Below are 113,809 nucleotides of genomic sequence, written 5' to 3' on the forward strand. Positions count from 1 at the left end.
AATCGCTACTATCGCGAATGGGCCATGCCCAAGGGCCTGTTCGACGCCGTGGCCGTCGGCCTCGTGCGCGACCGGACGATGGTGGGCAACGCGATCTTCAGTCAGCATGAATCCGCCGGCGCCATCGACGATGCGCAGCTCAGTGGATTGCGTCTCCTCGCGCCACACCTCCGCCGCGCCGTGACGATCAGCAACCTGTTCGACATGAAGGCGGTGGAAGCCACGACATTCGCCGCAGCGGTCGAAGCCCTGACGGTCGGCGTGGTGCTGGCAGACGAGGATTCGAAAATCGTTCACGCCAACGCCGCGGCCTCCGCGATGCTGGCAGCCGGCGATCCGATTCTGGCGCGACGTGGCCGGATCGCGGTTCAATCCGCGACGACGACCACCGCATTGCAATCGGCCATCGCGCAGGCAGCGAAGGATGAGGCCGCACTCGGCCAGAAAGGCATTGGCATCGCGATCCCTCGCCCGAGCGGCGACCCTTTGGTTATCCACGTTCTGCCGCTGCGACGCGGCCACATGCGGGCCGGCCTGGTGCGGCGGGCCGCCACCGCGCTGTTCGTGGCGTCAGCCTCCGGACCGCCACAGATGCCCCATGTCGCGCTCAGCCAGCTCTATGACCTGACGCCGGCCGAGATTCGTATCTTCGAGCTCATTTGCGATGGACATACGCGCGACGCGATCTCGGGTCTGCTCGGCATTTCCCTCAGCACGGTCAAAAGCCACCTCATCCACGTCTTCGAAAAGACCGGGTGCCGACGCCAAGTCGACCTGGTCAGGCTCGCGAAGTCGGTCAGCTTCCCGGTGTAGTGCGGACTACGGCGACTGAGCACTTGCGGACCGAGCTTGCCTCTGCTCACGAGCCGAGCTCGGTCCTTTCTCTGGCGAATGCAGTCGAGCGCGATACGCATTCGCTCGCGCGCATTGCCCCCGGGGACGTGTGCGGGATCCCGATGGATGCCGTGTGTTTACTTGTTGGTCGAGCCCGCGTGTGGGCTCATCGTGCCGGCCGTCCCTTTGTTCATGTCTGTTGTGCCGGTCCCGCTGGTTGAACCAGTCGTGTCCGACCCACGCCTATCGGAGCCGCTGGTGCTGCTGCTCATGCTGCTGGATCCCGGGCTGCCGGTTGTCCCGGTCGCGCTCGAGCCAGACATGCCGGCCGCGCCGCCAGATGTTCCCCCAGCGCCAGCTGCACCACCACCACCGCTCTGAGCGAACGCGACAGAGCTGGCGAGGGCGAGCGCCGCGGCAAAGCCAATCGTTACGAGTTTCATGCAATGTCCTTTCGTTGTGGAGACAGGACAACAGGGGCTCGGTGCGGCCATTCCAGAAAATTCTCCATCCGCACAGATGTTCACGCACTCCTTGCAATTGCGCTTCTACGCCATGTGGGGCCGTCAGCTCGTCCTGGCGGTGATCAACCACGGGGAGAATGCCACCAAAACGGCGATCGCGATGGCAACGACGACGAGGTTCGGTTCTTGGAGCGCGCGGCAATCTTCGTTCCGTGCCGCCTTGATGCGGGCGCAGCCATGAATGAGGCTGCAACGAGCAGATAAATACATTAACTTGGCATGGATGTCTTCGCACCCGCCAACGGCAATATGATGCCGGAATGGTGCCCAGGGAGGGAATCATACGCAACCACCGACAGGACGAACCGCTGCTTGTCCTCAATAGGGTGGCGTGAGTGCCCGGCGCGGATGGGGGGATTCCCGTCATCGCCAAATCCGCTACCGCGTTAATCCCGCGCTTGATCGGAATCAGAAGCTTGCTCTTTCATAAGTCGATGCAAATGCCCGCGACTGATGCCGAGCAGCCCCGCTGCTTCGCGCTTGTTACCGCCCGTTTTCTCCAGGGCGACTCGAATTTCTGCCGCAGTCTGAGACCGAATGCGCTGCTTCAGCAATCCGGATGCCTTCTCCGCTTCCGGCCTTGACGGAGCATGTGTGGGGAGCACCGACAGTTGACCGGTCACGATGAACCGGGTGAGCACGTTCTCCAGCTCCCGCACATTTCCAGGCCACCCATATGCGCCCAGCGATGCCAACTCTTTTCGCGATAGGTTCCTGGTTTCGTTGCCCAAGCGCTCCCCAATCCGGGTGAGCAATTGTCGGGCGAGAAATTCGATATCGTTCCGCTCGCGGAGCGACGGAACGCTGATCGGCAACACGCTCAGGCGATAGTAGAGATCCTGTCGAAAGCGGCCGACCCGGGCCAGTTCCGGAAGTGATTGATTGGTTGCGCAAACAATTCGGACATTGACTCCGACCGGAGTTGTGCCGCCTACCCGCACCATCTCATTCGTCTGAAGCACCCGCAGCAAACTGCCCTGCAGATGCAGCGGCATGTCTCCGATTTCGTCCAAGAATAGGGTGCCCCCGGAAGCCAGTTCGAACTTGCCCGGCTTTCCGCGGCTTCGGGCGCCAGTGAACGCGCCGCCCTCATAGCCAAACAATTCGGCCTCAATCAGCTCGCCCGGGATTGAAGCACAATTGATCCAAACAAAGGGGCCTTCGGATCGGCTCGAATTCGTGTGAATCGCGTGGGCGGCCAATTCCTTGCCGGAACCGGTCTCTCCCGAGATCAACACGGGCAAGTCGTGGCCGGCGACGACCTCGAGCGACTGCCGGTAGGCCTCCATCAGCCCGCCTTCACCAACGATGTCGCGCATGCCGAAGCGGGAGCGCCATTGCTTGTTAGCCTCCGGCAGCGCCAGTTCGGCTTGCGCGACCCGGCGGAACGTCCTCTTCAAAGCACCGAGATTCGAGAACAGGGCCATACCGACCGCCCCAATGATGCGGCCATCCTGAAGCACTGGGACCTGTCGCGTAATGAGTTGGTGTCCACGCACTTTCAGGGGATAGCCGATATGACTGCCTTCGCCGCGCGCCACGAGATGGAGCTTGGTTTGCGGACCAACGACATCGGTAATATGCCGCCCAATGAAGTCGTCGGCTTGGCCGCCCAGCAATCTGCAATAGGGCTGGTTGATCAATACGATCGTGCCTGAGGTATCAACCGCGACCAAGCAGTCCGAGACATGATCGAGGACAAGTTTCAGGAAGCCCGCTTCCTCGGACGACCCGGCAATCCACTGAGACAGAACCATTGCCGAACTCCCGGATCAGCGAGCGTGACAGTTACGCTACATTTTGTCACAAAAAAGCGACACTAACGCCGCGACCGAAATGCGTCAAACCGAATCGGCCGCTCCCCGCGGTACGCGTTTTGGCAGCGAGAACAATTCGTTAGGCCCTCGCCCTGGTGCCGGGCACCGAGGTGGCACGCTGCTTGCGATCTTGCCGTGATGGAATTGACCTCGGGAGGGAGCGGAATGACGACCATGAGAACGATCGCAGTCGGCGATACCGTCGTGCAGGTGTCCGGAGCAGGAATGCCGTTGGTGTTCGTACACGGCTTCACAACAACAGCGGAATTCTGGCGTGAGCAGATCGAGCCGTTCTCGAACGGTCAACAGATGGTTCGCATCAACCTGCCTGGTCACGGCCGCTCACCACGCCCCGAAGATCGAAAATATACGATCGACGCTTTCGTCGAAGACGTGCTCGGGGTGTACCGCGCATTGTCGATCGAGTCAGCCGTTCTCGTCGGCCTTTCGATGGGCGGAACTGTGGCCCAGAGCCTCACACTCGCCCACCCGGAGCGCGTGCGCGCGTTGGTGCTGGTTGGAGCCACGCCGCACGGATTGGGCAAGGACGTCAATGTCGACAACGTGCGCAAGGCCATCGACCAACTGGGCGTGGTGACAGCGAGCCAGAAGGTGATCGAACGATCCTTCGGCTCCGCCGCGAGCGCTGAGCTCATCGACTTTGCGAGGGGCGAGGTCACGCAGACGCCGGCCTTTGTCGCACGGCAGGCGATTGCGTCGCTTAACGCCTCGGATAGGCGCGGGAGACTTGGGGAGATCTGCGTGCCCACGCTGGTCCTCGTCGGCGAAGAGGACGTCATCACGCCACCGAGCGAATCGCAAACCTTGGCGGACGGCATTCCGAACAGTCAGCTCCACATCATACCGTCGGCGGGCCATTTCCCGATGCTTGAGCGACCAGATACATTCAATCGCCTGCTGGAAGAATTTCTAGCGCGGCACGACGTGCTGCCACGCCCGACCGAAGACGCGGCGTCTTACACCCACCAAGCCGTTTGATGCGGGAGGATCGAATGTCCATTCAAGCTATCGAATCAGAATCCATCCTCGCGTCCAGCCGCCTCGATCGCGATACCAAACGCATTGTCTTCGCCGCCGCCCTAGGCACCGTTTTCGAGTGGTATGATTTTTTTGTCTACGGCTCGTTGGCAGCATTTTTCAGCACGCTGTTCTTTCCGAAGGGAAATGACACGGCGGCATTGCTTGCAGCTCTGGCGACCTTCGGCGCGGGCTTCGTTCTTCGCCCGCTCGGCGCCATCGTCTTCGGACGTCTCGGCGATCTCGTAGGTCGCAAGAAGACATTCCTCGTAACCATGCTTGTGATGGGCCTCGCCACCGCAGCCGTCGGCCTCCTGCCCTCGTTCGAGACTTTCGGCTGGTGGGCTCCGACCATTTTGGTTGGATTGCGCCTGCTGCAAGGGCTCGCCGTTGGCGGCGAATTCGGGGGTGCGGTGACCTACGTTGCCGAGCACTCCGATCCGGACAAGCGAGGCTTCACGACAAGCTGGATTCAGATCACGGCGACGCTTGGGCTGTTTCTCTCGCTGGCGGTGATCATTCTTTGCCGCTCTTCCATGTCGGCGGAGAGCTTTTCGAGCTGGGGCTGGCGCATTCCGTTCATCGGATCAATCGCGCTTCTGATCCTCTCTTTGTACATCCGGCTGAAGCTGCACGAGTCGCCGGTGTTCCAGCAGATGAAGGCCGAGGGCAAAGGCTCGAAAAATCCAATCGCCGATACATTTGGTGATGGCCGCAATCTGCGTTTGGTGCTCGTGGCCATCTTTGGAGTCGTGGCGGGTCAGGCGGTGATTTGGTACACGGGGCATTTCTACAGCCTCTATTTCATGACCACCGCACTGAAGATGAGCCAGGATCAGGCCAACTTCTACCTCCTGGTCGCGCTCATTCTCGGCACGCCATTCTTCCTGTTCTTCGGCTGGCTCTCCGACAAGGTCGGGCGCAAGTGGATCGTTGTCACGGGATGCGCGCTATCTGCCCTGCTGATCATGCCGTTATTCCAGAGTCTCGCGACTTACGGCAATCCGGCGCTTGCAGAATTCCGCGCCAAGACTTCGGTGGTCGTACACGGCGACGACTGCAGCGAGGATCAGTCCTGGACTGGTCAGCTCTTCCGCCCCCAAGCGACGAAGGAATGTACGCGCGTGAAGGCATTCCTGACTGCGAATGCCGTTCCATATGTCGTGAAGACCGGTACTGCTTCACTTAGCGTCCAGATCAACGACGATCCGGCGACCGCCTTCGATGGAGCCAAGCTCCTGAAGGAGCTGACCGAACGAGGCCTCCCATCGGCGAAGGCACCGGCTCAGCCCAACGGTCCGATGGTGATCGCAATCTTGTTCGCTTTGGTGTTCCTGGCGACGATGGTTTACGGGCCGCTTGGGGCTCTCCTGGTCGAACTCTTTCCTGTCCAGATCCGCTACAGCGGCGTGTCCGTCGCCCTGCAGCTCGGTAACGGCTGGATCGGCGGTTTTGCTCCGTTCGTCGCAACGACAATCGTCATTGCGACCGGCAACATCTTCGGCGGGCTTTGGTACACGATCGCGGTTGCCGGCTTGACCGCGATCATCGGGGCACTCTTGCTGCCGGAAACCCGTGGTCGCGACATCCGCGGGTAATCGCAGGATCGCATACCTGCGACGCCGAATCTCGTCGTCGCAGGTCCTCGTTGCGATGGCGCCCCTCAAGCGGCGCATCCCACACTGCATCAGACATGCGTAACGCGTTGGAACAATCTGGCGGCAACAATGGCAACATCACAGAAAATTCCGGTCACTATCCTCACTGGCTTTCTCGGATCCGGCAAGACGACGTTGCTGAATCAATTGCTCGAAAGCGACTTGATGGCCGACTCAGCAGTTATCGTGAATGAGTTCGGAGCCATCAGCATCGATGCCGAGCTGGTCGTCGGGGTTGAGGAGGAGATTCTCCAGATCAACAACGGCTGCATCTGCTGTACGGTCCGCACGGATCTTGTTTCGACGATCACCAATCTCCTCTCAGGAACAAGGCCAATCCGCCGCATCCTCATCGAGACCACCGGGTTGGCCGATCCAGCCCCTGTGATTCAAAGCTTTATTGTCGACGAGGTACTTTCTGAAGTCACGACGCTCGATGCGGTCGTCACAGTGGTCGACGCCATCAATCTAGACCGGTGGCTCGCCGATCAGGGCTCCGGCGAGAACGTCGCGGCCGAGCAGATCGCCTTCGCCGACGTCGTGGTGATAAGCAAGCTGGATCTTGTCGACCAAGACGCACGCGCCAGATGCGAGGCGACTATTCGGACCATAAATCGGATGGCTCCGATGTTCGGAGCGATCGACGGTCGGGTAGACGTCGCCTCGATCGTCGACGTCAAGGCATTCGATTTGAAGAACTGCTTGGCCATCGAACCGCTGCTGCTCTCCGAGCTCGAGCACGAGCACGACTCCTCAGTGGTCGGTGTCGAAGTACGCGAAGAACGCGCCCTCGATGGGGCTCGCTTCTTCCGGTGGCTCGATATGTTTGTCCTGGAGAATGGTGAGACCCTTCTCCGCTGCAAGGGTATCTTGTCGCTGGCGGGCGAGGCCCGGCGTTGGGTTTTTCATGGAGTCCATATGACACTCGACGGTCGACCAGGCAGGGCTTGGGCGTCGAATGAGCACCGCACCAGCGCGGTCGTCTTCATCGGAAGAAGGCTCGATGCAACGCGAATTCGAAATGAGATTGCCGATCTGACCTTCGCAGATACCAGTCTGGTTATGTGATCAAACCCAAAAGAGGGCGCCGCAACAATGAAGTTGCAACACTATCTAGGAGGCCTCGAAGGTCTCGATCCGATTTCACTCGAAACGCGTGTGTTCGTGGAAGTCTGGGAGGAGAGAATCTTCGGCATCCACACGGCGATGATGGCACTGAGCCCGCAACTGGATCTCGAAACGACGCCAAGTACATTCAACACCGAATGGACCTGGGCCGACCTGCGCAAGGGCGCGGAATCGATGAATCCGTTCGACTTCTTCAAGTTCCGCTACTATGAAAAGTGGCTCGGCGGGATCTCGGCCTATTTCGTCGCGAAGGGTTACATCACTCAGACAGAACTCGACGCGCGAACCAAAACCTTCTTGACGTCAGCTCCCGTCATGCCGAGAGGCGGAGACGCCGCGGTGGACGCTCGCGTGCGGAAATATCTGCTGATCGGCGACGATCCGAAACGGGAGCGCTCAACGCAACCTCGCTTCGCGCCAGGTGACGCCGTTGGCGTCGCCGATCCGAAATCGGTCGATCACACTCGCTTGCCAGGACATCTTCGGAACAAGGCGGGCATCATTGATAGCGTGTATCCCGACGCCTATGCCTACCTTTGCGACACCGGGCCGGACGGAATCGGCAAAGCAATGCCCGTCTACTGCGTCAAATTCGATCCCGAAACTCTGTGGCCAGGAAATACCGAGCAAAATTTTACCTTCTACGCAGACCTGTTCGAGGCCTACCTCGAACCGGCCATCGCATCCTGAGGAGCCCCACGATGCAACGTTTCGAACATTCCACGGACCGAGAAACGGTGAACGCGGCGCGCGTCCGCGCGCTGGAGGCCCTGCTCATCGAGAAAGGCGTCATCACCCGCGAGACTGTGGACAAGATCATGGCGATCTTCGCGACCGAAATGGGCCCGTTCAATGGCGCCAGGCTCGTTGCGAAAGCGTGGGTCGATCCGGCGTTCAAGAAGATCCTGGCCGAAGACACCATGGCTGCGGTCAAACAGATGAACTTCGTGACCAAGGGAGCCGGCGCCGAAGGCGAGCATATGCGTGCGGCGATCAACACGCCGGAGGTGCACAATCTCATCATCTGCACCCTCTGTTCTTGCTATCCTTGGCCGATTCTGGGCCTGCCTCCCTATTGGTACAAGGATCCCTCGTTCCGCGCGCGAGCTGCGCGCGAGCCCCGCAAAGTGCTGAGCGAATTTGGCCTCAACATTGCGCCGGAAAAGGAAATCAGGACTTGGGACAGCAGCGCCCAGATCCGCTGGTTCGTCGTCCCGGAACGACCGGCGGGCACCGACAGCTTCAGCGAAGAGCAACTGGCGGCTCTTGTCACACCTGAGTCGATGATGGGCGTTGCGACCGTCAAGCCGCCGACCACCTGACGCCATGCAAACGAAGTTCGAGCATTTCGCTCTGGGAAGCATGTTGGGGAAGCCCGACATGCCACCCAAGGACAACGGAAGCCTTTGCTTCGGCGCGCCTTGGGAGCGTCAGGCATTCGGGCTGGCGCTTGCTCTCTCCAAACAGGGCTTGTTCGAATGGGAGGATTTCCGTTCGGAAATGATATCAAGTATCGCCGCGTGGGAGGCCACCCACGACAAGACCGACCCAAGTTGGGACTATTACGGAATCTGGCTCACCGTAGTTGAGCAGATGGTGCAACGATGCGGCTTAATCGACCAGTCGGTCCGGTCGTCTTTCTAGGCGCATCGTTGTCGGATCGATCCAGCGGGCCCCAGACTTAGCGAGCGCTAAAAAGATAGATCTGCGAGCGTCCTTCGCGCCGATCATCTAGTGAACGCAAGCATACGAGATCGCGCTCCAGCGTGGAAAAGCGCAGTAATGGTGCCCAGGGGCGGAATCGAACCACCGACACTGCGATTTTCAGTCGCATGCTCTACCAACTGAGCTACCTGGGCTTGCTCCAAGAGAGGGGCCAAAGCCCATCGAGCGGGCGGTTTATAGTGGGCTGGAAGCGGCCTGTCCACCCGGCTTCGCGAACTGGCTGCGCCGGGCGCGGCCCCGCTGTGCACAAGGTGGGGCGGGGTTGCCGCGGCTGGCGCGGGGCGCCTCGGCCGATCGATTAAAGCGCTGATATAATTTGGCTATTCTTCGCCGTCGGCCTCGTCATCGCGGCCGGGGATGACATAGGAGCCCTTCAGCCAGCGGTTCAGGTCGACGTCGCGGCAGCGCGAGGAGCAGAACGGGCGGGTGGCTTCCGACTGCGGCTTGCCGCAGATCGGGCAGGTTTTGAGCGGCCCGGCGGGCTTTTTGATCTGGTGGTCCATGATGTCGGCAGCTTACACCGGGTGAATAAAGTCTAAGAGCCTGTCGGCAAGGCGGTTCCGGCGGCTTCCGCGCTTCAGATGGCCGTGGCGTTGAGCCAGCCGAAGCGGATCGGAAAACCTTCGCCGCCGAGCAGGGTCGTGGTCTCGTAGAGCGGCAGGCCGACCACGTTGGTGTAGGACCCCACCATCTTCACCACGAAGGAACCCGCGATGCCCTGAACGGCGTAGCCGCCGGCTTTGCCGCGCCATTCGCCGGAGCCGATATAGGCCTGGATGTCGTCCTCGGAAAGGCGCTTGAAGCGGACGCGGGTCTCGACCAGGCGCTGGCGAAAGGCCTCGCGCGGCGTGACCAGGCAGATCGCGGTGTAGACGCGGTGGTTGCGGCCCGACAGCAGCCGCAGGCACTGCGCGGCCTCGTCCACGAGATTTGCCTTGGGCAGGATGCGGCGGCCGACCGCCACGACCGTGTCGGCGGAGAGGATGAAGGCGCCCCGGAGCTCGTCGTCGAGCTGCACCGATTTGAGCGCCGCATCGGCCTTGGTCCTTGCGAGGCGATTGGCGCAGGCGCGCGGCAGCTCGCCTCGCTTCGGCGTCTCGTCGACGTCGGCCGGCCGGAGCGCGTCCGGGTCGATGCCGGCCTGGTTGAGCAGCGACAGGCGCCGCGGCGAACCGGAGGCAAGAACGAATTTGGGGCGGCCGAGCATCAGGTGATTTTGGGGATGAGGCAGGGGGTGAATTGCGCGCGGAACCTATCGGAAGGGCCCTGATTTCACAACCCGGGAACCCGAGGTTTGGTGATTCGAGGCTTCCGGCACGCGTTGCCCGCAGTCTGTGACGCAGGTGTTACGCCCGCCGCTTGCTACCCATTCGCCGCGCCGACCTTCGCAAAGCGCCTGCGGATGCGCATCAGGAGCTGGTCGCAGACCTCGCGGTAGGCAGCGAGCTTCTGGTTACGGCTGCCTTCGACGGTGGTGGGATCCTGCGTCGGCCAGTATTCGACGTCGGCGGCGAGCGCGCGGGTCAGCTCCAGCGCCTTGTGATGCGCCTCCGGCGAGAGCGTGATGATGAGGTCGAAATTCAGCCCCTCCCAGTCCTCGAGCTCCTCGAAGGTCTGCGGCTTGTGGGCGGAGATGTCCTGGCCGAGCTCGGCCATCACGGTGACCGCGAACGGATCGAGCTCGCCCGTCCTGGCACCGGCCGACTTCACGTAGAGCCCTTGCGGAAACATATGCCGCAGCAGGCTCTCGGCCATCGGCGAGCGCACGCTGTTCATCGCGCAGGCGAACAGCACCGATTGCGGATCGCGTGCGCGTGGGGGCGCAGCCATCCGCGTTTAGCCCTTCCAGTGCAGAACGGTGATGAGCGTGAACAGCCGGCGCGAGGTCTCGAAGTCGACCCGCACCTTGCCCTTCAGCCGCTCCTGCAGCGTGCGCGATCCCTCGTCATGGATGCCGCGGCGGCCCATGTCGATGGCCTCGATCTTGTCCGGAGTCGCGGTGCGGATCGCCTGGTAGTAGCTGTCGCAGATCATGAAATAGTCTTTCACGATCCGCCGGAACGGCGTCAGCGACAACAGATGCGCGACCACGGGCGTGCCGTCCTCGCGGCGAATGTCGAACATCAACCGGCTGCCGGTGATGCCGATATGCAGCGTGAACGGCCCCTTGCCGTCGGCACCCTCCGGCGCGAACAGATTCTGCTCGATCAGGTCGTAGATCGCGATCGCGCGCTCATGCTCGATGTCGGGCCCGGAACGGCCGATCGAGTCCTCGTCGAGCGTGACCCCGACGATGCGGTTCTGCGAGTCGTCCTGTTCGGGCAGCTCTGTCATGACAGATTGAGGCGCAATCCAATCGAGCGCGAATGGGCGTCCAGCCCCTCCGCTTGTCCGAGCGTCATCGCGGCAGGTCCCAGCGCACGCAGCTGGTCCGGGCCGCATTTCAGGATCGAGGTGCGCTTCATGAAGTCGGCGACCCCGAGGCCCGAGGAGAATCGCGCCGAGCGCGCTGTGGGCAGCACATGGTTGGAGCCGCCGACATAGTCTCCGATCGCCTCCGGCGTATGCGCGCCAAGGAACACCGCGCCGGCGTTGCGAATCTTCGCGGCAAGCGCGTCGGGATCTTCAGTCATGATCTCGAGATGCTCGGCGGCGATCGCATCCGCGAGCGGGATGGCCTCGGCCAGATTCGTCACCATGATGATGGCTCCGAAATCGGCCCAGGACGCTCCGGCAATCGCGGTGCGCGGCAGCGTCTTCAACTGCGCTTCAACGGCCTTTTCGACATCGGCGGCGAGACGCGCCGAGTCGGTGATCAGGATCGACTGCGCGCTCGCATCGTGCTCGGCCTGCGCCAAGAGGTCGGCGGCGATCCAGTCGGCATTGCCGGTATCGTCGGCGATCACCAGCACCTCGGAGGGACCGGCGATCATGTCGATGCCGACCTTGCCGAACACCAGCCGTTTTGCGGCGGCGACGTAGGCGTTGCCGGGGCCGACGATCTTTGCGACCGGCGCGATCGTCGCAGTGCCGTGCGCGAGCGCGGCCACCGCCTGCGCGCCGCCGACGCGGTAGATCTCGGTGACACCGCCGAGATGGGCAGCCGCCAGCACCAGCGGGTTGAGCTTGCCGTCCGGCGACGGCACCACCATCACCAGGCGCGAGACGCCGGCGACCTTGGCGGGCACCGCGTTCATCAGCACCGATGATGGATAGGCCGCGGTGCCGCCGGGCACGTAGAGGCCGGCGGATTCGATCGCGGTGTAGCGCCAGCCGAGCTCGACGCCGAGCGGATCGGTGAAGCGTTCGTCCTTCGGCAGCTGGCGACGGTGATAGGTCTCGATGCGGTCGCGCGCGAGCTTGAGCGCATCCAGCGTCGCGGCATCGCAAGCCGCACTTGCAGCCTCGATTTCGGCGGCCGTGACGCGCAACGAGGCCGCATCCAGCGTCAGCCGGTCGAACTTTGCCGTGGCCTCCAGCAGGGCCGCATCGCCCCGCTTCGCGACGTCGTCGACGATGGCGCGGACGCTGGCCTCGACGTCGGCCGAGGCCTCGCGCTTGGCGGCGAGAAACGCCGCGAATCGCTGGTCAAAGTCGGCGCTGCTGCGGTCGAGACGAACGGGCATGTTTGGCTTGGCTTCTGGCTGGTCTGAGGTGCACTGGCTCACCGGGCCCCCTGCTCAATGGCGCGGCGGGGAAGCTGCGTCAACCCTCGCAACATGCCGTTCCGGCAAGAGCCCGAGCCGGTTTGGCTGGTATACCGGCGACTTCACCCCTCCCCCTCGATCTCCGGTCCCGTCCCCAGTTCGTCCGACCCGAGGTCGGTCAGCTCGCATTCCAGGCATTCGACGTCGAGCCGGATGGCGCCCTTGGCGAACAAGAGCAGGGCGCACCCGCCGGGCTCCTCGTCGCGGCCGTCCTGGGGGTGAAATTCGATGCCGACGAGGTCCAGAACCTCGTCCGGCGCGCCGAGGTCGATGTTGCGCGACTTGCAGGCAAGCACGCGGTCGAAGCGAAGTGCGGCGACCAGCCGGCGCGGCTCGGCCTCGCCTTCCAGCGTCTGCTCCCAGTCCAGCCGGCTCATGCCGACCACCAGCCGCTTCTCGCTCTGGCGCCAGATGACGTCGGCGGCCTGGACGCGGGCATCCTGCACATGAGCCGAGATCACGGCCAGATCGTCGGCGTCGAGTGCGATCAGTTTGAGCTGGGGAGACATCGCCGGTACTTTCCTCTCGGGGCGGACACGGCTCAACGCGCGCGGGCGCGTAAATTTCCTTCGGACCAACGTCCCACCGGACTAGAGGCTATTGATATCCTCCATCTCCAGCACCTGCCGCGGATAACCCTCCCGGGCGACGTGGATCATGGCCCGGCCCATCTGCTCGGTCGAGGTGACGAGCCGCGGCGAGATCCGGCGCAGCGCCGACCAGAGCGGCCAGCTCACATTGTAGACGGCCCGCACCCAGGCGGTCTTGGAGCGCGCACCGTGCAAAGGCTGGATCGCGCCGGGCCGGAACATGTAGGCACCCCTGAACGGCAGCTTGAGGAGATCGTTCTCGGTCTTGCCCTTGATCCGCGCCCACATCCGCGAGCCCCGCTCGGTGGAATCGGTGCCGGCCCCCGTGACGTAGACGAACGTCATCTGCGGATTGAGCCGCGCCAGCGTCGTCGCGGCCGCGAGCGTGATGTCGTAGGTGAGATGACGGTAGCGCTCTTCGCTCATTCCGATCGAGGACACGCCGAGGCAGAAAAAGCAGGCATCGAAGCCGGTGAGCTGCGACTCGATCGCCGAATAGTCCGTGAAATTGTTGTGCGTGACCTCGGTGAGCTTGGCGTTGCGCACGCCGGTCGGGCTACGGCCCACCGCGACCACGCGGTCGATGGCGGCATCGATCAGGCACTCGCGCAGGACTCCCTGCCCGATCATGCCGGTCGCGCCGAAGATGATGACTTGCATCGGACATCCCCAACAGCGTCGCGGCTCACGCGGCGGCCGCGATTTCGTCAAAGGATACACCGGTCAGCGTTGCCGAGACATCCCACAGCATCGCAGCCGCAGCAAAATCCTTCGCCTGCGGCATGATCCTCGCCGCCGCCGGCGGCCCCTTCAACTCGTAGAACCCGTTGGGGCCGTAATAGCCGCCAGGCTCGGCCGCCGGTGAGGTCACCGCGAACAAGGTCGGCAGCGCGCCTTCGGCGGCGGACTGGCTGATCAAGGGCTGGAGCCAACGGCTCACGCGCCACTGGAAGGTGTTGGCACCCGGCCCGTTCGCAATGAGGTCGGTCCGCGCGTAGCCGGGATGGGCGGCGAGGCTCATCAGGCCCCAGCCGGCGGCGAGACTGCGGCGTTGCAGCTCCAGCGAAAACATCAGCATCGCGAGCTTGGACTGGCAGTAGGCCCGCCAGGGGCGATAGGAATGCTTGCTCTGGAGGTCGTCGAAATTGATCGCGCCGGAGCGGTGTGCGAGGCTGGAAAGATTGACGACGCGCGCGGCCTTCGCGCGGCGAAGCTGCGGCAGCAGGCGTGCCGTCAACGCGTAGTGGCCGAGATAATTGGTGCCGAGCTGCGTCTCGAAACCATCCTCGGTCTGCTGCCGCCTCGGCAGCGCCATCACGCCGGCATTGTTGACGAGAAGGTCGAGTTGCTCGTTGTCGGCGGCAAAGCGCCTGGCGAAATCGGCGACGGAGGCAATGCTGGCGAGATCGAGATGCTCATAGGCGATCAAAGCATTGGGAAACCGCGCGCAAATACCCTCGATCGCCCGCAGGCCCTTTGCGTCGTCGCGCCCGGTGAGTATGACAACGGCACCGGCGCCCGCCAGCGCCATCGCCGTCTCATAGCCGAGACCGCCGGTCGCCCCGGTGACAACGGCGATCTTGCCGCCGAGAGAGGGGACGTCTGCCGTGCTCCAGTCGGTCATGCCGCGTCTCCGTTCAGGGCTGGAATGAGGCCCGCGACCGGTCTAAATGTGCACTGAGTGCAAATTTGCAAGAGGTGAAACGATTTGAAGGCTTCGAAGCCCGCTACGAAACCGGTCAGGAAAGGTGCCAAGCCATTGCCGGCAGTGGCAAAATCGCCTGATGGCCCCGGCCTGCGCCAGCGCAAGCTGCAGCAGACCCGCGAGCGGCTGACCCGCGCGGCGATGGCACTGTTCCTGGAGCGCGGCTTCGAGGCTACGACCATCGACGACATCGCGGCGGCCGCGGACGTGTCGCGTCGCAGCTTCTTCCATTATTTCGCCTCCAAGGAGGACGTGGTCGCCGCCTGGCAGGAGGGTGCAGCAAGCGCGCTGGTCGCCGAGATCGTCGCGCGGCCCGCGGGTGAGTCCATGCTGACGGCCGCCGAGAACGCGATTGCCACAGCGATCAAGCGGATCGATCCGGCGGAAGCTGCGGCAATGTCGCGGCTCAAGCGCGACAACCCCGCCCTCCGGGCGCGCGACCAGCTCAAATACGAGAAGCTCGAGCGCGCACTTGCGGAAGGGCTCGCCCGTCGCGCCAGGAGCAAGTCGGACAGGCTGAAGGCGCGGCTCGTGGCGATGATCGCCACCGGCGCGATGCGCGTCGGCGGCGAGAGCTGGATCGGCGAAGGTGCGCGGGAAAAACCGGAGGTCTTCGTGAAGCGCACCTTCGACGCGATCAGGGGGATATTGAAGTGAGTTTGCTTACCCTGCCCTCCAGGGGAGGGTGAGCCCCATCATTCCTTGAAGAACGCCAGCAGATCGGCGTTGATCGTCTCGGCGTGCGTGGTCGGCATGCCGTGCGGAAAGCCCTTGTAGATCTTCAGCGTGCCGTTCCTGAGCAGCTTGGCCGACAGCGGCGCGGAATCGGCGTAAGGCACGATCTGATCGTCGTCGCCGTGCATCACCAGCACGGGCACGGTGATCTTCTTGAGGTCTTCGGTGAAGTCGGTCTGCGAGAACGCGACGATGCCGTCGTAATGCGCCTTGGCGCCGCCCATCATGCCCTGACGCCACCAGTTCTGGATCACCGCTTCGGACGGCTTTGCGCCGGGGCGGTTGTAGCCATAGAACGGACCGGCGGGCAGATCGCGATAGAACTGCGTGCGGCTGGCGGCGAGCTGGGCCTGGAGACCGTCGAACACGCTCTTCGGCAGGCCGCCGGGATTGGCCGGCGTCTGCACCATCAGCGGCGGCACCGCCGAGAGGATCGCCGCCTTCGCCACCCGGCTTTCGCCGTGGCGCGCGATGTAGTGCACGACCTCGCCGCCGCCGGTGGAGTGGCCGACGTGGATGGCTTTCTTCAGATCGAGATGCGCGGTCAACGCGGCGAGATCGTCGGCATAGTGGTCCATGTCGTGGCCATCGGAGACCTGCGATGAGCGCCCGTGACCGCGGCGGTCGTGGGCGATGACGCGATAGCCGTGCGCGACGAAGAACAGCATCTGCGCGTCCCAGTCGTCGGCCGACAGCGGCCAGCCATGGCTGAACACGATCGGCTGGCCCGAGCCCCAGTCCTTGTAGAAGATCTCGACGCCGTCCTTGGTGGTGATGGTGGGCATTGCGGACTCCTTGTTGCCTTAAGTCATTCCGGGGCGCGCGAAGCGTGAACCCGGAATCTGGAGATTGTTGCGCGAGAGATTCCGGGTTCATCGCTGCGCGATGCCCCGGAATGACGACGGCTGACGATCAGGCAAACGTCATCGGCTTGTAGCGCCGCCAGGCGCCAACGGTCAGCACCACGAAGAACACCAGCACGATGCCCTGCACTACGGCGAACACGGGGCCACCCGGGGGGGCCGGCGGCACGGCGGGCGCGAGCGCGGCGAGCGCCGGCACCTTGAGGAACGACTGGATCACCAGCACGAAGACGTTGAAGTAGAGCGAGATCATCGCGGTGACGATGTAGACCGGACGCCAGACCCCGGCGAGCTTCATGCCGTACAGCGCGAGGCAGGCGACCGCGAGCAGCACCAGCGAGATGATGCCGATGATATGCGAGGGCAGCAGCTCCCTAGACGGAAACAGGAAGCCGGTGGCGCTGGTGAGGATCGTGAACAGCAGGAAGATCGCGGTGAGACCGGGCATCGGCTTCGAAGCGAGCAGACCGAACATCACGACGAGGCCGGCGACGATGCCGATCAGGCTGATGATGACGTGGATCAGTGTAAGGGCGGGCAGGCTCAATCCAAGCATCACGGCATCTCTCCTGGTCTCTGCGTTGAGATCAGAGGATTGATATTACGGTCCTCATCGGATGGCTACATGCGCGATGTCACAGGCTCGTGCGGAGCCATGCGCCGTCGTGCGAATCGACAAACGCATGGCTGAAAACTTTTGCACCGATGTCACAAATGACGGCAGTTGGTAGCCCGGATGGAGCGGGAGCGTAATCCGGGATTCTCGCCGCCGAGACACTTCCCCGGATTGCGCTCCGCTCCATCCGGGCTACGGCCTTCAGCTTCCGACAAAAGTTGGATCGAATCTTCACACTTCCTTGGTGTCGAAGATCAAGAGGTCGGCGCCGCCGCTGGCGAATTTCGGCACGTCGGCGCCGGTCGCCTTGCCTTCCGGGCTGCCGAATGCCGCCTGGATGTCAGCCACGCTGTCGAAGGTGAGAATGGCGACGAGATGGATTCCGGAGGGCCCCGCGGGAGAGGCCACCGGCCCCTTGCTGACGGCGTATTTCTTCAGGCCGGGCAATTTCTTGGCGAGCGGAATGTGGGTCTCGGCGTAGTACTTGTCGAAGGCTTCGGCATCCTTGGGCGTCTTGTAGAGCACGACGATCTCAGCCATTTAGTCCTCCCATTCGAATCTTTTGTTCGTCCCACGGGCGTTGCGCCTCGCGACGAGACGATAGTCTGTGGGACGCGGCAAAACCGCAAGCCACATTCGACTTGCCGTCTGCTTGTCTTCTGCTTGACTAAAGCGCCGGTTTTGCGGCGTCGCCGAGATAGCCGTGCAGGGAGGCCACGACCTGGGCGCCTTCGCCGATGGCGCCGCCGACGCGCTTGACCGAGCCGGAGCGGACGTCGCCGACGGCGTAGACGCCGGGCACCGAGGTCTCGAGCGGCGCCACGAGGCGGCCGTGGTTCTGCTCCGACTGCGCGCCTGTCACGACGAAGCCGCCGCGATCGAGCGTAATGCCGCAGCCATCGAGCCAGTTGGTGGCGGGGTCGGCACCGACGAACAAAAACAGATTGCGGATGTCGGCCGATTCCTCGTCGTTCGACAGCCGGCTCTTCAGGCGGATACGGCGCAGCAGCGAGGCCTCGTCGCCTTCCAGCGCGGAGATCTCGGTGTTGAACAGCAGCTCGATGTTGGGCGTCGCTTCGATGCGCTCGATGAGATAGCGCGACATGCTGGCGCCCAGGCCGCCGCCGCGGATGATCATCAGCACGCGCTTGGCGTGCCCCGACAGGAACACGGCCGCCTGACCCGCCGAATTGCCGGCGCCGACCAAAGCCACTTCCTCGCCGGCGCACAGCTTCGCCTCGACCGGGGAGGCCCAGTACCAGACGCCGCGGCCCTCGAATTTGTCGAGGCTCTCGATCTCCGGCCGGCGATAGCGCGCGCCGCTGGCGACCACGACCGCGCGCGAGCGCAGGGCATCGCCGCCGTCGAGCGCCACCGAAAACGCGCCGTCGGTGCGCGTGCAGTCGAGCGACTTCGCCGTGACCGGGATCATGATCTCGGCGCCGAACTTCTGCGCCTGGTTGAAGGCGCGCGCGGTCAGCGCCTGGCCGGAGATGCCGGTCGGAAAGCCCAGATAATTCTCGATGCGTGCGCTGGCGCCGGCCTGGCCGCCGAAGGCGCGGGTGTCGAGCACGGCGACCGACAGCCCTTCCGAGGCCGCATACACCGCGGTGGCAAGCCCCGCCGGTCCGCAGCCGACGATCGCGACGTCGTAGATGCGGTCGTTACCGGGGCCGCCGATCATGCCGATCGCGCGCGCAATGTCGGTCTCGCCGGGATTGCGCAGCACCGCACCATCGGGGGTGACGACGAGCGGCCAGTCTTCCGGCTTGGGCGAATAGCGCGCGATGACGTCGGCGGCGTCGCGGTCGCGCTCGGGATCGAGCAGATGATGCGGCTGGCCGTTGCGGGTGAGGAAGCCCTGCAATCGCACCACGCCGGCCGAATGCGACGGACCGATCAGCACCACGCCGCCGACGCCGCCCTGGAGCAGATTGACCCGGCGCAGGATTAGCGCGCGCATGATGCGCTCGCCGAGCTCGGCCTCGGCGACAAGCAGCGCGCGCAGGCGGTGCGGCGGCAGCAGCAGCGTCTCGACCTCGCCTTCGGCACGGCCGTCGACCAGCGCGGGCCGGCCGGAGAGCTGGCTGAGCTCGGCCAGAAACTGCCCCGGCCCCTGGTCGATCAACGGGGTGACATTGCCGAGCCCGTCGCGCTGGGTGATGGCAACATGGCCCTTCAACACGACGAACATGCCCAGCCCCGGCTTGCCGGTCTCGAACAGGAATTCGCCGTCGGCATAGCTGCGCACCTCGCCGAACTGCCGCATGCGCTCGATTTCCGCGGATGTCAGCGCGGGGAAGGTTTGCTCGGGGCGCGTGAACCGCGACATCTGCGGATCACCATCGGTTCGTTGCTGCTCGTCCTGCCCCATTGCCACTGCCTGCACTCCAAAAATCTATTCGCCGGATTTCAATCGCCAGTCTTGCCGGCGGTCTCCTCATTTAGGGAACCATCGTCATTCTGCGAGGGGTCGGCGCTTGCGGCGCGTTCGCGCGCCTGCAGCTTCCGCCGCTTCAGGTTTTCGCGCAGCGCCGATTTCAGGCGGTCGTCCCGGGACGCCTTCGCCCGCTTCGACTCCTGTCTCGTGTTCTCGTCGTTGTCGTCAGCCATCACGGGTCCATTACAGCGATCGGCGATAACATGCCCGGAGAATAAGGCAGCTCAAGAGGCCCCGCGCGATCCGATCGTGCGAAACGCGAAATGGACCGAATCCGGTCGCTTGGCCAACTGGCCAGTTGGCTGGGGAAACCGGAACCAAAATCCGTGGAAAGCCAGCCTATTGCGTCCAACCGGGCATTTTGGGCCTGATATCGCCCCGATTTTCTGGTTTTGTCCGGACCTGCAAGCTTGCACAGGAGGGGGGCTTGTGGCAGATATCGGCCCGCTTGGTAGGCCCCTCGTGGCGGCCGATTCTTGTCCCAGCACATGCTGCCGTAGCTCAGTGGTAGAGCACTCCATTGGTAATGGAGAGGTCGACAGTTCAATCCTGTCTGGCAGCACCACCGCTTCCCCTGAAAGATCAACACCGTATTGATGCGGTTATGATTTTCGCGCCGCTCCTGTTACACAGGGGTGTTACACAGTGGTGCTGAAAGTCGTGTCGCTAACTAAGAGGAACGGCTCGAACAATTGGTGGTATCGCCTCACGATCCCCGCCGATGTTCAGCGGATGCTTGCGAAGCTGCCCAACCATCCTAGACCGAAGGGATGGTTCGCGACGCATATCATGATCACGACCGGCACTCCTGATCGCACTCTTGCGAAGGCGAAGGCCGTGGACATTGCCGCTGACGTGGAGCGTCAATTCAAGGCACTCCGTGAAGGGCCAAGGCCGCTTACGGCCAAGCAGATTTCAGCACTGTCCGGCGTCGTCTACCGCGCATTCGCGGAAGGGCTGGAGAACAACCCCGGTCTGACATCGCAGCAGTGGTTACGTGTCGCAGAGGAGAACAAGGCCGCGCAGCGCGGGGAATACAGCGTTGGCGCTCGCCTTGGCATCTTCAAGGATGACGGCGAACGACGTGACGCTGACGTGGAGAATCGGTTTGGTGGCATCGTTGACGCCACTCTCAGACGCGAGGCGGTGCTCACCACTGAGGACAGCCGGTGGCAGGTCATCGAGGCGGTTGCCCGTGACCTGACCGAAGGCGTGAAGAAGCTCGCGAGGAACGCAGACGGCGATTTCACGGCTGACACCTACGGCAACCGCTTTCCACCGCCGACTGATCTGCTGCAAGGCATTAGTCAGACGGGTAAGTCGCTGACCGCCCTGGCCGACGCTTGGCACACCGCAGCCGTGGCAAGAGGCGTTCGCCAACGCGATGCGAGGCGATGGAGGGCCGTTGTTCTCCGCTTCAAGGAGTGGCTGACTTATGACGATCTGAGCCGGATCACTCCGCAGAAGGTTCAGGCATGGGGCGACGAACGCAGCGCCGCTGGCGTTGCGCCGAAGACCATCAATGACACCGATTTCGCAGCGCTAAGGGCGGTGTTCGGTTGGGGCAGGCAGCGGGACTGGCTGGCAACCAATCCAGCAAAAGAAGCGAGGATCGCGGGTCGCGGAAAGAAGCGCACACGCGAGAAGTGGTTCTTGGAAGATGAAATAGCCGCGATCCTCAATGCCGCGCTGGCGGTTCAAGGCACTAAGCGCGAGAACCCGAAGACGACTGCTGCGAAGCGATGGGTGCCATGGCTCTGCGCCTACTCAGGAGCGCGGGTTGTTGAGATGATCCAGTTGCGCAAGGAAGACATCAGGCGTGAAGGGATCGCATGGGTTATCCGTGTCAACCCCGAAGCTGGACACGTTAAGACTGACGATTATCGAGATGTCCCTGTTCATGAGCATCTGATCGCGACCGGCTTCATTGAGTTCGTGCAACAGTCGAGACCGGGACACCTATTCTGCGACGTCGGCAAGGACGGCAACACGGCGGGAACGGCTGACGGCGTATACAAGCGCGTCTATACCATGGTGCGCAGCGTCTTAACTGATGATCGCGTTCAGCCCAACCACGCATGGCGGTACACTTTCAAGACCTACGGCCACGACGCGGGATTGAATGACCTGACAATTGATGCGATCTGCGGACACGCTGCCCGGACACAGGGTGAGAAATACAGGGGCATCACCGTCAAGAAACGGGTGGAGGTCATGGCCGCATTCCCGCGATACAAGCTCACCGGCGTAGAGCGGGCAGAGGCAGCATAGGCCCGAAAAGCTGGCAAGCTTTTGTGACGCTAGTTGGCAGTCTGGGGGCCCGCACCTCCCCGTGGAGGGCCTCAGAAGAGCCGAGTGGCAGGACGACAAGTAAGCTCCCAAGCGCTGTTGTCGCCAACGTTGGAGTACGACCAGTCAATGGTGGTATGACCTGTCACGCGGTCAATCGACCCGCTGATAGTGAACGGCTTCAAGCTCACGCCAGAAATGACCCCGCTCTGCTGACCACTGAAACTGACGTTTGTCGCGGTGATACCCCTGATCGGCGTGACATAGTCCATGACCGTGACCGTTCGACCCGCGATATCAACGATAATGCCAAGGTTCGTGACCGTGTCAGGCTTCATGTCTGCGGCGGCTGTCGCAGTGAGCTTAGCCGTTCCGTTACAGGCCAGCGTGATAGTAGTGCCTTGTTGCTGCGCATTCGCGGACTGCGCCAGCGCTATGACCAGAATCGCGCAAGCGAATCTCATGGATGTTCTCTCCGTACTTCGAACCTTTGACAACGAGCGTTCAAGCGTCAGATCGGGCCCAAGCGTATTCCCATTGAGCGAACTGTCCGTTTGCTATGCGGCTGTTTCACCGCGACAGCCCATTGAGCGCCAAGACCGCCTTCCTGCACCAGCGACGATAGCTCTGCTCTCGTTTTGGGCCAGCGCAAAAATTGGTTTCCGATTACCCAAGCATTATGGATCGACCTGTTGTGGAAGCTCTTTCTGAACAAGGACGTGCGCCCTCTGAATGTGTTGCTTTCTATGCAAATCGGGCACTCACATCGCATCAAATCCACGGCGTCATCGCGGTCCAAGACCTTGCGGACCCCTTGCGAGGCTGCGCCCGGCGAGAGTATGCGCTGACTTTTCAGCGGCAAAAAAATGGAGCCAAACCCTGCTGCTTGTCGCCAGCCGATCGAGTCTGCAGAGTTTGCGCCGAGAGCGACCATCGCCGGAAACGTCCGGGTGCCGCCTGCGCCGAATACGTGGATTCTCGATTGCCGAAACTGGAGCCGTACCGTACGCAGACACATCGCAATGAAAGATTCTGGACTAGCTCCCCACTCAGCAAGCAACCTCCGTCTCTGAAGCAAGGGGACCACACCGCCAATGCCGATCCAAGCCGGTGTAGGCGAAATTGATGCGATCATCGCCGTGCAGCATTCGACTTCCTCCTGTGTTCGGCCATGCACGACCGGCATGATCACTTTGCGAGGAAAGCGCTCCAAGAGAAGCTCGTAGTTTCTCACCGACTCCCGAATTTTACGGATTCGGTCTTTGGCATTATCGGTTTTGTGGGGTGGAATATCCAGAGAGACAAAGATATCCGCTGGTATCTCGTTGATAGCATCACTAACATGGCGGACCGACCAGCGTGCTGACGGGTTCATCGACAGAGCGAACCCACCAGAGTCAATCATCAAGGGTCCATTTAGCCCCAGCTTCCGTCTTAGATCAGCATTCAGGTGAGTCTTACGGAGCGATGGGCGGCGAATTGCGCAGCCCAGGCTGGTCAGAAATGGTAGTGATTTGAGTTCATGATAGTCTGAGCAGATGCTGCTGGTATCGACGCTTTGGCCAAGCCAAACCCTCACATTGCTGAGATAGCTCACTCTAAGCGCCCGCGTGACCTTGGGCTGCTCAGGCCGACTCTCGACTCAAAACCAAACCTGAAATCCGAAAGGCCCGCTGGAGGTTGTCCGTAGTCAGTAAGAGGATAGTGGTCATATTGATCGCGGTCAAAGCGCTCCAGAAGATCTGGCGACTTCAAGATTGAATCCACTAGCGTACCGGCAGGAGGCAACAACGCGACATCCGACGACATCGAGGATGTGAAATGGAAGACCTCACATGCGTCCCTTGGAAGACTGTGCCATCGTATCGCATCGACGTAATGATGATCACAAAGGAGATTGAAGATACGGACCCTGCGTCCCCCACTCCATGCATGTCTCACATAAGAGGTGAGTGCCTTGGTATATAACTCTAGCCACTGCGATTTGACATCCAATCCATAGTCTTTGTGCGTGTCCGACAGATGGATATCATAATTTTGAATGAACTCATCTGGCTCGATCAGCCCGTAAAGACCCGACATGATCAGAATTTTTACTTGGCTGCTATTTTTAGAATAGCTCTGCCAACCTTCATTCGTGATCCGCCCATAGATACGGCCAGAGTAGCGCTCGGAAGCTGGAAGATATTCGCCGACGCTTGCCGCTACACCGCCGAGATCAACGCCATGAACGAGTTTTGCATTCGCAGGCTGGTGAGAGCGGTTACCGCCTCTCTCAAAGTTGTCTACGAGCTTTCCATCTTGCAGAACGGAGTAGATATAGTTGCGCTTGGCCAAGAGGTCTTGACGAATGGACGCTTCCGGCACCCACCGGAGCGGCTCACCAGAGTAAGGTCCTCCTCCTTCTTTCTTTGCGTGTGAACACGCGATTAGGATAAGACGGTCGGGAGGGCGCGTCTGGCTTGTAGATTCCATTGGGGTCGCGACGGGCGCAGCCGCTACGACTGGCGGCTTCGCGCTGTCGGCGTTTTGAACACGGCGGAATGTGCTGACTAAAACGTCAGCTACGTACTCTGCGTTCTGTCGTCCCTTCGCAAAACCAGTATGTGTACCGGGCAGAACACCAGCAGCATCATCGTCATCAGTGAAATTGTCTTTGATATGCTGGGCAACGACGCGGTCATCCTCAAGTCCAAGATGAAATAGCTTCGGCCTGATCACCTTTCGCTTTTGTGCCTCGCGGATCGCAAGGCGGTATTGCGAATAGAGATGATCAGGGTCAGCCAGGGCTGCGAGTTTTGGATTCAGGCTTCTGAGACCTCGAAGAAACCAATTGCCATAGGGCACTCCCTCCAGCGGAGTTCCCGCAGTTATGACAGCCTTGATACGTTGCAAGGTATCGTCAGGCCCCTCCACCAACAGTCTCCGACAAACCTCCCGCGCAACCAAACCGCCGAAACTATGGCCGACAAGATAGATTGGAGCAGCGTCGGGATACTTGGTCGCAAGGAAGGTAACGATTTGCTCTGCGCTTGCTTCGAGGGTCGCTGCGCTGAGCTTGCCCGCGCTATATTCTCTATTCGCAATCTCAAAATCATTGCCCAGAGATTTTGCCACAAAATCAGGAACTGCTTGCCAGCTTGTCTCGTCGCCGAACATGCCATGCAGAAATAAGACCAAACCCGTCATGAATCACCCCCAACACAAGTGTATTGTTAGTGGTGGGGGACTCCGAATTCAACCGAGTTGAGGGGCGTCTGCATACGCCTTTGGTCAGGAGCCGCTGCCCATTCAGGACGGACACCATGCTCATAGATTACGCTAGCTGAGCAATGCAGGTGGCTCAGTAGGCACCGATTCGTCCTGACCTATGCCAATGCGGAGGCTAATCTAAAGGCGCTCATTGGCAACGTCTTACCCGATGAACGCGCTCAACCCCATCTACGCGTTGCAGTACACCAGACGCGAAATCCGCCGCCGCGTCAGTGCCGCAAGAACTTGAATGGCGATCTAGTAAGACTTCACGATCCTCTTAATATGATTGACGATGCCAAGCTTATCGAAATGAACCGAGAATGGATAATTAAGCGGGCGCTTAGACGAAATTTCGTCGAGGGTGACGACTCTGTCCAAGAGCCGCCTGCGCGTAGATTCCCGATACATGATTCTTGGCTTCGAAGATTCCGTGAAGAATGCATTGCGCCATTGGTCGCTTTCTGCAAGCTCAGACAATACGATGTTTTCAAAAAGTAGCCACAGCATCGCGAATAGATCGTTAGGCTTCAGTTCCTCGCCTGATATCTTCTGCTTTATCGTCTCGAAGTTGAGACTGCGATAGATCGGCTCCATATCGGTGTGATTTAGAAGGACAAGAGCAGCCTTGCTGTAAAGATCGAGCCCGAACGCTCTGAGAAACAGAAACCCACACAACTCAGTAAACAGAAAGGTCCCTGCTGATAGGGCGAGACCCTTGATGTAATCGGGGTCCTTGGTGAGGCGTTGATCGATTTCGTCATCAGACAAATTCCCGAATCGCCGGTCAGCGATGATCTTTTCTCGAACCTTGGCTGACGTGAGAACGTTTTCCTTTGCCAAACGATATGTGAGATGGGCTAGCAAAAGGGCTTCTGCAGATGGAGCAGATGGAACTGTTTCCTCTTCGGCTCTCGGATCGTTGAATTGGAACTGATAGTCGAATGCTGGTTTGCTCACTCGCGACTGAAAAATACGAGCGTAATACTTGTCATTGTCAAAGATGAGTCGCCTACGCTGAGCAGCGTCGTCTACGTGCCCAATGAAGGCAAGCCAATGTTGGCCGATATCCTGATTGTCAACCCTCCGGATCGTTGGGCGACCTTGACGGCCAGCAACCTTGAAATCTCTGTCTTTGTACTTCTTTAGAGTGGTCCATTGATTGGGAGAGCGCTCGAAGGCTGTCCATGCGAAATCCTTACGCTCATAGAACCATGTTAATTTTGCGAACTCTCTCTCGAAAGATATCTGGTCCGGATCGTTTGAGCGCAGATTGCGCTGCTCCATTTTGTTTTGGTTGTTTGTTGCGCGAACCAGCTTTGGTACGTCCGGGATGGACTGCTGGTCGTATATTCGGACTAAGACAAAACACTTATCGTCAAAATACTCTTGCATCTCGGCAGAGAGAGCATCGTATGCCTCAAAAAGAGAGGTAACGGTCTGAAGCCCGTTCACGATCTGCGGCTGCATAACATCCAAACGTCCGCCGTTGGGCTGCTTTCTGTTCACACAGATGATTGTTATGCCGTTGTTAAGCAGCTTAAATTCGTCGATGCCCTTTTCTGTTGCCACCTGTTGCCGTATCGCGTCATTGACTTGAGACTTCGTGATCTCGCAACGCACGTTCGCTTCGAATATCTGATAGCCGAACCGCCGATAGGCGTCGATCAGATCCCTCGCACGCACGTAGAGAATGAGCGTTGTCTTGTCGTTTATGTATGCAGAGCCTCTGGATTGGTAATGAAATGTAAGCCACTCTGAGTGCTGGCCGGTGGCGTCGACCCATTGCGAATTGGTCTCACGCCATTTCGACGCTAAGAGGCGGTCAACGTCGTAGACATCGATCTCTAACACTACGTCGCGACCTAGTATTTTGATGATGCCGTTCTGCTTTCGATGCAGTTCAAGCTCATTTCTGGCTGCCGTCGTTAGGCCATCGAAAAGAATGATCAGATTGAGCCGTACGAGAACGACTTCTTCGTCAGGAACGGATCGCAGAGCAGTTTGCAGTTGACCGACGAATGCCTTGAGCTTGCGGTTCTTTGCTTCCTTTGAAAAATCGGCAGATTGCAGAAAGCTAACAATGCGCGGAATGTCGGCCAGGAGCTGCCCGTCCGCACCAAGCGACATTGAAGAAGACTTTTTCTGGAAGTCCTGTGACTTGAATTGGAAAAGATCAATTTCGGATCGGCTAATGCGATAAGCATCGAAGCCGCGATCATTTGCGCCGTCGATGATAATTGGAGCTTGATCCTCCGAGTAACCAAGCCATGACAGCGCCACTTCGCGGAAAGCAGCGTAGTACGTTAGTCCTTTTTGATCTTTCGCTTCATTCAAATCATCCAAGAGGCCGCGCAGAAGGTTTTCCTTCTGTCTCGTCGGATACAGCACTTTGTCTCGCATTCCCAGAGTCTCCAACCTCTCGCCGATACGCAGTGTCATCTGTTCTGTCTGTCGTAGCAAGATGGCGCGGCTACGATGCCTTAGAACATCCTGCTTGTCCCACGGTCGTTATTCCAACCACGCGAGCTGATCACACCTCTATAGGGTTGCCGTCCTCTTCCGCGCAGGACAACGGCTGCGTTCGTAAACCGGCGAGGAACGTTCAAGCGCCAGCGGAGACTGGCGGAAGCAATCAGTGGCGTTCGAGCAACACGGGCCGAAAATCCGGCACTTTCGAGAGAGCACTCGCTAAGGTCGAGGCTGGCCCATCCCCATAGGGTCTCTTCGACTACCCTCCAGAGAGTGCGCCCCGCTGCCACACTACTCATCCGGTGTCTTGACGAGCTTGTATTCCGGCCATGTGGTTTCGTTGCGCCAAGACGCCAGCCGCTCTCCACAATGCGAGCAGTCCTCATAGTCGGTGTCGGGGATCGGGGTGTGGTGGTAGGTCACTTCATACACCGCGCCGCACTTGCAGGTCTGCTGGGCCATCTAATTCCTCTACCTATCGCCGGAATCGAAGTCGCAACATATCAGTTCGACCGGCCGCGACCATCAAACTCCCCCAGCACCAACGCCGATTCAGATCTGAAAATTGTGAAAAAATCCGACAGGGTAATCGCTGGTGGTGAGGCCCGCGTGTCCCCCGGTGGGGCCGATCCAGCGCGTTGTGGGGGTCAGCGGTGTTGAGTGCCCTTGATGCAGTCGTCGGATAGACGCGGCTCGATGCCAAACAGATCGGCCCGGCTGATCGCTATCTGCTTGACCGTACCACCGGCAAGCCTCTCGTCCTGCCACTCACCGGCCTCGCACTTCTTCTGCATTAGCTTGCCGATCATCTCCTTGTTGCTCTCGACCAACAACCGGCGTTGCGCATCATCCAAGTGCGGCCAACCTCTCTCGAAATAGTCATCGAGATCGACACGGTCCAACACGGTGATCACCCGCTGCGGGCCGTAGTAGCCACCGACAAGAAAAGAGCCGTGAGTATAGGGAGCGGCCGAGACGTCGAGATCACTGACTCGCATTCTGCTTCTCAACATTGTTAACTTCGCAAGGAGGTGGGGTCGCGTTGCGAGCTTACAAGTCCAGCGACTCGTCCGCCTCCGCCAAGCGCTCATGGCCTTCACTACCGTGGGGGTGGCGGAGTGGGTCCGATGCCGAACAAGCGCGACGATGGTGAGCGGACCGGCCAACCATTCCTCTTTGCGTTGGCTGGACGCTGGCGATGCCCCTGCGATCACGTCCAGACAGCACCCCAATTGAGCAGTGCGTTATGGGTATCCTCTATTCGGACCAGTCCACAGACGGTCCGATAATCCCGATTGACAATTCAAAACGGACCATTCACAATCGGACCATTCAAATCGGACTGAATGGGGTTCAGGATGTTTGTTCGGGCTTACCTTCGCGCTTCCACCGATGAGCAGGACGCCAGCCGCGCCAAGGATCAACTCAAGGCGTTCGCCGCTGAGCGCGGTCTGTCGATTGCTTGCTGGTACACCGAGAATGAAAGCGGTGCGTCTCTGTCGCGCCCTGAGTTGTTCCGGCTGTTGGCTGATGCCTCGCCTGGTGACGTTCTCCTGGTCGAGCAGGTTGACCGCCTGTCACGGCTCACCGCTGCGGATTGGGAACGGCTCAAGGCTGAACTGACAGCCCGCAAGGTGCGTGTTGTTGCCTTGGACTTGCCAACCTCTTGGATGATGACCACGGGCAACGGTGATGAGTTCACCGGCCGGCTGTTCGATGCGATCAACAACATGCTGCTCGACATGCTGGCCGCTGTCGCTCGCAAGGACTATGAGGACCGCCGCCGTCGTCAGGCTCAAGGACAGGCAAGGGCAAAGGCCGAAGGCAAGTACAAGGGACGCCCTGAGGATACGGAGCGCAATGCACGTATCGCCCGCCTGATCGCGTCTGGACACTCATGGAATGAGGTAATGGAGATAATCGGATGCAGCCGCACCAGCATTGCGAGGGCGGCTAAGAGGCTGGCGGAGGCTGACAAGGTCAAGGAAGGGCTATCCGGGTAATGAAACTGAAAAAACCGCCAGCGCTGTACGTGCCGAGCCGTGATGAGCTTGCCGAGTTCGATACGCTGGAAGGCGATGACATCGAGGCTGTGGAGGAGTTGAACTCCGCCGCTGCCGGTGCCGTGGCGACAGCTTCTGCCTACGCACGACATGACTTCGAAGCCGCTTTGGACGGAGAATTGATCGATTGGGATGGCGGTATTGAGATCGTCCTTGCCGCGTTGGAAGCGGCGGACCCTTACTGGCGCTGGTCAAAGGAACGGATCGTCGGATACTGGAATGGTGACGGCGACCGCCCCGTGTACGATTGGGAGAAGCAGTGGCCGCCGATACGCCAACTCACGCCAGAGCAGATTGCCGCACAAGAGCAGGAACTGCTTGCCTTAGAGCGGGAACTAGATGGCCCGTTCCACTACGTTGATCGAAATCGCGATCCGAGCAAGCCGAGCGTTGGTAGCCAGTGGCTTTCGATGAACGGCAAGGCCAATGCCAACCGGGCCAAACCGATGGGTAGCCGGAAGTCCCGCAAGAAACCCGTGTTCTGGTCTCCCAAGAAGGCGGATTGATCGTCCGGGTTGTTGCCTCTGTATGGCCCTCCCGTGGCCACTGAGAAGCGGTTCATTGCATGGCAGTATACCTGCCGTTTTTAGGATTGGCTCGCCAGCGACTCGCGCTGCCAATCTGGCGGCCGCTTCCCATTTACGAATAGCAAGTTGCCCCAATCTTTCACTCCGCACAGGGAGATAGAAGGCACGGAACCGAGGCCATTTTCAACCTGTGAGCGTCCGTTGTAGGCGGTTTTGCTGACAGATAGGGAGAATAAGAGAATGAAATGACAAATACACTAGCAGACGCAGATACTTACGTAACAAAGAATGAGGCTAGACCGGGACTAACCCCTGTCAACCTTGCTGAACTCATCCAGCCACAGGCCAACCAGATCAGAAAGACGCTGATCCCGGCAACCGTCGCCCGTTATGCAGACGCGATGCGAGCGGCGGACAGCGCCGGAGCGGCTGACGGCTTCCCGCCGATCAAAGTCCGCATGGTCTCGACAGCCGATGGCAAAGACTTCGTCCCTGAACTGATCGTCGGCTTTCACCGCGCGGCCGCGGCTAGGCGAGCAGGACGGATCACGCTGACGGCTGAGGTGATCGAGGCCACCGACGAAGAAGCGCGTTGGATTTCTGCCGAAAGCAACATGACGCACGGCGAGCCGTTGAAGGCAACGGAACATCGCGAGGTGTTCAAAGCCTATGTCAAGGCTGGCCGGTGTTGGCACTGTTCCAAGCTCGGCAAGCGAAGGCCGAAGTCGTCGCGCGAGATTGCGGCGGACCTACATGGTCTGCGATCTCACACCACCATCGTGAATTGGATGAGGAAGGACTTCCCAAAAATCTGGAAGCAGATGGGAGGCGAGGCCACGCCAGCACCCACCAAGGGCGACTTTGCCGACCCAGGCGAACGGCGGCTAGACGAGGCTTTGCAGCATCTCTCTCAGGTCGAGAGCATCGCGAAGACGCTCATAGATCCTTGGCATCGTGGACAGGTGCTGACGGCGCTCGGACGGGCTGGCAAGGCGCTTGAGGATGCTGGACCGTGCCAGCGGGTGCAAGACGAGTTCTAACCGTGATTGCCCTTGTTTTACAGGGCGAACGGGCTGGGCTGTAAAGTCTTTACAGGCCAGCATTACACGAAGTCCTTTTCAGAAGGAAAACACCGTACTTATGAGGCGAAAATACCCACCTTAGAAAAACGAGATCGGCGGCTCTCGCCGTCCGGTCGTGCCCGTGTCGTCGAGCGACTTCGGGACTACAAGAACCAACTTGATCCTAGCCGCATCTGCTTCGTTTCCGGTTGCTCAACCCCTGTTGGGAACGAGAACATTGGCTCGCTTTGTGTCCGCCACCGCTGGCGACAAAAGGAATCCGGTCACGCATGGCATCCCATGCCACGCGGCAAGCAGCGCAACGCCGCGCGGCGAGCGGTCGCCCGTTATCTCGACAAGACCAGCAAGAGCAACGACGCGGGCCGGTTGCTGACGCTCTTACAGGCAGCGATCAACAGAAAGCTGCGCGAGCCTGTCACCAACGCTCTCAAACCTGCACAGATCAGACGCGAAGCCCCGTCCCTCACCACAAGCGGCAAGAGCCAAATCGTATGGGCTTGGCTTAGCCGGCGGCAAGACTTTGATCGGCTGGCTTACCGCCTCCTGATAGAAGCCATGACTCTCGAAGTTTGGGCGCGGTGCTTCTACGAGGACCAGAAGGCCAACTTGCCGCGACTACTGCACACCACTGTCGGCCGTACCGCAGTGTGGTGTTCGCACATCCAAGAAACCAAGATCAGGACTACGACGCAATGGGTCAGCCGGTCTTGTTATCCCGCCAGCGAAGGGCCGATGCAGAAGGTCTCCGCTGACATCCCTGTGACTGATCGATGGAGGCCCACGCCCTACGTGCGTGTCGCCGTGGGCAAGCGCGTCTTCATCGCCTTGAGGGATGCCCTACCCGCCAATTGGATCACCGACGACATGATCGCAGACACACTGCGAGACTACCAAACCATGGAAGAACAACCGAAATGAACGATACCAATATCAACAACACCGTCTCTCCTGAAGAGATCGCCATCGTCAACGCGGCGTTCAGGCTGCACGAAATCGTCATCGTGCATCGATGCTACAAGCGCGGACGAGGCGGCAAATATTCTTATACACCAGCGGCGTTCAAGGAGACGAAGAAAGTGCTGGCGAGACTCTTGCCGCCCGTTCCCGGTGCTGACCCCGTCAAGATTGTCGCGCTGATCGCAAGAGATCCCGACGTGACCAAGGCCGCGATCACAGTAGCTATCGAGCGGCTGACTAAGAGCAGGCAGGAGGGATGGGACAACATCCGGGCCATTGAACCGACCGACGATGAACTCAAGTCGCTATCCTACGACTCTCCGATCTTCAAGCGCTACCGCAATGTGACTGTGCTCGAAAGAGCCATTGCCGAGTTGAGCCACCCAGGCATCTACGCCAAGGCGGCTGACGCGGTGTGGGAGTTGGTCAGTCGGGTTGATCATGACAATCAAACAGTAAAGATGGCAGCGTAATGTCCCGCTCCTCGAAAGCAGCCGCTGCCGGCGTTGCTTGCATCCAACGCCCTGCCAAGTTCGAACCCTACAATGACCCTGACATCTTGACCGCCAACGCCAAGGCAGAAGCGCAGAAGTTCAGGGATACTCTACACCGGAGCCGCAAGGCTGGTGGACATGACGATGCTGCACTGAACGGTGACAGGACTGTCTACGGCTTTGAGCCGCCCCGCCAGCAGGGTCTGATCAATCAGGACGGGGACTGATGGCAGCGGCCCCCAAGACCAAGAAACAGCCGCGCCAGCCTAATCAGCAGACTGCGACTGATCGGCCTACGGCCATCACCACCGCCGCAATCGGCAAGACCGACATCAAGCGCTCTGCCTTGGAGGCGTGGCGAAAGCTCGACACCGTGATCCAGAACGAGCTGGCACTCATCATGAAGGGCGACCGCGAGATCACGGCATCCACAGCGGCAGCGGTGATCAAGTTCATCGAAGCATCAGCGAGCTTGGCGAGCGCTTCTGACGACCTGTCCCCGAAGGATCAGGAAGATCGCAACCGGGCCTTGAGGGAAAAGATCGGCAATCGACTTTTTCCCATCTTCGATGATGGCAATGACGACGAAGCCCAATGGGCAATCAACAAGCAATAATCAGAGAGAACCACAATCATGACTGTCTACACCTGCAATATCTCTACCTCCCCGGCCAACGCTAACGGGGAGACCACCACGTCCATCAGCACGGAGCGGGTGAACGAGCACCACAGTGGCTCCACCTTCGTATCGTCGGAAGACTTCGGCAGCACCGGGCCAACGGTGCTGGACGGGCAGACCGGCGCAAGGCGCTCTGTCCACTCGGAGGCCGATCTCCAGCCGACCGACATTGTGGAAGTGGCTGGCATTCCGATAACTGTGGCACAAGCCAGGGCGGCGGGTGTCAGGCTCAGCGTAGATGCGGCGGCCAGCGAGGCTGCTGTGACGCCGAAGGCCCCCGGCGATGATAGCGATGCTGTCGAGACCGTCGATAGCCGGAAGGCTGATGACGGTAGCGGCACCGATGCGGAGATCGTTGCCATGGATAACGTGGTCACGGCGGTTGCGCTGCATACCGGGCTTGATCAGGATGCCGCCATTGAACTCGGCAAGGACATTCTCACGGGTGAGCTTGCACAGGATGACGTAATCTGGACCGGCCTACAGCAGCGGGGCATCAGCAAGGATGCCGCTGTTGGCTCAGTGCAGCAGGTTGTCTCTATCGGACAGGCAGCGGCCATGCGTGAGCTTGGACAGGCTGACTATGCCGAACTGTCTCGGCTGGCGGATAACAGCGCGGCCATCAAGAGCGTTGTGATCGACCATGGCATCAAGAGGATGACCGGCAAGGTCAAGAACGTGACGTGGAAGCATGTGCTGACCTTGGCCCGCCAGTATGCAAGGGCCTGATCGGTCGGGACATGCCGTTCTTCACCACGCTCAGCGTCAAGGCTACCGACCGTGACGATACGATCAGGCGCGTGAGAGACATGGGACCGGGTACGGTGGTCGTGAGCGTCACCACGTCCCTGCCCCATGGCTTTCTCGCCGTGACATTGACGCATGTGAACAGGGCTGGTCAGCGGATGGGATACACGACGATCCTGACCCGACCAGACGATGAGTAACCAACCAAGCCCTTTGCTGCGCGATTGCGCGGGATTACAACCCCGCGTAGTCACGTTCTAAGGGGGCTTTCCGTGAACTCACAACCAATCGGCCGGGGGCGTCTCGCCATACGCCTTGTCGTCAACATGATCATCGGGCCAGCCATCCTCTTTGCCGTCCTTGTCGGCGTGATTTGGCTTCTCGGCATGATCGGGATCATCAACATCAACGGATGAAGGTGAGACGCCCTCAGGCTGGCGGTCGTTGGCCTGAGGCGGGGGCTTCTCAAGTGTTCCTCATACTGTTACACAGCCTCACCGAGCGACGACGAAAACCCTTGGTTTTCCAAGGCGCGGGGTGTGAACAGGCATAGTTCAATCCTGTCTGGCAGCACCATTCTTCAGCTCAATCGCGCATGAAGCAGCCTTCTCGCGGCACCGGATGCCCGAGTTTTGCTGTTTTCCGTGACCCCCTTGGTGAAGAGGGCGCAGGGAAGACCGGGTGCCGGCTGGCACCCGCGGTCCGCTGCGCGAAAGTGTAGCGCAAAAAGACCGCACAGCAGCATACAGGTGTAGCCGAACACTCGGCCTTCCCTGCGCAGTGGGTTGACGGCTTATGCCGCGCTCTCCCCGGCGACGAGTTCCTTTTTGTCACCGTCGCCTTGCGAATTGGCGATGCCTCGCGACCCGGTCGAGCCTAGAAGCATCTCCGCAAGGCTTGACCGTAGCAACGACGGCCAGGACCACACGATTTTGCCGTACGCAGCCATCCGGCTTCGCCCGAAGGCTTCGCCGGACACGCCCTGCTTCGCCGAAAGGGCTTCGCAGGGCGTTGGCGCCGGTCGTCCGCACGCTAGCCAAGACCTCACGAGGTTCATCTCGCCCTGGTCCCGCCTTCGTGCCCGACGCTGCCGCGTCCACCGCAACCCCGGTCCACGTTCGTTACGACGGACGATCGCCCCTCTCCCTGGACCGGGATGGCGGGAGAATGCCGCAAAACCGAAATTCGGTAAAGAGGAATATTTTTGTCAGAGTGGGTTGACGGGATTTTGCGGGAGGCGAGTGTTTTGCCCGACGAGACGGTCGGCGGCGACAAATGAGCTAGCCACGTCTGCTGCCAAAGAAGGCTCGGATTGACAATAGATGGCCGTCAAGATGCATGATCGCGAACCTCTTCATTGTCTTGCCCACCTACTGCCCAGCGAACCGCTCGTCGGATCGGCGCAGCCGGCGGCAGAGCTCGCGATTGATATTCTGCAGGACGACCACATAGGCGTGGATATCGGTCTTGTAGCAGGCGTAGAGTTTTTGGGCCGTCAGCTCGTACAGCACCGTTGGACTCTCCGCGACCACCGTGGCGGATCGATTTTGCATTTCGATCAGCGTCATCTCGCCGAAGAAATCGCCGGGCTCCAGAACGGAAATCGGGATGACGCTCCCCGAATTCGCCCGCTTGCTCACCGTCAGCCGGCCGGATTTGACGATGAACAGGGAGCGTCCGGGGTCGCCCTCCGCCACGACGGTGGCGCCGGCATCGAAGCGGCACTCGACCAGCATCGACATCAGGAGGTCGAGACTCGCGTCCGTGAGGCCGCCGAAGAACGGCGTCGCGAGCAGGAACGCTTTCAGATCGGGGACACTGACAGCCATTGCAAGAGGATACCTCCCGACGCCATCTGCGACAATCAGTCGGTAGGATGGGTAGAGCGGAAGCGAAACCCATCAATGCCTGGTTCGATCACGAGGCATGATGGGTTTCGCAAGTGCTCTACCCATCCTACGCACTCTCGCCGCGCAAGGGCCGCTTTCTCCAGAGATCAACCAGGACCTTGGCGGCCGCCGCAAGCACGAGCGCGCAGAGCACCGCCTTCGAGATCGTCTCCATCGTCCCCTCGATCAGCAGGCAATGGAGCACGCTCCCGACGACGACGATGATCGCGAGGGGGATATGGACGACGCGCCAGGTTCGCAGCCGCAGTCCCAATCGCCGGCGCAGTAGAGCCAGCAGCGCGACAATGAAGATGGCCCACATGGCGGTCACGCCGAAGGGAGAGAACGGCGTCGGTGATGTATAGGTCAGGGCGTCGATCATGTCGGGCGGACTGGTGATCCAGAGGCCCGCGACATGGATAACGATCGCAAGAGCCAGCGCGCCGCCGATCCAGTGATGGGCGCGCCGACCGCGATAGCCGGAGAATCCCGGCAGGTATCCGCCGATCAGCAGGGGCTGAACGAGCACGAGACCGAGCGCGACGATCCCCGCGAAGCCGGCGAGGATGTAGACCGGGCCGCGCCATGCGAGCTGCTCGCTTGTTGCGGCGGCGACAATCGGCACGCCAATGGCCAAGGCAAGAGCGACCCAGATCAGGGTCGCCCGGGCCGATCTCCACCCCGTCGTTCGCAATTCGGTCAGGCCGGCTGAAGCACGAAGTGCCCCTCGAGACTGGTTTCCTTCGCGCTCCGCATCACCGGCCGCAGGAAGACGGTCTTGAACTCGCCGCTGTCATAGGCGAGGTGACCATGCGGCTGGCCGAAGATGGGAATGATCTGCGGCATCTCGAGCCGGAACTTCCCGTCCTTGTCGGTGAGCGTGGCGCCGTGACTCTGCGGCTCGTGCTCCTGCCCTTCGGTCGTGTGCGCCCAGATCTGGATGCGTTGCCCGGCGAGCGGGGCCCCGTCGCCGGCGCGGCGCACGGTGCCACTCATCCAGAAGCCACCCTTGCCGATCCGGTCCACGATCGCCGCGCCCTTGCGGTAGTTGTTCGCCCCGCCCGACATCGATTCCGTCGGCGCAAGGCCGTTCGCGCGGGCCGGCGACAGGAGGCCGGACATTCCGCTCACCAAGACGCCGGTGGCCAGGGCGGAGCCGCCAGCGGCGAGGAGGGTGCGGCGATTGAGTAGGACCGTGGTCATGTCGGTTCCTCCTGGCGAGTGTGCAGCGGCTCCATCGAGCGTACCGCAACAAGCGCGAAACGCCCAGTTGGGACGAACGGCGCCAGAGGTCGCAATAACAGTGTTGTGAACGGGGACGAGGGCTGTTCGAACAGCTTGAAGGATGCCCTGTGAGGTCAACATCGATCAGGCGCGACAAGTTCGTGCAGCATTCCCACCGGCTCCCTATATGTGAGGCCGCCGCGCACATCGCGCCCCTCATGGGTCCTCTCACATGATTCCCTTCTCCGTCCTCGACCTCGCGCCCATCCGTCAGGGCGGCGACGCGTCACAAGCGTTTCGCAATTCGCTCGATCTCGCCCAGCATGTCGAACGCTGGGGCTACAGGCGGTTCTGGCTGGCCGAGCATCACAACATGACGGGCATCGCCAGCGCGGCGACGTCGGTCGTGATCGGCCACATCGCGGGCGGCACCAAGACGATCCGCGTCGGGTCCGGCGGCATCATGCTGCCGAACCATTCGCCGCTCGTCATCGCCGAGCAGTTCGGCACGCTGGCCTCGCTCTATCCGGGGCGGATCGATCTCGGGCTCGGGCGGGCGCCGGGTACCGACCAGCTCACCGCACGGGCGCTGCGGCGCGATCTCGCCGCGACATCCGAGAATTTTCCGCATGACGTCCTGGAGTTGCAGGCGCTGCTCGGCGACGTGCAGCCGAACCAGACCATCCGCGCCGTGCCCGGCATGGGGACGAAGGTGCCGCTGTGGATCCTGGGCTCCAGCACCTTCGGTGCGCAGCTTGCCGCGATGCTCGGCCTGCCGTTTGCGTTCGCCTCGCACTTCGCGCCGCAAATGATGATGCCGGCGCTGCGCGAATATCGGGCGCGCTTTGAGCCCTCGGCACAGCTCGACCAGCCCTATGCGATGGTCGGCGTCAATGTGTTCGCCGCGGACAGCGACGCGGAGGCGCAGCGGATGTTCTCCTCGCTCCAGCAGCAGTTCATCAATCTGCGCCGCGGCACGCCCGGCCCGCTGCCGCCGCCGGTGGACGACATGGACACACTGTGGTCGCCCGCGGAGAAGGCCATGGTCGGCCAGTCGCTGTCGTGCTCCGCGGTTGGATCGCCTGCCGTGGTCGAAGAAAAGCTGAAGGCGCTGATCGCCGAGACCGGCGCAGACGAGCTGATGACCACGGGTCAGATCTACGACCACGCTGCCCGGCTGCGCTCGTTCGAGATCGCAGCGGGGGTGCGGGACCGGCTGGCGAAGCAGCCGGCGGTGTAAGCAGGCCCGATTGTCGCACCGATGAAGGTGCGCTCGCGGCAGGCCTCGAGTGCCCTAATCCGGAAACCCGAACAGCTTCGCCGGATTGTGCACCAGGATCTTCTCCAGCTCGGCCTGGTCGGGCGCGTAGCGGTACATCAGCTCGAGCAGGTCGGCGTCGTTGGGCGGCTGCTTGACGGAGACCGGGTGCGGCCAGTCGCTGGCCCAGACGCAGCGGTCTGGTGCCGCCTCGATATAGGCGCGCGCGATCGGGATCACGTCGTCGTAGGGCGGACCAAGCTTCGAGGTCTTCTCGCCGAGCGACAGCATGACCCAGAAATTGCCCCTGGCGAGCAGCTCCAGCATCTTGCGCAGGTTCGGATCGTCCTTGCCGCCTTGCGGATCGGGGCGCGCCATGTGGTCGATCAGCACGGGAACGTCGAGATTCTCGTACTTCGCGACGCTCGACATGATGCCGTCCTTCTCCGGCTGGATCTTGACGTACCAGCCGAGCTCGCGGATGCGGGCGATGGCACGCGCAAAATCGGCATCCGACAGCACCGCGCCGAGTTCCTGGCGGAAGCTGAAGCGCGCGCCGCGCACGCCGGCGTCGTGCAGTTTTGCCAGATAAGTGTCGTTCGCCTCGGCAAACACCAGCGCGTTGGCGCAGCCGCGATAATTCGGGCCCATCGCGGCGAGGCCGTCGAGCACGACGGCATGGTCGGCGCCATAGGTCGTGGTCTGCACGATGACGCCGCGCTCGATGCCCAGCGTCTTGTGGACGCGCAGCGCCGCTTCCCAGGTCGCGGTCGGCATCCGATAGGCCGCACCGGGACGCTCGGGATATTTGTCGATGGGGCCCAGCACATGAAACTGGCTGTCGACGGTTTTGGGCGGCGGCGCCTTGACCGGGCGGCGCGGGTTCGGATCGAACGGCAGATAGTCCGGCATGCGCTATGCTCCTTCAGTCGATCATTGCGGTGAAGTCGCACTGCACCAGCGCGCCACCGTCCATATTGTCCATCGGCAGCGCATGGCGCGCCGGGCGCGAGTGCTCGTCCGGAAACATTTTTAGCCACTCGACGTTGACGGGCCCGCGCTGCGTGCGGTCCTTCAGCCACACCGTCATCTTGATGATGTCGTCCGTGGTGCCGCCGGCGGCCTCCACCGTCGCCTTCATGTGCGCGAACATGTTGGCGCATTGGGCGTCGAGACTCTCGGGCATCACACCGGCCGCATCGCGGCCGAGAATGACCCCAGACATTACGAGATTGCCGATGCGGCAGGCGTTCGGAATCGGATTGGCGTGCTTGAAGCCGCCGATATGGATGCTCTTGCGCCGCGATTGACCGGTCATGGTGCGCTCCCTCTTGCTTATTGGTTCAGACGAACTGGCATGACACCGAGCCGAAGGCGCCGTAGTCGGCGTGGAACGTGTCGCCGCGGCGGATGTCCACGGGCCGCGTGAACGAGCCCGCCAGCACCACCTCGCCGGCGGTGAGATGTTCGTCGTGCGGCGCAAGGCGGTTGGCGAGCCAGGCGATGCCGTTCGCCGGGTGGTTGAGCACGCCAGCGGCAAGGCCGGTCTCCTCGACCTCGCCGTTGCGGAACAGCAGCGCGCCGATCCAGCGCAGATCCGCATCCAGCGGGCGGAACGGCCGGCCGCCCAGCACCAGCGCGGCATTCGCCGCGTTGTCCGAGATCGTGTCCATTACCTTGCGGGTCTTGCCGGTCTCGGGATCGACGCGGTGCATGCGCGTCTCCAGAATTTCGAGCGCCGGCGTGACGTAATCGGTGGCGTTGAGCACGTCGAAGATGGTGCAGTCAGGCCCGCGCAGCGGCGCCTTCAGCACGAAGGCGAGCTCCACCTCGATTCTCGGCGCGTGGAAACGGTCGAACGGGATCGCCGTGGCGTCGGCATAGAACATGTCGGCGAACAGCACGCCGTAATCCGGCTCTTTGATGCCGACCGCATTCTGCATCGCCTTCGAGGTCAGGCCGATCTTGTGGCCCTTGATGACGCGGCCTCGCCCGAGCTGAAGCTTTGTCCAGGCGCGCTGAACGGCGTAGGCATCCTCGATGCTGAAATCGGGATACTCCCTGGTGAACATCGGGATCAGCGCCTTGGTGCGCTCGGCTTCATCGAGGCGCGCGGCAAGGCGTTCGATCGTGGCGGTATCGAGCATGACTATCGCTCCGCGGCCACAGTGTTGCGCAGCACGCCGATGCGGCTGGATTCGACCTCGACGACGTCGCCGACCTTGAGCCAGCGCGGCGGATCGAAGCGAACGCCCGCACCCGTCGGCGTGCCCGTGACGATCATGTCGCCGGGCTTGAGCGTGGCGAAGGTCGAGAGGTAGGAGATCAGATAGTCGAACGGGAACATCAGCCGCTCGGTCGTGTCCTGCTGCCGCACTTCGCCGTTGACTCGCGTGACAATGTCATGAGGGCCGCGCGGGTCGAGCTCATCCGCCGTGACGATCCACGGGCCGATGCTGCCGGAGCGGTCGAAATTCTTGCCCTGCGTGACGTTGAACTTGCCGTGGCGCAGCCAGTCGCGGATCGTGCCCTCGTTGCACAAGGTCATGCCGAAAATGTGCGACCAGGCCTGCTCGCGCGGGATGTGACGGCCGCCTTGCCCGATCACGATGACGAGCTCGCCTTCATAGTCGAGTTGCTCGGAGACCTTCGGCTTCTCCAGCGTCTGGCCGGAGCCGGTCATCGATGACATGCTGCGCACGAACAGGCTGGGATATTTGGGAAGGTCCGAGCTGTCCTTATATTCCGCATTGCGCTCTGCATAGTTGACGCCGATGCACCAGAGCTTTTCCGGCGCCAGCACCGGCGGCAGCAGGACGAGGTTTTCCAGCGGGTAGTCGGGCGCGGCGCCGGCGACCGCTTCCTGCGCATCGGCGAGCGCATTGGCTGTGATCAGCGCCTTGACGTCGGAGAAGTCGCGGCCGATCCGCCTGGTCAGATCGACGACACCGCCTTCGACCGCGGCGCCGTAACGCGGCTCTCCGTCCAAGAGATAGCTTACGAGTCGCATTGTCGTTTTCTCCAATGGTCTGCAGGCACAAGGACCGGCGCGATGCACCGCGCGCTCAGTCTTTCGATTTAGGGGTCTGGAACACGGTGTTCAGCGTCACGATCTCACCGAGGCTGGCGTAGCGAGGACCGCCGATGCGCGCGATCGGGTCGAGCGCCTTGGTCTCGACCTTGCCGTCGTTCACGAGGCCGTCGCGGATGTGGAACATCACGACCTCGCCGACGATCAGCCGGCTGCGGGCGTCGCCGAATTCCAGGCACTGCCGGAAGCGGCATTCCATTGCGACTGGTGCAGCGCTAAGCCGCCGCACCTTGACGCGCTCGCAGGGCAGCGTCTCCAGCCCGAGATGCTCGACCTCGCTGATTTCAGGCGGATGCTCGACCGAGCTGTCGTGCACCGCCTTCATCAAGGGCGTGTCGGCGATGTGGATCACATATTCCTCGGTGTCGAGGATGTTGTGCGCGGTGTCCTTGTAGTCGGCGCCCTTGCGGCCGACGCTGATGGCCAGCATCGGCGGCTTCTGCGAGACGAAGGTAAAGGCGCTGAAGGGAGCGAGGTTGAGCACGCCCGAGCGCGACAGGCTCGTGACCCACGCGATCGGGCGCGGCACCACGATGCCGGTCATCAGGCGGTAGACGCGCTCGGCGCCGAGCTCGGTGGGGTCGATCCGCATCGATCAATCAGCCTTGATGTTGGCCTTGCGCACGACCGGGATCCATTTGGCGTCCTCGCGCTCGAGATAGGCCTTGAACTCGTCCGGCGTCATCGGCGTGGCTTCTCCGCCGAGCTTCTCGAACTTGTCGACCACGGCGGGGTCTTTCAGAATCGCGGTCAGCGCCTCGTGCAGCTTGTCGACGACGGGCGCCGGCGTGCCCGCGGGCGCGAACAGACCCGTAAAGGTCTGGCCATCGAAATCCTTGTAGCCGAGCTCGGCGAAGGTCGGCACATCCGGCAGCGATTTCAGGCGATGCGGGCTGGTGACGGCGAGCGCGCGGAACAGGCCGGCCTTGATGTGCTGGAGGCTCACCGTGAGCTGGTCGAAGGCGAACTGCACCTGTCCGCCGAGCAGATCGTTGACCGCCGGCGCGTTGCCGCGATAGTGCGCGGTGACCCATTGCAGGTCGAGGCTGGACTGCATCAGCTCGCTGAGCAGATGGTTGGTGGTGCCGGGACCCGGGGATGCCATCGTCAGCTTGCCGGGCTCGCGCTTGGCAAGCTCGATGAACTCCTTGAAGGTATTGGCCTGCACCGACGGATGAACCTCGAGCACCAGGGGCGTCATCGAGATCGTCGAGATCGGCAGGAAGTCCTTCTTCCAGCTGTAGGCGTCGCGCTTGTTGATTTCGGTCGCGAACAGCACCGGGCCGTTGGCGCCGACAAACAGCGTATAGCCGTCGGGCGCCGATTTCGCGAAGGCTTCGCCCGCGATCATGCCGCCGGCGCCGGCCTTGTTCTCGATGATGAAGGGCTGGCCGAGCTTTTCCTGGAGCTTGTCGGCAATGATGCGCGCGGCGCTGTCGACATTGCCGCCGGCCGGATAGGGCACGATCAGCTTGACGTTGCGCGCCGGCCATTGCTGGCCCGACGCGGGCCCCGCCAGCATCGCGGTTGCGGCAGCTATGGCAATCCAGATTAATCTCATGTTAACCTCCCGGCGGCGCTTCCAATTCGCATCGAATGCCCTGACATCGCGCAAGGCATCTCGATCGGAGCGCAATCTCCAGATGCGCGCTTTACCTGTCGAGAGAATTGTGGCGTTCTTGTCCATATTATGGACAAGAGACCGTCGTCGAAATCCACGATCGAACCACGACAAGGTGCGCAGGCGATCCGGCGCGCGCTCGCGGTGCTGCGCATTCTTGCCGCAGGCCGCGAAGACGGTGTGCCATTGGCCGAGGTCGTGCAGGCAACCGGCCTCACCCGGCCGACCGTGCATCGCATCGTCCACGTGCTGATCGAGGAAGGCATCGTCGAGCGGCACGGCAGGACCGGCCGCTACGCGATCGGCAACCAGGTGCCTGAACTGGCGCTCGCGCGACCCCGCCCGTCGCGGCTGCTGGTCGCCGCCAATCCATCGCTGCGGCGCGCCTCCACCGAAATCGGCGACACATTGTTCCTGACGGTGCGGACAGGCGACGACACGCTATGCGTCGATCGCAGAATCGGCGTCTATCCGATTCAGGTGCTGTCGATCGAGGTCGGCGCGCGCCGGCCGCTCGGCGTCTCCAGTGCGGGCGTCGCCATCCTCGCCGCGATGCCGGCGCAGGAGGCGCGAAAAATCGTGGCCGCCAACGAGAAGAGGTTCGAGTCCTACCGGACCGACGTTGCGACGGTGCTCGGCGAGGTCACCGCCGCGAGACGGCTGGGATACGGCAGGAGAGAGATCGGCCTCGTGCAGGGCACGAAATCGATCTCCACCTGGATCAAGACGCCGGACGGGCGACCCGCCGCCGCGATGACGGTCTCCGCCGTTCGGACGAGGCTCGGCCCAAGGCGGGAGCAGGAGGTCGTGGATATCCTGCTGCGCGAGGCGCGGGTCATCGAGCAGGCGATCCGCGGCTAGGCTGCGCTGTCAATGGGCTGACGTGCCGGACCGTTTTGTGGCACAAGAACCGTCTCCGCCGATCGACCAACGAGGCCACGCATGCCCGCGCCAAAGCCGCCTGCCTTCGAGACCCTGAGCCTGCATGCGGGCCAGCATCCGGATCCCGCGACCGGGGCCCGCGCGGTGCCGATCTACCAGACCACGTCCTACGTGTTCCAGGATTCCGACCACGCCGCGGCACTGTTCAATCTGGAACGCGCCGGCCACATCTACACGCGCATCTCCAATCCCACCACCGGCGTGCTGGAGGAACGGCTCGCGGCGCTGGAGGGCGGCGTCGGCACGATCTGCACCGCGAGCGGCATGGCCGCGCTGCATCTGGCCATCGCGACGCTGCTCAATGCCGGCGACCACATCGTGGCCTCAAGCTCGCTCTATGGCGGCACCATCAACCTTTTGGCGCACACGCTACCGCGCTTCGGCATCACTACAAGCTTCGTCAAGCCGCGCGATCTCGGCGCATTCCGCGCGGCGATCAAGCCGAACACGAAGCTGGTGATCGGTGAGACCATCGGCAATCCCGGGCTCGAAGTGCTCGACATTCCCAAGGTCGCGGCGATCGCACATGACGCGAAAATCCCGCTGCTGATCGACAACACCTTCGCCACGCCCTATCTCAGCCGGCCGATCGAGCTTGGTGCCGACATCGTCATGCATTCGGCGACCAAATGGATCGGCGGCCACGGCATCGCCATTGGCGGCGCCATCGTCGACGGCGGCCGCTTCGACTGGCGTGGTTCCGGAAAATTCGGCGTGCTGACCGAGCCTTATGGCGGCTATCACGGCATCGTCTTCGACGAGCAGTTCGGCACCGCCGCCTTTATCATGCGCGCACGCACCGAAGGCCTGCGCGATTTCGGCGCCTGCCTGTCGCCGACCAACGCGTTCCAGCTCTTGCAGGGCGTCGAGACGCTGGGCGTGCGCATGGACCGGCACATGGAGAACACGCATCTGGTGCTGGAGGCGCTGAAGTCGAACAAGGCCGTCGACTGGGTGTTGCATCCCTCGCTTGAGGACCACACGGACTACCAGCTCGCAAAGACGCTGTTGCCGCGCGGTGCCGGCTCGATCGTCTCCTTCGGCATCAAGGGTGGCCGGCCCGCCGGGCGCAAGTTCATTGAAGCGCTGCGCATAATCAGCCATCTCGCCAATGTCGGCGATGCCAAGACGCTGGTGATCCACCCCGCCTCGACTACGCATCAGCAGATGGACGCCGAACAGCTCAAGGCCGCCGGCATCGGCGAGGAGCTGGTGCGGCTGTCGGTCGGCATCGAAACCGCGAGCGACATCATCGACGATCTCGCCCAAGCGCTGCGCATCTCGCAAAAGGTCTGACACCATGAAGCTTTCCGTCAACGGCGCCGAGGTGTTTGTCGCAAACGGCGGCCGCGACTTCGACAAGTCCCTGCCTGCGGTCGTCTTCATCCATGGTGCCGGCTTCGATCATTCGACCTGGGCGCTGCATACCCGCTGGTTCGCCCATCACGGTTTTGGCGTGCTGGCGCCGGATATGCCTGGGCACGGCCGCTCGGCCGGACCGTCACTGTCGAGCATCGCTGACATGGCTGACTGGACGGCGGCCCTGCTCGATGCGGCGGGAGCTGCGAAGGCGCACCTGATCGGCCATTCCATGGGATCGCTGATCTCGCTGGAGACGGCGGCACGGCATCCCGACAAGGTCTCCGCGCTGAGCCTGATCGGCACGGCGGCGACCATGACGGTCGGCCCGGATCTCTTGAAGGCCGCCGAAGCCAACGAACAGGACGCGCTCGACATGGTCTCGATCTGGGGCCTCGGCTTCAACGCCGAGCTCGGCGGCAGCCTCGCGCCGGGACTGTGGATGCATGGCGGCGCGCAGGCGGTGCTCAAGCATTGCGAGCCGGGCGTGCTGTTCCGCGATCTGTCCGCCTGCAACGCATATACGAATGCGCTGACCGCCGCCGCGAGCGTGAAGGTGCCGACCACGCTGATTCTCGGCGAGCGGGACATGATGACGCCAGCGAAGGCCGGCAAGGCGCTCGCCGCCGCGATTCCGCATGCGAAGACAATCGTGGTGCCGGGCGCCGGCCACATGGTCATGGCCGAGCGCCCGGATGAGTTGCTGGCGGCGCTGAGGAACTAAACGGATCGATCTTCCGTCTGGCGCGTTGCGGTCGGACATCCCTATGAATCTCAAAGGGAACTCGACCATGCCAAGACAAGAAATCATTCGCAAGGCGAAGCAGGACAAGCGCGCCGGCAAATCGGCAAGCACGCAGGCCGGCGAATTCGTCAAGGACGAGATCGACAAGATCCGAAAAGGCAAGCACGGTGCGCGCTCGACCAAACAAGCCATAGCCATCGGCCTTTCCGAGGCGCGCCGCGCCGGCGTCGATCTGCCGCCGCCGCGCAAGGGCCGCACCAAGAAGGCCACGCGCCGCAGCGCCAAATATGCCTACGAGGTTGGTCAGGGCAAGCGCACCCCGAAGCGCCGGCCGCGCGTGTCCCGCGCCGTCGAAGAGGTCTTGAAGAAGGAGCCGCGTTCGACCGCGTCACGGAGTGCGCTGTCGAAGCAGGCCAAGCGTGCCGCGAGTAAGCGGACTGCGGCGTCGCGTTCGGCCGCCGCGCGCAAGGCGAGCCGCACCAAGGGCGCCAAGGCCCGCTCCTCCGCCGCAAAGAAGGCGGCACGCACCAGGGCGCGCCGGCGGAGCTGATCAGCTCAAACGCCGGCCCCGCCCGGAGAACACCGCACGTGCGGCGCGCTCGGCGTCGCGCGCCGAGCGGAACTGCCGGCCTTCGAGACTGTCGAACAGGCGCTCGGAAGAGAAGAAGCGGAAGCCGCGCTCATCGCGGGTGACGATGCCGGCGGCACGGTCGTGGATTTCGATGATGTAAGCGTTCGATTGGGCTTGGGACATGATTGCTCGTTCGCCGACGTGCCGGCGTTTGGCTCGAGATTTGCGGTGTGGGATGCTGCTAGACGGCGGTCAGCAACAACAACAGGCGCCCGTGGCCGCCGAGAAACAGCGCCGCGTCATGCACGCGTGCATGTCGTTCGGATTGCGCTGGTGATCGGTTCTCATGTCGCGGCATCAAGCTCGAGGAGCAGTTTCGATGCTGCAAATATCGAGGGGAAGGCGCGTTCCGTCAATGAAATGGCTATCCATATTTGGGAGCGGCGCACCGGGGCGCTTCTCCCGCCGCAAGCACGGACAGCCGGATTCATCTCGCGATGAGTTCAACGCGGGCGCGCGGGCCACATGATACGCTTCGGGACGCCGCAAGGCAGACAATTTGGGAGGCCGGTCATGGCGGACGATCTGAAGGGACGCACGGCGCTCGTCACCGGGGGCTCGCGCGGGATCGGTGCTGCGGTCTGCCGCGCGCTGGCCGAGGCAGGCGCCGCCGTGGCAATCAATTGCCGCGAGCGAATCGGGCAGGCCGAGCAGCTGGCCGGCGAGATCAACAAAAGCGGCGGTCGCGCTGTTGCAATTGCCGCCGACGTCTCGCAACGCGAGGCCGTAACCGGAATGCTCGAGCGCATCGCGGCGGAGCTTGGACCGATCGACATCCTCGTCAACAATGCCGGCATCGCCATCACCCGCGGCGTCGACGACCTCACCGAAGAGGATTTCGACCGCACCATCCTGGTCAATCTGAAATCGGCCTTTCTGTGCACGCAGGCAGTGCTGCCGGCCATGCGCGCGCGAAAATGGGGGCGCATCGTCAACATCTCCTCCGGTGCCGCACGCGGCGCCGGCGCGATCGGCCCGCACTACAACGCGTCGAAGGCCGGCATGGAGGGCCTGACGCGCGGCTATGCGGCGCGGCTGGTGAAGGACGGAATCACCGTCAACGCCGTGGCGCCGTCGCTGATCACAACCGACATGATGAGCGGCCAGCCGCACCTCGTCAGCCGCATCCCGCTCGGCCGCTTCGGCACGCCGGAGGAGGTGGCGAAAGCCGTGATGCTGCTGGTCGACAACGCCTACATGACCGGACAGACCATCGCGCTGAGCGGCGGGATGGCGTTTAATTGAGGGAGATGCTTCTTACCTCGCCCCGCTTGCGGGGAGAGGTCGACGCGCTCATAGAGCGCGGCGGGCGAGGGAGTGCAGGTCCCACGGCGATCTAAATTAACGTGTCGAGAGAGCCCCTCACCCCGCCCTCTCCCCGCATCCGCCTTCGCCCGAAGGCGGGCTTCGGCGGACAGGAGAGCGGGGCGAGGGAGACGAGAGAGCGGAGCTCACCACATCGTCGCGGCGGCACGTTCCGGCCAGGCGCGGTCATACTCCGCGCCGCCGACCTTGTTCTGGCTCATCTCGGCGAGAATCTGGCCGGGTGTCGGCAGCGCCTTTGGGTCGACGCGCTTGTCGGGATTCCAGAGATCGGAGCGGACGATGGCGCGGGCGCACTGGAAGTAGATCTCATCCACACTCATCACCATCACGCTCCGCGGCGCCTTGCCTTCGACCCTGAAGGACGCCAGCAGATCGGGATCGATCGAGAGATGGGCGCAGCCGTTGACACGGACCGCGTTGCCGGAGCCGGGAATGAGGAACATCAGCGACACCCGCGGATCGCGAACGATGTTGCGCAGGGAGTCGACACGGTTGTTGCCGCGCCGATCCGGCAGCATCAGCGTCTTCGGGTCATGGATGCGAACGAAGCCGGGCAGGTCGCCGCGCGGCGAGCAGTCGATGCCCTCCGGCCCGATGGTGGCGAGCGCGGCGAACGGCGCCTTCTCGATGAAGACGCGATAGAGCGGCGTGACGTGGTCGGCGACTTTCACGGTCGAGGCGTCGTTGGTGGTGCCGTAGATAGCCTCCAGCTGCTCGACCGTTTCGATCACCGTCATTCCGTTCTCCTTGTTGGCTATTCGTGCCAGCCTTCATTCCTGATCACCCGCACGAGCTGGCGGCTGTGATAGTCGGCGCTGCCGGCGTTGAGGATGGTGATATCGGCGTTGGCCGATGCGTCATCGATGCTGCGCGCAAGGCGGTCGGCGATGTTTCCATCGCTGTGCCGGGCGCGGGCGGCAAGCCGCTGCGCCAGCACCTCCGGCGGCGCGGTGATCGTGACGACGACGACGTTGGCGTAGGCCTTGCGCAGTGCGCCGATCACCGTGCGCGAGACGTTGGCCACGACCGCGCGCCCGGCGCGGATATCGTCGTTGATCTCGAGCGGCAGGGCGTAGGAATGCCCGTGCGCCTCCCAATGCACGGCGAAATCGCCGTGCGAGCGGGCGCGGAGAAAGTTATCGTGGCTCATCGCGATATTGTCCTCGTCGGCGGAGGATGCGCGGGTCACCACGCGGCGCGGAAAGACGATGTCGGGATCGACAATGCAGGCCGCCTGCGCGAGACGCAAGAGCGTGTCCTTGCCGGCGCCGCTGGGACCGACCACGAGCACCAGCCGCCCGGGTCCGATCCCGCCTGCCGCGTCCTGTGCCATGGTCGCGGTCTCGCTCACGCGACGCGGTTTCCTTCTCGCCAGACGCTGCGGACCACGGGAACGTGGCCTGCGACGTGGACGCGGATCAGATCGGCGCGCTTGCCGGTCGCGACCTCGCCGCGGTCGGACAGGCCGACCGCCTCGGCGGGCGCCTTCGTGACGGTGCGAACCGCGGCCGGAAGGCTGATCGCGGGCACATGCTCGGGCAATTGCAGCGCGGCCATCAGGAGGCTCGACGGAATGTAGTCCGACGACAGGATGTCGAGCAGGCCTTCGCGGGCGAGGTCGACGGCAGCGATGTTGCCGGAATGTGAGCCGCCGCGCACGACGTTCGGTGCGCCCATCAGGATGCCGATGCCGGCCTGGTGCAGGCCGCGCGCCGCCTCGAGCGTGGTCGGAAATTCCGCCACCGAGACGCCATCGCGCACCGCGTCCACGACGTTCTCCTCGGTGGTGTCGTCATGGCTCGCGAGCGGAATGTTGTATTTGTGCGCCAGCGCCACGATCTCGCGCATGTTAGTCGCAGCATACTGCTTCTGATACTCGAAGCGTCTCGCGAACAGCTCGTCGAGCTCGGCATCGGTCTTGCCGCCGCCCTTGCCGCGGTAGTAGTCGCGCAGCTTGACCTCGTCGCGGAACTGGCGCTGGCCCGGCGTGTGATCCATCAGCGACATCAGCCGCACGTCGGGACGGTCGATCAGCTCCTTGGCCTCCTCGACCACGCTCGGCATCGGGATTTCGCAGCGCAGATGCAGGAAGTGGTCGGCCCGCAGCAGGTCGGCGTCGCGCGCGGTCGTGATCGCGGCGGCCAGCACGCCGGCGCGGCCGTCGACTTCCTCGGCGCCGTCCTCGCGCCAGACCCGGAGCGAGTCGAACACGGTGGTGATGCCCGATGTCGCGAGCTGGCCGTCATAGGAGATCACGGCCGCGACCGGATTCCAGAACACCTTCGGGCGCGGCACGTAATGCGCTTCGAGATGGTCGGTGTGGAGTTCGATCAGGCCCGGCATGATGAGGTCGCCGCCGGCATCCTCTGCGCCCGCGGGCGCCCTGCTCTCGCCGATCTCGGCAATGCGTCCGTCCGCGAGAGCGAGCCAGCCCTGCTCGATCACCCGGTCGGCCAGCACGATCCTGGCGTTGGCGATCACGGTGTCCTTCGGCTTGGCGTTCATTTCCATTTCCTTCAGGCGGCGGCGGCAAAGCTGGTAACGTCGACAATACGGTCGGCAATCAGATGACGGATTTCGTCGTCGTGGACAATGGCAACCATGGCGACACCCTGTCGCTTCTTTTCGGCGACCAGCTCGACCACCACAGCGCGATTGGCGGCATCAAGCGAAGCGGTCGGCTCGTCCAGCAGCAGGATCGGCAGGTCCGAGATGAAGCCGCGCGCGATGTTGACGCGCTGCTGTTCACCGCCGGAGAAGGTCGCCGGCGGCAGCTGCCACAGCCGCTCGGGGATGTTGAGGCGGTGCAGCAGCTCGCCGGCACGTGCCTGCGCATCGGCCCGGCTCATGCCGTTCACGATCAATGGCTCGGCAACGACGTCGATGGTCGCGACCCGCGGCACTGCCCGCAAGAACTGGCTGACATAGCCGATCGTCGCACGGCGCACGTTGAGGACCTGCCGCGGCTCGGCGGTGGCGAGATCGACCACGGCACCGCGATGGCGGATGCCGATGCGGCCGGAGTCGCAGCGGTAATTGCCGAAGATCATCTTCAGGATCGACGATTTGCCGGCGCCTGATGGCCCCGACAGCACCACGCAACCGCCCGGGTTGACGTGGAAGGTCACACCGCTGACGACAGGCAATTCGATGCCGCCTTGCAGGTGCATCGTAAAGGTCTTCTTCGCATCGGCGATGTCGATCATGGCGGTCATCGGAAAACTCATTTTGGATGGCTTATGGCGGCAAAATCGAGGAGACGAGGAGCTGGGTGTAGGGCTCGCGGGGATCGTCGAGCACCTGGTCGGTCAGGCCGGCCTCGATGACGCGGCCGCCCTTCATCACCATCACGCGATGCGACAACAGCCGCGCGACCGCGAGATCGTGGGTGACGATGATGACGGCGAGATGCAGCTCGGCAACCAGGCTGCGCACGAGATCGAGCAGGCGGGCCTGCACGGAGACATCGAGGCCGCCGGTCGGCTCGTCCATGAACACCAGCCGTGGCTCGGTGACGAGATTGCGGGCGATCTGGAGGCGCTGGCGCATGCCGCCGGAATAGGTCCGCGGCGCATCGTCGATGCGCGCGACATCGATCTCGACGCGGCCCAGCCAGTCGGACGCGGTGTCGCGAATCCGGCCATAGTGATTCCAGCCCACCGCCATGAGCCGTTCGCCGACATTGGCGCCGGCGGAGACCGCCATGCGCAGGCCCTGCGCGGGGTCCTGGTGCACAAAGCCCCAGTCGGTGCGGAACAGGAAGCGCCGCTCGGCTTCGCCGAGCGTGGCAAGACCGCGGGTGACGCCGTCGCGCATCCGGTACGACACCTCGCCGGCGCTCGGCGCGAGCTGGCCCGACAGCAGCTGGAGCAGCGTCGACTTGCCCGAGCCGGACTCGCCGACGATCGCCAGCACCTCGCCGGGATAGAGCGCAAAGGAGACATCGCGGCAGGCGGCGATGCGGCCATAGGATTTGCTGAGGGACTCCGCGACCAGCAGCGGCTGGTCGTTGTCGAGCGTGTCGCGATCAGCCAAATCTTGATCAGCCATGTGACCCCGCCTTCTCCTTGTACGGCGCGGCGCTGAGGCTGCCGTGATGGCCGGCAGCCTGGCGGCCCTCGCAATAATCGGTATCCGAGCAGACGAACATGCGTCCGCCCTTGTCGTCGGTGACGATCTCGTCGAGATAGGAATTTTCGGCCCCGCACAGCGCGCAGGGCGCGTTGAATCGATACCGCTCGAACGGATGATCCTCGAAATCGAGCGATACCACCTGGGTATGGGGCGGGATCGCGTAAATGCGCTTCTCGCGGCCGGCGCCGAACAGTTGCAGCGCCGGACTATTGTCCATCTTGGGATTGTCGAATTTCGGCATCGGCGACGGATCCATCACGTAGCGCGCGTTCACCTTCACCGGATAGGCGTAGGCCGTCGCGATGTGGCCGAAGCGGGCGATGTCTTCATAAAGCTTGACATGCATCAGGCCGTATTCGGCGAGCGCGTGCATGCGCCGCGTCTCGGTCTCGCGCGGCTCGAGAAAACGCAAGGGCTCCGGGATCGGCACCTGATAGACCAGCACCTGGTTCGCGTGCAGCGCCGTCTCCGGAATGCGGTGACGGGTCTGGATCACCGTTGCATCTTCCGTCGCCGTGGTGGTGGCGACGCCGGCGGTCTTGGCGAAGAACTTCCGGATCGAGATCGCATTCGTGGTGTCGTCAGAGCCCTGGTCGATCACCTTCAGCACGTCTTGCGGACCAAGAATCGCGGCGGTGACCTGCACACCGCCGGTACCCCAGCCATAGGGCATCGGCATTTCTCGGCTGGCGAACGGCACCTGATAGCCGGGGATCGCGATCGCCTTGAGGATGGCGCGGCGGATCATCCGCTTGGTCTGCTCGTCGAGATAGGCGAAGTTGTAGGCGGGCGCGTTCATTCCGCGGCCTCCTTCATGGTATCGGGCGCGTGGGCCTCGGCAAATTCCTGGCGCAGCTTGCGCAGCAGGCCGAGCTCGGACTGGAAGTCGACGTAGTGCGGCAGCTTCAGATGCTCGACGAAGCCGGTCGCCTGGACGTTGTCCGAATGCGACATCACGAACTCTTCATCTTGTGCGGGGGCGAGTGCCTCCTCGCCGAGTTCGCGGGCACGCAGTGCGCGATCGACCAGCGCCATCGACATGGTCTTGCGCTCGCTCTGGCCGAAGGCGAGGCCATAGCCGCGGGTGAAGCACGGCGCTTCCGTGGCCGAGCCCTTGAACTGGTTGACCATCTGGCACTCGGTGAGCGCGATCGAGCCGAGCGGGACGGCGAAGCCGACGTCCTCGGCGAAAAATTCGACCTCGACCTCGCCGAAGCGGATCTCGCCGACGAAGGGGTGGTTGCGGCCGTAGCCGCGCTGGGTGGAGTAGCCCATCGCCAGCAAGAACCCTTCATCACCGCGCGCGAGATTTTGCAGGCGCAGGTCGCGGTCCGCCGGGAAATTCAGCGGCTCGCGGGTGAGATCGCCGACGCTGGCGCCGTCTTCGGCCTGCGGCGAGGATTCGATCAGCCCGTCGCGGCCCAGAATGTCGGTCACACGCGGCGTCGCCGCGGTCGAAGCCTCGGCCGCCGCAGGTGCTTCCGGCACAAAGCCCTGGGCAAGCGCCGGATCGAGCAGGCGATGCGTATAGTCGAAGGTCGGTCCCAGGATCTGGCCGCCGGGAATGTCCTTGAAGGTCGCAGACACCCGCCGCTGCACCCGCATGACGCCGGTGTCGACCGGCTCGCTCGCGCCGAAACGCGGCAGCGTGGCGCGGAAGGCGCGGACCAGGAAGATCGCCTCGATCAGATCGCCGCGCGCCTGCTTGATCGCCAGCGCCGCGAGCTCGCGGTCATAGAGCGAGCCCTCGCTCATGACGCGGTCGACGGCAAGGCCAAGCTGCTCCGAAATCTGGTCGAGAGAGATTTCCGGAACGCTTTGGTCGCCGCGCCGCGCATGGGCGAGCAGGCGATGGGCGTTCTCGATGGCGCGTTCGCCGCCTTTGACTGCGACATACATGCTTAACTTCCCTTGCTCACGACACGCGTGGTGCGGGGGATCGCGGCCACGGCGTCATCGGCGACCAGCACGACATCGATGCCGCGCGGAAACAGAGCCTCGTTGAACCGCAGGCGCTCGAACAGGTCGAAAGGCTTGAACGACGCCAGAAGCATTGCGACGCCATCGATGCCCGGTCCGCGCAGCTCGAAGCTGCGCCCTGCGTCCAGGCTCTCGACCTGGAGGATCAATGTCGTCGAGCGATCCGGATATTCGTTGGTGCCGAGCGCGAAGCGCTCGAGCGAGGGCAGCAAGGCGCCATCGCTGATCAGCCCAAAGCTCGCAATCGAGGGGTCCTGAACCGCCGGCGCGCCGGTGTGGAATTTCAGCCATTTCACCACGTCGGAGCTTTCCGATATCCGCGCATCGAGCCAGAGCGGCGTGTCGTGATCGAACAGCGTCAGCGCAATCGCGGCGGTGCCGCGCATCATCGGCGCAGGCGATCCCGCCATCGGCACGATGCGCCGGACCGAGCCCGGCCGCGCCATCGCGTCCATGACGGAACGAAATGTCGATTGCGCCGACAACACCTTGTCGGCGAACCCCGGCGGCAGTTCCGCAATCGTGGTCATGGCCTCACCCCTCACCGCGCACCATGGTGTAGAAATCAACTTTCGTCGCGGCGGTCTCGGCCGCGGTCTGCTTGCGTCCGACCAAAAGCTGCTTGCGCAGCGGCGCGATGATCTCGCGCTCCACGGCCGCACCAAAGTCGCTCGACTGCACCAGCGCGTCGCACAGTGCGATCAGCCGCGCCTTCTCGCCGTCGCTTCCGAGCGTGTAGCCGAAGCCGACCTCGCCGCTCGAAAGCCGCACTGCCGCGCGCGACACGGTCGCTTCGCCGAGGTTGAACGGCGCGCCGTCGCCGCCGATCCGGCCGCGCAGCATGACGAGGCCGTTTTCCGGCGCCCGCAGGTCCTGATGGGTCGGGAGGGCCAAGTTGCGGAGGCGGGCGGCGATCTCGCCCGCCTCCGCATGCGCCAGCACGGCCATGGCGGCCTGGCGCTGGGCTTGCTGATTGTTGTGCTGAGTCACAAAATCCTCCGAATGTTTTGACGGAACTACCCGAATTCAAGTTGTCTATGATACTAGACAACTTGATACGCAAGCGCCATGACTGTTTCGTGACAAAGGTGTGATTTCTGAAGTAGGTTGCCGGTGACATGAGCATGCAGGACACCGCCTCCACAGGCGTCGCATTATGGCGCCTCGTTGCCGACGGCATCGAGCGCGGCATCGCCGACGGTCGCTTTTCCGCAGGCGACAGGTTGCCGGGCGAGATGGAGATCGCCGAAACCTATCGCGTGAACCGTCACACGGTGCGGCGCGCGCTGGCAGCGCTTGCCGAGCGCGGCATCGTGCGGGCAGAGCGCGGCAGCGGAACCTATGTCGAGGCGCAGCGCCTCGCCTATCCTTTGCGCGCGCGCACGCGCTTCTCCGAGATCGTCGGCGCCGAGGGCCGCGAGCCGCACGGCCGGCTGATCGAGGCCTCCGATGATGTCGCGACCCGCGAGGTGGCGCGCGAGCTTGGCTTGAAAGCCGGTGCGCCATTGGTGCGGATCGAAGCCATCCGCCTCGCCGACCGCACGCCGATTTGTGTCTCGACGACGTGGCTGTCGGCCGAGCTGTTCCCGGATGCGGGAGTTGTGTTCGCGGCGGCCCGCTCGATGACGAAGCTGCTCGAGCATTATGGCGTCCGCGACTATCGCCGCGGCGCCACCCGGATCACCGCCGGCATCGTCGACGCGACCGATGCCGCGCGGCTCGATCTGCCGCTCGGCCGGCCGATCCTGGTGGTCGACGCGACCGACCACGATCTTGCGGGCAAGCCGCTGGTGACGAAGCATTCGCGGTTCGCGGCGGAACGGGTGGAGTTTCTGGTGGAGTCGTAGGGTGGGCAAAGGCGCGCTTGCGCCGTACCCACCATCTATCCAACGTCGCCATTGAAGTGGTGGGCACGCTTCGCTTTGCCCACCCTACAAGATCGGCGATCAGGCGACAGCGCGTCTTCCGATAATCGCAAATCGCAGCTTGGTCGAAACGAAATCGATCGCGGCGACGGCGACCAGAATCATCAGGATCAGGAACGACACTTTCTGCCATTCCAGCACGCGGATCTGCTCGGCGAGCTGGAGGCCGATGCCGCCGGCGCCGACGATGCCGATGATGGTCGCCGAACGCGTATTCGACTCGATGAAATAGAGCACCTGCCCCGCGATCACCGGCAGTACCTGCGGCAACAGACCAAAACGGATCTCGTGCAGAGGGCTGCCGCCGGAGGCGCGGATGCCCTCGACCTGCTTCTGGTCGGCGGCCTCGATCGCCTCCGAGAACAGTTTTCCGAAGGCGCCAAAATCCGACACAGCGATGGCGAGCACGCCGGCGAACGGGCCGAGCCCGACCACGTTGATCCACACCAGCGCCCAGATCAGTGTGTCGACGCCGCGGATCGAATCCAGGAACCGCCGCACGGGAAAGCGCAGGATGTTCGACGGCACGATGTTGCGCGCGGCGAGCAGGCTGACGGGAAGCGCGAAGACGGCGGCGAGCGTGGTGCCGAGCAGCGCGATCGAGAGGGTCTCACCGAGCGCCTTCAGATAGATCGGCAGCGAGGAGCCGGGATCCGGCGGGATCATCATCATGCTGATCCAGCCGAGTTGGCTCAACCCTGCGAAGAACCGCGACGGAGAGAAATCGAGATCGACGAGGCCGTAGACGAAGACAGCGAACGCCGCGGCGACCGTCGCCGGCATGGCGAGCCGCGCCGAGGCCGGCCGGTCGAACACATCCGGATAGCGCGCGCGCATGGCGCGCGTATCGACGTCCTGCGACCGCGTCACGTCCGCGCCTCCTTGCCGAACAGGCGGCCGCGCAGCCAGCCGGTGCTGATATCGATGATGAAGACGGTGACGATGATGGTGAGCAGGATGGCGCTGACGTCGGAGTAATAGAACTTGCGGATGGCGACGACGAGCTCCTGGCCGATGCCGCCGGCGCCGACAAAACCCATCACCGAAGCCTCGCGGACGTTGATCTCGAAGCGCAGCAGCGCGTAGCTGGCATAGCCCGCGGTGACCTGCGGCACGACGGCAAAGCGCATGCAGGAGAGCCAGCTCGCCCCGGTCGAGCGGATGCCTTCGACCGGCTTCATGTCGGCGTTCTCGACGATCTCCGAGAACAGCTTTCCGAGCGCGCCGGTGGAGTGGATCGCGATCGCGAGCACGCCCGCCATCGGGCCGAGGCCGAAGGCGATCACGAAGATCAGCGCGAAGACGATGCCGGGAACGGTGCGGGCGAATTCGAGCAGGCGCCGCACCACAAAGCGCAGCCAGGGTGCAGGCGAGGTGTTTTCAGCCGCGAAGAAGTTCAGGGCAAAGGCGAGAACCGCGCCGACCAGCGTGCCGACATAGGAGATCAGCACGGTCTCGCCGAGCATCTTCAGCCATTTGCGCCAGCCCCAGAACCACTCGCCGACATCGGTCCAGACCCGCTGGCCGTTGTCGAGCGTGAGGATGCGGTCGAAATAGCTGATGAAGTTGCCGAAATAGGTGAAGAGGGTGCGCAGGTTCACTTCCGCGCCGACCGCGGCGAGAAGCAGCGCGGCGGCGAAGATTACGACTCCGGACAGGAGTCGGAGCCGCTTGCGCGCGACCGCCTGGCGATAGGCGGCGTTGAGCACGGCAAGCTGTTGCTCGGGGAGAATCGAAACCGCGACGGTCATCTGGCCAGGTAAAGTGGTCGATCAAAAGAGAAAGAGCCGGGTCCATCGACCCGGCTCCAGTGACGTCGCCCCGAAGTCAGGACGCCTTCTTCTTACGCAGTGCATCGACGAACTTGATCAGCTCGATCGTGCCATCCCAGTCCTTGGTGGTGGCGGAATGAAAGCCCTTTTTCTGGCCGTCGGAGAGGCGATCGAACGCCGCCTTGTCCTTGGCCGGCGCGTCGAAGAACGCCTTGGCGATGGCGGCCTTGGCGTCTTCCGGCAGGTCGGAGTTGTAGGCATAGGGGCCGTTGATGATCGGCGCCGACTTGTGGACGATGCGGAAATCGTCCTTCTTCATCGCCGAGCCGTCGGCGTTCTTTAGCATCCCCTTGGTCAGCATCTGCGCCAGCGTGGAATCGTCGTCGCTGGTCCACTGGTTGGCGGCGACATCGACCGTGCCCTGAGCCAACGCCAGCATCGCGTTCTCGTGGCTGCCGGTGAAGACGACCTTGCTGAAATAGGTATCGGCGTCCGTGATGCCCATCTTGTCGAGCTCGAAGCGCGGCACGTTGTTGCCGGAGGTCGAGTTCGGATCGACGAGACCGAGGTTCTTGCCCTTGAGATCATCGATCTTCTTGTAGGCGCTGCTCGTCTTGACGAAGAACACCGAGTAATAGCCGGTCGAGCCGTCGGCGTTGATGTCATTGGCGAAGGCATCCGTCTTGACGCCGGTCAGGCGGGCGCGCGCGAACGAGGCCGAGCCGTAGCTGGCGATATGGATGTTGCCGGCGCGCTGGCCTTCGATCACAGCGGCATAATCGTTGGCAATGCGCAGCGTGACCTTCACGCCCAGTTCCTTGGAGAGATAGCTCACGAACGGCGCCCAGCGCTCGGTAACGCCGGAGGCGTTCTCGGCCGGGACGACCGCGAAGGTCAGCTCGGGATATTTGGCTTTCCAGCCTTCGGCGGAGGCGGAGGCGGTGAATGCGAGCGCGGCGGCGCCGGCAAGGATTAATCTGCGAGTGATCATGGTACCCTCTTCATCGGTTGGGGTCGGTTGACGCAAAACTGGCAACTCAACAGGTGCAGCGCGGCCTCAGGCGGCGGCCGCCGTTCCAAGCGCCGGAACGCCCTCGGGCGCCGCGACGGGCACACCGCCCATAACTTCGGCGGCTTCGAGGTCGTAGAGCTCGCGCGCGACATGGTCGGTCAACGCGGCCGGCGCGCCGTCGAACACCACGCGGCCCTGCGCCATGCCGATCAGGCGGTCGCAATAGCTGCGCGCCAGATCCAGCGAATGCAAATTGCAGAGCACCGTGATGCCGAAATGCTTGTTGATGCGCAGCAGCGCGTCCATCACGATCTTGGTATTGCGCGGGTCGAGCGAAGCAATCGGCTCGTCGGCGAGGATGATATCGGGCTGTTGCACCAGCGCGCGGGCGATCGCGACGCGCTGCTGCTGGCCGCCGGAGAGCTGGTCGGCGCGCTGGGCGGCGAGCGAGGCGATGTCGAACTGCTCGAGCGCGGACATCGCCAGCGCCTTGTCCTGCTCGGGCCAGGTCTGTGTCAGCGAGCGCCAGGCCGGCATCGTCGCGAGGCGCCCCATCAGGACGTTGGTGAGCACGTCGAGCCGCCCCACCAGGTTGAACTGCTGGAAGATCATCGCCGAACGCGCCCGCCACTGCCGCAGCTCCCGGCCGCGGAGCGCGGTGACATCGAGGCCGTCGAACAGGATGCGGCCCTGCGTCGGTGTCGCGAGGCGATTGATCATGCGCAGCATGGTCGACTTGCCGGCGCCGGAGCGCCCGATCACACCGACGAAGCCGCCGGGGGCGACTTGAAACGAAGCGTCGTCCACCGCGGCTTTTGCGCCGAAGCGGCACGTCAGACCTTCCACCACCAGCATGCGGGACTCCAGAGTATGCTGGGACCAACCGCTATCGTCGGCGCTTGACACTTGTGTGACACGCGCGCTGCGATGCGGCGATCCTCCACACGCCATCCCCTGTCATCGCTCCGTCATGACAATGTCATCAAGCCGCTCGTAGAGGAACTTCGGCTCTCGAATTACGGATGCAACATGGCCAGAAAAATGCTGTCCGTTCAACCGACCATCGATCCCTCGGCAAAGCTGCACGAGACCCGGCTCGGCGCCTACACCGAGGTCGGCGCACGCACGATCCTGCATGAAGTCACGATGGGCGATTACTCCTATGTCGTGAACGATTCGCAGATCACCTACACCACCATCGGGAAGTTCTGCTCGATCGCGGCGATGACGCGCATCAATCCCGGCAACCATCCGATGCAGCGCGCGACCCAGGCGCATTTCACCTATCGTTCGAGCGCCTACTTCGAAGGCGAGAGCGACGATGCCGATTTCTTCGACTGGCGGCGCCAGCATCACGTCCATATCGGCCATGACGTCTGGCTCGGCCACGGCGCGATCGTGCTGCCGGGCCGCAACATCGGCACCGGCGCGGTGATCGCGGCGGGCGCCATCGTCACCAAGGACGTGCCGGCTTACACCATCGTCGCCGGCAATCCGGCCCGTATCGTGCGGCGGCGATTCTCGGAAGACATCGCCGGACGGCTGGCCCGGCTCGCCTGGTGGGACTGGGATCACGACAGGTTGCGTGAAGCCCTGCCCGATTTCCGCAGGCTCGGGATTGAAGATTTCCTCGCGACGTGTGAAGCACGGGCAAGCTCCATCACCAGTTCTCCTGCCGGCAAACGAAGCGCGATCGCGTGACAGACATCTTTCTTGAGGGCGGCCGGGCCTTGATCGGCGCCGAGCTCGTCGAAACTTCGCTCCTCGTGTCCGGAACGGACATCGCAGAGGTCGATGCCTCTCGCGGCCGGTCGCGGCTGGCGATCGATGCACGCAACCTGCTGGTGCTGCCCGGCATCGTCGATCTGCATGGCGATGCGTTCGAGCGGCAGATGATGCCGCGCGCCGGCGTCGATTTCCCGATCGACGTCGCGCTCGCCGACAGTGACCGTCAGGCGATCAGCAACGGCATCACCACCGTATTTCACGCCACGACCTGCTCGTGGGAGCCGGGCCTGCGCAGTGCCGCAACGCGCGCGCGCTGATGGAGGCGATCGAGCGGCAGCGCCCGCAATTCGCCGCCGATACCCGCTTCCACCTGCGGCATGAGACCTACAATCTCGACGCCGAGGCCGAGATCAGCCAGTGGCTCACTGATGGCCGCGTCGACCTGTTCGCCTTCAACGACCATATGGACGGCACCGTTGGGGACATGGCCAAGCCCCGCAAGCGCAACCGCATGGTGGAGCGCACCGGGCTGTCGAGCGAGGAATTCGACCGCCTCGTCGAGCGTGTGCTCTCCCGCGCCAGTGAGGTGCCGGCTTCCGTGTCGCGGCTCGCCGCGACAGCCCGCGCCGCCGAGGTGCGGATGCTCTCGCATGACGATGCGACGCCGGCGATGCGCCAAGGCTTTCGTGCCATGGGCGTGGATATCGCGGAGTTTCCGATCAACGAGGAGACGGCGCGGGAGGCCGCAAGCCGCGGCGATGCCATCGTCTACGGCGCGCCGAACGTCGTGCGCGGCGGCAGTCACACTGGCTGGACCAGAACATCCGACATGATCGCCAAGGGCCTCTGCTCGGTGCTGGCGTCGGACTATTACTATCCCGCGCAGCTGCTCGCCGCGTTCCGTCTCGCTGCCGACGGCGTGCTGCCGCTGACCGAGGCCTGGAACCTGGTCTCCGCCGCACCCGCGCGCGCGACCGGCCTCACCGATCGCGGCATCCTCGCCGAAGGGCGCCGGGCGGACATTCTGCTGGTCGATGACAGCGTGCCGCTACGGCCGCGTCCGATCGCGGTGATATCAGGCGGCAAGCTCGTCCACCTCCCAGATGCGACGCGGCTGCTCGCAGCAGTGGCAGCGCCGCGCGGGGCTGTCGTCGCGGCATGAATTGGTTATGCTGAGGCAATGACAGGTTTTCCCCGCTACGCGATCTATTTTGCCGCAGGCAGCAACAGCGCCATCTCCCGCTTCGGCGCCGAGCTGCTCGGCTACGATCCCTATACGGGTGAGGAGGTTTCGTTTCCGCGCGAGGCGCTGGATGTCGCGCCGGACTGGCGCGAGGTCACCACAGATCCCTGCAAATACGGTTTTCACGGCACGCTGAAAGCGCCGATGGCGCTCACGCCCGGCAAGTCTGAGGCGGAGCTGATTGCGGCGTGCGCGGCATTCGCTGAGAAGGCGCGGCCCATTCCGATGATCCGCCCGGTCGTCGATTCCATCAGCGGCTTCATTGCCGTCATTCCGGCCGAGCCGGTCGGTGCGCTTCAGGAGCTCGCCGCCGATTGCGTTCGGGATCTCGATGCTTTTCGTCCGGCGCTTTCGGCGCAGGACCGTGCGCGGCGGAAGCCCGAGCAGCTGAGCGAACGGCAGCGGGGCTATCTCGATCGCTGGGGCTATCCCTACGTAATGGAAGAGTTCCGCTTCCACATGACGCTGACGGGGCGCCTGGACGCGGAGCGGCGCGGGCCGATCCTGGAGATGCTGCGGACGCGGTTTGCTGCGCTCGGCCTCGAGACGCTCGCGATCGACCGCATCGCGCTGTTCAAGCAGGATGATGCGAAGGCTCGCTTCCGCATCATCGGCGAGTGGCCTTTGAAGAGCTTCAGTGCCGGCTCGCGACATTGAAGACGAGTGCCACAGCGCCAACCAGAACGAGGCTGGTCGCCCAGATCGCATCCAGGTTGAACCAGCTTCGCGAGACGAACCTCAGTCCCAGATAGCGGTAGACCAGCCACGCCAGACATCCGCCGGCGCTGGTCATGGCGGCGACGTGCACCAAAGACACCAGCACCGCCATCCCGAGTCCTGCCTTCATCAGTGCGCCCGCGGCTTCATGGCCGGCATCGAGTTCGAAGGCCCGGCAGAGCCCGAGATAGATCGGCACGAGCATCAAGGCGGCGCCGTGCGCAATGGCAACCGCAAATGACCAGAGCGCCAATTGCGTTGGCGGAATTCGGGCCAGCGTGCGCGGATGGCGCCGCGCGATCAGGCGATAGACGCCGAAGCCGATGACGAGAAGGCTCGCGCCGAGCTGGATCGAACGCTGCCATTCGGCCAGCACGAGCAGGAACGCGAATGGCAGCACCACGAGAAGTGTTGCCAGCAGATGTCCGGCCGCCAGAGCCCACAACGCACGGAAGAGCGCGCGCGGGCTCTTGTCCATGAGCCCGGCCGAAACGGCGAGCGGCCAGCCCATTCCCGGATTGACGCCGTGATAGAGACCGCTCGCGACAAGAGCGAGCCACAGCCAGCCGAGGGCCCAGTTCGCGTGTCCCCAATCTAGGCCGACGGGTAGCAAAAGGAGTCCGTCGAACAATCGCCGCCCTCCAGCCTGATCTGGTGCGCACGGTATCCGTCGGGGAAACTGACGAAGTAGTCGTTGTCGAGCTCGAGGCCGCCATTGGCACCGGCATTGGCCATGACCTCCACACCCGGAACGCCGTCGGGATAGAACTGGTCATCCCAGGTGGAATAGAGCGAGTTGGTCCAGTACACGCGCCTGCCGTCGCGGCTGATCTCGACCATCTGCGGACCGGCCGCAAATGCCTTGCCGTTCGGATGAGGGGTGCGACGCGCGATGCCGCCGATGTGAACCGAGCCCGCAAGCTTCGGCTTGCGCGGATCACTCACATCGTATTGGCGCATTTCACCCGTACCCCAGCACGAGACATAGAGGAAACGATCATCCATCGACAGGTCGATGTCGGTCACCAGCGGCGGCACGGCGCCGAAGCCCTGCAGCAGCGGCGGCAGCTTCTCCTTTGGCGCGGGTTCGGGCGGGATCGTCGCCGTCTTCTCCGCATGAAATTTTCCGCCTTCTCGCCACCAGGTCCAGATCGATGCTTCGAGATTGGTCGTATCGACCACGACGCCGACGAAGCCGTATTCACGAACCGGATCGTGCGCCGGTCGTACCTCCAGCGCCATCTGATGATTGGCACCGAGGTCGATGGTCTGCACGTTGCGCCGGGCACGCAGATCCCAGAAATGGAGACGATGGCCGTATTTGTTCGCCAGCAGATCTTCCGGGACGATCCCGTTCTCGAACTGCGGCGGCAACGCCCATTCGCTTGTCACCATGTAGTCGCGCGGCAGGTTCCACCAGAAATCATAGTGCAGATTCTGCGGACCGCGATCGATCTCCCATCGTCCAAGGACCTCGAACGTCTCGCAATCCATGATGAAGACGCCTGGAGGACCGTTGGTGCCGTCTTTGCCGCTGCCGCCCAGCGTGCTCACATAGATGCCATCCGGCCCGCAATGGATGGTGTGCGGCCGCGAGTAGCCGGTCTTCTTGAAGACTTCCTCGGGCTCGATGATCTTGTGGATCTTGGCTTTGGTCGGATCTGGCTTGGTATCGATGATGTAGATCCGCGACGAGCGCAGCCCGGGGATGATGAGATAGCGCCGCTCGATGAAGGCATGTCCGGCGAGCGGCGACAAGGCGGAGGAGCAGGCATTCCACCCGAAGTGGTGAAACTCATCGCCCTTGTTGGGCATCGTCACGGTGTGGACGATCTGGCTGTAGGTCGGCGATTGCGGCTTGACATCGATCACCGCGAGAGCATCGGGCTTTGAGAAATCCGGACTGAGCAACAACGTGTAGGCAAAATTCTCCGCGGGCGCCTCCATCGCAAGCCTGGGCGACGCGTGAAAGGTGGGATCCGGCCTCATCGTCATGGCACTGCCTCCCTGTTTCGTCGGTTTGCTCCAACCTGGCTTGGGATAGCGGCATAATGAAGAGCTGCGCGATGTCTTGATATTCTCCGCGGGCCTGGTCGGCGAGGATACAATACGTCATTGCCAGGCCGCGGGAAACCGCCCGTACCGCGTTAATTCGACGCCTTCAGCGCTGCTCGCAAGGACGGCGGAGCGCCCTATTTCCCCCACCGCAGCGCCAGCGCATCGCGCTCCTTGGCCAGCTCCAGCAGCCCCGCGCGCGTCGCGGGATGCAGCGGTTGCAACGGATGCCGCACGGCGTCCGACCTGATCACGCCGCCGGCCTGCATCATCACCTTGCAGGCGATCAGGCCGCATTGGCGGTTCTCGTAGTTGATCAGCGGCAGCCAGCGCTCGTAGGCGGCTTTCGCCGCCTCGCGGTTGCCGGCGAAATAGGGATCGATGATCTGGCGGATACCGTCGGGATAGCCGCCGCCGGTCATCGCGCCGGTGGCGCCGGCATCGAGATCGGCCAAGAGCGTGATCGCCTCCTCGCCGTCCCACGGTCCCTCGATGGCACTGCCGCCGGCCTCGATCAGGCTGCGGAGCTTTGCGGCGGCGAACGGCACCTCGATCTTGAAATAGCGGATGTTGGCGAAGTCGCGCGACAGCCGCGCCAGCAGCTCGACCGATAGCGGCGTGCCCGCGACCGGCGCATCCTGGATCATGATGGGAATGGTGATCGCGTCCGAAAGGACCTTGAAGAATTCGACGATGCCTTTCTCGGGCACGCGAAAGGTCGCGCCGTGATAGGGCGGCATCACCATGACCATCGCGGCGCCCGCCGCTTCGGCCTGCCGGCTGCGCGCGGCGCAGACTGCGGAGCTGAAATGGGTGGTGGTGACGATCACGGGAACGCGGCCCGCGACATGCTCCAGCACCGCATGCATCACGGTTTCGCGCTCGGCATCGGTGAGCACGAACTGCTCGGAGAAATTGGCGAGGATGCAGAGGCCGTGCGATCCGGCATCGATCATGAAATCGACGCAGCGGCGCTGTCCGTCGAGATCGAGCTCGCCGCGCTCGTCGAAGATGGTGGGAACGACCGGGAACACGCCGCGATAGGGGCGCTGGGCGTTGTGGTGTGGGGTGACCGGCATCGAACTCTCCATCCCTGATACGTCTGTGGCTGCACTCCCGCAGCGCCGCAGATGTAGCCGCCGCACGAACCGGCGGCAATGCCCGCGCGACTGCGGATGGAGGAACCAGCGAAGCTAGGCGGTCTTTACGGCTCCCAGGAAGCCTTCGACCGCGACGCGCAGACGATCGGCATCGGCCGACATCTTCTTCACCGATTCGGACAACACCGTGCCGGCGTTACCGGTCTCCTGGTTGAGCCTGGCGACGCTGCCGATGGTGTCGGTGACCTCGCGGGTGCCCTGGGCCGCCTGCTGGAAGTTGCGCGATATCTCGGTGGTGGCCGCGCGCTGCTGTTCGACGGCTGCGGCAATCGCCGTCATCTTCTCGTCGATGCCGCCGATGGCCCCGCCGATCGAGCGGATGGCGGTCACGGCCTGGCCGGTCGCCCCCTGGATTTCCTCGACCTGGCGGGAGATTTCTTCCGTCGCCGTCGCGGTCTGGGCCGCGAGGTTCTTGACCTCGCCGGCGACCACGGCAAAACCGCGGCCGGCCTCGCCCGCACGCGCCGCCTCGATGGTGGCGTTCAGCGCCAGCAGGTTGGTCTGGCCGGCGATGGCATTGATCATCTTCACGACCTCGCCGATGCGGCTCGCGGTCTGGTCGAGAATCTCGACCGTGGCGTTGGTCCGCTCGGCCTGCGAGACGGCCTCGCGTGCCTCGCGCGCGCTCGACTGGACCTGTGCGGAAATCTCGCCGACGGAGGCGGAGAGCTCCTCGGTCGCCGCCGCAATGGTCTCGAGATTGTTGGTGGCCTGCTCGGCTGCAGAGGAGACCGCCGCGGTCTGGCTGCTCGATTCCGAAACCAGCGAGCGCACGCCGGTCGCGGTGGCGTCGAGTTCCTTCGTCGATGCCATGACGCTCTGGAGCACCGCCTGCACCGTATCGTCGAAACCACGGCAGGCCGCGTCGACGGTGCCGGAGCGGGCAAGCTGCAGGGCCTGCTGCGATTCGCGCTCCTGGCCCAGGCGTTCCGCGGTCGCCGCGCTCTCGCGCAGGCTTTCGAGCGCCGCGGCCATGGTGCCGAACTCGTCGGGATATTTCGACTGCGGCACCGAGGTCGCGTAATCGCGCGCACCAACGCGTGCGATGGCATCGAGAATGGCGCGGACCGGGCGCATCAGGCGATTGCGCACCACGTAGACGCCGGCGAGGGTCACAGCGAGCGCGAGCAGGAATGCGAGCGACTGCACGGCGAGATTGGCGAGGGCCTTGGCCTGCACGGCCTCGGCACGCGCGATCGACTGATCCAGCGCCTTGTTCGCGACCGCGACAATGGGCGCGAACGGCGACTGGCACAGCGTGTTCCACTCTGAAGCCGGCATCGCAGGCTTGCCACTGCCGTCAAAGTTCCTGGTGAGATCGCCGATCTGCTTCAGGACGCCGTCGGTCTTGGCCTTCGCGTCCGACGCTGCCGCCACCAGCTCCGCCGTCACGTCTGGCGCAGCCAGCAACTCCGCCATGCCGGCCCAGCCGGAGGCGATGGTGCCGTCCCATTGCGCCACGGAGCGCTTCTGGGCGTCATCGAGCGGCTTGCTGCTGTTGACGTTCGAGCGAAGCGACGAACAATGGACGCCGTAACGGTCGCGCACCTGCCAGGCAAAGCGACGGACCTGGATCATGCGGGCGATGTAGGGATCGTTCATCCAGGCACGGTTCGACACCGCGGTGGAGGCGAGGTTCGCTGTGTCGATGACCTTGGTGACGGCATCGTACCAGGCGCCGGTGCGCTCCATCTTGCGCTCGGCGCGCGGCTGCTTCGCCTCGTCGTAGAACAGCTGAAATTTCGGCGCGGCTTCGCTCCAGCGCTGCTTGAGCGTGCCCGCGAGTTCATCGCGCCGCGCAAATTCGACGGTCGCGAGCGCCGCGACGATGGCATCATAACCGCTCTGCTCGGCCTTCTCTGCCGCTTCGAGCTTGGTGCGCGGATCGTCCTCGCCGAGGAGCGCGCTCTGGGCATCGCCGCGATTGTTGCGCAGCGACAGCACGCCATGGAAGATCGCCTTGTCGGCTGCGGCAAGCCGGGCGGTTTCGAGGCTGTCGGTATAGCGGCCGAAGGCTCCGACCATCTGGATCGCCGTACTGGCCAGCGCGCCGGCGGCCAGCAGGACCATCAGGGTCAGGAGAAGCGAGCTTACCGATTTCTTAAACATTGCCATAAGTCACGAGGGGCCACTCTCAGGATGGCCACCTTGCGTCGCGATATGCCAACGTTTCGTTAAGGTTGTAGTCAAATACCGGCTTTCCCGGCTGCCGCGCCTCGGCGGCCAGGGCTGCTCAGGCGACCTTCGTGAAATCCGGCGGACGGCGCTCGGCAAAGGCGGTAAAGGCTTCGCCCGCCTCGGCGGTGCGCAGGCGCTGGGCGAACTGCTCTCCTTCCGCATTCATCTGCGCGACCAGCGCCTCGCCGTTGCGCATCAGCTTCTTGGTCGCGGTGAGCGCGCCGGCCGGCTGGCGGGCAAGACGTTGCGCCAGGGCGAGCGCCTCGGCGTCGAGCTTGTCGAGCGGCACCACGCGGTTGGCGAGGCCCCATTCCAGCGCGGACCTGGCCGACACCGTCTCACCGAGCGCGAACATCTCGTAGGCGCGGGCATAGCCGATGCGCGCCGGCATCAGCAGGCTGGAGGCGGCTTCCGGAACCAGCGCGAGACTGACGAACGGCGTCGACAATTGGACATTGTCAGCGAGCACGACGAGATCGCAATGCAGGAGCATCGTGGTGCCGACGCCGACGGCGCGGCCCTGCACGGCTGCGACCAGCGGCCGGGTGCAGCGCGCCAGCGACTGGATGAAGCGCACCACGTTGCGGCTGCCTTCCGACTTGCCCGCTGCCACCGCCGCGAATTCGCCGACATCATTGCCTGCCGTGAACATGTCGCCCTCGCCGCGGATCAGGATCACGCGGGCCGACGGATCGAACTCGGCGCATTCGATGGTGTCGGCGAGCTTGCCGTACATCGCATCCGTCAGCGCGTTCTTCTTGTCGGGGCGCGCCAGCGTGAGGGTGAGAATTCCGCTGTTGTTCCCGATCCGGACGTGCTCGGTCATTGCCTGCTCCTTCTATTCGTCTGAACTTCTTGGAAACTTGTCCTGAATGCTCGTCAGCCAGCGCGCGACGATGTCAATCTCCGCGCTGGTAAATCCGTCCATCAACGCCGCGTTGACCTCGGCCGCGCCGGTCTTCGCCTGTGCCAGCGCGGTGCGCCCCTTCGGCGTCAGCCACACGCGCCAGGCCCGCCCGTCCTCGCGATCGGCCCGCCGCTCGACCAGCCCCGCCGCAGCACTGCGATCGACGAGGCCGGAAATCCCGGCCGGCCCCATATCGAGCGCGGCACCCGCCTCGCCCATCAGGACGCCATCATGCTTGCCGAGGATGAACAGCAGCCCCGCCTGCGCCGGGGTCACCTCACTCCGGGGCTGCGCCGCCATCCAGTGCTGCAGCCGGCGCTGTGCGACGTTCAACAGGTAGATCAGCCGGTGGTGCCTTGCTGTGGCGCCATTATTTCGCATGCGAAACACTTAGTCGAGACGCGAAGCGTTGTCAAACGGATCCGCTAGGCCTGCTTGGCGCGGCAGCCGTCCAGGAATAGGGCCGCGCATCGTCGCACTCGCCGCTCGATCTCCTTGCGCGATGGCAAAGGCATGCCGCCGTAAATCGCCGCGCGCTGCGGCGCCGAGGCAACCATGCCGATCAGCATGCCGGCGGCATCCTCCGCATCGTCGATCGCGATGCGCTTGCGCTTGACCTGGACGCGCAGCCAGCCGGCAAGGGTCTTGACGGTACGGGAAATGCCGTTGTTGTAAAAGTTCGCGGCGAGTTCGGGGAATGCGGCGGATTCCTGCAGCACCACGCGCTGCAACGCCACGACCTCGGGATCGAGCGCGAGATCCGCGCAAGCGAGCAGCGCGGCGCGCAGGCCCGTTTCGATATCAACCTCGTCGCTCCCTTGCAGATCGACGGCCGAGAGCAACCGCTCGAGCCTGTCAACGCACATCGCCTCGAACAGTGCGGCCTTGCCCGGGAACAGGCGATACAGCGTCTTGGTCGAAATGCCGGCGCGGCGCGCCAGCTCTTCGGTGCTGGTCGCAGCATAGCCATCACCGGCAAAGGCGTGCCGTGCGGCGTCGAAGACGATTCTCTTGGTCTCCTCGTCGCTGCGCAGCGGCGGCCGTCCGCGCGGACGGCATTGCCCCGAAGGTCTTGCGCTTTCCGACTTTGCCTGAGCCATGCTTTTCGATGACGCCTGTCATTCCATTGACAATTTCAAAGCTAGTCTCATTTTGGAAATTATCAAGTTTCCTAATTCAGGGAGCCGGCCATGACCGTCCACACCACCCCATCCGCTGCCACCCAAAGCGCCCTTCCCGCAACGGCGCTGGAGGGCGTCCTGCCCGGCGCCACGGCTGGCGTCCGCCGGCAAAAGCTCAATTTCCGCAAGCTGTTGCTGATGGGAGCCGCGGCCATCGCCGTGGCCGGCGCGAGCTGGTACGGCTACGATTATTGGACCGTCGGGCAATACCTCGTCTCCACCGATGACGCCTATGTGAAGGCCGACAACACCACCATCGCGCCGAAGGTCAGCGGCTATCTCGACCGGGTTCTGGTCGCTGATAACGAGCATGTGAAAGCCGGACAGGTGCTGGCGAGGATCGACGATCGCGACTTCCGCGTCGCGCTCGATCAGGCCCGCGCCGATGTCGCCGCCACCAATGCGACGGTCGCAAGCAAGGAGGCGCAGCTCGAGGTTCAGCAGGCGACGATTGAGGCCGCACGGGCGACGATCGATGTCGACACCGCCGCGAAGACCTTCGCCAGACAGGAGAACAAGCGCTACTCCGATCTCGCCGCGACCGGTTATGGCAGCCTGCAGAATGCGCAGCAGGCGCAGGCCCGCGACGCCGGCGCCGACGCCGCGATCGCGCGCGACAACGCCAATCTCACCTCCGCCCTCAAGCAGGTTGATCTTCTCAAGGCCGAGATCGTGCAGGCCAAGGCGGCAGCCGCCCGCGCGGAAGCCGTGCAGCACCAGGCCGAGCTGAACCTCGGCTACACCAATGTGGTGTCGCCGATCGACGGCGTGGTCGGCAACCGCTCCTTGCGCGTCGGCCAGTTCGTGCAGGCGGGCACGCAATTGATGTCGATCGTCCCGGCCGGAGGCGCCTATGTCGTCGCCAATTTCAAGGAGACGCAGCTGACGCATGTGCAGGCGGGACAGGCCGTCGATATCGAGGTCGACATGTTCCCCGGCCAGATCGTGCACGGCCATGTCGATTCCATCGCGCCGGCCAGCGGCCAGGAATTCGCGCTGCTGCCGCCCGACAACGCCACCGGCAATTTCACCAAGGTGGTGCAGCGCATCCCGGTCAAGATCGCGCTCGATGACAAGCGTGGCCCCGCGATCGCGCTGCGACCCGGCATGTCCGTGATCCCGACCATTGCAACACGTTCGACCGCGCCGGCCGCGAATGCGGCCGTGACGCCCACAGCGAAGCTCGTTTCCGGAGGGTCATGCCATGTCAAACAGCCTCTCACTTTCGACGCCCGCCACACCGGCCGCGACGTCTGATCGTCCGGCCGCCGATCCCAATCGCGCGAGTGCCGCGGTCTGGGTCGCCGTTCTCGCGGCCATGATCGGCTCGTTCATGGCGATCCTGAACATCCAGATCACCAACGCCTCGCTCGCCAACATCGAAGGCGGCATCGGCACCGGCGCCGACAACGGCTCGTGGATCTCGACGTCCTATCTGATCGGCGAGATCATCGTGATCCCGCTGACCGATTATCTGAGCCGCGTGTTCACGTTCCGCCGCTACATGCTGGCGAGCGCGACGCTGTTCGCCGCCTTCTCGGTCGCCTGCGCCTTCACGCATGACCTGCCATCGATGATCGCGATGCGCGGCCTGCAGGGCTTTGCCGGCGGCGTGCTGATCCCGATGGCGTTCACGCTGGTGCTGACCAAGCTGCCGAAGGCGCAGCAGCCGGTGGGCCTTGCGATCTTCGCGCTGTCCGTCACCTTTGCGCCCGCGATCGGCCCGACCATCGGCGGCTATCTCACCGAGAATTACGGCTGGCGCACGATCTTCTTCGTCAACGTGATCCCGACGGCCGTGATGGTGGCCGCGCTCTATCTGACGCTGGAGAAGCAGAAGATGCAGCTCGGCCTTCTGAGGGAAGGCGACTGGGCCGGCATCGTCACCATGGCGATCGGACTGTCGGCGCTGCAGGCCGTGCTCGAGGAAGGCAACAAGGACGACTGGTTCTCCTCACCCTTCATCGTCAAGCTGGCCGTGATCGCGGCCGTGAGCCTCACGCTGTTCGTCGTGATCGAGCTCAATATCGAGAAGCCGTTGATCCGGCTGCGCCTGCTGACGCAGCGCAATTTCGGCTTCGGCACCATCGCGATGACAATGGTCGGCTTCGCGCTTTTCGGCTCGGTCTACATCCTGCCCGCCTATCTCGGCCAGGCGCAAGGCTACAACTCCGAGCAGATCGGCAATGTGCTGGCCTGGACTGGCCTGCCGCAACTCGTGCTGATCCCGCTGATCCCGAAGCTGATGCAGCGCTTCGACACGCGCGTCATCGCCATCACCGGCCTGCTGATCTTCGCCTATAGCTGCTTCATGAACACGGCGATGTCGCCGGATTACGCCGGCGACCAGCTCTGGATCCCCAACATCGTGCGCGCGGTGGGACAGGCCATGGTGCTGACGCCGCTGACGTCGGTGCTGACGGGCGGCATCGCGCCGCAGGATGCGGCCGCGGCCTCCGGCATCAGCAACATGTTCCGCAATCTCGGCGGCGCGATCGGCACGGCGACACTCGCAACCATCATCACCAAGCGCGAGCAGTTTCACTCCAACATCATCGGCCAGTCGGTCACGCTCGGTCGCGAGGAGGTCCGCACCCGCATCGCGCAGATGACGGACTATTTCATGGCGCACGGCGTGCCCGACCCCAACGCCGCGCGCGAACAGGCCATCATCGCACTCGGCAAGACGGTGAAGCGCCAAGCGCTGGTGATGGGCTATTCCGACACCTTTGCCGTAATCGGCATCGTGCTGGTGATCGCCGCGATTGCGGTGCTGCTGACGCGGCGCGTCAAGGCGGCGGGTGGGCCGGCGCATTAGGGCCTCCCGCATCGATTGAAACTTGTCGCGGTCGTCACGCTTGACGGCCGCGTCCTTTTATGTTCCCTATATGTTCCAATCAATTGTAAGTTGCGTAGAGGGGGACGTGGGGTGGGTGAGACTCAGGCCGAAATCGTGCCGGTTCAACTCGCGTTGCACGACAACGAAGACGTTCCTCGCGAGTTCATTGTCGACCTGTTGGGCCGTGTCTTCGGCAAGTCGGACAGCGAGGCAGCTTCCGTCATGGCCGCCATCGAGAAGCACGCGATGGCGGTATGTGGTCCTTACCCACCCTCTGTCGCGGACGCCCTGCTGGAATCTGCCCGGCGGCGTATCAGCATCACCGGCCATGCTCTCCGGATCACGCGGGAAACGGCGAAGCCCTGTTGCGGGCTTTGCGGCCAACCTACCGCGCAATCGGAAGTGCAATTAACGGACCGTACCGTCTGGCTATGCGCTGATTGCATGCTCGCTGCAGCAGCCGCATCCCTGGAACTTCCGGAGGAAGAATTCAACTATGCGTTCGGTGTCTTGAACTGGCATTTCGCCGACACCCCGCGTAGCCAGCTCGTAACCACGGTTCGCCAGTTTCCCGGCCACATGCGAGCAGATGTCCAGGCTGCCATCGACCGGCTATTCGCTGCGCCGGTCCGCTTACTCGGCCTCGCCGACGATCGTCGTTACGAAACCCTGTCGATGTCGCGACTGATGCAGGACGATAATTTCGCAGTGACAATCGCATGGCGAACCGACACCGGCCAAGTGTCTCGATAATGGTCTCTGGCTTTGCGCTGCGTCGGGCCTTCGCTACGCGATGCTTCTGGCCATTCATCGGGAATATAGCCGTGAGGCCGGCGTGCGAATCGAAATCATGGTGCCGGCCGGGGCGGCGGGAGCGGCCCTTGTCCAACAGTGCTTTACCGCACTGGAGGAGGCAGTGCAGGCCGCGCGGACCTATCGCGGCAAAATCCTTTCGCTCGATGGCGATTCCGACTACCGCGGTCGCTCGCGCGGAATCACGGTGCATAGACTTCCCTCGATCAGGCGTGACGAGGTGATCCTGCCCGACCAGACGTTGCGATTACTTGACCGCAACGTGTTGAACTTCGTGAGGACGCGAGAGATGTTGCGCCGTCTCGGGCAGTCGACCCGTAAGGGAATTTTGCTCTACGGGCCACCCGGCACCGGCAAGACCCACACCATTCGCTATCTCGCGAACCATCTGCCCGGGCACACAACGCTGATCATCACAGCCGAGCAAATCGGCCTGCTCGGCGCCTATATGAATCTTGCCCGCCTCTTGCAGCCCGCCATGGTGGTGATCGAAGACGTCGACCTGATCGCACGGCAGCGCGAAAGCATGAGCGGTTGCGAGGAACCGCTGCTCAACCGACTCCTGAACGAGATGGACGGCTTGAAACAGGACGCTGACATTCTGTTCGTGCTGACCACCAATCGACCTCAGCAGCTTGAGAGCGCCCTCGCTGGCCGCCCGGGCCGGATCGATCAGGCGATCGAAGTGCCCCTCCCCGACGAAGCCGGCCGCGACAAGCTGGTGCGGCTCTACGGCAAGGGATTGCCACTTGACGATGCCGTCATCGCCGAAGCGGCGCGCCGCAGCGAGGGCACGAGTTGCGCGTTCATCAAGGAATTGATGCGACGACTGGCGCAAGCGAGCCTCGCGCGCGATGGGGCCAATTCCGTCGTGTCAGCCGACATCGATGAGGCGCTCGACGACATGCTGTTCTCCGGCGGCCGGCTCAATGCGCAGTTGCTCGGTGGCGCACAAGCGATGGCGAGCGGGTAACGCTCCCCTGGCGGGGCACGCCCGTTACGGCGCGCAGGTGAAGCTCGATGCCTCCGTGACCGGGCCGCTCCTGTAGTGCGGCCAGGCCGGCCAGCGGCACAGCGGCAGCGCGCGCAGAGCCGCAAACGACGGCGCCTCGACCTTCTGCTCGGTGACTTCGAGGTCGCCGGGCGCCTTGCCGTTCTCGACCCAGTCGACCAGCGCGCTCAGCATGTCGACATTGGCCGGCGCGCCGGAGCCGACATGGTCGACGCCGGGCGCGGTGTAGAGCCGCGCGAACTCCGCGGTCTCCGCCTTGCCGAGCTTGCGCTCGACGCTCTCGAAATAGCGGATGCCGGCATAGGGATTCTGCGCGTAGTCGGCCATGTGCTCGAGCATGATCAGTCGGCCGCCGCGGGCACGAAAACGGCTGAGATCAGGATCTGTCGAGTCCATCAGGTTCGAGACCTCGAGCAGCCGCGTCTTGTGCTCTTCGGGCTTATACGTCGTCACGTCGAGCCTGGGATCGCGCGCGAACACATATTGAATGCCGCCGGCGCCGTAGATCCAGGCGATGCCATTTTGGGGCGCAGGCGGCTGCGCCGGCGGCGCCGTGCCGAGCCACCACGCGATCCAGCCACCGGTCGGGCCGACCGCAGGCGTGTCCTCGCCCGAGACGCCCCAGCCCGGGTAGTCGTCGAGCCCGTTGGCGAGCGCGAACGGGAATTTGTAGGTCGCGTGAAGCGTGTTGACGGCCTTGATCTGTGCGTCGGTGAGGCACTGGTCGCCGCTCTGGCCGGCCGCGCAGCGCAAGCTCTCGACCTTGAATGCCGCCTTGCAAGAGACCGGATCCTGCACCAGCGCATCGTCGGAGCCGTCGGCCTTGTCGCAAGCCGCCCGCACAGCATCGCCGACGAGCTTCACCTGCGCCGGATTGATCCAGCCGTCACCCATGGTCACGAGGCCCGAACGCATGCCGGCATGCTGCAGGCCGACCCAGTTGATCACGGGCACGCGGGCAAAGATGCCGTCGAAATCGTCGGGATAACGCTGCGCCATGGTGAGGCCTTCGCGGCCGCCCTCGGAAGAGCCCATGAAGTACATCTTCTCCGGCTTCCTGCCGTAGGCGCGCTCTAGCAGCGCGACAGCAGCGTCACGCACCTTCTTGTAGGCGCGGTGAGCAAAATTCTCGAAAGCCTCATCGTTGAGCGCGAACACCTGCGGCGGCTCGCCCGGCTTCGATTCATGGCCGGAGTCGGTGCCGTAGGTGACGAAGCCGCGCGCCAGCGGCGACGGTTTGTCGAAGGGATAGGCCGGCGGCAGCGCAAGACCCGAGATCAGCACGCCGTTAAAACCGCCGCCGCCATATTGCACCGAGCGGCCATTCCATTCGACGGGAAGGTTGACCTGGAATTTGATCGGCGGCGCCTTGGGATCGATGGGATCGATATGGCCGAGCACCTTGCAGAAGCCCGGATTGGCGGGCGCGATGCGGCCCGATGGTGTCGGCCCGCGCTCGGCGACGGCCAGCGGCGAAGGCGCCTGCAAGGTTGTGGAATCGATTTTCACGGCGTCAGCGCCGCCGGCGAGACCTTTGCAGACCGTGTCGGCGTCCTCGATCAGCGTCGTCGCGGATGCGAGGTCCGCGCCTGCCAATGCCGTCGCCAGGCCTGCGAGCAGCAGGCACAGCTTCGCTTCAGTTCGTGCCATCGTTCCCACCCAGCTTTCGTCATTGTCGTTTTCAGTCCACGGCCGCATTGAATGCGACCGTTGGCCGGTCGTCAACAAAAGCTCTAGTGCTCGAACACCAGCCGCGCGCCGACCGTACCTTCGAGCCCGCGGATCTGCTGGAGCAGCGCGCCTGAATCCTGGCCGCCGAGATCGGCGTCGAGCACGACATAGCCGAGATCGCCGGCGGTCTCCAGATATTGCGCGGCGATGTTGATGTCGCGCTGGAGGAACACCTCGTTCAGCCGCCGCAGCATGCCCGGCACGTTGCGATGGACATGGCTGAAGCGCGCACCGGAGGGGCGCAGATGCAGCTGCACCTCCGGGAAATTCACCGCGCCCATGGTCGATCCCGTGATGAAATAGTCGACCAGCTTGCGCGCCACCTCGCCGCCGATGCGCTCCTGCGCCTCCTCGGTTGAGCCGCCGATATGCGGGGTGAGGATGACGTTGCCGAGCCCTTGCATCGGGCTCGTGAAGCGATCCGAATTCGAGGACGGCTCGACCGGAAACACGTCGACGGCAGCGCCGGCGATGTGGCCGTCGCGGAGCGCGGCGGCGAGCGCATCGAGATCGACCACGGTGCCGCGGCTGTTGTTGATGAAGAACGAGCCCGGCTTCATCGCGCGCAACTCCTTCTCACCGATCATGCCTGCGGTCTCCGGGGTCTCCGGCACGTGCAGGCTGACGACGTCGCTCTGCGCCAGCAGTTCTTCCAGCTTCTCGACCGGCTCGGTATTGCCGTGGCGGAGCTTGTCGGTGCGGTCGTAATAGATCACGCGCATGCCCATGGCTTCGGCGAGCGTCGAGAGCTGCGAGCCGATATTGCCGTAGCCGACGATGCCGAGGGTGCGGCCGCGCACCTCGCGGCTCCCGGTCGCCGACTTGTCCCAGCCGCCGCCATGCGCGGACACCGAGCGCGGGAAGATGCGCCGCAGCAGCATCACGATCTCGCCGATCACGAGCTCGGCGACGCTGCGGGTGTTGGAGAACGGCGCGTTGAACACGGGAATGCCGCGCTTGCGCGCCGCCAGGAGATCGACCTGGTTGGTGCCGACGCTGAAGCAGCCCACGGCGAGAAGCTGGTCGGCCGCCGCGAGCACCTCGTCTGTGATCTGGGTGCGCGAGCGGATGCCGAGCAGCGACACGCCCTTGACCGCCCGCCGCAGATCCTCGCCGTCCAGCGCCGTGGTCAGCCGCTCGACATTGGTGAAACCCGCGCTCCTGAACACGTCGACAGCGCTGTCATTGACGCCTTCGAGCAGCAGTGCCTTCGCGTTCCGCTCGGGGCTTTGGCCTGGGGCTGGCATGGAATCTCCATAGGTGGCGGCTTTGCCGCAGCTCTTAGACCGCGGACCGAGCGCAGCACAATAGGGATTGGATGCGGGGAGAAGATGGCGCCCTGGCTAGCAGACCCGTCATCCTGAGGCGCGAGCCATGCGGCGCGAAGCGTCGCGTGGGGGCCTCGAAGGATGAACGGCCGCGATGCAGCCGGGTCGTCGCCCTTCGAGGGCCGCTGAAGAAGCGGCCACCTCCAGCGACAACGGCTCCGCCGTTGCGCGGGGGCAACGGATAACAGAATCAAATCACATAGAACCCGTGCGTCGCGTCGCGGCGGAGCTGCTCGACGAGGCCATATTCCCAATCGAGATAGGCCTGCATCGCCCCTTCGGCGACGTCGGTACCTTCATACGGACGGCGATAGCGATGCGCCGGGTCAGGCTTCGGCAGCGCCAGGGGCGGGCCGACCTCGAGCGCGCCAACATAGCCGCCTTCGAGCACATAAACCTCCCAGCCCATCTGCGCGAGCCAGGACGCCGTCATGTCGGCGCGCACGCCTTTGTCGTCGGTCAGGAGAATGCGCGCGCCGCGCGCCGGCGCGGCCATGTCGGTCTCCTGGACCAGCTGCCCGCCTGGATAATGACGAAAGCCGGGGAGATGGCCGGCGGCATATTCCTCCGCATCGCGGACATCGAAACGATAGAGCGTGCGATCGGTCCGCGCGACAAGCGCGGCCATCTCGCTCGCGCCAATGTGGCGGACGCCGGCGCGATAGGCGACATCGCGCGCGTTGGCCGGCCCGCCCTCGAAGGGTCCGATCGCGCCGCGCCTGTCAGCACCGTGGTTGAGCGCATGCCGCGCCAGCGTCCAGCCGATGGTGCCGTTGCGCAACGCCCGGACCTTGTTGGGCACGCCGGCATTGATCAGCGACTGGGTGCCGATGATCGAGCGGGTGCGGCCGGCGCAATTGACGATGATGGTGGTGTCGGGATCGGGCGCGGCCTGCCCCGCGCGCAACACCAGCTCCGCGCCGGGCACGCTGACCGAGCCGGGGATGTTCATCGTCGCATACTCGTCGAAGCGGCGGACATCGAGGATGGCAATGTTGGCCTTGTCGGCGATCAGCTTGGCCACCTCGTCGGCACCGAGCGACGGCGTGTGCCGTCGCGACTCCACCAGCTCGCCAAAGGCCTTGGAGTAGGAATTGACGTCCTCGAATACCTGATAACCCACTGCGCGCCAGGCTTCCAGCCCGCCATCGAGCGCGCGGACATTGGTGTAGCCGAGGGCGGCCAGCCGTTCGGCAGCCGTTGCGACCAGTTCCTCACCATCGTCATAGAGCACGATCGCCACGTCCTTGCGCGGCAGCCTCGCCTCCGCCTCGATCTCGATCCGGTCCGCGGCCATGTTGGCGGCGAACAGGGGATGGCCGGTGGCGAAGGCGGCCTCGTATCTGAGATCGAGCAGCGCGATCTCCTCGCGGAGCAGCAGCGCGCGGCGGATATCGGCGGGGGTGACGGTGGGAAGCTTCATGGCGTGGACCTTGGCGAGGACAGGCCATGGGCTTTTGAACGATTGTGGAAGTGTTGGCTAGCCTTTCCGGCCGCTGTTCACTCGCCCGGAACGAGCCGCCCGAGCGGCGGCTGCGCCGGCCGCCGCAGCTTGCGACGCGACAGATAAAGCAGCACGCCGGTGACCGAGAACAGCGGCATCAGCGCGGCCGCGATCATGAAGGCGAGCTTGCCGGGCCAGCCCAGAATTGCGCCGCGATGAATGTCGAGCACGTTCGCGATGATCCTTTCTCCGAGCGTCTTGTCGGCATAGCGCTCCGCCGAAATCACCAGACCTGTCACGGCATCGACGCGGAATTCGTCGCGCGTGGTATCGAGCGACGAGCCCTTGCTCCATGACCGGATCCGGATCACCGCCCCCGGCCCGTTGGTCAGCGTCAGCAGCGCTTTGGAGAAACGATCGCCCTCTTCGCGCTGGAACGTCGACCACGCGCGGTCGAACCCGATTGGCTGCGCCGGCTCGGCACTGCCGGACACACGCGGCGGCTTTGAGGGCATCCTGGGTTGCATCTTCGCAGCAGTGACCTCCGGGCGCGACAGCAGCCAGACAACGCCGTCCTTGTACCAGTCGAACGAGTACCAGAGACCAGTGAGCGTCATCACCAGATAGACCGGCAGCACCCAGGTGCCGATCACCGCGTGCAGCGAGCGGTGCAGCCCGCGCCCGCTGAGGCCGAGATTGGGTTTCAGCCACATCTTCACGCTGCCGGCACGCCGCGGCCAGCGCAGCACGAGGCCCGAGATGAGCATGACGACGAGGCCGAGCGCTGCGACACCCGTAATCTGCCGCCCCCATCCTTTGGCGTCGCCGGGAATGAGCAGCCAGCGATGCAGCTTGCGGACGGTCGCAAAAAACTCCTCACCGCGCGGCGAGCCAAGCACGTGCGCATCATAGGGATCGACATAGAGCGAGGACGGCCGCGCGCCCTGCTCGTCGCGGCCGAAGCGGATGCGCACTGCGGCGGATGGATCGCTCGACAGCATGAGCGCCGAGACCTTGCCGAGGTCCTGCCCCTCCTTCAGCCGTGCGACCAGTTCGTCCGGCATCAGTACCGGCGTCTGCGTCTGACGCGGCGTGACGTGCATGATGTCGGCGTTGAGATGCTCGACGAGCTCGTCCTCAAAGCTCATGATCGCGCCGGTCAGCGCGATGAGCGCAAGCAACAGCGCGAGCATGAGGCCAGCGATGGAATGGACCTGGTGGAGGGCGGCCTTGATGTGGTGTCCCACCCTACTCATCGAAGCCAACCTTCTTGATCAGCGCGATCGCGGCTTGCTGATGTGCAGCGATCTCGTCGACCGGCGTCGCATCGGCGATGAATGAGCCCATTTCAGCAACGATGGGAGCACGTTCTGCCGCTGGAAGCACAGGATATTCCAGCTCGGCAGCGGCGAAGATCCGTTGCGCCGCTGGCGTGACGAGGAATTCGAGGAACTGTCGTGCCAACGCCGGATGCGGCGCGTGCTTCGCGATCGCCGCGCCGGTGAGGTTCACATGCGTGCCGCCATCCTTGAACGTCGATGACACCGCCTTGACCTCCAGTGCCCAGGCGCTCCACTCGGCGCCTTCCCGTCCGTCGCGCAATTGCGCCAATGCCACGGTGTTGCCGATACCGATCTCGCACGCGCGCTGTGCGATCTTGCGGATCACGTCGTTGTCCTTGCCGTCAGGCTTGTGGGCGAGATTGGCTTTCAGACCGGCGAGCCACGCCTCTGTCGCTGCTTCGCTGTGATGCGCAAGATAGGCCGCGACCAGCGCGACGTTGTTCTGATGCAGGGGAGAGCGCATGCATAACTTGCCCCGCCATTGTGGGCCCGCGAGATCTTCGTAATCAATCGCGCGCAGTCCGCTATCCTTGCGCGCCATCACGACGCGGGGGCGGACGGCAAGCGCGATCCATTGCGCATCGCTGCCGCGAAGATTTGCAGGAACGGCCTGTTCGAGGCGCGAAGACGCGTAGGCTTGCGTCAGACCGCGGGTGGAGAGCTGGGTCGTCTTGTCCAGCCCGATCGTCAGTAGCACGTCGGCGGGCGACGCTTCACCTTCTGACGCCAGGCGCTTGACCAGACTGTCCTCGACGAAGACGATTTTCAAACTGATGCCACTGGCTTCCGTGAAGGCTGCAGCGACAGGTTCGACCAGGGCTGCCTCTCTGGTTGAATAGAGTGTTATCTTCTCAGCGCGGCTCGCACCTGTGGCGGCAACGCAAGCGGCCGCCAGCGCGATCACGACCGCGATGGCTTGGTGCCGCACGGCCATCCCTAGAACTTCACCGTCGCCGACAGCGACACCCGCCGCGCATCACCGATGGCGACGTTCAGATTGTTGACGGCGGAGGGATAATAGACGGTGTCGAACAGGTTCTTGACGTTGAACTGATAGATCACCGGCGTGTTCTGGTATTTCGTCTCGTAGGTCGCGAAGATATCGGCGACCACATAAGACGGCAAGAAGAAGGTGTTGGTCGAATCGCCGGGGCGGTCGCCGACATAGCGCGCGCCGCCGCCGAGGCGGAGCTGGCCCGGCAACGCCGTGCCGAAATCATAGACCAGATAGAGCGAGGCCGTGTTCAGCGCGACATTCTGCAGCTTCCTGCCGAGCAGCGTGACATCCTCGGACGCGGTCACCCGCGCGTCGGTGTAGCCATAGCTGCCGATCAAGGCCCAGCTGTCGGTGAGCCTGCCAGTGACATCCAACTCGACGCCGCGCGAGCGGGCGCGGCCGACGGTGTGGAGTTCCACCACGCCCGCGCTGTTGGTCTTCGTCGTCTGCACGTTCTTCTTGTCGAGATCGTAGAGCGCCAGTGTACCGGAGATGCGCTTGTTCAGATCGAACTTGACGCCGGTCTCGTAGGACACGCCTTCTTCCGGCGCGACATTGGACCCGATCATGACGCCGATCGGGGCAATGGTCGAATTCGGCTTCAGCGATTCGGTATAGCTCGCATAGAGCGATATCTCGTCGGTCAGCTTGAAGATGGCGCCGCCGAGCGGAAGCACCTTGTCCTGGGACACGTTGGTGTTGGTGACGAAGGGTTTTCCGCGCCCGGCGATCTGGTCGTAATCCATGTAGCGTACACCGCCGACCAGAGCGAACCGTTCAGTCAGATGCAGCGTGTCCTGGACGAACAACGACCATTGGCCGAGCTTATCGGTCTGGGCACTATCGGGGTTCGACACCGTCGTCCCCGGCCCGACCAACCCATAGCCGGGATTGTAAATATTGATGGCGGGGGTCGCCTGCCGGATCAGATTGTCGCGGTAGATGGTGCGATACTGGCCATCGCCGCCGAACACCACGTCGTTGCGCATGTTGCCGAGCCAGAACCCGCCCGAGATATAGGAGGTTCCGTAGCTGACATTGCTAAGCGAGCCCCGGGTGCCGTCATTGCTGCGCGTCTCATTACCGGTCGTGAAGTTGATGCCGGTGATGCGGAGCTGGTTAGCGCTGAAGGTCTCGGTGTTGTAGCTATAGCCGGCGTAGAGCTTCCAGTCCTGGTTGAAGCGGTGCTCGACCGACGCCTGCATGAGGTCGGACGTACCCCATGTGTTGTTGAAGGGCTCGTCGAGCCGGCGCGTGGACGGCACGGCCAGCGGCGCCTTAGTCACCGGATTGAATGCCGTGCCGCGGTCGAACGGATAGATAAACTCGCGGTGCTCGTAGTTGAGCTGCACCGTGGTGTCCTGGCCATACCAGGCGAGTGACGGCGCAACCAGCATCTCGCGGTGACGGCCGAAATCCCGCCAATAGTCTTCGCTAACGCCGTAGCCGATGAAGCGATAGGCAAGGCCCTGGTCTCCGATCGGACCGGTGACGTCGAGCAGGCCGTCGGCACCGGTCTTGGAGGCGCTGAACGCCGAGCCGAGCAGCGTGACCGAGCCATGCTGGTAGAGTTCCGGACGTTTGCTGATGGTGTTGACGATGCCGCCGGGATCCATGATGCCGTAGAGCAGCGAGGCCGGCCCTTTCAGCACCTCGACGCTCTCGACGGCGGAATTGAAGCTGCGGCCCTGCACCAGCGGCATGCCGTTGCGCATGATCGAACCATCGCGATTGTCGCCGAACCCGCGGCGGACTACCGCGTCCTGGCTGCCGGCGAGCGTGTTGGTCTGGGTGATGCCGGAGACGTTGATGAGCGCGTCATCGATGTTGCGCGGCAGCTGGTCCTTCAGCACCTGCTCGGGCACGACGTTGACCGCCTGCGAGGTATCGAGCGGCGAGGCACCGCTGCGCAACGTGGTTGCGCTCGGCATCGCACGATAGCCGAGCTTTGCGGTAGCCTGCGCGGCGGCTTCAGCCGCGGCGCGTTCCGACAGCGTCGGTGCGGCCGGGGTGGCGGCATTGCGGCTGCGCTGACGCGCGGCCGCTTGCGTCCGGCGTTGCGATGATTCCGATGCGCGCGCGGGCTTCGGCCGCGGCGTCGGCGCGTCCACGGTCACCGGCGGCAACGCCGATTGGGCCCGCGCGGTCGTCGTGTTGGAGGGCAATTCGGCGAGCAGCACGGCTGCTCCGATGAGAAGACGCGCACGGCTCTTGCCGGCGCGGCTTCGATGGCCGCTTACGCGCTGACCATCAGCATTGGCACGCACTTTCGATCCACTTCAAGTCAGACGCAGAGCTGAAGTCTGCGCCTGTAACAGGCGCAGTGGATCAAGAGAACCGTAGACAGATTTGAATCGCTCTAGTGTTGAAGCGTTTCAGGCGCAGATGCGCCCAGAGCGGCAATCACCGATTGATATCGCGCAAACCGAGACACGCTCCGCGCGAATTCACCGAAGGCTGCCGCATCATTGTGCGACCTCACGCGATGGCGGGGGTCACCAGCTCATCGAGCTTGCGCTTGAGCGCAGCGCCGTCAGACAGAGCTCTCAGCGGCGGACGCACGCGCAGCCAATTTGTATCCGAGGTCTGTGCCGCGAGAATGGCCTTGAGCGTCGCGAGGAAGGATGGCGTCTTCACCACGATGTCGACGGCGGCCTGCATGCGCGCTTCGACATCCTTGCCGTGGATCATCGCCTTGACCAGCTCCGGCGCGATATTGGCCATGCCGCAGATGGTGCCGGCACCGCCCGCGGCGATCGCACGGGTGATATCGGTTTCGTTGCCGACGGTGATGGCGAGCTCGGGGCTGGCGGCACGGAACGCCTGGAATTGCTTGAAATCGCCGCTGGAGTCCTTCAGCCCCGCGACCAGCTTGCCATAGCGCTTGCGCAAATTCGCGGCGACGGATGTCGGGATCGCAACGCCCGAGACCTGCGGGATGTGATAGAGCGAAGCCCGCAGCCGTTCGTCGCCAACGCCGTCGATGATCGCGGCGAACGCATCCTCGATGCCCTCGGGCGAGACGCTGCGGTCGAAGTAGGGCGGCAGATACAGCACGTGGCGCAAGCCGAGACCGAGCACGGCGCGGGTCAGCGCAATGCTGTCGCTGAGGGCGGGAAAGCCGCCGCCGATCCCGATGCGCTCCGCCGGGACGCCGGCCTTGAGCACGGCCTCGATGGTCGCGACGCGCTCGGCGACATTGAACGAGGTGCCCTCGCCGGTGGTGCCGAACAGCACGACGCCGTCGACGGCTTTGCTGAAAAGTTGCCTGGCGTGCGCGGCGAGTCTTGCGGAATCCACGTTGCCGTCGGCCGTCAGCGGCGTCGCCGACGCCAGCCAGAACCCGCGAATTGCTTCCGTCATGACACCCACCCATTGCTGCGGCTTCGGACCAAGCCTTTGATCGATACCGATCTTAAAAGCCTATTGGAGCCTTGTTTTTGCTTTACTTTTAGCCTTGTACCTTACATACAAGACAAACGCAATTCCCTTCCCGGGAGGGTGTCATTGGGCGCTTCCCGATCTTGATGAGGTCTCTGATGGACATGGTGACCCCCATCGGACGTTCCGGCCGATTGCTCAGCGCCCTGCGCGACAAGCTCGGGGCCGCAGCCGTGCTTGTTGGCACCGAGGTGCCCGCGCGCAATTGCAACGACTGGAGCGCGAGCCTGCCGCAAACGCCGCTCGCGGTGATCCGCCCGATCGATGCGCAAGGCGTTGCGGAGGCGATTCTGACTTGCCGGCAGGCGCATCTGCCGTTCGTGCCGCAGGGCGGATTGACCGGACTGTGCCGCGGCGCCTCGCCTGAAGCGGGCTGGGTCGCGATCTCGCTCGAGCGCATGAGCGGCATCGAGGAGATCGATCGCGCCTCGGCGACGATGACGGTGAAGGCAGGCACGCCGCTTCAGACGATCCAGAAGGCCGCGGATGAGGCCGGCTTCTTCTTTCCGCTCGACCTCGGCTCGCGCGGCTCCTGTGCGATCGGCGGCAATCTCTCGACCAATGCCGGCGGCAACCGCGTGATCCGCTACGGCATGACGCGCGAACTGGTGCTCGGCCTCGAGGTGGTGCTGCCCGACGGCACCATCATCACCAGCCTCAACAAGCTGATGAAGAACAATGCCGGCTACGACTTGAAGCACCTCTTCATCGGCTCGGAAGGCACGCTCGGCATCATCACCCGCGTGGTGCTGCGGCTGTTCCCGAAACCGCGCTCGACCATGGCGGCGCTGTGCGCGCTGAAGGACTATGCCGCCGTGATCGCACTGCTGGATGCCGCGCGCAGCGGGCTCGGCCCGCTGCTGTCGGCCTTCGAGGTGATGTGGCCGGACTATTGGGACGTGATCACGACCCGCGCCGGCGTGAAGCCGCCGGTCGCCCTCGGCCACGGTCTCTATGTGCTGGTCGAGGCTCAGGGCACCGATGAAAGCCTCGATGCGCCGCGATTCCAGGCCTGGCTCGAAGAGCTGATGCAGCGCGGGCTGCTCGCCGATGCCGCCGTGGCGCAATCGCTGGCGCAGACGCAGGCCTTCTGGCGCGTGCGCGACATCTGCGCCGAATTCGGCCAGGTGCTGGGACCGCACATCTCCTATGACATCGGCCTTGCGGTGGCGCGGATGGACGAATTCGTCACGCGCTGCAAGGCGGCGCTCGCGAAAAGCATCGAGGGATGCGAGAGCGTCTATTACGGCCATATCGGCGACGGCAATCTGCATCTGGTCTCCTGGGTGACCGGCCTTCCCGTCGAGCAGCAACCGAAGGAAGCGATGGACGCGATCATCTACGGTCTCGTGCGCGAGCTCGGCGGCAGCGTCTCCGCCGAGCACGGCATCGGCACGCTGAAGAAGAAGTGGCTGGGCCATGCCCGCAGCGAGGCCGAGATCGCGCTGATGCAGACGCTGAAGGCCGCGCTCGATCCGGATCATCTGCTCAATCCGGGCAAGGTGGTTTGAGAGAGCACATGCGATCGCTCAAGCTCGATACGCCGAAATCGTTGTCGCAGCGGGTGATGCAGCGATTGCGGCAGGCGATCATCGACGGCGAGTTCGCGCTCGGCGCCGCCATCTCCGAGGAGATGGTGGCAAACTCCTTCGGCGTCAGCCGCACGCCGGTGCGCGAGGCGATGGGCCAGTTGCAGGCGCAGGGCCTCGTGGTGATCCGTCCGCAGGTCGGCAGTTTTGTCTTTACGCCAAGCGCCGATGACATCACCGCGCTCTGCACGTTCAGGATCGCGCTGGAGCCCAAGGCCGCGGAGCTCGCCTTTCGGCACGATCGCGACGGTACGATCGCGACGATGAGCGGGGCGATCGCGGCGATGGAGCCCGCGATCGCGGCCAGGGACAACATCGCCTATGGCCGCGCCGATGCCGCATTTCACGAGGGGTTGTTCGCGCATTGCGGCAACCGCTATCTCGTCGAATCCTACCAGCTCGTCTCCGGCCGCGTCGCCGCGCTGCGCACCAATCTGACCTCGCCGATCGACGTGCGCACCCGCTCGTCCTTCGACGAGCATCGCAGGATGCTCGATTTGTTCGCACGCGGCGAACACGCCTCCTTCGAAGCACTGATGACCACGCATATCACCAATTCAGGCGTGATCTATGCCAAAGCGCTGAAGGTGGCTTGAGCGCTTCAGCGCCGGTCCTTCGATCCCGGCTTGTCGAGAAAATCCAGCGCGGTGTTGATCTGTTCGAGCTGGTGCTCGATCTTGTCGCGGTCCTCGACGGCGTGCGCCTTCTCGAGTTCTTCCACAAGCTTCTGCTTCCGCAACAGCAAGTTCTGTATGACCGTATTCACAGCTCCCCCATCGGCCGAGGCGGCGGCGCCGATATCGCCAAAACGGGGGCGAGCGCCGTAATTGCGGGCGCGCGCGAACCGGGCCCACGTCGATCCCCGACCTGAATGTTCGCCGCGCCGATTGGTTCCGTTTGCTACACCCAGCGCGTCGCGATGGCGCCGGCGAGTTGCATCGGTGCAACATGCGTGCGACGAGCGGAGACCGAGAACACTGCCAGCACCGTGCAGAGCCGCATCCGCATGGCCGGAACCGCGTTCCGCTCGCGCGGCACATCGTTGGTTGTATTCGCGAGCCTGCGGGCCTATGCGTAGGCGCCATGGACATCCAGATCATGACCGCCGAAAAGCCCCTGATGGCGCAGGCGCGCCCGCGCAAGCCGGCGCCGTTCCTCCCGATGAGCCGCGCCGAGATGGATGCGCTCGGCTGGGATGCCTGCGACATCGTGCTGGTGACCGGGGACGCCTATGTCGACCATCCAAGCTTCGGCATGGCGATCATCGGCCGCCTGCTGGAGGCGCAAGGCTTTCGTGTCGGCATCATCTCGCAGCCCGACTGGCATTCGGCCGAGCCGTTTAAAGCGTTAGGCAAGCCAAAGGTGTTCTTCGGCGTCACCGGCGGCAACATGGACTCCATGGTGAACCGCTACACCGCGGACCGCCGCATACGCAGCGATGATGCCTATACGGCGGGCGGCGAAGGCGGCAAGCGGCCGGACCGCTGCACCGTCGTCTACGCCCAGCGTTGCCGCGAGGCGTTCAAGGACGTGCCGATCGTGCTCGGCGGCATCGAGGCCTCGCTGCGCCGGATCGCGCATTACGATTACTGGTCCGACAAGGTGCGCCGCTCGGTGCTGGCCGACGCCAAGGCCGACTTGCTGCTCTACGGCAATGCCGAGCGCGCCGTCGTCGAGGTGGCACAGCGGCTCGCCGCCGGCGAAGCGCCGCGCGAGCTCGACGACATCAGGGGCGTCGCGCTGTTCCGCAAGGTCCCTGCGGACTATTCCGAGCTGCACGCCGACGACCTCGATTCCGCCGACGAGGGCGCATCGCGGACGAAAGGCTTGACCGTGATCCGGCTGCCGGCGCTCGACCAGGTCGAGCAGGACAAGGAAGCCTATGCGCGCGCCTCGCGGGTGCTGCACCGGGAGAGCAATCCCGGCAATGCGCGGCCGCTGGTGCAGCGTCACGGCGACCGCGATCTCTGGCTCAACCCGCCGCCGATCCCGCTCACCAGCGACGAGATGGACGCGGTCTACGATCTTCCTTACGCGCGCGCGCCGCATCCGTCCTACGGTGACGCGAAGATCCCGGCGTGGGACATGATCAAGTTCTCGGTGACGATCATGCGCGGCTGCTTTGGCGGCTGCACCTTCTGCTCGATCACCGAGCACGAGGGCCGCATCATCCAGAACCGCTCGGAGGGATCGATCCTGCGTGAGATCGAGAAGATCCGCGACAAGACGCCGGGCTTCACCGGCGTGATCTCCGACATCGGCGGCCCCACTGCCAACATGTACCGGATGGCCTGCAAGGATCCAAAGGTCGAGGCGGCGTGCCGGCGCCCGTCCTGCGTCTTCCCCGAGATCTGCCCGAACCTCAACACCTCGCATGACGATCTGATCCGGCTCTATCGCAAGGTGCGCGAGACCAAGGGCATCAAGAAGGTGATGGTCGCCTCCGGCGTGCGCTACGACCTCGCGGTCGAGAGCCCCGAATACATCAAGGAGCTCGTCACCCATCACGTCGGCGGCTATCTGAAGATCGCGCCTGAACATACCGAGCGCGGCCCGCTGGACAAGATGATGAAGCCGGGCATCGGCGCCTACAACCAGTTCAAGCGGATGTTCGATGCCGCCGCCGAGCAGGCCGGCAAGAAATATTATCTGATCCCCTATTTCATCGCGGCGCATCCGGGCACGACCGACGAGGACATGATGAACCTCGCGCTCTGGCTCAAGAAGAACCGCTACCGCGCCGACCAGGTGCAGACCTTCCTGCCCTCGCCGATGGCGACGGCGACCGCGATGTACCACACCGGCGTCAACCCGCTGCGCGGCGTGCGGCGCGGCGGCAGCGACAAGGTCGAGGCGATCAAAGGGCTGCGCCAGCGAAGGCTGCACAAGGCGTTCCTGCGCTACCACGATCCCGACAACTGGCCGGTGCTGCGCGAGGCGTTGAAGGACATGGGCCGCGCCGATTTGATCGGCTCGCGTCCCGACCAGCTCGTGCCCGCGCACCAGCCACCCGGCACCGGCAAGGCCGCCGGCACCAGGCGGCCTGTGCGGCCCGGCGGCAAGGGGCAGAGGTTCACGACCAAGGGTCTGCGGGTGATGAAGTAGACGTGCGCTGCCCGCCTACTAGAGATCGAGCACGACCGTCCCCGACACGGCATCCGTTAGTCCGCGCCCGTTGCCCTGGTCCTCGAGCACGGACCTGAAACTGTCGAGCGTCTCGATCATCGCCGATCGTGCGGCGACCAGCGCGTCCTGACTGGACCACGTGCCAATGAGGCAGAAGGTCTGCTCGCCGGTCTTGATGATGACACCGTGTTCGAGGCCCGGCCATTTGGCCTTGCCGTTGCGGTGCGCATCGAGGAAGGCGGCTTCCTCACCCGGCTTCACCTTGAACCTGACGACGTTATAAACCTGCATGATGCGCCTCCTGAAAATGGATTGATGAAAGCGAGCGCCGTTCAGGCTCTCGACGGAATGTCTGGACGGCTGCTCCGGGCGATTGTCGTCCTCGCGTCCGGTCCCGTCACCGTGACAAATCATCATGACGAGTTAAATGAGGTCCAGTTCGGCTAGCCGGCCATCCTGCTCCCAAACAAAAATGTCGAAAACAACCCCATGCACAGTAGCCGGCATGAGTGGGATCAATGGCTTAGGCCGGTTGCGGAGACGTTGACCCATCAGGCCAAAAGTCGTTGCGCCGTCGGGCAAAACAGGAGCAGGATGGCATCATCGGGCACGTGGGAAGAGCGAGATGCTCAATGTGAATGCCGATGGTGCAGATCGGGATAATGCGGGTGCTTGTGTCGCAACGGCTTATGCTCGTGCCAGTGCGAGTGGGGTTCATCGACAGCTCCCCCGTGATCATGCTGGTGATGCTCGTCATGAACATGCTTGTGTTCGTGCGCTATGGCTTCATGAACGTGCGGATGTTCGTGCCGTTCGGTGAGATGGAGCCAAAGGCCAAATCCCATCAGCAGCGCGGCGAGGACAAGCTTCGGCGTGAAGGGATCGCCGAGACTTACGGCGATCAGCGCGCCGATAAAGGGCGCGAGCGAGAAGTAGGCGCCGGTGCGGGCGGTGCCGAGATGACGAAGGCCGAGTACAAACAGGACAAGGCTCACCCCGATCGCGAAGAATCCCAGGATTGCCGCGAGTATCGCGAGGCCGGCGGGGGGTAAGCTGTTGCCGAGCCAAAAACCGCCCGCGATATTCGCCGCACCAGCAAACAGCCCCTTGATCATTGCGATGACGACGGGATCGGCAGACGACAGTTTCCGCGTCAGATTGTTGTCGATGCCCCAACACAAGCAAGCCCCGGCAATCAGCGCCGCGCCTGCATCCAATGAAGGGCCCTGACCTTCCCAGGACAGGGCTATTGCGCCGAGAACGATTGCCAAGCCCCCCAGCAACAACCGCCGATCGACGTTTTCACGGAACACCAGCCACGCAATCCCCATCGTTGCGAGACTTTCGAGATTCAGCATCAATGACCCGGACGACGCCGGCGTTCGGCCAAGTCCGAGCATCAGCAATGCGGGACCCAGAATTCCCCCGAAGATGACGATGGCTATCAGCCAGGGCACGTCGCGGCGTCTTGGCGGAGCCTCCGGAACCGATAGTCCGATCGCGGTCCGTGCGACGTGGACCGCGGCAAGGCCAAGACCCGCACCAAGATAGAGCAGGCCCGCCAGCATCTGGGGATCGATGCTGGCGAGCAGCAATTTTGAAAGCGGCGTTGCAGCACCGAACAGGAGAGCCGAACCAAGCGCCAAGGGGACGCCAGGTATTTGAACGGATGATCGATCTCGCTGCATGTGCTTCGCCCTTCGCAACCGCGTTTATTCCGCAGTGTATCTCGCCGTCAGGGAATGACCGTGCAAGCTTGCCGAAAAGACCACGATGGCCTTCGGCGACAGCTCCGTCTGAAGCTTTCCCGACATCAAGTTGGGACTGGCCGGAGTGAGCGGCACGGTGACGGTCTTGCCGCCGTCCTGAATGGTTGCCCGTCCCCGCATGTCCTTGGTCGGCAGCGGAGAACCATCGTCGTCTCCCACATAAAACACGATATCCGTGCCCTTGCGGACAAACTCGATCGGATGTCCCTGCGATTTTACGACGGGGCCGCCGTTGCTACCCTTCGTCTGTGCCGCGGCAAAGTCGGGTAGAGCGGCGATCACTGCCATCATGGCCAGGAAGATGTATTTTCTCATTGTAGCTCCTCGGTGGTCTTGTGCGGAGGTCAATAGGCTTCCGCGGGGGTGAAGGTTGCAGCATGGCCGGCTTTCAGCCGCTCCAGCGGCTGCTTGCCAAACATCAGAAACAGGATCGGGGTCACGACTGTATCGAGGATCGTGGCGCTGAGCAGACCGCCGAAGATCGTCACGGCGACGGGATGCAGGATTTCACGGCCCGGCTCGTCCGCGCCGATCAAGAGCGGCGTAAGCGCCAGTCCTGCGCAAAGTGCCGTCATTAGAACGGGGCTGAGGCGCTCCATGCTGCCCCGAACGATCAGCCCGGTTCCGAATCGCTCGCCCTCATGAATCGCGAGATTGATGTAATGCGAGATCTTCAAGATGCCGTTGCGCGCCGAGATGCCGGCAAGGGTGATGAAGCCGATCATCGACGCCACCGACAATGGTTGACCGGCGATTTTCAAAGCGGCAACGCTGCCGATCAGGGCGAGCGGGATGCCGCCCATGATGATCAGCGCCAGCGCGGTCGATCGATAGCGGCTGTAGAGAACGATGAAGATCATCGCCAGGGACCCCAGCGAGAGAATGCCGATGCGCCAGGACGCCTCCTGCTGCGCCTGAAATGCGCCTTCGAGGTTGGTCGTGTAGCCCTGCGGAAAATCGAGCTCCCGAACGGCCTTCTGAATGTCGGCAGCGATATCGGCGATGTCGCGGCGTCCGTCCCCGTTGCCGTAGACGACGATCCGGCGCTGGGTTCCCTCACGCTGAATCTGGTTCGGCCCATCGGTCTCGATGACTTCTGCCAAAGCGCTCAGCGGCACGAATTCCCGGCCGGTCGGGATGAGCAGATTTTGCAGTCCCGTGGTCGAGCGGTCCTGCTCCGAAAGGCGCATCACCACGTCGAAACGGCGATTGCCGTCGACGATCTGGGAGACCTTCCGACCGTTGGACAGCGTGTCGAGCGCCTGTGTGATCGCAGCCGGTGTCAGGCCATGGAGTGCGGCGCGGGCATGATCGACCTGAACCCGAACCTGGGGGATCAACACCTGCTTCTCGACCTGGAGATCGACGAGGCCCGGGACCGTCGAAAGGCGCTGGCGCGACGTTTCGGCAAGGCGCCGCAACATCTCGATATCCTGCCCGTAAATCTTGAGCACGATCTGCGCACGAATACCCGATTGCAGATGATCCAGGCGGTGGCTGATCGGCTGTCCGATCGCAACCGACGCCGGCAGCGCGGACAGGGCTTCCCGGATGCTGGCATAGATGTCCGTCTTCTGGCGTTTTGACGGAACGAGATCGACGTCGATTTCGCTGAAGTGCACGCCTTCGGCGTGCTCATCGAGCTCGGCGCGGCCGGTGCGGCGTCCAACCGACTTCACCTCGGGCACCCTCGCGAGCAACTGTTCCGCCAGCAGTCCAAGCCGGTGCGATTCCGCGAGCGAAATGCCGGGATTGTATTGCAGCGAAAGCACGAGCGTCCCTTCGTTGAACGGCGGAAGGAAACTGCGCGGCATCTGGCTTGCGGCGTAGCCGGCCACCACAACCGCCGCCGCAACGAAGCCCAGCACCAGGCCGCGCCGTCCGAACGCCCATCCAAGCACCCACCGATTAGCCTGCTTCAGCCTGGTGACGACAAAACTTTCGCGATCACCCGAATGGGTTCGTTCTGAAAGCAGGTAGTAGGACAGCACCGGCGTTACCGTGATCGACGTCAGCAGGGACGCAAGGATCGAGACCACATAGGCCACGCCGAGCGGAGTGAACAGCCGCCCTTCGATTCCCGGAAGTGCGAACAGCGGCACGAAGACGAGAACGATGATCATCGTTGCGTAGACGATGCTGGAACGAACCTCCTGGCTTGCCCCGGAGATCACATCCAGAACGGGACGCGGCGTGCTCGACGCGGCGTTCTCCCGAAGACGCCGCAGGATGTTTTCAACGTCGACCACCGCATCGTCGACCAGTTCACCGATGGCAATGGCAAGGCCGCCCAGCGTCATGGTGTTGATCGTGAGACCGAAGGCATGGAACACCAGGACCGTCACCAGGATCGAAATGGGTATGGCCGTCAGCGAAACGAATGCGGCGCGTCCGTTCATCAGGAAGACGACCAGGACCAATGCGACGACGACGGCGGCCTCGGCCAGAACGCGCTCGACATTGCTTATCGAGGTCTCGATGAACGTGGCCTGACGGAATTGCACGTTGGTGACGTTGATCCCCGAACGCATGGTGCGTTGCAGGTTCCTGAGCGTGGTCTCGATATTGCGCGTCAACGCCACGGTATCCGCGGCCGGCTGCTTCATGACGCTGATGATGACCGCCGGCTTGCCGTTATAGCCGGCGTCCCCGCGCTTGGTGCGCGCTGCAAAATCCACGGAAGCGACCTGCTTCAGCAGGATCGGCTGCTCGTCGCGGCTGGCAACGACGGTGTTGCCGAGGTCCTCGATCCGCCTGGTGAGGCCGACATTGCGGATCAGATATTCGCGGCCATGCTGGTCGACGAAGCCGCCGCCGCTGTTGGTGCCGAACTTTGCGACCGCCTGCTCGATCTGGTCGTGGGTGATGCTGAGCGCCTGCATGGTCGCGACGTTCGGCGTCACCCGGTACTGGCGGACCTCTCCGCCGATGGGAATCACCTGGGCGACGCCGGGAATGGCGAGAAGCTGCGGCCTGACCACAAAGTCCGCAATCTCGCGCACTTCCATGGGCGTAGCCGTGCCGTCGCTGGTCAGGGCAATCAGCATGATTTCGCCCATGATCGACGTCACCGGGCCCATCTGGGGATTGACTGAGGACGGCAATTGCTCACGAATCAGCGCCAGCCGTTCCGAAACAAACTGCCGGGCGCGATAGACGTCGACGCCCCAGTCGAATTCGACATAAACGACCGACAGGCCAACGCCGGAGACCGAGCGGACCCGGATCACGCCGGGCATGCCGTTCATCGACGTCTCGATCGGAAACGTCACGAGCTGCTCGACTTCCTGGGGCGCCAGCCCCTCCGCCTCGGTCAGGATGTTGACGGTCGGACGGTTGATGTCCGGCAAGACATCCACGGAAACCGTCGGCAGCACAAACAGGCCGTAGCCGACGAGCACGGCGGCAACCGCCAGCACGAACAGGCGATTGCGCAAACTGGCCTGGACGATGAGCTTGAACATGGGGCGCCCTTACCGGATCTGATTGATGAGGTCGGTCCCGCGAACGACGATGCGTTCGCCCTCGTTGATACCGGCGGCCACGATCACGCGCGTCGCATCGACCGGCAGCACGCGAACCGGTCTTGGCTCGAAGCGTTCGGGCTCCGGGTGCAGCCAGACGATATTCTCGCCGCTGGCGCTGCGAACAATCGCATTGCGAGGAAAGATCAGGCCGGCCACCGGTGCGCCGCTCTGGACCATCACGTTGAGCGGCTGACCGATGTTGAGACCTGTCGGTGGCTCCGGCATGGCAAACTGAACGACGGATGCATGCTGTCGCAACGCCCGGCTCGTTCCGACAAAGGAGAGCGCCATCGGCTGGCCATTCGGCGCCACCGCCGTCGCAGCTTCAGGTTCCTTCAAACCCAGGTCGTCATAGGCCAACGCTTCGACCCAGAGGCTCTTGGGATCGGCGATCTGGAACAGGACGTCCTGGGGCTGAATGACCTGGCCCGCCACGACCTTGGCTGAGGTGATGACGCCATCGGTCGATGCGCGCAATTCCTCGAAGCCCGTGCGGGAATTTCGAACGGTTTCGCGGCGCGCCCGCAGGCCCTCCAATTCGCTTTCGAGGTCGTTGACCTGCCCTTGCGGCACAGCGCCCCGCTCGGCCAGCGGACGCAGACGCCGCAGCTTGTTTTCGGTGATCGCCGTCAACTGTTCGATCTCGCCGACCTTCTCGAGGATCGTGGTGCGGTCCGCAATCGGCAGATGCGGCTCGATCTGGATGAGCAGATCGCCCTTGCTGACGGTTTGGCCGATCCGGGGTATGCCGCCGCTGCCCGGAACGACGCGCCCCCCATAGACGCTCTGCACGATGCTGCTGCGGTTGGGATCCGCGATGACGCGGCCGATCAGCGTGATGGCGGGACGAATGGTCTGCGGCTCGGCGGCGGCGGTCCGCACATCAAGCAGCCGCTGCGTCGGCTTGGCCGCGAAGACGGTGCCGTCTTGCAGACGTCGCGGGGCATCGCTCAGGGCCGGGACATCCGGCGGATTTGCCTGCCTTGCGTTGGTTCGACCTTCGCCGAACGCGATGGCGGCGAGAATGACAAATGCGCCTGCCATCGTCGCCGAGACGGAAGCGGCCATGCTGCGACCACGCCGCCTCCAATAGCCGAAGAGAAGGCCGAGCCCCACAGCAGCAAGTGCGGAGGCCACAACGACGGTTCGGCTTGAGAAGAGCCAGCCCTGCTCTTGCTTCTGCTCCGGCGGCGGCACATTGCCGGCACGTGTCGGCACCAGCGAGTCCACCAGCAGATCGTTTCCCTTCTTGGCGCTGATCGAGAATATGACTTCCACCGATTCCGTCGGCGTGCCATTCGGAACGATCGCCGTGTAAACGCCCTCATCCGTTTTGGCGGCCTCGATCGGGGCGGAATCGCCAATCGTGACCTGCAAGGCTGCATCCGACACCGGTTCGTTCGTGACGGGATCGTCAATGAAGACGGAAAGCTTGCCGTCTTTCAAAATGCCGACGATCTCGTAGAGTTCGGACCGCGCCGCAACCCTTGGATAGGCTGACGACACCACGGCCGCTTGTTCAGCGTCGCCGTGATCGTGCCCCTCATGGGCAAGGGCGCCCGATAGGCCAAAGAACAGGCTTGCCAGACAACAAATACTGGCAAGACCGAGCCTCGCTGGGCCAAGTCGTTTTTGGCCAACTGTTGTGAGCCGCCCTTTCGGGCAGCGCTGATTCATCAACATGGAAAATTCCTTCAGACATGCGAAAGGTCGGCGGCCAAAGGGGCCGCCGGGATTACGCGATGCTGAAGGTACTTGGTGGCCGGGTGAGTTCGTCGGGCCTTACGCCGACAATGGCTCGCGCAACCGGCAGCTCAACCGGGATCAGCACCTCAAACGGGCTGAGCAGGGTAATGAACTGCGGTGATGCAATCGAGATGCCGAATATGTTCCAAGCCAGGCTTGGAGTACCCTCGTCATCATCGTGGTCCGGCCCCTCATGGACGTGGCCTTCGGCGCCGTCTCCGTGGGAGTGCACGTGACCTGCCAACTGATCGTGGAAATGCAGGGAACCGCTCAACGTAACGGAAGGTGCCGGCATGGCACCAACGGCCGCCTTCGCCTGCGAGATGGAAATCAGGGCCACCTGGAGCACAAACGCCGACATCGCCACGAACATGGCTGTTCTGGCGAGTCGACGAAGGCGTTGGACAAAGCCGTGCTGCACAGCAAAAACCTAAGTGATCCTGGCACCGATTTCAAGGCGGCGTTCCGCCGTCTGAGATCTTCGGATATTGCGCCGATTGGCTGAATATTGGATGAACTGGGCGTGCAATCTTGCGGGGACAGCAATGCTGCTGTCTCCCCATGTTGCCATCATTCCTCGGACCGAGATGTCGCAAACTCTTCCGGTCATCCATATGTTGTCCGCATGAAAAAGATCGGATTCCTCTCCTTCGGACACTGGACGCCCTCGCCGCAATCGCAGACGCGCTCGGCCGGCGACACGCTGCTGCAATCGATCGAGCTTGCGGTTGCGGCTGAACAGCTGGGAGCGGACGGCGCGTATTTCCGCGTGCATCACTTCGCGCGCCAGCTCGCCTCGCCTTTCCCGCTGCTTGCCGCCGTTGGCGCCAGGACCAGCAGGATCGAGATCGGCACGGCCGTGATCGACATGCGCTACGAAAACCCGCTCTACATGGTGGAGGACGCGGGCTCCGCCGATCTCATCGCCGGCGGACGGCTCCAGCTCGGCATCAGCCGCGGTTCGCCCGAGCAGGTGATCGATGGCTGGCGCTATTTTGGGTACCAGCCGGCCGAGGGCCAGAGCGACGCTGACATGGGCCGTCGGCACGCGGAGGTCTTTCTGGACCTGCTGCGCGGCGAGGGCTTTGCAAAACCCAATCCGCAGCCGATGTTTCCAAACCCGCCGGGGCTGCTGCGCCTCGAGCCTCATTCCGAAGGCCTGCGTGAACGGATCTGGTGGGGCGCCGGTTCGAACGCGACTGCGGTGTGGGCCGCGCAGCACGGCATGAATTGCAGAGCTCGACACTGAAGAACGACGAGACCGGCGAGGCTTTTCACATTCAGCAAGCCGCCCAGATCCGCGCCTATCGCGCCGCCTGGAAGGAAGCCGGCCACGCCCGCGAGCCGCGCGTGTCGGTCAGCCGCAGCATCTTCGCACTGATGGACGATCGCGACCGCGCCTATTTCGGCGGCGAGCGTGGCGGCGAAGACCAGATCGGCTTCATCGACCCGCGCACCCGCGCGATCTTCGGCCGGAGTTACGCGGCCGAGCCGGATGCGTTGATCGAACAGCTGCGCCAGGACGAGGCGATCGTCGAGGCCGACACGCTGCTGCTCACGATCCCGAACCAGCTCGGCGTGGACTATTGCGCGCATGCGATCGAGGCGATCTTGAAGTACGTCGCGCCGGCGCTCGGGTGGCGGTGACGGGAAGGGCAAAGCCAAGCTGACACCGACGCGAGCCGCCCTCGTACGACCTGAAGTCGCGATTGACTTCAGTCACCACCCTGACAATTATGCCGCTGGGGATTTGGAATTCATCAGGGGCGAAAATGCGTGGTGGTCATCTGGGGGCTCTTGTTGTGGCCGCGTTTCTTGCGGGCTGCGCATCGGGGCCGATGGGCAGTGCGGCTCTCACTGACAACGTCAAGTCAAATACTGCACGGCTTGTGGTCTATCGGACGTCTGCGCTGGGATTTGCGGTTCAGCCCAATTATGCGGTGGACGGGCGCGTGATTGGCGGCAGCCAGGCGGCAGGATTCGTGGCGTGCGAGCTGCCTCCGGGCCGCCACGAGGTCGCCGTCAACAATCTGCCGCTGAGCACCAATCTGTTCGGACAGGGCAGCGAGAAGGTGAGCGTCGATCTGCGCGCCGGCAGCACGACCTATCTCTCCGCCCAGCTGCAGATGGGGATCGTGACACCAGGCGCGATCACGCTGATCCAGGTCACCGAGGACCAGGGTCGCGCGGACGTCGCCAGCCTGCATCAGAGCAACGGCTCGTGCGGCAAGGCGTGATTCGAGTCATTCCGTCGTCGGAGTGCGGATGAGACGCCTTGCCCTGACGATCATCCTGCGTCTTGGCCGCTACGCCGTTCTTCCGGTGGTGGCACTGGCCTGCGTGATGCTGGCTGTCTGGCTGATGGCAATGGATCGCTACACGGTCGCGACGCTGGCGACCGCACCAATCGTGTTCTCCATATTCGCGGCTGCGGTGGCGGTCGCAATCGGCCTGCTGCTCCTGCCCGCGCCAAAGCATCGCAGTTTCGAGGCGAGCGAGGAGACTGCCCCAGGCCTCTGGGCGGCGTGGAAGGAGCTCGACCATGGCTTCGTCCGATCGAATCGCAGCCTGCGGGTCGACACCAAATTCAACGCATCAATCGGCGAGGTCAGCCGATATGCCGGGCTGTTCGGACGGCAGATCACGATGATCGTCGGCCTGCCACTGCTGATCATCCTGGATGAGCGTGCAGTTCGCGCGGTCATTGCCCATGAAGTGGCCCATGCCCGGCTTCGGCATACCTCGGGAAGCATCAACCTTGCGGATTTCATCGCGGCCTCCGAGAACGTGCTGTTCTACGCCGATCCGGACCAGACCATCACGGGACGCATTGCCCGGGCCCTGCTCCACTCCATGCTCGAATGGCTCGACAGGGAATATCGCACCCTCTCGCGAGAGAACGAGCTTCACGCCGACCTCGGCGCCGCCGAACAGGTTGGCCGCGCCGAGATGGCGCGGGCGCTGGTCCTGATGGAGGCGTGCGGAACGCGTCTCACCGATCTCATCTACGCCCCTTTGGAGAAGGAAATGCTGGGCGCCATCAAAGCACCACGCCCGCCCTTCGAGCGCGTGTTCACGCAGCTCGGGCACATCAGGGCGCCTGAGCCGATGACCGCGGCTGCCGTCGCCGGCCTGACGCGCGAGCACGATCCGGACGCGACGCACCCGCCCTTTGCCAAAGCGGCTTGCCAATCTCGGGTACACCAGCGTTCCCGATATTGGCGACATCGAGACATCCGCTATCGAGCAGCTTCTCTCGCAGGACGCGGCAAAGGACATCGCGGCCCGCTTCGACGAGGAATGGCGGAAAAAGGCGCAGGCTTGGGTGACCCTTGGCTGGTGAGCTACGGACTACGTCGCCGGCGCTCGGGTGGCGGTGAGACGAACGGCAACAGGCACCCGCCGCGCGCGGGTTCACCCTGTCTTGGTCCCCGTGATGACGGCGAGCGCCTCGACGAAGCGGTCGAGATCGGCCTCGTCGGTGTAGAGCGCCGGCGTCACGCGGATACACTGGCCCCTGGCGACGCCGGCCCGGCGCACCGTCATGACCTTGTGGCTGTCGCGCAGCTTCGCCACGATAGCCTCGTTGTCGGCCTTGCTGGTCTTGCCGGCGAGGCGGAAAGAGGTGATCGCGCCGTATGAGCCGGCTTCATCCGGCGTCAGGATCTCGATGTCCTTGAATCCGCGGGCGCGGCTGACCCAATAGTCGCGCAAATGGCGCAGGCGGGCCTGCTTTGCCGCGGCGCCGATCTGCTGATGCAGCGACAGGGCCGCGGGCACCGTCAGCACCGTGGCGAAATTGACCGTGCCGGTATGAACCCGCGAGCGGATATCGGTTTCCGCAAAGTCCTCGTCGCCCATGTCGCGGTCGATGGCGGCGAGGCGGTCCTTCCGGATGTAGAGGAAGCCCACGCCGAGCGGCGCGCCGATCCATTTGTGCAGATTGAAGCCGACGAAATCGGCCTCGAGGTCACTGACCCGAAAATCGATCTGTCCCCAGGAATGCGCGGCGTCGACGATGGTGTCGATGCCCTCGGCCTTCGCCATGCGGGAGATCTCCGCGATCGGCATCACGAAGCCGGTGCGGTGGCTGACATGGGTCAGGAGCAGAAGTCTCGTCTTCGGGTTCGCCTCGATGGCGCGGGCATAGGCGTCGAGCACCGCTTGGCGCGTGGCCGGCTCCGGCACATCGAACTTGACCACGTCGACACCGCGGCGCGCCTTCAGCGCGTTCATCGCATATTGCATCGAATCGTAGTCGAGATCGGCATAGAGCACGCTGTCGCCCGGCTTCAGCCTGTTGTAGCCGCCGATGAGGAGTTGCAGCGCTTCGGTCGCGCCGCGGGTCAGCGCGATCTCCTCGGGCGCCGCGCCGACCGCCTGTGCCACCTTGGCGCGCACCACCTCGAAATCCGCACCCGCGCGCTGCCGGGCGTAGTAGGTGTTCTGATAGTTGATCATGTCGGACTGTCGAATGAATTCGCGCCGCACCGGCTCGGCCATGATGCCCCAAAAGCCGTTCTCCAGATTGACGACATCCGGTGTCACGGCATAGAGCCCCTTCACCGCCGTCCAATAGGCCTTGTCGGTGGCGATGGCGGCTGCCGGTCCGGTCGGCGGCGCCGGCAGGCCGTCGGCGGCGATGGCCGGTGCCGCCAGGGACGCGGCGGCCGCGGCGGCAAGTCCCTTCAGGACCGACCGCCGGTCGGACGAAATTGTCTCAATCAGATGCATATCAGCCTCCACGATGCGCGGCGAAGGGAGCAGCGATCGATAGAGCGCAAATGACGAAGCCATGACAGTTCGATGATTCCCGGTGCGCGCGCAGGCGCGGCCGGTTTCATCCAGCGTTATCGAACGCGTTTGCGTGTGAAGCCGATTACAGGTGAGCTTGCATGCGGCGCCCGGGCGCGAGGTCGGCTCGAAGATATCGAACCGAGGCCCCGGCACCTTGTGCGGGAACCCGCCAGCTCGCCGCCATCTTGCGTACACGGTGCTCGCTGGTACCCTTCTCAACTGATTCTCGACCGACAAAGCGTACGGATGCCGCGGCCATCATCGGCACGGTCACGTCTGGTGGGAACAATCCTGGTGCCGAAGATGATTTCGGCGTCCTTGGGGGAGACCAATTTGCGGGACCGCGAACGCGAACGTAAGTTCGGCTAGCGTCAGCCGAAATGCATCACCACACGGCTTTTCACGATCCTGTTCTGGTCGCGCTATCGATTTTGATCGCGGCACTCGCGTCCTATACGGCGCTGGACTTGGCGACACGGATGCGAGCAGCTTCGGGGCGGGCTCGCCGGTCCTGGCTGGTCGCCGCTGCGATCGCCATGGGCGGTGGCATCTGGTCCATGCATTTTGTCGGCATGCTGGCCTTCAGCCTGCCCGGAATCGAGATCTCATACGATCCATTCCTGACCTTCCTCTCGCTCGTCATTCCCATTGTCGTCGCCGCTGCCGCCTTTGCCGTTGTCGGACGGCGCCCGCAGGCTCTGCTCGCATCGGGCTTCGCGATGGGACTCGGTATCGCCGGCATGCACTATACCGGCATGGCCGCGATGCGAATGCCGGCCTTCCTGGAGTACGATCCCCGTTGGGTCGTGCTCTCGATCGTGATCGCGATCAGCGCCTCGGTCGTGGCGCTCTGGCTCGCTTTTCGCAACACCAGCGCGGTCCAGCGGCTGTTCGCGGGTCTCGTGATGGGCCTTGCGATCTCCGGCATGCACTACGCCGCGATGGAAGGCGCCATGTTCCTGCCGACGATTCCGGTGGCAGGGCAGGCAGGACATCTCGGCGTCGGTCAGGCGCCGCTCGCCTTCGTGCTCGCCGGCATCACCATCTTGATCCTGAGCATCGGGATCGCCGCCGCCCTCTATGACAGGGCGTCCGCGGAGCGCTCCCAACGCGAGGCCGACGCACTGAGGCACAGCGAAGAACGCTTTCGCCTCCTTGTGGAGGGTATCGCCGACCACGCCATCTTCATGCTCGATCCGGATGGGCGCGTGGGCAACTGGAATCTCGGCGCGCGCCGGCTGATGGGCTATGGCGACGACATCGTGGGAACGAGCTACACGATCTTTCATAGCGAGGAAGATTGTGCGGCCGGGGCACCCGCGCGCGCGCTGGTCGAAGCCGAGCGGAACGGGAAGTCCGCCATCGAGGGCTGGCGCGTCCGCAAGGACGGCAGCCGATTCTGGGCGGAGACCACCATCGTCGCGATCCGGAACGAAAGCGGCGCCATCGCCGGCTTTGCGAAGATCGTGCGCGACGTCAGCGAGAAGAGACGGGCGCAGGAAGCACTGGATCGGGCGCGCGAAGCACTGATGATGTCGCAGAAGATGGAGACCATCGGCCAGCTGACCGGCGGCGTGGCGCACGATTTCAACAATTTGCTCGCGGCCGTTCTCGGCAGCCTCGAGCTTTTGAAGAAGCGCCTGCCGCCGGGCGATCCGAGGATCCAGCGCCTGGTGGACAACGCGATGCAAGGCGCGCAGCGGGGCGCTTCCCTGACCCAGCGCATGCTTGCTTTCGCGCGTAAGCAGGACCTCAGGCCGGCGGTCGTCGATGTCCGCGAGCTGGTGCATGGCATGGCGTCACTGTTGAAATTCGAGGCCGGAATTCGTGTCGAGACCTGGTTTCCGATCGACCTGCCGAAGGTAACGGTCGATGCGAACCAGCTCGAACTGGCTGTCCTCAACCTGGCGGTCAACGCGCGTGATGCGATGCCGGACGGTGGCCTGATCACCATCGCCGCTCGCGAGGAGCGGAACGATTGCGGCCTTCCGGCCAGCGGCTATGTTGCGCTCTCGGTGAGCGACACGGGCTGCGGCATGGACGATGAGACTCTCAAGCACGCTCAGGAGCCGTTCTTTACGACCAAGGGCGTCGGCAAAGGCACCGGGCTCGGCCTGTCGATGGTCCACGGACTTGCCGAGCAGTCCGGCGGCAGGCTCGTCTTGAAGAGCCGTCCCGGCGAGGGTACGACAGCGGACATCTGGCTGCCGATAGCCGAAGAGACCGCGATCCCGGACCTGCGCGCGGAGGCTCCGGCACCCGTACCTCCGGCCAGCCGGCAGCTGGTCGTGCTCGTCGTCGACGACGATCTGCTGGTGCTCGAGAACACGGCCGTGATGCTGGAGGATCTTGGGCACACGGTGCTCGAGGCGCGCTCGGGCGAGGAGGCGCTGGATCTGGTCCGCCGCACGCGGACCATCGACCTGATCGTTACCGACTATTCCATGCCCGGCACGACTGGGCTGCAGCTTGCAAGCGCTGTCGCTGCGGAACGCCCCGGGACGGTCATCCTCCTGAGCTCGGGATACGCGGACCTTCCCAGCGACACGCGATCCAGCCTGCCACGTCTATCAAAGCCTTTCGACCAGGCTGCGCTTGCGAGGGCGGTCGAGGCGGCGATGCACGAAGCGCCGACCGGATCGATCGTCGCGTTTCGGCCGAAGAGCGCGTGACTGCCGAAATGACGAGTGGCGCTCGGCACGATCCGAACGTCCGCCCCCGGGATTCGCAGTCCGAGCTCATGTCGCGGGCTGGTAGTGCGTCAGCCGCTCCGGCCCGGCATCCGGGACGGAGACCGTCTGCATCCTGATCTGGTTGCCGATGACGAGGCCGGTGAGCGAGAGCATGAGCCCCAGCGCCGGCGGCGCGAACAGGGCCTCTTCCTGGAACATGCCGTTGAGCAGCACGACCATGACGCCGAAACCGGCAAGACCCTGCGTCAGGAATCCCGAGGACGCGTAGAGGCGCCAGGCCTTGAGCGCCATCGCGAAATAGAAGCCGAGCGGCATGAGGGCGGCGATGCCCATCTGGTAGATCAGCACGCCGACCGCGCTTTCAACCGCGCCGTCGATCGTTCCGGCAGCCTGCGCGGCGCCCCAGTCGATCGAGAAATAGCTGTCCGACAGGTTTCCACCGATCCCGAGACCGCGGCCAAGCGGCTTTTCGAGAAATCCGTTCAGGCCGCCCATGAGGCCGATGACGTGATAGTCGCCGATCTGCAGGCCGACATAGATCGCAGCGACGGCGAACACCATCAAGCCCGCGAGGCCGAGCAACAGCGTCACCACGGCGCCGAGCAGACGGGTCGAGATCCAGGCCGCGATCACGAAGATCACCGTGATGAGCGCGCCCTTGACGCTGCAGACGATCAGCAGAGGCAACGCAGCGAGGCCGAGGAACGGACGCCCCACCGAAAACAGGAACAGGCCGGAAAACGCGATGCCGTAGCCGAAGCTGATCGCGCTCATGTTCGGCCCGTGGATACGCAGAATCTTCGACAGGCCGAATCCTTCGAGCAGCGGCGTGTTGAGAAAGTCGAAGCTGAAGCGGTCCTTCAGGTCGACCGGCACGTTGCCGGTCGCCCGCATCTCCGCCTCCCAGACGCCCGAATGGGTCGCCTTGAGCTCGTCAAAGCCCCAGAACGTGTAGCCGTTGGTGATGGCCAGCCAGACGTCGCGAAACGCAAACTCGACATAGCCGCAGAGGATCAGGACGACCGCGAGCGTCACCAGGAACGGCGTGGCGCGCACTTCGTAGGTCGCGGCCGTCAGCAGCGAGAGCTGAAACAGGAACAGCGGCAGCACGATATTGCGCAAGTACACCGACGCCGCCTGTCCGTTCTGGACGAAGCCGATCGCGAAATACAGCGCCACCACGGCGAGGGTGGCGACGCCCCAGCGCATGATCTGGTTCGTCTCCGCCGACCGATTCCTTTGGCCGAACACGTAGAGCCCGAACGTCGACAGCCACATCACGGAGCAGACGAGGAAATTGTAGCCTTTGATGAAATCCAGATCGGACGGGGCCGAAATCAGCGGCGACAGGATCGAGACGAACAGGTTCTGGAACAACAGGACGAAGATCGCGACGGCCGGCGCGTAGGTCGGAACCGCAACCACGATGGCGATGGCGATCAGGACCTCGACGGTCAGGGACAGGACGGGGCTGGCCACGTGCAAGATCGGAACAAAGCCGATCGTTGCGACGGCGATGCAGAGGGTCGGCACCAGCTCGCGCAACGGCGAAGGCGACGGCGCGGGAAGGCCGGCCTGCACTGCTTGCGGCGCGGTCCCGCCACTCATGGATGTCCTTTGCGGTGTCGTCTGGCGCCGAAGCCATGATAGCGCCGAGATGCGTAAGGATTCGTTAACGATGGCGAACCCGGTCAGCGCCGGCCCGGCTTCGCCGTGCCGAGCAACGCCCGCATCACGTCGGGATCAGGCTTGCCCGTGCTGTTGTCGACGAGACCGAATCCCTGCGCCAGCTCCCAATGCGTCCAGCCCCAGCAATGCTCGCGGGCATAAGCGGTCACGGCCGCCAGCCAGCGCAACCGGCTGTCCCGGGGAGCGCCGGCTTTCAGCACGCCAAACTCGTTGACGATGATCGGCCGCGCGAACTGCCGCTGCCAGGCGGCAGCGGGCTGAAGCCAGCCGTCGACGCCCGGCCTGTCGCTGGCGGCCGCAACCGCCGTGTCGAGCATGCCGAGCGCCTTCGTCGCCCCCCTGTCCTGCAAATCCCGGCGGAGCGCCTGGACGGCGGGATCGCCTGCATTGATCGGGTAGGGCAAATCCAGGATGTCGTGAAGCGGGTCCTGCGCATCCCAGTGGCCCTGATGGGTGAACACCATGGGGTCATAGACGTGGATGGCGTAGACAACGTTCGGATCCGGCAACGGACGAAACCGTGGCAGCGAGTCCGCGCGCTGCCAGTTGGCCGGGCCGACAATGAGCGTGGTGGCGGGGAGCAACCGGCGCACGAAGGCGGCCAGCGCCTCGACCTCCTGCTGCCACCTGTCGGCTTCGACGTCGGGCTCATTGAGCAGCTCGGCGAAGACGCGATCGGCCGGATAGGACCGGATGACCTGCGCCAGCGCGCTCCACGCATCCTGCATCTCGCGCATCGCCGCGTCCGGATCGTCCTTGTGCAGACGGTTGAAGCGGTCGCCGGGATGAAGATCGACCGAGACGGAATAGCCGAGCGAAGTGAGTTGCTTCAACGCGTCGTGGAGCGCCCGCAACGTCTCGTCGCGCCCCGCCGTCGAGGCGAAGCGGAGCATCACGCGCTCTGCGGGCACCGGCAGCCGGACATGGCTCATCCCGGCCTTGCGAAGCTGCTGGAGCAATTCGCGAGGTGGAGGCGCGGATTTTTCGCCGTTGATCCAGCCATCGGCATTGAACCCGCGTGACAGCGCGGCAAGGCTCGCCGGCGCGACAGTCTGCGGCACGGCAACACAGGTGTCGGCCGACGCCGGCGCGAGCGGTATCGACAGCAGGATCGCAGCAGAGAGCAGAGGACGGCACGGCCTCGCCATCGTCAAACCGCCCGACTGAGCGCGCCGCCATCGGGGTGAGGCGCCGCCGAGCCCGCGGGCGCATGATTGACGACGAGGCCGGTCGGCACGCTGCCATATCTCGACAGCGCAGCGGTGACCCTTCGCATCGCGGCCGAACCGAGCTCGCCGGCGCGAACCACCGGGACGATCAGGTCTGCATGCGCGGCCAGCGCGATCGCGTCGGGCTGCAGGGCAAGATTGCCGGCATGGACGATGATCAGGTCGAACTCCGCGCGAATATCGTCCTCGGGCCGCGCATCGGCTTTCCGGCCGGCACCCAGCAGCTCGTCGATCGACTGAAGTCCGGCCGTGGTCGAGCCATCCTGCCATTCGGTCACCGGAGGCTGGCTGCCTGCGAATTCCGGCTGCAGGCGGATCAGCACGCTCATCATGCCGCGGCTCACGGCCGCGCGATTCAGGGAGCGCGCCACGGTGTTGCCGCCGGCGCTCTTGCCGACCGACAGCACGAGCGCGACCTTGCAGCCATGCACCGGCGCGCGATCGATCCGTTCGAGCAGCGGACGCAAGTAGGCGCCGAGATCGAGCTCGGCCGACGTTGCAATCGGCCTTTGCCAGACCGTGTTGGTAGCCGCTCCGGATGCCAGATCGGGAATGCGCGCCCAGACCGCGAGGCTCGGCATCGCCTCGGGCCGGCGCGCGGCAGGCGCCGGAGGTTGCACCCGCCGGCCTTGTGTGTCCTCAGTCTTCGCACGCGCGGGCGTTTGAGCGGGAACCTCAACAGGATCGGGCCTGCCGGATACGCTTCCCATCGCCGCGACAGTGGCGGTCGACGTCAGCAGCGAGCCGATCGCGAGCGCGGCGAGCAGCAGGGCGAGCGGCGGACGCGTCGAGCGCAGCGGAGCAATCGCCGGCGAAACGATCTTGGTCTGGGAGCTCTGCAGCTGGCGTTGCTCGTTGGTCGTCTTGAACCGTGACAAGAACTGCTCGTAGATGTTCCTGTTGGCATCGGCATCGCGCTGCAGGTCCTGCAGCTTCACGAGCGCCTGGCCGTCGATCAGCATCTGGGTCTCGACCGCCTTGAGCTGCTTTTCCAGCGCGGTTTGCTGCTCGAGCTGGGCCTCGTATTCGGACTTCGCGGTGTCGATGTTCTTCTTCCGCTCGACCTCGATCTGGCGGTTGATGTCAGCCAACTGGCTGTAGGAGATCGCAAGATCAGGATGGCGCTCGCCATACACCGCCTTCTTCTGCGCGATCTGGTCGTTCAGGGTCGAGCGTTGCGCGCGCAGCATGCTCAGGAGATCCTGCTTGACCGGACCTTCGACATTGGCCTTGAGATCGCGCTGCACCTGCTCGTAACGCGCCCTCGCCTCCTCGGTGCGAAGACGCGCGGCGGAGACCTGCTGATTGAGATCGGTCACCCGCAATTGCTGGGTGGTGGAATCCTTGCCGGCATTGAGGATCTTGTGCTCGAGCCTGAAGGCCGCGACCGCGTCTTCGGATGCGCGCAGGCGCTCGTTCAGTATCTTCAGCCGGTCCTTGAGCCAGTCAGCCGCCTCGTCCGTGGCGTCGGTGCGGACGCGGCCCTGGCTCGCTACGAACGCATCGCCGATCGCATTGGCGTAATACGCCGCCCGCTCCGCGCTGTTCGAGGTGAACGAGATGGCAATGACGTAGGTGAGCCCGCGGCGGGAGATGTCGAGACGGTTGCGGAATTTCTCGAGCAGGCGCGTCATGTCGGTATGGCCACCGGCGATATCCTCGTCGTCGGCGATCTTGAGCTTCTCGATCAGAGGCCGGAGAAAACCGTCCGATTTGGCGATCTCGATCTGGCTCTGGAGCGCGGCGGCATCCTGGCCGATGCCGGGCAGCACGTCCTGATCCGAGGTCACGCGCAGCTCGCGGGGATCGACCACGACCAGCGCCGTGGCGGCATACCGGACCGGCAGCACCATCAGCACGATGACGCCCAGCGCGAACAGCGCCAGCGCCAGCGTCAGGATGCGCCGGCCGTTCTCGCGCAGAAACGAGAGCGCCCCGGTCACGGTCAGCGATCCCTTGATCAGGGCAGGTCCGCTGCCGTCCGGCATCGCCGTCGCAGCCCGCGGCGCTTCCCACGAAGCCGCGGGCTCCGTCGGGGCGATGCTTCGCGGAGATGCGCTTCTACCGAACGCCATGGAATTGGACTCGAAATCAACTGACGGGCACAGCCCGGAGGCTTGCTACACCGTAAATATCCATGGTTAACCGGCGGTTACGGCGGGGGAGCGGGGCGCGGTAAACAATCCGTTAAGGAGACGACGCATGGCGATGCGCGATCGTGCCGTCGCGCTCTGCAGGCGCATTCACGCAAGGCGATGGATCGCAGCCTGACACGGACGCGATCGAAGCGATTTGACGCACATGAGGCCGACACGCGGGTGGCAATGGAGACAATCGACCGACCCATTGCGCAAGTCAGGCCATCTCTTGCCGACGTCAGGGTCGAAAGCGACTTATTGCACCTCGATGTTCACGTCCCGGACCAGCTTGCGCCAGCGGTCCTCCTCCTGCCCGACATAGCGATCGAGCTCTTCCGGAGAGCTTCCAACCATGATGAGGCCCTCGTTTGCCTCCAGTTGCTTGAAACCGCCGGACTGAACGGCCTTTGCGACCGCCCGATTCAGGCGGGCAATCACGGGCGCGGGTGTCCTGGCCGGAGCGTACAATCCGTACCACGACTCTGCGGCATAGCCGGGCACCCCCGCTTCGGCGACGGGCGGCAGTTGCGGAAACGCGGTCGAACGCTCGGCGGACGTGACCGCCAGCGCCCGGAGCTGGGCCGCAGCCACCAGCGAGGCCGCGCTTGCCACGGTGGTGAACATCACGTCGATCTGCCCGCCCAGGAGATCGCTGATCGCAGGCGCCGCGCCCTTGTAGGGCACCGCCGTCATCTTGACCTTCGCCATCGCATTGAACAGCTCGCCCGCGAGATGAGCCGAAGTGCCGGTACCGAACGTGCCGAAATTGAGCTTGCCCGGATTGGCCTTGGCTTCAGTGATCAGATCGGAGATCGAGTTGATCTTGGATGCAGGGTTGACGACGACGATATTGAAGGACCGCGCGATCAGCGAGACCGCCGCGAAATCCTTGTGCGGATCGAACGGCAGCTTGTTGTACAGGCTCGGGTTGACCGCGTGGGCGAAGGTCGCCATCAGCAGCGAGTATCCGTCGGGCTCGCTGGTGGCGACCGTCTGGGTTCCGATGATGGTGCCGGCGCCCGGCTTGTTCTCGATGATGACGGATTTGCCGAGATCCGTCTGGATGTCCTGCGCCGTCGTTCGCGCGATGATGTCGGTCCCGCCACCGGCCGCGAAGGGCACCACGATCTTGATGATCTTTTCTGGATATTCCGCGCGCGCCGGCGCAACTCCCAGCCCTGCTGCCATCGGCATGACGGCAAGGGCAAGGATGGCGAGGTCCAGCCAACGCCGTACGGCAAGACCCTTCCCACGAGCGCCGTCGTGACTGATGATTTCGCCAATGGCCATCTGGAACTCCATGCGATTTTGTTCAGACATTGAGAACAACCAATCCGTCGGCCGCCTTCACGCCCTGGCCCGCCGGCAATACGAACACCGGGTTGATTTCAGCCTCGGCGAGGCGGTCGCCGAGTTGCGCAACCATGCCCGAGAAAGCGACGATCGTTGCTGCGAGCGCTTCGACATCGCATTTCGGCCGGCCCCGAAAGCCGTCCAGCAAGGGCCACGTGACGAGATCGCGCGCCATCGCGCGAGCCTCGGCCATGCCGAGGCTGCCATCCGGAGGGAGCAGGCGCATCGTCGTGTCCTTGAGCAGTTCGGCGGTGACGCCGCCCATGCCGAGAAGGACCGCGGTGCCCAGGGGATCGCGATGCATCCCGAGGATGATCTCGACGCCGCCCGAGATCATCTCCTGAACCAGAAACCGTTCGGGTCGCTTTCCGGTCCGCTCCTCGACCTCCTCCGCCATCACGGTCAGGCGGCCGCCGATCGTATCAGTGGTCAAATTGACCGCGACGCCGCCGACGTCGCTCTTGTGCGCAATCGCGCGCGAGAGAATCTTGAGCACGACCCGGCCATCGAAGCCGCGTGCCGCCTGTTCCGCTTCGCCTGATGTTGCGACCACCTTCTCCGCCACGACCGGAACGCCAAAGCGGGCGAACAGGGCCTTGGCCTGTGCCTCATCCAGTGATCCCGCCGGGACGTCGCTGACATCGACCGCCGGCTCGATCGAACCGGATGTCTGGACCTGTTCCGGCATGCCGGCCTGCAAGAGCCCGTCGAGCGCGCCGGCACAGCTCTCGGCGGACGTATAGGCCGGGACACCTCGCCGGGTGAGGACGGAGACCACGTCGGGCGCGTAGGGACTCACATAGGCAATGACGGGCTTGTCGCTCATCGGCAGGCAGTCGTGGATGGCATCGGCCATCAAGGTCGGCGATCCCACGGCCGACGAGCCGACGATGATGGTCAGCGCATCGTAGGAAGGACTTGCCAGCAGGATGCGGATCGCGGCGCGAAGCAGGTCCGGCTGCAGCCCGGCCAGTGTCACGTCGATCGGATTGCGATCCAGCGTGGCGTGCGATCCCGACTGCAAGGCGCGCAATTGCGCGGCCGTCTCGGTGTCGGGAGCGGGTGTCGCAAAGCCGGCGACGCCGAGACTGTCGGAGACGATCGTGCCGGCGCCGCCGGTCGAGGTCAGGATCGCCACGCGCCGGCCGGACAGCTTTCGTCCCGCCGCAAGGGCTGCGGGAATGTCGAGCAGGTCATCAAACGTTTTCGCGCGGATCACGCCGAGCTGCCTGAACAAGGCGTCGTACATGCGGTCGGAGCCCGCAAGCGCTCCCGTGTGCGAGACGGCCGCCTTCGCACCCGCCTCCGATCGCCCGATCTTGAAGGCGACGACGGACTTGCCGGCGCGTCGCGCCTTGAGGACCGCCTGGCGAAATCGCGCCGGATTGCGGATCGCCTCGATGTAGAGCGCGATGACCCTGGTCGCGCTGTCGTCGGCAAGAAAATCGATGAAATCAGCAAGTTCGAGATCGGCTTCGTTGCTGGTCGACACCAGCTTGGACAGCCCTACCCCACGCGCCGCGGCGCGCGACAACAGGGCGCCGAGAATGCCCCCGCTTTGCGAGACCAGCCCGATCGCGCCGGCCGGGAAATGATCCATCGCCAGCGCGCCGGAGGCCGACAGCACGATATTATCCGTGAGGTTGACGAGGCCGATCGTGTTCGGCCCGAGAAGGCGCATGGTGCCAGCGGCTTCCATCAGCTGCTTCTGGCGCTCGGCGCCTTCAGCGCCGGTTTCGGTGAAGCCGCTGGCAAGAACGATCGCGGCCGCAGCGCCCCGCTCGGACAATTCGCGCACCGCGGCATGGGCGCGCTCCGCGCCGAGCAGGACAATGCCGACATCGGGCACATCAGGCAGCGAAGCGATGTCGGCGTAGCAGCGCAGACCGCCGATGTCTGCGACCTTCGGATTGACGGGATAGATCTCACCCGCAAAGCCGTGCTTCTGGAGATAGGAGACCGGTCGCCCCGACGTCTTGCCTGGATCCGCCGATGCACCGATGATCGCGACGCTGCGCGGCCGGATCAGGCGTTCGATCGCATCCATTGCTCAACCCTTCGACGAGGATTGCGCAAGGAACGCTGTCACGGCGTCCCGATGCTCCGCGCTGGTGTAGCAGATGGCCTGCGCCTGGCTGCCGAGACTAAAGACGTCATGCGCGGAATGCTCGAAGGTCTCGTTCAGGATCTTCTTGCCCAACGCCAGCGCGGTGGGAGACCCCTGAGCCAGTTCGGCCGCCCAGGCCTGCGCAGCCGTCAGGAGCTCTGCCGAAGCCACCTTGCGATCGACGATGCCGAGCGAGAGCGCTTCGTCGGCCTCGACCATACGCCCGGTGAAGATCAGCTCCTTGGCCTTGGGAAGTCCAACGCGGCGAGGCAGGAAATACAGGCCGCCGCCGTCGGGTATCAAGCCTCGCTTGATGTAGGACCAGGTGAATTTCGATCGCTCCGTTGCCATGACGAAGTCGCAGGCCAGCGCGGTATCCGCACCGAGACCGGCCGCGGCGCCGTTGACGGCGGCGATGGTCGGTTTCGGCAGGCCGAGCAGGAACGACTGCACATGGTGCACGCCCTGCTGACGGCTCCATCCGTTGAATGCAACGTCGCCCTGCGGCGCCTCGAGTCGGCGCTTCATTCCGCTGATGTCCCCGCCGGCACAGAAGGCGTTGCCGCGGCCGGTCAGCACCAGAGCCTTGATCGCGTTGTCGCGGGACACGGTTTCGAGCGCGCTGACGAACTCGGCGCGCATCTCATCGCTCATGGCGTTGCGCCGTTCCGGCCGGTTGAATGCGAGCATCGCGACACCGGCGTCGACGGAAAATTCGATGAGCTGATAGGACATGGCAGGCTCCGCGCAGGCTTCCGAATGCCGATTCAGGCCGTGCCGTTTCCTCGTCGAGCCGTCCGCGGCCGGTCATTCTTCCTTCCCTGTGCCTATATCGGCTTGCATCATCAGGAACATCCCCCTAATTCCACTTAGTGGAAATGCTGGGAGGCTCGACGTGGCGCAGGCGCGCAGATATGCGGGCGGGGTTGGCGGCAACCGGTCGCTCGAAAGGGGCATCGAAATCCTCAGGGCCTTCCGGCCCGGCGTCGACACGCTGGGCAACGGCGAGATTGCGGAACGATGCGGATTGCCGCGATCGACCGTCAGCCGTCTGACACGAACCCTGGTCAATTCCGGA

At 63.7% G+C, this 113,809-nt stretch carries 108 protein-coding genes, 2 tRNA genes and 3 pseudogenes (2 of these 113 cut by a window edge); 42 read left to right on the forward strand and 71 right to left on the reverse strand.

Annotation, left to right across the window (positions count from 1 at the left end):
* A protein-coding gene (locus tag QSV46_RS07735) for a helix-turn-helix transcriptional regulator (RefSeq protein ID WP_314948789.1) crosses the window boundary here: on the forward strand, positions 1-813 show its 3' portion. Its footprint begins 177 nt before the window's first position; 813 of the gene's 990 nt are visible here — the last part of the coding sequence; its start codon lies beyond the left edge, outside the window; the stop codon is at positions 811-813.
* A 540-nt stretch (positions 814-1,353) separates the two neighbouring features.
* Positions 1,354-1,539 (forward strand): hypothetical protein, encoded by a 186-nt coding sequence (locus tag QSV46_RS07740; protein WP_314948790.1) that lies wholly within the window; start codon positions 1,354-1,356, stop codon positions 1,537-1,539.
* 205 nt (positions 1,540-1,744) lie between these two features.
* Here QSV46_RS07740 and QSV46_RS07745 read toward each other — a convergent pair whose 3' ends face one another.
* The gene (locus tag QSV46_RS07745; RefSeq protein ID WP_314948793.1) at positions 1,745-3,115 is read right to left on the reverse strand and encodes a sigma-54 interaction domain-containing protein; all 1,371 of its coding nucleotides are present in this window, start codon (positions 3,113-3,115) and stop codon (positions 1,745-1,747) included.
* 225 nt (positions 3,116-3,340) lie between these two features.
* Between QSV46_RS07745 and QSV46_RS07750 the strand changes: the two genes are divergently transcribed.
* From QSV46_RS07750 to QSV46_RS07775, 6 genes are all read left to right on the forward strand, one after another.
* Positions 3,341-4,174 (forward strand): alpha/beta fold hydrolase, encoded by an 834-nt coding sequence (locus tag QSV46_RS07750; RefSeq protein WP_314948797.1) that lies wholly within the window; start codon positions 3,341-3,343, stop codon positions 4,172-4,174.
* Between the two features lie 14 nt (positions 4,175-4,188).
* Positions 4,189-5,811: an MFS transporter gene (locus QSV46_RS07755; protein WP_314948800.1), complete on the forward strand. Its 1,623-nt coding sequence runs from the start codon at positions 4,189-4,191 to the stop codon at positions 5,809-5,811.
* 129 nt (positions 5,812-5,940) lie between these two features.
* Positions 5,941-6,939, forward strand: coding sequence for a GTP-binding protein (locus QSV46_RS07760; RefSeq protein WP_314948803.1), 999 nt, complete (start codon positions 5,941-5,943; stop codon positions 6,937-6,939).
* A 27-nt stretch (positions 6,940-6,966) separates the two neighbouring features.
* Positions 6,967-7,689 (forward strand): nitrile hydratase subunit beta, encoded by a 723-nt coding sequence (nthB, locus tag QSV46_RS07765; RefSeq protein WP_314948806.1) that lies wholly within the window; start codon positions 6,967-6,969, stop codon positions 7,687-7,689.
* 11 nt (positions 7,690-7,700) lie between these two features.
* The gene (gene nthA, locus QSV46_RS07770; protein WP_314948809.1) at positions 7,701-8,321 is read left to right on the forward strand and encodes a nitrile hydratase subunit alpha; all 621 of its coding nucleotides are present in this window, start codon (positions 7,701-7,703) and stop codon (positions 8,319-8,321) included.
* A 4-nt stretch (positions 8,322-8,325) separates the two neighbouring features.
* Positions 8,326-8,643, forward strand: a complete 318-nt coding sequence (locus QSV46_RS07775) for a nitrile hydratase accessory protein (protein WP_314948812.1) — start codon at positions 8,326-8,328, stop codon at positions 8,641-8,643.
* A 139-nt stretch (positions 8,644-8,782) separates the two neighbouring features.
* Here the strand turns inward: QSV46_RS07775 and QSV46_RS07780 are convergent.
* From QSV46_RS07780 to QSV46_RS07820, 9 genes are all read right to left on the reverse strand, one after another.
* Positions 8,783-8,858: transfer RNA gene (locus QSV46_RS07780), tRNA-Phe, on the reverse strand.
* Between the two features lie 186 nt (positions 8,859-9,044).
* Entirely contained in the window at positions 9,045-9,227 is a 183-nt protein-coding gene (gene yacG, locus QSV46_RS07785) for a DNA gyrase inhibitor YacG (protein WP_314948814.1), read from the reverse strand.
* A 74-nt stretch (positions 9,228-9,301) separates the two neighbouring features.
* Positions 9,302-9,931, reverse strand: coding sequence for a Maf-like protein (locus QSV46_RS07790; RefSeq protein ID WP_314948817.1), 630 nt, complete (start codon positions 9,929-9,931; stop codon positions 9,302-9,304).
* Between the two features lie 155 nt (positions 9,932-10,086).
* Complete coding sequence (locus QSV46_RS07795; protein WP_314948820.1) at positions 10,087-10,554, reverse strand: arsenate reductase ArsC; 468 nt, start codon at positions 10,552-10,554, stop codon at positions 10,087-10,089.
* Between the two features lie 6 nt (positions 10,555-10,560).
* A complete protein-coding gene (locus tag QSV46_RS07800) occupies positions 10,561-11,058 on the reverse strand; it encodes a UPF0262 family protein (protein ID WP_247504021.1) in 498 nt (165 codons plus the stop codon).
* Positions 11,055-12,350 carry a histidinol dehydrogenase gene (gene hisD / locus QSV46_RS07805; RefSeq protein ID WP_314948827.1) on the reverse strand — a complete coding sequence of 432 codons (1,296 nt, stop codon included), beginning with the start codon at positions 12,348-12,350 and terminating at the stop codon, positions 11,055-11,057. Before hisD ends, QSV46_RS07800 begins: the two co-directional genes overlap by 4 nt.
* Positions 12,351-12,493: 143 nt before the next feature.
* Entirely contained in the window at positions 12,494-12,940 is a 447-nt protein-coding gene (locus QSV46_RS07810; RefSeq protein WP_314948829.1) for a DUF2948 family protein, read from the reverse strand.
* Positions 12,941-13,021: 81 nt separating this feature from the next.
* Complete coding sequence (locus QSV46_RS07815; protein WP_314948831.1) at positions 13,022-13,681, reverse strand: NAD(P)H-binding protein; 660 nt, start codon at positions 13,679-13,681, stop codon at positions 13,022-13,024.
* Positions 13,682-13,706: 25 nt separating this feature from the next.
* Positions 13,707-14,645 (reverse strand): SDR family oxidoreductase, encoded by a 939-nt coding sequence (locus QSV46_RS07820; RefSeq protein WP_314948833.1) that lies wholly within the window; start codon positions 14,643-14,645, stop codon positions 13,707-13,709.
* 84 nt (positions 14,646-14,729) lie between these two features.
* Here QSV46_RS07820 and QSV46_RS07825 point away from each other — a divergent pair, with 84 nt between their 5' ends.
* Positions 14,730-15,383 (forward strand): TetR/AcrR family transcriptional regulator, encoded by a 654-nt coding sequence (locus QSV46_RS07825; RefSeq protein WP_314948835.1) that lies wholly within the window; start codon positions 14,730-14,732, stop codon positions 15,381-15,383.
* A 38-nt stretch (positions 15,384-15,421) separates the two neighbouring features.
* Here the strand turns inward: QSV46_RS07825 and QSV46_RS07830 are convergent, their stop codons facing one another.
* The 5 genes from QSV46_RS07830 to QSV46_RS07850 all read right to left on the reverse strand — a co-directional run bounded on the left by QSV46_RS07830 (position 15,422) and on the right by QSV46_RS07850 (position 19,553).
* The gene (locus QSV46_RS07830) at positions 15,422-16,246 is read right to left on the reverse strand and encodes an alpha/beta hydrolase (RefSeq protein WP_314948838.1); all 825 of its coding nucleotides are present in this window, start codon (positions 16,244-16,246) and stop codon (positions 15,422-15,424) included.
* Between the two features lie 127 nt (positions 16,247-16,373).
* Complete coding sequence (locus QSV46_RS07835; protein ID WP_314948841.1) at positions 16,374-16,883, reverse strand: hypothetical protein; 510 nt, start codon at positions 16,881-16,883, stop codon at positions 16,374-16,376.
* Between the two features lie 288 nt (positions 16,884-17,171).
* Positions 17,172-17,480: an EthD family reductase gene (locus tag QSV46_RS07840; protein ID WP_314948844.1), complete on the reverse strand. Its 309-nt coding sequence runs from the start codon at positions 17,478-17,480 to the stop codon at positions 17,172-17,174.
* Between the two features lie 127 nt (positions 17,481-17,607).
* Positions 17,608-19,314 carry an FAD-dependent oxidoreductase gene (locus QSV46_RS07845; protein WP_314949258.1) on the reverse strand — a complete coding sequence of 569 codons (1,707 nt, stop codon included), beginning with the start codon at positions 19,312-19,314 and terminating at the stop codon, positions 17,608-17,610.
* Positions 19,315-19,352: 38 nt separating this feature from the next.
* Positions 19,353-19,553, reverse strand: coding sequence for a hypothetical protein (locus tag QSV46_RS07850; protein WP_314948847.1), 201 nt, complete (start codon positions 19,551-19,553; stop codon positions 19,353-19,355).
* 317 nt (positions 19,554-19,870) lie between these two features.
* Here QSV46_RS07850 and QSV46_RS07855 point away from each other — a divergent pair.
* Together QSV46_RS07855 and QSV46_RS07860 are read left to right on the forward strand one after the other, a co-directional pair.
* A tRNA-Thr gene (locus tag QSV46_RS07855) sits at positions 19,871-19,945 on the forward strand.
* 80 nt (positions 19,946-20,025) lie between these two features.
* Entirely contained in the window at positions 20,026-21,651 is a 1,626-nt protein-coding gene (locus QSV46_RS07860; protein WP_314948850.1) for a site-specific integrase, read from the forward strand.
* 71 nt (positions 21,652-21,722) lie between these two features.
* Here the strand turns inward: QSV46_RS07860 and QSV46_RS07865 are convergent, their stop codons facing one another.
* From QSV46_RS07865 to QSV46_RS07890, 6 genes are all read right to left on the reverse strand, one after another.
* A complete protein-coding gene (locus QSV46_RS07865) occupies positions 21,723-22,133 on the reverse strand; it encodes a hypothetical protein (RefSeq protein WP_314948853.1) in 411 nt (136 codons plus the stop codon).
* 47 nt (positions 22,134-22,180) lie between these two features.
* Complete coding sequence (locus QSV46_RS07870; protein WP_314948856.1) at positions 22,181-23,266, reverse strand: hypothetical protein; 1,086 nt, start codon at positions 23,264-23,266, stop codon at positions 22,181-22,183.
* Positions 23,263-24,858, reverse strand: coding sequence for an esterase/lipase family protein (locus QSV46_RS07875; RefSeq protein WP_314948859.1), 1,596 nt, complete (start codon positions 24,856-24,858; stop codon positions 23,263-23,265). Before QSV46_RS07875 ends, QSV46_RS07870 begins: the two co-directional genes overlap by 4 nt.
* Positions 24,859-25,179: 321 nt before the next feature.
* Positions 25,180-27,324 carry an AIPR family protein gene (locus QSV46_RS07880; RefSeq protein WP_314948861.1) on the reverse strand — a complete coding sequence of 715 codons (2,145 nt, stop codon included), beginning with the start codon at positions 27,322-27,324 and terminating at the stop codon, positions 25,180-25,182.
* 360 nt (positions 27,325-27,684) lie between these two features.
* Positions 27,685-27,855, reverse strand: a complete 171-nt coding sequence (locus QSV46_RS07885; RefSeq protein WP_314948863.1) for a hypothetical protein — start codon at positions 27,853-27,855, stop codon at positions 27,685-27,687.
* A gap of 185 nt (positions 27,856-28,040) precedes the next feature.
* Positions 28,041-28,391, reverse strand: coding sequence for a hypothetical protein (locus QSV46_RS07890; RefSeq protein ID WP_314948867.1), 351 nt, complete (start codon positions 28,389-28,391; stop codon positions 28,041-28,043).
* A 360-nt stretch (positions 28,392-28,751) separates the two neighbouring features.
* Here QSV46_RS07890 and QSV46_RS07895 point away from each other — a divergent pair, with 360 nt between their 5' ends.
* The 9 genes from QSV46_RS07895 (at position 28,752) to QSV46_RS07935 (ending at position 34,358) form a co-directional block, all read left to right on the forward strand.
* Complete coding sequence (locus QSV46_RS07895; protein WP_314948869.1) at positions 28,752-29,396, forward strand: recombinase family protein; 645 nt, start codon at positions 28,752-28,754, stop codon at positions 29,394-29,396.
* Complete coding sequence (locus QSV46_RS07900; RefSeq protein WP_314948873.1) at positions 29,396-29,962, forward strand: hypothetical protein; 567 nt, start codon at positions 29,396-29,398, stop codon at positions 29,960-29,962. Before QSV46_RS07895 ends, QSV46_RS07900 begins: the two co-directional genes overlap by 1 nt.
* Positions 29,963-30,228: 266 nt before the next feature.
* Entirely contained in the window at positions 30,229-31,023 is a 795-nt protein-coding gene (locus QSV46_RS07905) for a ParB N-terminal domain-containing protein (protein ID WP_314948876.1), read from the forward strand.
* A gap of 12 nt (positions 31,024-31,035) precedes the next feature.
* A complete protein-coding gene (locus tag QSV46_RS07910; protein WP_314948879.1) occupies positions 31,036-31,983 on the forward strand; it encodes a hypothetical protein in 948 nt (315 codons plus the stop codon).
* Positions 31,980-32,495, forward strand: coding sequence for a hypothetical protein (locus QSV46_RS07915; RefSeq protein ID WP_314948881.1), 516 nt, complete (start codon positions 31,980-31,982; stop codon positions 32,493-32,495). The genes QSV46_RS07910 and QSV46_RS07915 overlap by 4 nt, the downstream gene beginning before the upstream one ends.
* A 247-nt stretch (positions 32,496-32,742) precedes the next feature.
* Positions 32,743-33,132, forward strand: a complete 390-nt coding sequence (locus QSV46_RS07920; RefSeq protein WP_314948884.1) for a hypothetical protein — start codon at positions 32,743-32,745, stop codon at positions 33,130-33,132.
* An 18-nt stretch (positions 33,133-33,150) separates the two neighbouring features.
* On the forward strand, positions 33,151-33,924 hold the full coding sequence (locus tag QSV46_RS07925) for a hypothetical protein (protein ID WP_314948886.1): 774 nt from the start codon (positions 33,151-33,153) through the stop codon (positions 33,922-33,924).
* Between the two features lie 11 nt (positions 33,925-33,935).
* On the forward strand, positions 33,936-34,142 hold the full coding sequence (locus tag QSV46_RS07930; RefSeq protein WP_314948888.1) for a hypothetical protein: 207 nt from the start codon (positions 33,936-33,938) through the stop codon (positions 34,140-34,142).
* A 72-nt stretch (positions 34,143-34,214) separates the two neighbouring features.
* A complete protein-coding gene (locus QSV46_RS07935) occupies positions 34,215-34,358 on the forward strand; it encodes a hypothetical protein (protein ID WP_314948891.1) in 144 nt (47 codons plus the stop codon).
* A gap of 954 nt (positions 34,359-35,312) precedes the next feature.
* Here the strand turns inward: QSV46_RS07935 and QSV46_RS07940 are convergent.
* From QSV46_RS07940 to QSV46_RS07950, 3 genes are all read right to left on the reverse strand, one after another.
* Positions 35,313-35,771 carry a cyclic nucleotide-binding domain-containing protein gene (locus QSV46_RS07940; protein ID WP_314948894.1) on the reverse strand — a complete coding sequence of 153 codons (459 nt, stop codon included), beginning with the start codon at positions 35,769-35,771 and terminating at the stop codon, positions 35,313-35,315.
* Positions 35,772-35,898: 127 nt separating this feature from the next.
* Complete coding sequence (locus QSV46_RS07945) at positions 35,899-36,462, reverse strand: ferric reductase-like transmembrane domain-containing protein (RefSeq protein ID WP_409997157.1); 564 nt, start codon at positions 36,460-36,462, stop codon at positions 35,899-35,901.
* A 68-nt stretch (positions 36,463-36,530) separates the two neighbouring features.
* Entirely contained in the window at positions 36,531-37,034 is a 504-nt protein-coding gene (locus QSV46_RS07950; protein WP_314948899.1) for a Twin-arginine translocation pathway signal, read from the reverse strand.
* Positions 37,035-37,287: 253 nt separating this feature from the next.
* Here QSV46_RS07950 and QSV46_RS07955 point away from each other — a divergent pair, with 253 nt between their 5' ends.
* Positions 37,288-38,295, forward strand: a complete 1,008-nt coding sequence (locus QSV46_RS07955) for an LLM class flavin-dependent oxidoreductase (protein WP_314948902.1) — start codon at positions 37,288-37,290, stop codon at positions 38,293-38,295.
* A gap of 54 nt (positions 38,296-38,349) precedes the next feature.
* Here QSV46_RS07955 and QSV46_RS07960 read toward each other — a convergent pair whose 3' ends face one another.
* Genes QSV46_RS07960 through QSV46_RS07985 form a run of 6 tightly spaced genes read right to left on the reverse strand, consistent with a single transcriptional unit; the run spans position 38,350 to position 42,965 of the window.
* The gene (locus tag QSV46_RS07960; protein WP_314948905.1) at positions 38,350-39,225 is read right to left on the reverse strand and encodes an amidohydrolase family protein; all 876 of its coding nucleotides are present in this window, start codon (positions 39,223-39,225) and stop codon (positions 38,350-38,352) included.
* A 13-nt stretch (positions 39,226-39,238) separates the two neighbouring features.
* On the reverse strand, positions 39,239-39,631 hold the full coding sequence (locus QSV46_RS07965) for a RidA family protein (RefSeq protein WP_314948908.1): 393 nt from the start codon (positions 39,629-39,631) through the stop codon (positions 39,239-39,241).
* A gap of 25 nt (positions 39,632-39,656) precedes the next feature.
* On the reverse strand, positions 39,657-40,460 hold the full coding sequence (hpaH, locus tag QSV46_RS07970; RefSeq protein WP_314948911.1) for a 2-oxo-hept-4-ene-1,7-dioate hydratase: 804 nt from the start codon (positions 40,458-40,460) through the stop codon (positions 39,657-39,659).
* A 2-nt stretch (positions 40,461-40,462) separates the two neighbouring features.
* A complete protein-coding gene (locus QSV46_RS07975; protein WP_314948914.1) occupies positions 40,463-41,323 on the reverse strand; it encodes a fumarylacetoacetate hydrolase family protein in 861 nt (286 codons plus the stop codon).
* 55 nt (positions 41,324-41,378) lie between these two features.
* Positions 41,379-41,996 carry a flavin reductase family protein gene (locus QSV46_RS07980; RefSeq protein WP_314948916.1) on the reverse strand — a complete coding sequence of 206 codons (618 nt, stop codon included), beginning with the start codon at positions 41,994-41,996 and terminating at the stop codon, positions 41,379-41,381.
* A gap of 3 nt (positions 41,997-41,999) precedes the next feature.
* On the reverse strand, positions 42,000-42,965 hold the full coding sequence (locus tag QSV46_RS07985; protein ID WP_314948918.1) for a tripartite tricarboxylate transporter substrate binding protein: 966 nt from the start codon (positions 42,963-42,965) through the stop codon (positions 42,000-42,002).
* A 129-nt stretch (positions 42,966-43,094) separates the two neighbouring features.
* Here QSV46_RS07985 and QSV46_RS07990 point away from each other — a divergent pair, with 129 nt between their 5' ends.
* From QSV46_RS07990 to QSV46_RS08005, 4 genes are all read left to right on the forward strand, one after another.
* Positions 43,095-43,886 carry an IclR family transcriptional regulator gene (locus QSV46_RS07990; RefSeq protein WP_314948920.1) on the forward strand — a complete coding sequence of 264 codons (792 nt, stop codon included), beginning with the start codon at positions 43,095-43,097 and terminating at the stop codon, positions 43,884-43,886.
* An 81-nt stretch (positions 43,887-43,967) separates the two neighbouring features.
* The gene (locus QSV46_RS07995; protein ID WP_314948922.1) at positions 43,968-45,263 is read left to right on the forward strand and encodes an O-acetylhomoserine aminocarboxypropyltransferase; all 1,296 of its coding nucleotides are present in this window, start codon (positions 43,968-43,970) and stop codon (positions 45,261-45,263) included.
* A 4-nt stretch (positions 45,264-45,267) separates the two neighbouring features.
* Entirely contained in the window at positions 45,268-46,050 is a 783-nt protein-coding gene (locus tag QSV46_RS08000) for an alpha/beta hydrolase (RefSeq protein WP_314948924.1), read from the forward strand.
* 67 nt (positions 46,051-46,117) lie between these two features.
* A complete protein-coding gene (locus QSV46_RS08005) occupies positions 46,118-46,621 on the forward strand; it encodes a DUF6496 domain-containing protein (protein WP_314948926.1) in 504 nt (167 codons plus the stop codon).
* On the opposite strand, the gene QSV46_RS08010 is transcribed toward QSV46_RS08005, so the two are convergent.
* Positions 46,622-46,825 carry a hypothetical protein gene (locus QSV46_RS08010; RefSeq protein WP_314948929.1) on the reverse strand — a complete coding sequence of 68 codons (204 nt, stop codon included), beginning with the start codon at positions 46,823-46,825 and terminating at the stop codon, positions 46,622-46,624.
* Between the two features lie 390 nt (positions 46,826-47,215).
* Between QSV46_RS08010 and QSV46_RS08015 the strand changes: the two genes are divergently transcribed.
* Complete coding sequence (locus QSV46_RS08015) at positions 47,216-47,947, forward strand: SDR family NAD(P)-dependent oxidoreductase (protein ID WP_314948932.1); 732 nt, start codon at positions 47,216-47,218, stop codon at positions 47,945-47,947.
* 206 nt (positions 47,948-48,153) lie between these two features.
* On the opposite strand, the gene QSV46_RS08020 is transcribed toward QSV46_RS08015, so the two are convergent.
* The 9 genes from QSV46_RS08020 to phnG are packed head-to-tail and all read right to left on the reverse strand — an operon-like array spanning position 48,154 to position 55,090.
* Positions 48,154-48,765: a pyridoxamine 5'-phosphate oxidase family protein gene (locus QSV46_RS08020; RefSeq protein ID WP_314948935.1), complete on the reverse strand. Its 612-nt coding sequence runs from the start codon at positions 48,763-48,765 to the stop codon at positions 48,154-48,156.
* A gap of 17 nt (positions 48,766-48,782) precedes the next feature.
* Positions 48,783-49,361 carry a phosphonate metabolism protein/1,5-bisphosphokinase (PRPP-forming) PhnN gene (gene phnN / locus QSV46_RS08025; RefSeq protein WP_314949260.1) on the reverse strand — a complete coding sequence of 193 codons (579 nt, stop codon included), beginning with the start codon at positions 49,359-49,361 and terminating at the stop codon, positions 48,783-48,785.
* A 14-nt stretch (positions 49,362-49,375) separates the two neighbouring features.
* Positions 49,376-50,533 carry an alpha-D-ribose 1-methylphosphonate 5-triphosphate diphosphatase gene (locus QSV46_RS08030; protein WP_314948938.1) on the reverse strand — a complete coding sequence of 386 codons (1,158 nt, stop codon included), beginning with the start codon at positions 50,531-50,533 and terminating at the stop codon, positions 49,376-49,378.
* Between the two features lie 11 nt (positions 50,534-50,544).
* The gene (gene phnL, locus QSV46_RS08035; protein ID WP_314948941.1) at positions 50,545-51,243 is read right to left on the reverse strand and encodes a phosphonate C-P lyase system protein PhnL; all 699 of its coding nucleotides are present in this window, start codon (positions 51,241-51,243) and stop codon (positions 50,545-50,547) included.
* Positions 51,244-51,265: 22 nt separating this feature from the next.
* On the reverse strand, positions 51,266-52,078 hold the full coding sequence (gene phnK / locus QSV46_RS08040; RefSeq protein WP_314948942.1) for a phosphonate C-P lyase system protein PhnK: 813 nt from the start codon (positions 52,076-52,078) through the stop codon (positions 51,266-51,268).
* Positions 52,071-52,961 (reverse strand): alpha-D-ribose 1-methylphosphonate 5-phosphate C-P-lyase PhnJ, encoded by an 891-nt coding sequence (locus QSV46_RS08045; RefSeq protein WP_314948946.1) that lies wholly within the window; start codon positions 52,959-52,961, stop codon positions 52,071-52,073. The genes phnK and QSV46_RS08045 overlap by 8 nt, the downstream gene beginning before the upstream one ends.
* The gene (locus tag QSV46_RS08050; protein ID WP_314948951.1) at positions 52,958-54,061 is read right to left on the reverse strand and encodes a carbon-phosphorus lyase complex subunit PhnI; all 1,104 of its coding nucleotides are present in this window, start codon (positions 54,059-54,061) and stop codon (positions 52,958-52,960) included. The genes QSV46_RS08045 and QSV46_RS08050 overlap by 4 nt, the downstream gene beginning before the upstream one ends.
* Positions 54,062-54,063: 2 nt before the next feature.
* Positions 54,064-54,672 carry a phosphonate C-P lyase system protein PhnH gene (phnH, locus tag QSV46_RS08055; RefSeq protein ID WP_314948954.1) on the reverse strand — a complete coding sequence of 203 codons (609 nt, stop codon included), beginning with the start codon at positions 54,670-54,672 and terminating at the stop codon, positions 54,064-54,066.
* A gap of 4 nt (positions 54,673-54,676) precedes the next feature.
* The gene (gene phnG / locus QSV46_RS08060) at positions 54,677-55,090 is read right to left on the reverse strand and encodes a phosphonate C-P lyase system protein PhnG (RefSeq protein ID WP_314949262.1); all 414 of its coding nucleotides are present in this window, start codon (positions 55,088-55,090) and stop codon (positions 54,677-54,679) included.
* 170 nt (positions 55,091-55,260) lie between these two features.
* Here phnG and phnF point away from each other — a divergent pair, with 170 nt between their 5' ends.
* Complete coding sequence (gene phnF, locus QSV46_RS08065; protein ID WP_314948955.1) at positions 55,261-55,989, forward strand: phosphonate metabolism transcriptional regulator PhnF; 729 nt, start codon at positions 55,261-55,263, stop codon at positions 55,987-55,989.
* A gap of 99 nt (positions 55,990-56,088) precedes the next feature.
* Here the strand turns inward: phnF and phnE (QSV46_RS08070) are convergent, their stop codons facing one another.
* The 4 genes from phnE (QSV46_RS08070) to phnC all read right to left on the reverse strand — a co-directional run bounded on the left by phnE (QSV46_RS08070) (position 56,089) and on the right by phnC (position 59,706).
* On the reverse strand, positions 56,089-56,937 hold the full coding sequence (gene phnE / locus QSV46_RS08070; protein ID WP_314948957.1) for a phosphonate ABC transporter, permease protein PhnE: 849 nt from the start codon (positions 56,935-56,937) through the stop codon (positions 56,089-56,091).
* On the reverse strand, positions 56,934-57,818 hold the full coding sequence (gene phnE, locus QSV46_RS08075; RefSeq protein ID WP_314948959.1) for a phosphonate ABC transporter, permease protein PhnE: 885 nt from the start codon (positions 57,816-57,818) through the stop codon (positions 56,934-56,936). The genes phnE (QSV46_RS08070) and phnE (QSV46_RS08075) overlap by 4 nt, the downstream gene beginning before the upstream one ends.
* Before the next feature lie 76 nt (positions 57,819-57,894).
* Complete coding sequence (gene phnD, locus QSV46_RS08080; protein WP_314948961.1) at positions 57,895-58,830, reverse strand: phosphonate ABC transporter substrate-binding protein; 936 nt, start codon at positions 58,828-58,830, stop codon at positions 57,895-57,897.
* A gap of 66 nt (positions 58,831-58,896) precedes the next feature.
* Positions 58,897-59,706: a phosphonate ABC transporter ATP-binding protein gene (phnC, locus tag QSV46_RS08085; protein ID WP_314948963.1), complete on the reverse strand. Its 810-nt coding sequence runs from the start codon at positions 59,704-59,706 to the stop codon at positions 58,897-58,899.
* A gap of 174 nt (positions 59,707-59,880) precedes the next feature.
* Here phnC and QSV46_RS08090 point away from each other — a divergent pair, with 174 nt between their 5' ends.
* The 3 genes and pseudogenes from QSV46_RS08090 to QSV46_RS08100 all read left to right on the forward strand — a co-directional run bounded on the left by QSV46_RS08090 (position 59,881) and on the right by QSV46_RS08100 (position 62,479).
* A complete protein-coding gene (locus QSV46_RS08090; RefSeq protein ID WP_314948966.1) occupies positions 59,881-60,552 on the forward strand; it encodes a chloramphenicol acetyltransferase in 672 nt (223 codons plus the stop codon).
* Positions 60,549-61,741: pseudogene (locus QSV46_RS08095) on the forward strand (alpha-D-ribose 1-methylphosphonate 5-triphosphate diphosphatase). The gene QSV46_RS08090 and the pseudogene QSV46_RS08095 overlap by 4 nt, the downstream one beginning before the upstream one ends.
* A gap of 18 nt (positions 61,742-61,759) precedes the next feature.
* A complete protein-coding gene (locus tag QSV46_RS08100; protein ID WP_314948968.1) occupies positions 61,760-62,479 on the forward strand; it encodes a DUF1045 domain-containing protein in 720 nt (239 codons plus the stop codon).
* Here the strand turns inward: QSV46_RS08100 and QSV46_RS08105 are convergent.
* The 7 genes from QSV46_RS08105 to QSV46_RS08135 form a co-directional block, all read right to left on the reverse strand.
* Positions 62,457-63,050, reverse strand: a complete 594-nt coding sequence (locus tag QSV46_RS08105; RefSeq protein ID WP_314949264.1) for a hypothetical protein — start codon at positions 63,048-63,050, stop codon at positions 62,457-62,459. The genes QSV46_RS08100 and QSV46_RS08105 overlap by 23 nt on opposite strands.
* Before the next feature lie 83 nt (positions 63,051-63,133).
* Positions 63,134-64,534 carry a selenium-binding protein SBP56-related protein gene (locus tag QSV46_RS08110; protein ID WP_314948971.1) on the reverse strand — a complete coding sequence of 467 codons (1,401 nt, stop codon included), beginning with the start codon at positions 64,532-64,534 and terminating at the stop codon, positions 63,134-63,136.
* Positions 64,535-64,731: 197 nt separating this feature from the next.
* On the reverse strand, positions 64,732-65,673 hold the full coding sequence (locus QSV46_RS08115; protein WP_314948974.1) for a dihydrodipicolinate synthase family protein: 942 nt from the start codon (positions 65,671-65,673) through the stop codon (positions 64,732-64,734).
* 114 nt (positions 65,674-65,787) lie between these two features.
* Positions 65,788-67,869, reverse strand: a complete 2,082-nt coding sequence (locus tag QSV46_RS08120) for a methyl-accepting chemotaxis protein (protein ID WP_314948977.1) — start codon at positions 67,867-67,869, stop codon at positions 65,788-65,790.
* Between the two features lie 118 nt (positions 67,870-67,987).
* On the reverse strand, positions 67,988-68,758 hold the full coding sequence (locus QSV46_RS08125; RefSeq protein WP_314948979.1) for an enoyl-CoA hydratase: 771 nt from the start codon (positions 68,756-68,758) through the stop codon (positions 67,988-67,990).
* A gap of 12 nt (positions 68,759-68,770) precedes the next feature.
* Complete coding sequence (locus QSV46_RS08130; protein ID WP_314948980.1) at positions 68,771-69,220, reverse strand: MarR family winged helix-turn-helix transcriptional regulator; 450 nt, start codon at positions 69,218-69,220, stop codon at positions 68,771-68,773.
* 44 nt (positions 69,221-69,264) lie between these two features.
* Entirely contained in the window at positions 69,265-69,939 is a 675-nt protein-coding gene (locus QSV46_RS08135; protein ID WP_314948983.1) for a TetR/AcrR family transcriptional regulator, read from the reverse strand.
* Positions 69,940-70,029: 90 nt separating this feature from the next.
* Between QSV46_RS08135 and QSV46_RS08140 the strand changes: the two genes are divergently transcribed.
* The 4 genes from QSV46_RS08140 (at position 70,030) to QSV46_RS08155 (ending at position 74,645) form a co-directional block, all read left to right on the forward strand.
* The gene (locus QSV46_RS08140) at positions 70,030-71,277 is read left to right on the forward strand and encodes an HlyD family secretion protein (protein WP_314948986.1); all 1,248 of its coding nucleotides are present in this window, start codon (positions 70,030-70,032) and stop codon (positions 71,275-71,277) included.
* The gene (locus QSV46_RS08145; protein WP_314948988.1) at positions 71,225-72,838 is read left to right on the forward strand and encodes an MDR family MFS transporter; all 1,614 of its coding nucleotides are present in this window, start codon (positions 71,225-71,227) and stop codon (positions 72,836-72,838) included. The genes QSV46_RS08140 and QSV46_RS08145 overlap by 53 nt, the downstream gene beginning before the upstream one ends.
* A gap of 111 nt (positions 72,839-72,949) precedes the next feature.
* Positions 72,950-73,612 (forward strand): ATP-dependent Clp protease adaptor ClpS, encoded by a 663-nt coding sequence (locus QSV46_RS08150; protein WP_314948992.1) that lies wholly within the window; start codon positions 72,950-72,952, stop codon positions 73,610-73,612.
* 40 nt (positions 73,613-73,652) lie between these two features.
* Positions 73,653-74,645 (forward strand): ATP-binding protein, encoded by a 993-nt coding sequence (locus QSV46_RS08155; RefSeq protein ID WP_314948994.1) that lies wholly within the window; start codon positions 73,653-73,655, stop codon positions 74,643-74,645.
* A gap of 24 nt (positions 74,646-74,669) precedes the next feature.
* On the opposite strand, the gene QSV46_RS08160 is transcribed toward QSV46_RS08155, so the two are convergent.
* The 7 genes from QSV46_RS08160 to QSV46_RS08190 form a co-directional block, all read right to left on the reverse strand.
* The gene (locus QSV46_RS08160; RefSeq protein ID WP_314948996.1) at positions 74,670-76,334 is read right to left on the reverse strand and encodes a tannase/feruloyl esterase family alpha/beta hydrolase; all 1,665 of its coding nucleotides are present in this window, start codon (positions 76,332-76,334) and stop codon (positions 74,670-74,672) included.
* Between the two features lie 83 nt (positions 76,335-76,417).
* Positions 76,418-77,662 carry a phosphoglycerate dehydrogenase gene (serA, locus tag QSV46_RS08165; RefSeq protein WP_314948998.1) on the reverse strand — a complete coding sequence of 415 codons (1,245 nt, stop codon included), beginning with the start codon at positions 77,660-77,662 and terminating at the stop codon, positions 76,418-76,420.
* A 271-nt stretch (positions 77,663-77,933) separates the two neighbouring features.
* Complete coding sequence (locus QSV46_RS08170) at positions 77,934-79,166, reverse strand: rhodanese-like domain-containing protein (protein WP_314949001.1); 1,233 nt, start codon at positions 79,164-79,166, stop codon at positions 77,934-77,936.
* Between the two features lie 77 nt (positions 79,167-79,243).
* Positions 79,244-80,443 carry a PepSY-associated TM helix domain-containing protein gene (locus QSV46_RS08175; RefSeq protein WP_314949004.1) on the reverse strand — a complete coding sequence of 400 codons (1,200 nt, stop codon included), beginning with the start codon at positions 80,441-80,443 and terminating at the stop codon, positions 79,244-79,246.
* A complete protein-coding gene (locus tag QSV46_RS08180; protein WP_314949006.1) occupies positions 80,436-81,434 on the reverse strand; it encodes an extracellular solute-binding protein in 999 nt (332 codons plus the stop codon). Before QSV46_RS08180 ends, QSV46_RS08175 begins: the two co-directional genes overlap by 8 nt.
* A 32-nt stretch (positions 81,435-81,466) precedes the next feature.
* On the reverse strand, positions 81,467-83,794 hold the full coding sequence (locus QSV46_RS08185; protein WP_314949009.1) for a TonB-dependent siderophore receptor: 2,328 nt from the start codon (positions 83,792-83,794) through the stop codon (positions 81,467-81,469).
* A 211-nt stretch (positions 83,795-84,005) separates the two neighbouring features.
* A complete protein-coding gene (locus QSV46_RS08190) occupies positions 84,006-84,890 on the reverse strand; it encodes a dihydrodipicolinate synthase family protein (RefSeq protein WP_314949012.1) in 885 nt (294 codons plus the stop codon).
* A 176-nt stretch (positions 84,891-85,066) separates the two neighbouring features.
* Between QSV46_RS08190 and QSV46_RS08195 the strand changes: the two genes are divergently transcribed.
* The 3 genes from QSV46_RS08195 to QSV46_RS08205 all read left to right on the forward strand — a co-directional run bounded on the left by QSV46_RS08195 (position 85,067) and on the right by QSV46_RS08205 (position 89,662).
* On the forward strand, positions 85,067-86,479 hold the full coding sequence (locus tag QSV46_RS08195; protein ID WP_314949014.1) for an FAD-binding oxidoreductase: 1,413 nt from the start codon (positions 85,067-85,069) through the stop codon (positions 86,477-86,479).
* 8 nt (positions 86,480-86,487) lie between these two features.
* Complete coding sequence (locus QSV46_RS08200) at positions 86,488-87,153, forward strand: GntR family transcriptional regulator (protein WP_314949017.1); 666 nt, start codon at positions 86,488-86,490, stop codon at positions 87,151-87,153.
* 487 nt (positions 87,154-87,640) lie between these two features.
* Positions 87,641-89,662 carry a YgiQ family radical SAM protein gene (locus QSV46_RS08205; RefSeq protein ID WP_314949020.1) on the forward strand — a complete coding sequence of 674 codons (2,022 nt, stop codon included), beginning with the start codon at positions 87,641-87,643 and terminating at the stop codon, positions 89,660-89,662.
* 18 nt (positions 89,663-89,680) lie between these two features.
* Here QSV46_RS08205 and QSV46_RS08210 read toward each other — a convergent pair whose 3' ends face one another.
* From QSV46_RS08210 to QSV46_RS08235, 6 genes are all read right to left on the reverse strand, one after another.
* Complete coding sequence (locus QSV46_RS08210; protein ID WP_314949021.1) at positions 89,681-89,974, reverse strand: DUF718 domain-containing protein; 294 nt, start codon at positions 89,972-89,974, stop codon at positions 89,681-89,683.
* A gap of 338 nt (positions 89,975-90,312) precedes the next feature.
* Positions 90,313-91,371 (reverse strand): DMT family transporter, encoded by a 1,059-nt coding sequence (locus tag QSV46_RS08215; RefSeq protein ID WP_314949024.1) that lies wholly within the window; start codon positions 91,369-91,371, stop codon positions 90,313-90,315.
* A 24-nt stretch (positions 91,372-91,395) separates the two neighbouring features.
* Entirely contained in the window at positions 91,396-91,767 is a 372-nt protein-coding gene (locus QSV46_RS08220) for a hypothetical protein (protein WP_314949026.1), read from the reverse strand.
* Between the two features lie 29 nt (positions 91,768-91,796).
* Complete coding sequence (locus tag QSV46_RS08225) at positions 91,797-94,916, reverse strand: efflux RND transporter permease subunit (RefSeq protein WP_314949028.1); 3,120 nt, start codon at positions 94,914-94,916, stop codon at positions 91,797-91,799.
* A gap of 9 nt (positions 94,917-94,925) precedes the next feature.
* Positions 94,926-96,656 (reverse strand): efflux RND transporter periplasmic adaptor subunit, encoded by a 1,731-nt coding sequence (locus QSV46_RS08230; protein ID WP_314949031.1) that lies wholly within the window; start codon positions 96,654-96,656, stop codon positions 94,926-94,928.
* 58 nt (positions 96,657-96,714) lie between these two features.
* Positions 96,715-97,098 carry a hypothetical protein gene (locus QSV46_RS08235; protein WP_314949032.1) on the reverse strand — a complete coding sequence of 128 codons (384 nt, stop codon included), beginning with the start codon at positions 97,096-97,098 and terminating at the stop codon, positions 96,715-96,717.
* A gap of 252 nt (positions 97,099-97,350) precedes the next feature.
* Here QSV46_RS08235 and QSV46_RS08240 point away from each other — a divergent pair.
* The 3 genes and pseudogenes from QSV46_RS08240 to QSV46_RS08250 form a co-directional block, all read left to right on the forward strand.
* A pseudogene (locus tag QSV46_RS08240) lies at positions 97,351-98,372 on the forward strand (LLM class flavin-dependent oxidoreductase).
* 62 nt (positions 98,373-98,434) lie between these two features.
* Positions 98,435-98,962, forward strand: a complete 528-nt coding sequence (locus QSV46_RS08245; RefSeq protein WP_314949035.1) for a DUF2846 domain-containing protein — start codon at positions 98,435-98,437, stop codon at positions 98,960-98,962.
* 409 nt (positions 98,963-99,371) lie between these two features.
* Positions 99,372-99,635 (forward strand): annotated as a pseudogene (locus QSV46_RS08250) (M48 family metalloprotease); the annotation flags it as partial.
* 504 nt (positions 99,636-100,139) lie between these two features.
* On the opposite strand, the gene QSV46_RS08255 reads toward QSV46_RS08250, so the two are convergent.
* Positions 100,140-101,459 carry an aminotransferase class V-fold PLP-dependent enzyme gene (locus QSV46_RS08255; RefSeq protein WP_314949039.1) on the reverse strand — a complete coding sequence of 440 codons (1,320 nt, stop codon included), beginning with the start codon at positions 101,457-101,459 and terminating at the stop codon, positions 100,140-100,142.
* A gap of 443 nt (positions 101,460-101,902) precedes the next feature.
* Between QSV46_RS08255 and QSV46_RS08260 the strand changes: the two genes are divergently transcribed.
* A complete protein-coding gene (locus QSV46_RS08260) occupies positions 101,903-104,194 on the forward strand; it encodes an MHYT domain-containing protein (RefSeq protein ID WP_314949041.1) in 2,292 nt (763 codons plus the stop codon).
* Positions 104,195-104,260: 66 nt separating this feature from the next.
* On the opposite strand, the gene QSV46_RS08265 is transcribed toward QSV46_RS08260, so the two are convergent.
* The 6 genes from QSV46_RS08265 to QSV46_RS08290 all read right to left on the reverse strand — a co-directional run bounded on the left by QSV46_RS08265 (position 104,261) and on the right by QSV46_RS08290 (position 113,466).
* A complete protein-coding gene (locus QSV46_RS08265; protein WP_314949043.1) occupies positions 104,261-105,823 on the reverse strand; it encodes a hypothetical protein in 1,563 nt (520 codons plus the stop codon).
* Between the two features lie 83 nt (positions 105,824-105,906).
* Positions 105,907-107,052, reverse strand: a complete 1,146-nt coding sequence (locus tag QSV46_RS08270) for a glycoside hydrolase family 5 protein (RefSeq protein ID WP_314949045.1) — start codon at positions 107,050-107,052, stop codon at positions 105,907-105,909.
* Between the two features lie 2 nt (positions 107,053-107,054).
* Positions 107,055-109,208 (reverse strand): GumC family protein, encoded by a 2,154-nt coding sequence (locus QSV46_RS08275; protein ID WP_314949047.1) that lies wholly within the window; start codon positions 109,206-109,208, stop codon positions 107,055-107,057.
* A 318-nt stretch (positions 109,209-109,526) separates the two neighbouring features.
* Positions 109,527-110,561, reverse strand: coding sequence for a tripartite tricarboxylate transporter substrate binding protein (locus tag QSV46_RS08280; RefSeq protein WP_314949049.1), 1,035 nt, complete (start codon positions 110,559-110,561; stop codon positions 109,527-109,529).
* A gap of 22 nt (positions 110,562-110,583) precedes the next feature.
* Positions 110,584-112,671 carry an acetate--CoA ligase family protein gene (locus QSV46_RS08285; RefSeq protein ID WP_314949050.1) on the reverse strand — a complete coding sequence of 696 codons (2,088 nt, stop codon included), beginning with the start codon at positions 112,669-112,671 and terminating at the stop codon, positions 110,584-110,586.
* A 3-nt stretch (positions 112,672-112,674) separates the two neighbouring features.
* Positions 112,675-113,466 (reverse strand): enoyl-CoA hydratase/isomerase family protein, encoded by a 792-nt coding sequence (locus QSV46_RS08290; protein ID WP_314949051.1) that lies wholly within the window; start codon positions 113,464-113,466, stop codon positions 112,675-112,677.
* Positions 113,467-113,626: 160 nt separating this feature from the next.
* Between QSV46_RS08290 and QSV46_RS08295 the strand changes: the two genes are divergently transcribed.
* A protein-coding gene (locus QSV46_RS08295) for an IclR family transcriptional regulator (protein WP_314949053.1) crosses the window boundary here: on the forward strand, positions 113,627-113,809 show its 5' portion. 594 nt of this gene lie beyond the right edge of the window; 183 of the gene's 777 nt are visible here — the first part of the coding sequence; it begins with the start codon at positions 113,627-113,629; its stop codon lies off the right edge, out of view.

The organism is Bradyrhizobium cosmicum (genome assembly GCF_032290525.1).
Taxonomy (GTDB): domain Bacteria; phylum Pseudomonadota; class Alphaproteobacteria; order Rhizobiales; family Xanthobacteraceae; genus Bradyrhizobium; species Bradyrhizobium cosmicum_A.

Coding starts and splice junctions, on each gene's coding strand:
- QSV46_RS07885 (WP_314948863.1), bottom strand. CDS start 27,855: ATGGCCCAGCAGACCTGCAAGTGCGGCGCGGTGTATGAAGTGACCTAC.
- QSV46_RS07800 (WP_247504021.1), bottom strand. CDS start 11,058: ATGACAGAGCTGCCCGAACAGGACGACTCGCAGAACCGCATCGTCGGG.
- phnF (WP_314948955.1), top strand. CDS start 55,261: ATGAGCATGCAGGACACCGCCTCCACAGGCGTCGCATTATGGCGCCTC.
- QSV46_RS08280 (WP_314949049.1), bottom strand. CDS start 110,561: ATGGCCATTGGCGAAATCATCAGTCACGACGGCGCTCGTGGGAAGGGT.
- yacG (WP_314948814.1), bottom strand. CDS start 9,227: ATGGACCACCAGATCAAAAAGCCCGCCGGGCCGCTCAAAACCTGCCCG.
- phnG (WP_314949262.1), bottom strand. CDS start 55,090: ATGGCCGTGCTGGCGCATGCGGAGGCGGGCGAGATCGCCGCCCGCCTC.
- QSV46_RS08175 (WP_314949004.1), bottom strand. CDS start 80,443: ATGAGTAGGGTGGGACACCACATCAAGGCCGCCCTCCACCAGGTCCAT.
- QSV46_RS07900 (WP_314948873.1), top strand. CDS start 29,396: ATGAAACTGAAAAAACCGCCAGCGCTGTACGTGCCGAGCCGTGATGAG.
- phnL (WP_314948941.1), bottom strand. CDS start 51,243: ATGACCGCCATGATCGACATCGCCGATGCGAAGAAGACCTTTACGATG.
- QSV46_RS08045 (WP_314948946.1), bottom strand. CDS start 52,961: ATGAACGCGCCCGCCTACAACTTCGCCTATCTCGACGAGCAGACCAAG.
- QSV46_RS07930 (WP_314948888.1), top strand. CDS start 33,936: ATGCCGTTCTTCACCACGCTCAGCGTCAAGGCTACCGACCGTGACGAT.
- QSV46_RS07830 (WP_314948838.1), bottom strand. CDS start 16,246: ATGCCCACCATCACCACCAAGGACGGCGTCGAGATCTTCTACAAGGAC.
- QSV46_RS08140 (WP_314948986.1), top strand. CDS start 70,030: ATGACCGTCCACACCACCCCATCCGCTGCCACCCAAAGCGCCCTTCCC.
- QSV46_RS08000 (WP_314948924.1), top strand. CDS start 45,268: ATGAAGCTTTCCGTCAACGGCGCCGAGGTGTTTGTCGCAAACGGCGGC.
- QSV46_RS08105 (WP_314949264.1), bottom strand. CDS start 63,050: ATGGGCTGGCCGCTCGCCGTTTCGGCCGGGCTCATGGACAAGAGCCCG.
- QSV46_RS07740 (WP_314948790.1), top strand. CDS start 1,354: ATGTTCACGCACTCCTTGCAATTGCGCTTCTACGCCATGTGGGGCCGT.
- QSV46_RS08015 (WP_314948932.1), top strand. CDS start 47,216: ATGGCGGACGATCTGAAGGGACGCACGGCGCTCGTCACCGGGGGCTCG.
- QSV46_RS07790 (WP_314948817.1), bottom strand. CDS start 9,931: ATGCTCGGCCGCCCCAAATTCGTTCTTGCCTCCGGTTCGCCGCGGCGC.
- QSV46_RS07915 (WP_314948881.1), top strand. CDS start 31,980: ATGAACGATACCAATATCAACAACACCGTCTCTCCTGAAGAGATCGCC.
- phnH (WP_314948954.1), bottom strand. CDS start 54,672: ATGACCACGATTGCGGAACTGCCGCCGGGGTTCGCCGACAAGGTGTTG.
- QSV46_RS08005 (WP_314948926.1), top strand. CDS start 46,118: ATGCCAAGACAAGAAATCATTCGCAAGGCGAAGCAGGACAAGCGCGCC.
- QSV46_RS08190 (WP_314949012.1), bottom strand. CDS start 84,890: ATGACGGAAGCAATTCGCGGGTTCTGGCTGGCGTCGGCGACGCCGCTG.
- phnN (WP_314949260.1), bottom strand. CDS start 49,361: ATGGCACAGGACGCGGCAGGCGGGATCGGACCCGGGCGGCTGGTGCTC.
- QSV46_RS08270 (WP_314949045.1), bottom strand. CDS start 107,052: ATGGCGAGGCCGTGCCGTCCTCTGCTCTCTGCTGCGATCCTGCTGTCG.
- phnD (WP_314948961.1), bottom strand. CDS start 58,830: ATGATCACTCGCAGATTAATCCTTGCCGGCGCCGCCGCGCTCGCATTC.
- QSV46_RS07865 (WP_314948853.1), bottom strand. CDS start 22,133: ATGAGATTCGCTTGCGCGATTCTGGTCATAGCGCTGGCGCAGTCCGCG.
- QSV46_RS07980 (WP_314948916.1), bottom strand. CDS start 41,996: ATGCGGATCGACCCCACCGAGCTCGGCGCCGAGCGCGTCTACCGCCTG.
- phnC (WP_314948963.1), bottom strand. CDS start 59,706: ATGCTGGTGGTGGAAGGTCTGACGTGCCGCTTCGGCGCAAAAGCCGCG.
- QSV46_RS08170 (WP_314949001.1), bottom strand. CDS start 79,166: ATGAAGCTTCCCACCGTCACCCCCGCCGATATCCGCCGCGCGCTGCTG.
- QSV46_RS08285 (WP_314949050.1), bottom strand. CDS start 112,671: ATGGATGCGATCGAACGCCTGATCCGGCCGCGCAGCGTCGCGATCATC.
- QSV46_RS08125 (WP_314948979.1), bottom strand. CDS start 68,758: ATGACCGAGCACGTCCGGATCGGGAACAACAGCGGAATTCTCACCCTC.
- QSV46_RS08290 (WP_314949051.1), bottom strand. CDS start 113,466: ATGTCCTATCAGCTCATCGAATTTTCCGTCGACGCCGGTGTCGCGATG.
- QSV46_RS07795 (WP_314948820.1), bottom strand. CDS start 10,554: ATGGCTGCGCCCCCACGCGCACGCGATCCGCAATCGGTGCTGTTCGCC.
- QSV46_RS08030 (WP_314948938.1), bottom strand. CDS start 50,533: ATGAACGCCAAGCCGAAGGACACCGTGATCGCCAACGCCAGGATCGTG.
- nthA (WP_314948809.1), top strand. CDS start 7,701: ATGCAACGTTTCGAACATTCCACGGACCGAGAAACGGTGAACGCGGCG.
- hpaH (WP_314948911.1), bottom strand. CDS start 40,460: ATGCTCGATACCGCCACGATCGAACGCCTTGCCGCGCGCCTCGATGAA.
- QSV46_RS07890 (WP_314948867.1), bottom strand. CDS start 28,391: ATGCGAGTCAGTGATCTCGACGTCTCGGCCGCTCCCTATACTCACGGC.
- QSV46_RS08120 (WP_314948977.1), bottom strand. CDS start 67,869: ATGGCAATGTTTAAGAAATCGGTAAGCTCGCTTCTCCTGACCCTGATG.
- QSV46_RS08215 (WP_314949024.1), bottom strand. CDS start 91,371: ATGCAGCGAGATCGATCATCCGTTCAAATACCTGGCGTCCCCTTGGCG.
- QSV46_RS07845 (WP_314949258.1), bottom strand. CDS start 19,314: ATGGGGCAGGACGAGCAGCAACGAACCGATGGTGATCCGCAGATGTCG.
- QSV46_RS08100 (WP_314948968.1), top strand. CDS start 61,760: ATGACAGGTTTTCCCCGCTACGCGATCTATTTTGCCGCAGGCAGCAAC.
- QSV46_RS07840 (WP_314948844.1), bottom strand. CDS start 17,480: ATGGCTGAGATCGTCGTGCTCTACAAGACGCCCAAGGATGCCGAAGCC.
- QSV46_RS07990 (WP_314948920.1), top strand. CDS start 43,095: ATGGACAAGAGACCGTCGTCGAAATCCACGATCGAACCACGACAAGGT.
- QSV46_RS07810 (WP_314948829.1), bottom strand. CDS start 12,940: ATGTCTCCCCAGCTCAAACTGATCGCACTCGACGCCGACGATCTGGCC.
- QSV46_RS07755 (WP_314948800.1), top strand. CDS start 4,189: ATGTCCATTCAAGCTATCGAATCAGAATCCATCCTCGCGTCCAGCCGC.
- QSV46_RS07875 (WP_314948859.1), bottom strand. CDS start 24,858: ATGACGGGTTTGGTCTTATTTCTGCATGGCATGTTCGGCGACGAGACA.
- QSV46_RS07965 (WP_314948908.1), bottom strand. CDS start 39,631: ATGACCGGTCAATCGCGGCGCAAGAGCATCCATATCGGCGGCTTCAAG.
- QSV46_RS07760 (WP_314948803.1), top strand. CDS start 5,941: ATGGCAACATCACAGAAAATTCCGGTCACTATCCTCACTGGCTTTCTC.
- QSV46_RS07975 (WP_314948914.1), bottom strand. CDS start 41,323: ATGCGACTCGTAAGCTATCTCTTGGACGGAGAGCCGCGTTACGGCGCC.
- QSV46_RS07955 (WP_314948902.1), top strand. CDS start 37,288: ATGATTCCCTTCTCCGTCCTCGACCTCGCGCCCATCCGTCAGGGCGGC.
- QSV46_RS07920 (WP_314948884.1), top strand. CDS start 32,743: ATGGCAGCGGCCCCCAAGACCAAGAAACAGCCGCGCCAGCCTAATCAG.
- hisD (WP_314948827.1), bottom strand. CDS start 12,350: ATGCCCGTTCGTCTCGACCGCAGCAGCGCCGACTTTGACCAGCGATTC.
- QSV46_RS08020 (WP_314948935.1), bottom strand. CDS start 48,765: ATGACGGTGATCGAAACGGTCGAGCAGCTGGAGGCTATCTACGGCACC.
- QSV46_RS08260 (WP_314949041.1), top strand. CDS start 101,903: ATGCATCACCACACGGCTTTTCACGATCCTGTTCTGGTCGCGCTATCG.
- QSV46_RS08275 (WP_314949047.1), bottom strand. CDS start 109,208: ATGGCGTTCGGTAGAAGCGCATCTCCGCGAAGCATCGCCCCGACGGAG.
- QSV46_RS08255 (WP_314949039.1), bottom strand. CDS start 101,459: ATGCATCTGATTGAGACAATTTCGTCCGACCGGCGGTCGGTCCTGAAG.
- QSV46_RS07775 (WP_314948812.1), top strand. CDS start 8,326: ATGCAAACGAAGTTCGAGCATTTCGCTCTGGGAAGCATGTTGGGGAAG.
- QSV46_RS08230 (WP_314949031.1), bottom strand. CDS start 96,656: ATGAATCAGCGCTGCCCGAAAGGGCGGCTCACAACAGTTGGCCAAAAA.
- QSV46_RS07895 (WP_314948869.1), top strand. CDS start 28,752: ATGTTTGTTCGGGCTTACCTTCGCGCTTCCACCGATGAGCAGGACGCC.
- QSV46_RS07745 (WP_314948793.1), bottom strand. CDS start 3,115: ATGGTTCTGTCTCAGTGGATTGCCGGGTCGTCCGAGGAAGCGGGCTTC.
- QSV46_RS08010 (WP_314948929.1), bottom strand. CDS start 46,825: ATGTCCCAAGCCCAATCGAACGCTTACATCATCGAAATCCACGACCGT.
- QSV46_RS08205 (WP_314949020.1), top strand. CDS start 87,641: ATGGACATCCAGATCATGACCGCCGAAAAGCCCCTGATGGCGCAGGCG.
- phnK (WP_314948942.1), bottom strand. CDS start 52,078: ATGGCTGATCAAGATTTGGCTGATCGCGACACGCTCGACAACGACCAG.
- QSV46_RS08110 (WP_314948971.1), bottom strand. CDS start 64,534: ATGACGATGAGGCCGGATCCCACCTTTCACGCGTCGCCCAGGCTTGCG.
- QSV46_RS08220 (WP_314949026.1), bottom strand. CDS start 91,767: ATGAGAAAATACATCTTCCTGGCCATGATGGCAGTGATCGCCGCTCTA.
- QSV46_RS08090 (WP_314948966.1), top strand. CDS start 59,881: ATGGCCAGAAAAATGCTGTCCGTTCAACCGACCATCGATCCCTCGGCA.
- QSV46_RS07750 (WP_314948797.1), top strand. CDS start 3,341: ATGACGACCATGAGAACGATCGCAGTCGGCGATACCGTCGTGCAGGTG.
- QSV46_RS07820 (WP_314948833.1), bottom strand. CDS start 14,645: ATGACCGACTGGAGCACGGCAGACGTCCCCTCTCTCGGCGGCAAGATC.
- QSV46_RS07850 (WP_314948847.1), bottom strand. CDS start 19,553: ATGGCTGACGACAACGACGAGAACACGAGACAGGAGTCGAAGCGGGCG.
- QSV46_RS07995 (WP_314948922.1), top strand. CDS start 43,968: ATGCCCGCGCCAAAGCCGCCTGCCTTCGAGACCCTGAGCCTGCATGCG.
- phnE (WP_314948959.1), bottom strand. CDS start 57,818: ATGACCGTCGCGGTTTCGATTCTCCCCGAGCAACAGCTTGCCGTGCTC.
- QSV46_RS08210 (WP_314949021.1), bottom strand. CDS start 89,974: ATGCAGGTTTATAACGTCGTCAGGTTCAAGGTGAAGCCGGGTGAGGAA.
- QSV46_RS07905 (WP_314948876.1), top strand. CDS start 30,229: ATGACAAATACACTAGCAGACGCAGATACTTACGTAACAAAGAATGAG.
- QSV46_RS08225 (WP_314949028.1), bottom strand. CDS start 94,916: ATGTTCAAGCTCATCGTCCAGGCCAGTTTGCGCAATCGCCTGTTCGTG.
- serA (WP_314948998.1), bottom strand. CDS start 77,662: ATGCCAGCCCCAGGCCAAAGCCCCGAGCGGAACGCGAAGGCACTGCTG.
- QSV46_RS07925 (WP_314948886.1), top strand. CDS start 33,151: ATGACTGTCTACACCTGCAATATCTCTACCTCCCCGGCCAACGCTAAC.
- QSV46_RS08160 (WP_314948996.1), bottom strand. CDS start 76,334: ATGGCACGAACTGAAGCGAAGCTGTGCCTGCTGCTCGCAGGCCTGGCG.
- QSV46_RS08115 (WP_314948974.1), bottom strand. CDS start 65,673: ATGCCGGTCACCCCACACCACAACGCCCAGCGCCCCTATCGCGGCGTG.
- QSV46_RS08195 (WP_314949014.1), top strand. CDS start 85,067: ATGGACATGGTGACCCCCATCGGACGTTCCGGCCGATTGCTCAGCGCC.
- QSV46_RS08050 (WP_314948951.1), bottom strand. CDS start 54,061: ATGTATGTCGCAGTCAAAGGCGGCGAACGCGCCATCGAGAACGCCCAT.
- QSV46_RS07940 (WP_314948894.1), bottom strand. CDS start 35,771: ATGGCTGTCAGTGTCCCCGATCTGAAAGCGTTCCTGCTCGCGACGCCG.
- QSV46_RS07960 (WP_314948905.1), bottom strand. CDS start 39,225: ATGCCGGACTATCTGCCGTTCGATCCGAACCCGCGCCGCCCGGTCAAG.
- QSV46_RS08130 (WP_314948980.1), bottom strand. CDS start 69,220: ATGCGAAATAATGGCGCCACAGCAAGGCACCACCGGCTGATCTACCTG.
- QSV46_RS07950 (WP_314948899.1), bottom strand. CDS start 37,034: ATGACCACGGTCCTACTCAATCGCCGCACCCTCCTCGCCGCTGGCGGC.
- nthB (WP_314948806.1), top strand. CDS start 6,967: ATGAAGTTGCAACACTATCTAGGAGGCCTCGAAGGTCTCGATCCGATT.
- QSV46_RS07880 (WP_314948861.1), bottom strand. CDS start 27,324: ATGCGAGACAAAGTGCTGTATCCGACGAGACAGAAGGAAAACCTTCTG.
- QSV46_RS08155 (WP_314948994.1), top strand. CDS start 73,653: ATGCTTCTGGCCATTCATCGGGAATATAGCCGTGAGGCCGGCGTGCGA.
- QSV46_RS08135 (WP_314948983.1), bottom strand. CDS start 69,939: ATGGCTCAGGCAAAGTCGGAAAGCGCAAGACCTTCGGGGCAATGCCGT.
- QSV46_RS07985 (WP_314948918.1), bottom strand. CDS start 42,965: ATGAGATTAATCTGGATTGCCATAGCTGCCGCAACCGCGATGCTGGCG.
- QSV46_RS08235 (WP_314949032.1), bottom strand. CDS start 97,098: ATGTTCGTGGCGATGTCGGCGTTTGTGCTCCAGGTGGCCCTGATTTCC.
- QSV46_RS08200 (WP_314949017.1), top strand. CDS start 86,488: ATGCGATCGCTCAAGCTCGATACGCCGAAATCGTTGTCGCAGCGGGTG.
- QSV46_RS07815 (WP_314948831.1), bottom strand. CDS start 13,681: ATGCAAGTCATCATCTTCGGCGCGACCGGCATGATCGGGCAGGGAGTC.
- QSV46_RS08265 (WP_314949043.1), bottom strand. CDS start 105,823: ATGAGTGGCGGGACCGCGCCGCAAGCAGTGCAGGCCGGCCTTCCCGCG.
- QSV46_RS08145 (WP_314948988.1), top strand. CDS start 71,225: ATGTCAAACAGCCTCTCACTTTCGACGCCCGCCACACCGGCCGCGACG.